This window comes from Pseudomonas sp. YA1, assembly GCF_058680555.1.
The window spans coordinates 166,137-277,222 of sequence record NZ_JBZWBG010000004.1; the positions used below are offsets into that span (position 1 = coordinate 166,137).

The 111,086-nt window shown below is 65.8% G+C and carries 111 protein-coding genes, 1 other RNA gene and 1 riboswitch (2 of these 113 cut by a window edge); of the genes, 74 read left to right on the forward strand and 38 right to left on the reverse strand.

The annotated features are described in order from the left end of the window. The 9 genes from mlaE to hisC all read left to right on the forward strand — a co-directional run. Positions 1–194, forward strand: partial view of a lipid asymmetry maintenance ABC transporter permease subunit MlaE gene (mlaE, locus tag AC4OR5_RS07115; RefSeq protein ID WP_003094341.1) — the 3' portion only. Its footprint begins 604 nt before the window's first position; 194 of the gene's 798 nt are visible here — the last part of the coding sequence; its start codon lies off the left edge, out of view; its stop codon occupies positions 192–194. Next, positions 195–668, forward strand: a complete 474-nt coding sequence (gene mlaD / locus AC4OR5_RS07120) for an outer membrane lipid asymmetry maintenance protein MlaD (RefSeq protein ID WP_003094339.1) — start codon at positions 195–197, stop codon at positions 666–668. Between the two features lie 11 nt (positions 669–679). Further along, positions 680–1,327, forward strand: a complete 648-nt coding sequence (locus tag AC4OR5_RS07125) for an MlaC/ttg2D family ABC transporter substrate-binding protein (protein WP_003094337.1) — start codon at positions 680–682, stop codon at positions 1,325–1,327. Continuing rightward, on the forward strand, positions 1,324–1,632 hold the full coding sequence (locus AC4OR5_RS07130; protein WP_003094335.1) for an STAS domain-containing protein: 309 nt from the start codon (positions 1,324–1,326) through the stop codon (positions 1,630–1,632). The genes AC4OR5_RS07125 and AC4OR5_RS07130 overlap by 4 nt, the downstream gene beginning before the upstream one ends. 116 nt (positions 1,633–1,748) lie before the next feature. After that, positions 1,749–1,988 (forward strand): BolA family protein, encoded by a 240-nt coding sequence (locus AC4OR5_RS07135; RefSeq protein WP_003094334.1) that lies wholly within the window; start codon positions 1,749–1,751, stop codon positions 1,986–1,988. Positions 1,989–2,008: 20 nt separating this feature from the next. Next, positions 2,009–3,274, forward strand: coding sequence for a UDP-N-acetylglucosamine 1-carboxyvinyltransferase (gene murA, locus AC4OR5_RS07140; protein ID WP_003094332.1), 1,266 nt, complete (start codon positions 2,009–2,011; stop codon positions 3,272–3,274). A gap of 17 nt (positions 3,275–3,291) precedes the next feature. Further along, the gene (hisG, locus tag AC4OR5_RS07145; protein WP_003098837.1) at positions 3,292–3,927 is read left to right on the forward strand and encodes an ATP phosphoribosyltransferase; all 636 of its coding nucleotides are present in this window, start codon (positions 3,292–3,294) and stop codon (positions 3,925–3,927) included. A 125-nt stretch (positions 3,928–4,052) separates the two neighbouring features. Beyond that, the gene (hisD, locus tag AC4OR5_RS07150; protein WP_003094326.1) at positions 4,053–5,375 is read left to right on the forward strand and encodes a histidinol dehydrogenase; all 1,323 of its coding nucleotides are present in this window, start codon (positions 4,053–4,055) and stop codon (positions 5,373–5,375) included. Between the two features lie 2 nt (positions 5,376–5,377). Continuing rightward, on the forward strand, positions 5,378–6,433 hold the full coding sequence (gene hisC, locus AC4OR5_RS07155) for a histidinol-phosphate transaminase (RefSeq protein ID WP_003098833.1): 1,056 nt from the start codon (positions 5,378–5,380) through the stop codon (positions 6,431–6,433). A 42-nt stretch (positions 6,434–6,475) separates the two neighbouring features. Here the strand turns inward: hisC and algW are convergent, their stop codons facing one another. Continuing rightward, a complete protein-coding gene (algW, locus tag AC4OR5_RS07160) occupies positions 6,476–7,645 on the reverse strand; it encodes a Do family serine endopeptidase AlgW (RefSeq protein ID WP_003094320.1) in 1,170 nt (389 codons plus the stop codon). Positions 7,646–7,761: 116 nt separating this feature from the next. Here algW and AC4OR5_RS07165 point away from each other — a divergent pair, with 116 nt between their 5' ends. Then, complete coding sequence (locus AC4OR5_RS07165; protein ID WP_003094318.1) at positions 7,762–8,520, forward strand: Nif3-like dinuclear metal center hexameric protein; 759 nt, start codon at positions 7,762–7,764, stop codon at positions 8,518–8,520. On the opposite strand, the gene mltB is transcribed toward AC4OR5_RS07165, so the two are convergent. After that, the gene (gene mltB / locus AC4OR5_RS07170) at positions 8,507–9,610 is read right to left on the reverse strand and encodes a lytic murein transglycosylase B (RefSeq protein ID WP_058161107.1); all 1,104 of its coding nucleotides are present in this window, start codon (positions 9,608–9,610) and stop codon (positions 8,507–8,509) included. The genes AC4OR5_RS07165 and mltB overlap by 14 nt on opposite strands. A 344-nt stretch (positions 9,611–9,954) precedes the next feature. On the opposite strand from mltB, the gene cysD reads away from it, so the two are divergent. Beyond that, entirely contained in the window at positions 9,955–10,872 is a 918-nt protein-coding gene (gene cysD, locus AC4OR5_RS07175) for a sulfate adenylyltransferase subunit CysD (protein ID WP_003094311.1), read from the forward strand. A gap of 11 nt (positions 10,873–10,883) precedes the next feature. Then, entirely contained in the window at positions 10,884–12,785 is a 1,902-nt protein-coding gene (gene cysN, locus AC4OR5_RS07180; protein WP_003110029.1) for a sulfate adenylyltransferase subunit CysN, read from the forward strand. A gap of 73 nt (positions 12,786–12,858) precedes the next feature. On the opposite strand, the gene AC4OR5_RS07185 is transcribed toward cysN, so the two are convergent. Then, positions 12,859–13,305 (reverse strand): Z-ring associated ZapG family protein, encoded by a 447-nt coding sequence (locus tag AC4OR5_RS07185; protein WP_003094304.1) that lies wholly within the window; start codon positions 13,303–13,305, stop codon positions 12,859–12,861. 144 nt (positions 13,306–13,449) lie between these two features. Here AC4OR5_RS07185 and AC4OR5_RS07190 point away from each other — a divergent pair, with 144 nt between their 5' ends. The 3 genes from AC4OR5_RS07190 (at position 13,450) to zapE (ending at position 16,682) form a co-directional block, all read left to right on the forward strand. After that, on the forward strand, positions 13,450–14,079 hold the full coding sequence (locus AC4OR5_RS07190) for an alpha/beta hydrolase (protein WP_003094302.1): 630 nt from the start codon (positions 13,450–13,452) through the stop codon (positions 14,077–14,079). Between the two features lie 67 nt (positions 14,080–14,146). Continuing rightward, a complete protein-coding gene (locus AC4OR5_RS07195) occupies positions 14,147–15,493 on the forward strand; it encodes a tryptophan--tRNA ligase (RefSeq protein WP_003094300.1) in 1,347 nt (448 codons plus the stop codon). 94 nt (positions 15,494–15,587) lie between these two features. Next, on the forward strand, positions 15,588–16,682 hold the full coding sequence (gene zapE / locus AC4OR5_RS07200) for a cell division protein ZapE (protein WP_003094297.1): 1,095 nt from the start codon (positions 15,588–15,590) through the stop codon (positions 16,680–16,682). 64 nt (positions 16,683–16,746) lie between these two features. Here zapE and AC4OR5_RS07205 read toward each other — a convergent pair whose 3' ends face one another. Together AC4OR5_RS07205 and AC4OR5_RS07210 are read right to left on the reverse strand one after the other, a co-directional pair. After that, entirely contained in the window at positions 16,747–17,709 is a 963-nt protein-coding gene (locus AC4OR5_RS07205) for a hypothetical protein (RefSeq protein WP_003110032.1), read from the reverse strand. A 158-nt stretch (positions 17,710–17,867) separates the two neighbouring features. Beyond that, positions 17,868–18,767, reverse strand: coding sequence for a GlxA family transcriptional regulator (locus AC4OR5_RS07210; protein ID WP_003120906.1), 900 nt, complete (start codon positions 18,765–18,767; stop codon positions 17,868–17,870). Between the two features lie 253 nt (positions 18,768–19,020). Here AC4OR5_RS07210 and AC4OR5_RS07215 point away from each other — a divergent pair, with 253 nt between their 5' ends. Then, positions 19,021–20,166, forward strand: coding sequence for an acyl-CoA dehydrogenase family protein (locus tag AC4OR5_RS07215; RefSeq protein ID WP_003134747.1), 1,146 nt, complete (start codon positions 19,021–19,023; stop codon positions 20,164–20,166). A gap of 84 nt (positions 20,167–20,250) precedes the next feature. Here AC4OR5_RS07215 and AC4OR5_RS07220 read toward each other — a convergent pair whose 3' ends face one another. Continuing rightward, positions 20,251–21,288, reverse strand: a complete 1,038-nt coding sequence (locus AC4OR5_RS07220) for an NADP(H)-dependent aldo-keto reductase (protein WP_003094166.1) — start codon at positions 21,286–21,288, stop codon at positions 20,251–20,253. 245 nt (positions 21,289–21,533) lie between these two features. On the opposite strand from AC4OR5_RS07220, the gene rplM reads away from it, so the two are divergent. The 7 genes from rplM to AC4OR5_RS07255 all read left to right on the forward strand — a co-directional run bounded on the left by rplM (position 21,534) and on the right by AC4OR5_RS07255 (position 26,327). After that, the gene (gene rplM, locus AC4OR5_RS07225; RefSeq protein WP_003094164.1) at positions 21,534–21,962 is read left to right on the forward strand and encodes a 50S ribosomal protein L13; all 429 of its coding nucleotides are present in this window, start codon (positions 21,534–21,536) and stop codon (positions 21,960–21,962) included. A 14-nt stretch (positions 21,963–21,976) separates the two neighbouring features. Continuing rightward, a complete protein-coding gene (gene rpsI, locus AC4OR5_RS07230; protein ID WP_003098810.1) occupies positions 21,977–22,369 on the forward strand; it encodes a 30S ribosomal protein S9 in 393 nt (130 codons plus the stop codon). A 249-nt stretch (positions 22,370–22,618) separates the two neighbouring features. After that, positions 22,619–23,212: a ubiquinol-cytochrome c reductase iron-sulfur subunit gene (petA, locus tag AC4OR5_RS07235; protein WP_003100631.1), complete on the forward strand. Its 594-nt coding sequence runs from the start codon at positions 22,619–22,621 to the stop codon at positions 23,210–23,212. Further along, positions 23,212–24,423 carry a cytochrome b gene (locus AC4OR5_RS07240; protein WP_003094159.1) on the forward strand — a complete coding sequence of 404 codons (1,212 nt, stop codon included), beginning with the start codon at positions 23,212–23,214 and terminating at the stop codon, positions 24,421–24,423. The genes petA and AC4OR5_RS07240 overlap by 1 nt, the downstream gene beginning before the upstream one ends. Next, positions 24,423–25,205, forward strand: a complete 783-nt coding sequence (locus AC4OR5_RS07245; RefSeq protein ID WP_058161109.1) for a cytochrome c1 — start codon at positions 24,423–24,425, stop codon at positions 25,203–25,205. Before AC4OR5_RS07240 ends, AC4OR5_RS07245 begins: the two co-directional genes overlap by 1 nt. A gap of 85 nt (positions 25,206–25,290) precedes the next feature. Continuing rightward, positions 25,291–25,908, forward strand: a complete 618-nt coding sequence (locus tag AC4OR5_RS07250) for a glutathione S-transferase N-terminal domain-containing protein (protein ID WP_003094155.1) — start codon at positions 25,291–25,293, stop codon at positions 25,906–25,908. Positions 25,909–25,919: 11 nt separating this feature from the next. Next, positions 25,920–26,327, forward strand: coding sequence for a ClpXP protease specificity-enhancing factor (locus AC4OR5_RS07255; RefSeq protein ID WP_003094153.1), 408 nt, complete (start codon positions 25,920–25,922; stop codon positions 26,325–26,327). Between the two features lie 56 nt (positions 26,328–26,383). Here AC4OR5_RS07255 and AC4OR5_RS07260 read toward each other — a convergent pair whose 3' ends face one another. Genes AC4OR5_RS07260 through AC4OR5_RS07275 form a run of 4 tightly spaced genes read right to left on the reverse strand, consistent with a single transcriptional unit; the run spans position 26,384 to position 29,769 of the window. After that, positions 26,384–26,962 carry a BON domain-containing protein gene (locus AC4OR5_RS07260; RefSeq protein ID WP_003094151.1) on the reverse strand — a complete coding sequence of 193 codons (579 nt, stop codon included), beginning with the start codon at positions 26,960–26,962 and terminating at the stop codon, positions 26,384–26,386. Continuing rightward, positions 26,959–27,552, reverse strand: a complete 594-nt coding sequence (locus AC4OR5_RS07265; protein WP_003094149.1) for a phosphoheptose isomerase — start codon at positions 27,550–27,552, stop codon at positions 26,959–26,961. Before AC4OR5_RS07265 ends, AC4OR5_RS07260 begins: the two co-directional genes overlap by 4 nt. 28 nt (positions 27,553–27,580) lie before the next feature. Then, positions 27,581–27,958: a YraN family protein gene (locus AC4OR5_RS07270; protein ID WP_031627741.1), complete on the reverse strand. Its 378-nt coding sequence runs from the start codon at positions 27,956–27,958 to the stop codon at positions 27,581–27,583. Further along, entirely contained in the window at positions 27,955–29,769 is a 1,815-nt protein-coding gene (locus tag AC4OR5_RS07275; protein WP_009315940.1) for a penicillin-binding protein activator, read from the reverse strand. Before AC4OR5_RS07275 ends, AC4OR5_RS07270 begins: the two co-directional genes overlap by 4 nt. 126 nt (positions 29,770–29,895) lie before the next feature. Here AC4OR5_RS07275 and rsmI point away from each other — a divergent pair, with 126 nt between their 5' ends. The 18 genes from rsmI to lpxC all read left to right on the forward strand — a co-directional run bounded on the left by rsmI (position 29,896) and on the right by lpxC (position 49,202). Further along, positions 29,896–30,744, forward strand: a complete 849-nt coding sequence (gene rsmI, locus AC4OR5_RS07280) for a 16S rRNA (cytidine(1402)-2'-O)-methyltransferase (protein WP_003134739.1) — start codon at positions 29,896–29,898, stop codon at positions 30,742–30,744. Positions 30,745–30,784: 40 nt separating this feature from the next. Further along, positions 30,785–31,134: RNase P RNA component class A (rnpB, locus tag AC4OR5_RS07285), an RNA gene on the forward strand. A 314-nt stretch (positions 31,135–31,448) separates the two neighbouring features. Continuing rightward, positions 31,449–31,904, forward strand: a complete 456-nt coding sequence (mraZ, locus tag AC4OR5_RS07290; RefSeq protein ID WP_003103101.1) for a division/cell wall cluster transcriptional repressor MraZ — start codon at positions 31,449–31,451, stop codon at positions 31,902–31,904. A gap of 2 nt (positions 31,905–31,906) precedes the next feature. Continuing rightward, complete coding sequence (gene rsmH, locus AC4OR5_RS07295; protein ID WP_019485797.1) at positions 31,907–32,848, forward strand: 16S rRNA (cytosine(1402)-N(4))-methyltransferase RsmH; 942 nt, start codon at positions 31,907–31,909, stop codon at positions 32,846–32,848. Further along, positions 32,845–33,138: a cell division protein FtsL gene (gene ftsL / locus AC4OR5_RS07300; RefSeq protein ID WP_003094142.1), complete on the forward strand. Its 294-nt coding sequence runs from the start codon at positions 32,845–32,847 to the stop codon at positions 33,136–33,138. Before rsmH ends, ftsL begins: the two co-directional genes overlap by 4 nt. Then, complete coding sequence (gene ftsI, locus AC4OR5_RS07305; protein WP_003094139.1) at positions 33,135–34,874, forward strand: peptidoglycan D,D-transpeptidase FtsI; 1,740 nt, start codon at positions 33,135–33,137, stop codon at positions 34,872–34,874. Before ftsL ends, ftsI begins: the two co-directional genes overlap by 4 nt. Beyond that, the gene (locus AC4OR5_RS07310) at positions 34,874–36,337 is read left to right on the forward strand and encodes a UDP-N-acetylmuramoyl-L-alanyl-D-glutamate--2,6-diaminopimelate ligase (RefSeq protein WP_003094133.1); all 1,464 of its coding nucleotides are present in this window, start codon (positions 34,874–34,876) and stop codon (positions 36,335–36,337) included. Before ftsI ends, AC4OR5_RS07310 begins: the two co-directional genes overlap by 1 nt. Then, on the forward strand, positions 36,330–37,706 hold the full coding sequence (locus AC4OR5_RS07315; protein ID WP_058161112.1) for a UDP-N-acetylmuramoyl-tripeptide--D-alanyl-D-alanine ligase: 1,377 nt from the start codon (positions 36,330–36,332) through the stop codon (positions 37,704–37,706). Before AC4OR5_RS07310 ends, AC4OR5_RS07315 begins: the two co-directional genes overlap by 8 nt. Continuing rightward, a complete protein-coding gene (gene mraY, locus AC4OR5_RS07320; RefSeq protein ID WP_003094129.1) occupies positions 37,706–38,788 on the forward strand; it encodes a phospho-N-acetylmuramoyl-pentapeptide-transferase in 1,083 nt (360 codons plus the stop codon). Before AC4OR5_RS07315 ends, mraY begins: the two co-directional genes overlap by 1 nt. Before the next feature lie 13 nt (positions 38,789–38,801). Beyond that, positions 38,802–40,148 carry a UDP-N-acetylmuramoyl-L-alanine--D-glutamate ligase gene (gene murD / locus AC4OR5_RS07325; protein WP_058161114.1) on the forward strand — a complete coding sequence of 449 codons (1,347 nt, stop codon included), beginning with the start codon at positions 38,802–38,804 and terminating at the stop codon, positions 40,146–40,148. After that, positions 40,148–41,347: a putative lipid II flippase FtsW gene (ftsW, locus tag AC4OR5_RS07330; RefSeq protein WP_003094125.1), complete on the forward strand. Its 1,200-nt coding sequence runs from the start codon at positions 40,148–40,150 to the stop codon at positions 41,345–41,347. The genes murD and ftsW overlap by 1 nt, the downstream gene beginning before the upstream one ends. Then, positions 41,337–42,410, forward strand: a complete 1,074-nt coding sequence (gene murG, locus AC4OR5_RS07335; protein WP_003103107.1) for an undecaprenyldiphospho-muramoylpentapeptide beta-N-acetylglucosaminyltransferase — start codon at positions 41,337–41,339, stop codon at positions 42,408–42,410. The genes ftsW and murG overlap by 11 nt, the downstream gene beginning before the upstream one ends. Beyond that, positions 42,403–43,845 carry a UDP-N-acetylmuramate--L-alanine ligase gene (gene murC / locus AC4OR5_RS07340; RefSeq protein WP_003094121.1) on the forward strand — a complete coding sequence of 481 codons (1,443 nt, stop codon included), beginning with the start codon at positions 42,403–42,405 and terminating at the stop codon, positions 43,843–43,845. The genes murG and murC overlap by 8 nt, the downstream gene beginning before the upstream one ends. Beyond that, on the forward strand, positions 43,842–44,801 hold the full coding sequence (locus tag AC4OR5_RS07345) for a D-alanine--D-alanine ligase (RefSeq protein WP_023435760.1): 960 nt from the start codon (positions 43,842–43,844) through the stop codon (positions 44,799–44,801). Before murC ends, AC4OR5_RS07345 begins: the two co-directional genes overlap by 4 nt. Positions 44,802–44,804: 3 nt before the next feature. Then, positions 44,805–45,668: a cell division protein FtsQ/DivIB gene (locus AC4OR5_RS07350; protein ID WP_058161115.1), complete on the forward strand. Its 864-nt coding sequence runs from the start codon at positions 44,805–44,807 to the stop codon at positions 45,666–45,668. Between the two features lie 21 nt (positions 45,669–45,689). Then, a complete protein-coding gene (ftsA, locus tag AC4OR5_RS07355) occupies positions 45,690–46,943 on the forward strand; it encodes a cell division protein FtsA (protein ID WP_003094115.1) in 1,254 nt (417 codons plus the stop codon). 50 nt (positions 46,944–46,993) lie between these two features. Then, positions 46,994–48,178 carry a cell division protein FtsZ gene (ftsZ, locus tag AC4OR5_RS07360; protein ID WP_003094113.1) on the forward strand — a complete coding sequence of 395 codons (1,185 nt, stop codon included), beginning with the start codon at positions 46,994–46,996 and terminating at the stop codon, positions 48,176–48,178. 112 nt (positions 48,179–48,290) lie between these two features. After that, positions 48,291–49,202: a UDP-3-O-acyl-N-acetylglucosamine deacetylase gene (lpxC, locus tag AC4OR5_RS07365; protein WP_003094111.1), complete on the forward strand. Its 912-nt coding sequence runs from the start codon at positions 48,291–48,293 to the stop codon at positions 49,200–49,202. Between the two features lie 60 nt (positions 49,203–49,262). Here the strand turns inward: lpxC and AC4OR5_RS07370 are convergent, their stop codons facing one another. Then, the gene (locus tag AC4OR5_RS07370) at positions 49,263–49,724 is read right to left on the reverse strand and encodes a DciA family protein (RefSeq protein ID WP_003094105.1); all 462 of its coding nucleotides are present in this window, start codon (positions 49,722–49,724) and stop codon (positions 49,263–49,265) included. A gap of 80 nt (positions 49,725–49,804) precedes the next feature. Here AC4OR5_RS07370 and AC4OR5_RS07375 point away from each other — a divergent pair, with 80 nt between their 5' ends. From AC4OR5_RS07375 to AC4OR5_RS07395, 5 genes are all read left to right on the forward strand, one after another. Further along, positions 49,805–50,728: a M23 family metallopeptidase gene (locus tag AC4OR5_RS07375; protein WP_003094103.1), complete on the forward strand. Its 924-nt coding sequence runs from the start codon at positions 49,805–49,807 to the stop codon at positions 50,726–50,728. A gap of 133 nt (positions 50,729–50,861) precedes the next feature. Further along, positions 50,862–53,612, forward strand: coding sequence for a preprotein translocase subunit SecA (secA, locus tag AC4OR5_RS07380; RefSeq protein WP_003112752.1), 2,751 nt, complete (start codon positions 50,862–50,864; stop codon positions 53,610–53,612). Positions 53,613–53,758: 146 nt separating this feature from the next. Further along, on the forward strand, positions 53,759–54,976 hold the full coding sequence (argJ, locus tag AC4OR5_RS07385; RefSeq protein ID WP_160524609.1) for a bifunctional glutamate N-acetyltransferase/amino-acid acetyltransferase ArgJ: 1,218 nt from the start codon (positions 53,759–53,761) through the stop codon (positions 54,974–54,976). 120 nt (positions 54,977–55,096) lie between these two features. Beyond that, a complete protein-coding gene (locus AC4OR5_RS07390; RefSeq protein ID WP_058161120.1) occupies positions 55,097–55,732 on the forward strand; it encodes a glutathione S-transferase family protein in 636 nt (211 codons plus the stop codon). A 53-nt stretch (positions 55,733–55,785) separates the two neighbouring features. Then, complete coding sequence (locus tag AC4OR5_RS07395) at positions 55,786–56,733, forward strand: Nudix family hydrolase (RefSeq protein WP_058161122.1); 948 nt, start codon at positions 55,786–55,788, stop codon at positions 56,731–56,733. Positions 56,734–56,802: 69 nt separating this feature from the next. On the opposite strand, the gene AC4OR5_RS07400 is transcribed toward AC4OR5_RS07395, so the two are convergent. The 4 genes from AC4OR5_RS07400 to AC4OR5_RS07415 are packed head-to-tail and all read right to left on the reverse strand — an operon-like array spanning position 56,803 to position 61,581. Continuing rightward, a complete protein-coding gene (locus tag AC4OR5_RS07400; protein WP_003094089.1) occupies positions 56,803–57,381 on the reverse strand; it encodes a cob(I)yrinic acid a,c-diamide adenosyltransferase in 579 nt (192 codons plus the stop codon). A gap of 4 nt (positions 57,382–57,385) precedes the next feature. Next, positions 57,386–59,482, reverse strand: a complete 2,097-nt coding sequence (locus AC4OR5_RS07405; RefSeq protein WP_023107805.1) for a sensor histidine kinase — start codon at positions 59,480–59,482, stop codon at positions 57,386–57,388. Positions 59,483–59,532: 50 nt separating this feature from the next. Further along, entirely contained in the window at positions 59,533–60,444 is a 912-nt protein-coding gene (locus AC4OR5_RS07410) for a putative 2-dehydropantoate 2-reductase (protein WP_003110160.1), read from the reverse strand. 36 nt (positions 60,445–60,480) lie between these two features. Further along, positions 60,481–61,581: a GGDEF domain-containing response regulator gene (locus AC4OR5_RS07415; RefSeq protein ID WP_023107803.1), complete on the reverse strand. Its 1,101-nt coding sequence runs from the start codon at positions 61,579–61,581 to the stop codon at positions 60,481–60,483. Between the two features lie 103 nt (positions 61,582–61,684). Between AC4OR5_RS07415 and AC4OR5_RS07420 the strand changes: the two genes are divergently transcribed. Next, entirely contained in the window at positions 61,685–62,164 is a 480-nt protein-coding gene (locus AC4OR5_RS07420; protein WP_003094081.1) for a YajQ family cyclic di-GMP-binding protein, read from the forward strand. A gap of 232 nt (positions 62,165–62,396) precedes the next feature. Continuing rightward, complete coding sequence (locus tag AC4OR5_RS07425; RefSeq protein WP_003094078.1) at positions 62,397–63,233, forward strand: mechanosensitive ion channel family protein; 837 nt, start codon at positions 62,397–62,399, stop codon at positions 63,231–63,233. Positions 63,234–63,287: 54 nt separating this feature from the next. Here the strand turns inward: AC4OR5_RS07425 and ampG are convergent, their stop codons facing one another. Further along, positions 63,288–65,072 carry an MFS transporter AmpG gene (ampG, locus tag AC4OR5_RS07430; RefSeq protein ID WP_003094076.1) on the reverse strand — a complete coding sequence of 595 codons (1,785 nt, stop codon included), beginning with the start codon at positions 65,070–65,072 and terminating at the stop codon, positions 63,288–63,290. 42 nt (positions 65,073–65,114) lie between these two features. Then, entirely contained in the window at positions 65,115–65,498 is a 384-nt protein-coding gene (locus AC4OR5_RS07435) for an MGMT family protein (protein WP_049320662.1), read from the reverse strand. Here AC4OR5_RS07435 and AC4OR5_RS07440 point away from each other — a divergent pair. After that, positions 65,497–66,498, forward strand: coding sequence for a DUF481 domain-containing protein (locus tag AC4OR5_RS07440; RefSeq protein WP_003120893.1), 1,002 nt, complete (start codon positions 65,497–65,499; stop codon positions 66,496–66,498). The two genes, AC4OR5_RS07435 and AC4OR5_RS07440, sit on opposite strands and share 2 nt — an antisense overlap. A gap of 114 nt (positions 66,499–66,612) precedes the next feature. After that, on the forward strand, positions 66,613–67,620 hold the full coding sequence (locus tag AC4OR5_RS07445) for a DUF481 domain-containing protein (protein WP_003134709.1): 1,008 nt from the start codon (positions 66,613–66,615) through the stop codon (positions 67,618–67,620). Between the two features lie 58 nt (positions 67,621–67,678). On the opposite strand, the gene AC4OR5_RS07450 is transcribed toward AC4OR5_RS07445, so the two are convergent. Further along, the gene (locus tag AC4OR5_RS07450; protein ID WP_003094072.1) at positions 67,679–68,437 is read right to left on the reverse strand and encodes an SDR family oxidoreductase; all 759 of its coding nucleotides are present in this window, start codon (positions 68,435–68,437) and stop codon (positions 67,679–67,681) included. A 108-nt stretch (positions 68,438–68,545) separates the two neighbouring features. Between AC4OR5_RS07450 and AC4OR5_RS07455 the strand changes: the two genes are divergently transcribed. From AC4OR5_RS07455 to groL, 4 genes are all read left to right on the forward strand, one after another. Then, the gene (locus AC4OR5_RS07455) at positions 68,546–69,280 is read left to right on the forward strand and encodes a HugZ family pyridoxamine 5'-phosphate oxidase (protein WP_058161125.1); all 735 of its coding nucleotides are present in this window, start codon (positions 68,546–68,548) and stop codon (positions 69,278–69,280) included. A 68-nt stretch (positions 69,281–69,348) separates the two neighbouring features. After that, complete coding sequence (locus AC4OR5_RS07460) at positions 69,349–69,816, forward strand: FxsA family protein (protein ID WP_003094066.1); 468 nt, start codon at positions 69,349–69,351, stop codon at positions 69,814–69,816. Between the two features lie 195 nt (positions 69,817–70,011). Next, positions 70,012–70,305 carry a co-chaperone GroES gene (locus AC4OR5_RS07465; protein ID WP_003094064.1) on the forward strand — a complete coding sequence of 98 codons (294 nt, stop codon included), beginning with the start codon at positions 70,012–70,014 and terminating at the stop codon, positions 70,303–70,305. 50 nt (positions 70,306–70,355) lie between these two features. Then, positions 70,356–71,999, forward strand: coding sequence for a chaperonin GroEL (groL, locus tag AC4OR5_RS07470; RefSeq protein WP_003094059.1), 1,644 nt, complete (start codon positions 70,356–70,358; stop codon positions 71,997–71,999). 56 nt (positions 72,000–72,055) lie between these two features. Here the strand turns inward: groL and AC4OR5_RS07475 are convergent, their stop codons facing one another. Next, positions 72,056–72,742, reverse strand: a complete 687-nt coding sequence (locus AC4OR5_RS07475; protein WP_003094054.1) for a ParB-like protein — start codon at positions 72,740–72,742, stop codon at positions 72,056–72,058. Between the two features lie 102 nt (positions 72,743–72,844). Next, positions 72,845–72,907, forward strand: a riboswitch (Fluoride riboswitch). Between the two features lie 64 nt (positions 72,908–72,971). On the opposite strand from AC4OR5_RS07475, the gene crcB reads away from it, so the two are divergent. After that, positions 72,972–73,355 carry a fluoride efflux transporter CrcB gene (gene crcB, locus AC4OR5_RS07480; RefSeq protein WP_003094051.1) on the forward strand — a complete coding sequence of 128 codons (384 nt, stop codon included), beginning with the start codon at positions 72,972–72,974 and terminating at the stop codon, positions 73,353–73,355. A gap of 19 nt (positions 73,356–73,374) precedes the next feature. Further along, a complete protein-coding gene (locus tag AC4OR5_RS07485) occupies positions 73,375–73,704 on the forward strand; it encodes a DUF190 domain-containing protein (RefSeq protein WP_023107802.1) in 330 nt (109 codons plus the stop codon). On the opposite strand, the gene AC4OR5_RS07490 is transcribed toward AC4OR5_RS07485, so the two are convergent. Next, the gene (locus tag AC4OR5_RS07490) at positions 73,647–74,441 is read right to left on the reverse strand and encodes a phosphatase PAP2 family protein (protein WP_023126540.1); all 795 of its coding nucleotides are present in this window, start codon (positions 74,439–74,441) and stop codon (positions 73,647–73,649) included. The two genes, AC4OR5_RS07485 and AC4OR5_RS07490, sit on opposite strands and share 58 nt — an antisense overlap. Positions 74,442–74,657: 216 nt before the next feature. Between AC4OR5_RS07490 and AC4OR5_RS07495 the strand changes: the two genes are divergently transcribed. From AC4OR5_RS07495 to AC4OR5_RS07515, 5 genes are all read left to right on the forward strand, one after another. Next, positions 74,658–75,341: a response regulator transcription factor gene (locus AC4OR5_RS07495; RefSeq protein WP_003094039.1), complete on the forward strand. Its 684-nt coding sequence runs from the start codon at positions 74,658–74,660 to the stop codon at positions 75,339–75,341. Beyond that, a complete protein-coding gene (locus AC4OR5_RS07500; protein ID WP_003094037.1) occupies positions 75,331–76,611 on the forward strand; it encodes a sensor histidine kinase in 1,281 nt (426 codons plus the stop codon). Before AC4OR5_RS07495 ends, AC4OR5_RS07500 begins: the two co-directional genes overlap by 11 nt. A gap of 79 nt (positions 76,612–76,690) precedes the next feature. Next, complete coding sequence (locus AC4OR5_RS07505; RefSeq protein ID WP_003094031.1) at positions 76,691–77,374, forward strand: class I SAM-dependent methyltransferase; 684 nt, start codon at positions 76,691–76,693, stop codon at positions 77,372–77,374. A gap of 2 nt (positions 77,375–77,376) precedes the next feature. Then, the gene (locus AC4OR5_RS07510; RefSeq protein WP_003094029.1) at positions 77,377–78,081 is read left to right on the forward strand and encodes a lipopolysaccharide kinase InaA family protein; all 705 of its coding nucleotides are present in this window, start codon (positions 77,377–77,379) and stop codon (positions 78,079–78,081) included. Then, the gene (locus tag AC4OR5_RS07515; protein ID WP_012077171.1) at positions 78,078–78,320 is read left to right on the forward strand and encodes a hypothetical protein; all 243 of its coding nucleotides are present in this window, start codon (positions 78,078–78,080) and stop codon (positions 78,318–78,320) included. Before AC4OR5_RS07510 ends, AC4OR5_RS07515 begins: the two co-directional genes overlap by 4 nt. Before the next feature lie 124 nt (positions 78,321–78,444). Here AC4OR5_RS07515 and pncB read toward each other — a convergent pair whose 3' ends face one another. The 7 genes from pncB to AC4OR5_RS07550 form a co-directional block, all read right to left on the reverse strand. After that, a complete protein-coding gene (gene pncB, locus AC4OR5_RS07520) occupies positions 78,445–79,641 on the reverse strand; it encodes a nicotinate phosphoribosyltransferase (RefSeq protein WP_003094025.1) in 1,197 nt (398 codons plus the stop codon). Positions 79,642–79,778: 137 nt separating this feature from the next. After that, positions 79,779–82,835 carry a multidrug efflux RND transporter permease subunit MexW gene (mexW, locus tag AC4OR5_RS07525; protein WP_023126539.1) on the reverse strand — a complete coding sequence of 1,019 codons (3,057 nt, stop codon included), beginning with the start codon at positions 82,833–82,835 and terminating at the stop codon, positions 79,779–79,781. 50 nt (positions 82,836–82,885) lie between these two features. Beyond that, entirely contained in the window at positions 82,886–84,016 is a 1,131-nt protein-coding gene (gene mexV, locus AC4OR5_RS07530; RefSeq protein WP_058161127.1) for a multidrug efflux RND transporter periplasmic adaptor subunit MexV, read from the reverse strand. A gap of 154 nt (positions 84,017–84,170) precedes the next feature. Further along, positions 84,171–85,265 (reverse strand): DUF1513 domain-containing protein, encoded by a 1,095-nt coding sequence (locus AC4OR5_RS07535; RefSeq protein WP_003094019.1) that lies wholly within the window; start codon positions 85,263–85,265, stop codon positions 84,171–84,173. Positions 85,266–85,275: 10 nt separating this feature from the next. Continuing rightward, positions 85,276–86,340, reverse strand: a complete 1,065-nt coding sequence (locus AC4OR5_RS07540; RefSeq protein WP_003094017.1) for an imelysin family protein — start codon at positions 86,338–86,340, stop codon at positions 85,276–85,278. A gap of 9 nt (positions 86,341–86,349) precedes the next feature. Next, positions 86,350–87,771 carry a di-heme oxidoreductase family protein gene (locus tag AC4OR5_RS07545; RefSeq protein WP_014603282.1) on the reverse strand — a complete coding sequence of 474 codons (1,422 nt, stop codon included), beginning with the start codon at positions 87,769–87,771 and terminating at the stop codon, positions 86,350–86,352. 162 nt (positions 87,772–87,933) lie between these two features. After that, complete coding sequence (locus AC4OR5_RS07550; protein ID WP_003112765.1) at positions 87,934–89,274, reverse strand: imelysin family protein; 1,341 nt, start codon at positions 89,272–89,274, stop codon at positions 87,934–87,936. Between the two features lie 193 nt (positions 89,275–89,467). On the opposite strand from AC4OR5_RS07550, the gene AC4OR5_RS07555 reads away from it, so the two are divergent. Beyond that, a complete protein-coding gene (locus AC4OR5_RS07555; protein ID WP_003094011.1) occupies positions 89,468–90,040 on the forward strand; it encodes a LemA family protein in 573 nt (190 codons plus the stop codon). A 1-nt stretch (position 90,041) separates the two neighbouring features. Continuing rightward, positions 90,042–90,944, forward strand: a complete 903-nt coding sequence (locus tag AC4OR5_RS07560; RefSeq protein ID WP_023107797.1) for a GIDE domain-containing protein — start codon at positions 90,042–90,044, stop codon at positions 90,942–90,944. Here the strand turns inward: AC4OR5_RS07560 and bifA are convergent, their stop codons facing one another. The 4 genes from bifA to AC4OR5_RS07580 form a co-directional block, all read right to left on the reverse strand. Further along, positions 90,945–93,008: a cyclic-di-GMP phosphodiesterase BifA gene (gene bifA / locus AC4OR5_RS07565; protein WP_057391848.1), complete on the reverse strand. Its 2,064-nt coding sequence runs from the start codon at positions 93,006–93,008 to the stop codon at positions 90,945–90,947. A gap of 180 nt (positions 93,009–93,188) precedes the next feature. Next, entirely contained in the window at positions 93,189–93,770 is a 582-nt protein-coding gene (sodB, locus tag AC4OR5_RS07570; protein ID WP_003094005.1) for a superoxide dismutase [Fe], read from the reverse strand. Between the two features lie 346 nt (positions 93,771–94,116). Continuing rightward, positions 94,117–94,719 (reverse strand): LysE/ArgO family amino acid transporter, encoded by a 603-nt coding sequence (locus AC4OR5_RS07575; RefSeq protein ID WP_003094003.1) that lies wholly within the window; start codon positions 94,717–94,719, stop codon positions 94,117–94,119. 1 nt (position 94,720) lies between these two features. Then, positions 94,721–95,122: an ACT domain-containing protein gene (locus AC4OR5_RS07580; protein WP_023435750.1), complete on the reverse strand. Its 402-nt coding sequence runs from the start codon at positions 95,120–95,122 to the stop codon at positions 94,721–94,723. A 97-nt stretch (positions 95,123–95,219) separates the two neighbouring features. Here AC4OR5_RS07580 and AC4OR5_RS07585 point away from each other — a divergent pair, with 97 nt between their 5' ends. Continuing rightward, positions 95,220–96,122: a LysR family transcriptional regulator ArgP gene (locus AC4OR5_RS07585; RefSeq protein WP_073657809.1), complete on the forward strand. Its 903-nt coding sequence runs from the start codon at positions 95,220–95,222 to the stop codon at positions 96,120–96,122. Here the strand turns inward: AC4OR5_RS07585 and AC4OR5_RS07590 are convergent, their stop codons facing one another. Continuing rightward, positions 96,123–97,181 (reverse strand): saccharopine dehydrogenase family protein, encoded by a 1,059-nt coding sequence (locus AC4OR5_RS07590; protein ID WP_058161129.1) that lies wholly within the window; start codon positions 97,179–97,181, stop codon positions 96,123–96,125. A 184-nt stretch (positions 97,182–97,365) separates the two neighbouring features. On the opposite strand from AC4OR5_RS07590, the gene AC4OR5_RS07595 reads away from it, so the two are divergent. Further along, the gene (locus AC4OR5_RS07595; RefSeq protein ID WP_058161130.1) at positions 97,366–98,355 is read left to right on the forward strand and encodes an NAD-dependent epimerase/dehydratase family protein; all 990 of its coding nucleotides are present in this window, start codon (positions 97,366–97,368) and stop codon (positions 98,353–98,355) included. Here AC4OR5_RS07595 and AC4OR5_RS07600 read toward each other — a convergent pair whose 3' ends face one another. After that, positions 98,356–98,619 carry a hypothetical protein gene (locus tag AC4OR5_RS07600; RefSeq protein ID WP_003093992.1) on the reverse strand — a complete coding sequence of 88 codons (264 nt, stop codon included), beginning with the start codon at positions 98,617–98,619 and terminating at the stop codon, positions 98,356–98,358. Positions 98,620–98,909: 290 nt separating this feature from the next. Between AC4OR5_RS07600 and AC4OR5_RS07605 the strand changes: the two genes are divergently transcribed. The 4 genes from AC4OR5_RS07605 to AC4OR5_RS07620 all read left to right on the forward strand — a co-directional run bounded on the left by AC4OR5_RS07605 (position 98,910) and on the right by AC4OR5_RS07620 (position 102,750). Beyond that, positions 98,910–99,746: an ATPase gene (locus AC4OR5_RS07605; protein WP_003093989.1), complete on the forward strand. Its 837-nt coding sequence runs from the start codon at positions 98,910–98,912 to the stop codon at positions 99,744–99,746. Positions 99,747–99,962: 216 nt separating this feature from the next. Then, a complete protein-coding gene (gene feoA, locus AC4OR5_RS07610) occupies positions 99,963–100,190 on the forward strand; it encodes a ferrous iron transporter A (RefSeq protein WP_003093986.1) in 228 nt (75 codons plus the stop codon). Between the two features lie 17 nt (positions 100,191–100,207). Continuing rightward, a complete protein-coding gene (feoB, locus tag AC4OR5_RS07615) occupies positions 100,208–102,508 on the forward strand; it encodes a Fe(2+) transporter permease subunit FeoB (protein WP_058161133.1) in 2,301 nt (766 codons plus the stop codon). Next, positions 102,508–102,750: a FeoC-like transcriptional regulator gene (locus AC4OR5_RS07620; RefSeq protein ID WP_003093982.1), complete on the forward strand. Its 243-nt coding sequence runs from the start codon at positions 102,508–102,510 to the stop codon at positions 102,748–102,750. The genes feoB and AC4OR5_RS07620 overlap by 1 nt, the downstream gene beginning before the upstream one ends. Before the next feature lie 60 nt (positions 102,751–102,810). Here the strand turns inward: AC4OR5_RS07620 and AC4OR5_RS07625 are convergent, their stop codons facing one another. From AC4OR5_RS07625 to pyeR, 3 genes are read right to left on the reverse strand one after another with little or no spacing between them, the layout of a single operon-like run. Continuing rightward, positions 102,811–103,863, reverse strand: a complete 1,053-nt coding sequence (locus AC4OR5_RS07625) for an alkene reductase (RefSeq protein ID WP_003093980.1) — start codon at positions 103,861–103,863, stop codon at positions 102,811–102,813. Between the two features lie 36 nt (positions 103,864–103,899). Then, complete coding sequence (locus AC4OR5_RS07630; protein WP_014603575.1) at positions 103,900–105,066, reverse strand: MFS transporter; 1,167 nt, start codon at positions 105,064–105,066, stop codon at positions 103,900–103,902. A gap of 48 nt (positions 105,067–105,114) precedes the next feature. Then, on the reverse strand, positions 105,115–105,417 hold the full coding sequence (gene pyeR, locus AC4OR5_RS07635) for an ArsR family transcriptional repressor PyeR (RefSeq protein ID WP_003093978.1): 303 nt from the start codon (positions 105,415–105,417) through the stop codon (positions 105,115–105,117). Between the two features lie 152 nt (positions 105,418–105,569). Between pyeR and AC4OR5_RS07640 the strand changes: the two genes are divergently transcribed. Continuing rightward, positions 105,570–106,142, forward strand: a complete 573-nt coding sequence (locus tag AC4OR5_RS07640) for an acyl carrier protein phosphodiesterase (RefSeq protein WP_003093976.1) — start codon at positions 105,570–105,572, stop codon at positions 106,140–106,142. A 149-nt stretch (positions 106,143–106,291) separates the two neighbouring features. After that, positions 106,292–107,152, forward strand: coding sequence for a universal stress protein (locus AC4OR5_RS07645; RefSeq protein ID WP_003093974.1), 861 nt, complete (start codon positions 106,292–106,294; stop codon positions 107,150–107,152). On the opposite strand, the gene olsA is transcribed toward AC4OR5_RS07645, so the two are convergent. Both olsA and olsB read right to left on the reverse strand, forming a co-directional pair. After that, positions 107,149–107,925 carry a lyso-ornithine lipid O-acyltransferase gene (gene olsA, locus AC4OR5_RS07650; RefSeq protein ID WP_058161135.1) on the reverse strand — a complete coding sequence of 259 codons (777 nt, stop codon included), beginning with the start codon at positions 107,923–107,925 and terminating at the stop codon, positions 107,149–107,151. The genes AC4OR5_RS07645 and olsA overlap by 4 nt on opposite strands. Further along, the gene (gene olsB, locus AC4OR5_RS07655) at positions 107,925–108,680 is read right to left on the reverse strand and encodes an L-ornithine N(alpha)-acyltransferase (protein WP_003093970.1); all 756 of its coding nucleotides are present in this window, start codon (positions 108,678–108,680) and stop codon (positions 107,925–107,927) included. The genes olsA and olsB overlap by 1 nt, the downstream gene beginning before the upstream one ends. A 202-nt stretch (positions 108,681–108,882) precedes the next feature. On the opposite strand from olsB, the gene AC4OR5_RS07660 reads away from it, so the two are divergent. The 3 genes from AC4OR5_RS07660 to AC4OR5_RS07670 all read left to right on the forward strand — a co-directional run. Continuing rightward, positions 108,883–109,779, forward strand: coding sequence for an acyl-CoA dehydrogenase middle domain-containing protein (locus AC4OR5_RS07660; protein ID WP_019485784.1), 897 nt, complete (start codon positions 108,883–108,885; stop codon positions 109,777–109,779). Between the two features lie 84 nt (positions 109,780–109,863). Beyond that, positions 109,864–110,649, forward strand: coding sequence for an oxygen-binding di-iron domain-containing protein (locus AC4OR5_RS07665; RefSeq protein WP_003110052.1), 786 nt, complete (start codon positions 109,864–109,866; stop codon positions 110,647–110,649). A 67-nt stretch (positions 110,650–110,716) separates the two neighbouring features. After that, a protein-coding gene (locus AC4OR5_RS07670) for a serine hydrolase domain-containing protein (RefSeq protein ID WP_003163006.1) crosses the window boundary here: on the forward strand, positions 110,717–111,086 show its 5' portion. It continues 746 nt past the right edge of the window; only the first 370 of its 1,116 coding nucleotides appear in the window; it begins with the start codon at positions 110,717–110,719; its stop codon lies beyond the right edge, outside the window.

Below are 111,086 nucleotides of genomic sequence, written 5' to 3' on the forward strand. Positions count from 1 at the left end.
ATGTGCTCAACGGCGTGATCAAAAGTATCGTATTCGCCTTCGTGGTGACCTGGATCGCGGTCTACCAAGGCTACGACTGTGAGCCGACCTCGGAAGGAATCAGCCGGGCGACGACTCGGACCGTGGTCTATGCCTCCCTGGCGGTGCTGGGGCTCGACTTCATTCTGACTGCTTTGATGTTTGGAGATTTCTGAATGCAAACCCGCACCCTGGAAATCGGTGTCGGCCTGTTCCTCCTGGCCGGCCTGCTGGCCCTGTTGCTGCTGGCCCTGCGGGTCAGTGGCCTGAGCGTGGGCAACGCCGGCGACACCTACAAGGTCTATGCCTACTTCGACAACATCGCCGGTGTTACCGTGCGCGGCAAGGTCACCCTGGCCGGCGTGACGATCGGCAAGGTGACGGCGGTCGACCTGGATCGCGACAGCTACACTGGTCGCGTGACCATGGAGATCAACCAGAACGTGAACAACCTGCCGGTCGACTCCACGGCGTCGATCCTGACCGCCGGCCTGCTGGGCGAGAAATACATCGGCATCAGCGTCGGCGGCGACGAGGACGTTCTGAAGGACGGCAGTACCATCCACGACACCCAGTCGGCGCTGGTGCTGGAAGACCTGATCGGCAAGTTCCTGCTGAACTCGGTTAACAAAGACGAAGCCAAAAAGTGAGGTTTTCTTCCATGCTGACTCTTCTGCGTCGCGGCCTGCTGGTGTTCCTGGCGGCTTTCCCGCTGCTTTCCATGGCGGCGCCGACCCCGCAACAGGTGGTGCAGGGCACGGTCGACGAACTGCTTTCCGACATCAAGGCCAACAAGGCCGCCTACAAGGCCGATCCGCAAAAGCTCTACGCCACTCTCGACCGTATCCTCGGGCCGGTGGTCGATGCCGAGGGCATCGCCAAGAGCGTGATGACCGTCAAGTACTCGCGCCAAGCCTCGCCCGAGCAGATCAAGCGCTTCGAGGAAGTGTTCAAGAACAGCCTGATGCAGTTCTACGGTAACGCGCTGCTCGAATACGACAACCAGGACATCCGCGTGCTGCCTAGCTCGGCCAAGCCGAGCGACGATCGCGCCAGCGTCAACATGGAGATCCGTGACAGCAAGGGCACGGTCTATCCGGTCTCCTACACCATGACCAACCTGGCCGGTGGCTGGAAGGTCCGCAACGTGATCATCAACGGCATCAACATCGGCAAGCTGTTCCGCGACCAGTTCGCCGACACCATGCAGAAGAACCGCAACGACCTCGAGAAGACCATCGCCGGCTGGGGCGAGGTGGTCGCCAAGGCCAAGGAAACCGCGAAAGCGGAAGAGGCCGGGGCGAAATGAGCCAGGCCAGCCTGCGCGAAGGCGCGGCCGGCGAACTGCAACTCGCCGGCGTGCTCGACTACAGCAGCGGGCCGGCGTTGCGCGAGCAGGGCGGTCGGCTGATCCGCGCCAGCCAGGCGGCGGAACTGGTTGTCGACTGCTCGGCGGTGGAGCGCTCCAGCAGCGTGGGCATTTCCCTGTTGCTGGCCTTCATGCGCGACGCACGCAAGGCCGGCAAGGTCCTGAGCGTCAGGGCGTTGCCGGACGACATGCGGGAGATTGCCAAGGTCAGCAGCCTTCTGGAGATCCTGCCTTTGCAGGAATGACCGGCCGGCGGAACGAGTGGCCCTCCGTCTGCGCGTCCCTTCCTGGGGTTCGCAGGCGGAGGGCTTTTTTGTATGATGGCCGACCGTGCGCGTAGGGCGCCCGATTGAGGTTGAGCATGCAGGCCGAAGACGTTAAGAGCCTTCTCCAGGAAAAACTCCCCGGCACCCAGGTGGAAGTCGAGGGCGAAGGGTGCAATTTCCAACTGAATCTGATCAGCGACGAACTGGCCGGCCAGAGCCCGGTCAAGCGTCAGCAGCAGGTCTACGCCCATTTGAACGCCTGGATCGCCGATGGCAGCATCCATGCCGTCACCATGAAATTCTTCAGCCGCGCCGCCTGGGCCGAGCGTTCCTGAGCCCACGGGGGATCATTGCAATGGATAAACTGATTATTACCGGCGGTAACCGCCTCGATGGCGAAATCCGCATTTCCGGCGCGAAGAACTCGGCGCTGCCGATCCTGGCCGCGACCCTGCTGGCCGATACTCCGGTCACCGTCTGCAACCTGCCGCACCTGCACGACATTACCACTATGATCGAACTGTTCGGCCGCATGGGCGTGCAGCCGATCATCGACGAGAAGCTCAACGTCGAAGTCGATGCCAGCAGCATCAAGACCCTGGTCGCGCCGTACGAACTGGTGAAGACCATGCGTGCCTCGATCCTGGTGCTGGGCCCGATGCTGGCGCGCTTCGGCGAGGCCGAAGTGGCCCTGCCGGGCGGTTGCGCGATCGGTTCGCGTCCGGTCGACCTGCATATCCGCGGTCTCGAGGCCATGGGCGCGCAGATCGAGGTCGAAGGCGGCTACATCAAGGCCAAGGCGCCGGCCGGCGGCCTGCGTGGCGGTCACTTCTTCTTCGATACCGTCAGCGTGACCGGCACCGAGAACCTGATGATGGCCGCCGCGCTGGCCAACGGCCGCACCGTGCTGCAGAACGCCGCTCGCGAGCCGGAGGTGGTCGACCTGGCCAACTGCCTGAACGCCATGGGCGCCAACGTCCAGGGCGCTGGCTCCGATACCATCGTCATCGAAGGCGTGAAGCGCCTCGGCGGCGCTCGCTACGACGTACTGCCCGACCGTATCGAGACCGGCACCTACCTGGTGGCCGCGGCCGCGACCGGCGGCCGGGTGAAGCTGAAGGATACCGACCCGACCATCCTCGAGGCGGTCCTGCAGAAGCTGGAAGAGGCCGGTGCACACATCAGCACCGGCAGCAACTGGATCGAGCTGGACATGAAGGGCAACCGGCCGAAGGCGGTCAACGTGCGTACCGCGCCGTACCCGGCGTTCCCCACCGACATGCAGGCCCAGTTCATCTCCATGAACGCGGTTGCCGAAGGCACCGGCGCGGTCATCGAGACGGTCTTCGAGAACCGCTTCATGCATGTCTACGAAATGAACCGCATGGGTGCGCAGATCCTCGTCGAAGGCAACACCGCCATCGTCACCGGCGTACCCAAGCTCAAGGGCGCTCCGGTCATGGCGACCGACCTGCGCGCATCCGCGAGCCTGGTGATCGCCGGCCTGGTAGCCGAGGGCGACACCCTGATCGATCGCATCTACCACATCGACCGTGGCTACGAGTGCATCGAAGAGAAACTCCAGCTGCTCGGCGCCAAGATCCGCCGCGTACCGGGCTAGCGGAGGCTGTCGCGCAAATGCTGACCATCGCCTTGTCCAAGGGCCGGATTCTCGACGATACCCTGCCGCTGCTCGCAGCGGCGGGCATCGTGCCGTCGGAGAACCCGGACAAGAGCCGCAAGCTGATCATCCCGACGTCCCTGTCCGATGTGCGCCTGCTCATCGTGCGCGCCACCGACGTGCCGACCTATGTCGAGCATGGCGCCGCCGATCTCGGCGTGGCCGGCAAGGACGTGCTGATGGAGTACGGCGGCCAGGGACTCTACGAACCGCTGGACCTGCGTATCGCCAACTGCAAGCTGATGACCGCCGGCGCCATTGGCGCGCCTGAACCCAAGGGACGCCTGCGGGTGGCCACCAAGTTCGTCAATGTCGCCAAGCGCTACTACGCCGAGCAGGGCCGCCAGGTCGACGTGATCAAGCTGTACGGCTCGATGGAGCTGGCGCCCCTGGTCGGTCTCGCCGACAAGATCATCGACGTCGTGGATACCGGCAACACCCTGCGCGCCAACGGCCTGGAGCCCCAGGAACTGATCGCCACGATCAGCTCGCGCCTGGTGGTCAACAAGGCCTCGATGAAGATGCAGCACGGTCGCATCCAGTCGCTGATCGATACCCTGCGCGACGCCGTCGAGGCGCGACACCGTCACTGATACCCGTGCGGCTCCGCGCCGCACCTGCCTATCCGTGTCATAGCCAAATTTTCTCGGGTGCCCGCACGGTGGGCTTGGTAGTCTAGCGGCGCCCGAGACAACGCCATCCATAAAAGAGGCTCGCTATGACCGCTCCCTTCGCTATCCGTCGACTCAATGCCGCTGATCCGGACTTCGGGCGTCATCTGGATCATCTGCTGAGCTGGGAAAGTGTCTCCGACGATTCGGTCAACCAGCGCGTCCTCGACATCATCGCCGCCGTACGCAGCCGTGGCGACGCCGCCGTGGTCGAGTTCACCCAGCGCTTCGACGGTCTCCAGGCCGCCTCGATGGCTGACCTGATCCTGCCGCGCGAGCGCCTGGAGCTGGCTCTCACCCGCATCACCGTAGCCCAGCGCGAAGCCCTGGAAGTCGCCGCCGAGCGCGTGCGCAGCTACCACGAGAAGCAGAAGCAGGGTTCCTGGCGCTACACCGAGGCCGACGGCACTGTGCTCGGCCAGCAGGTCACCCCGCTGGACCGCGCCGGGCTCTATGTGCCGGGCGGCAAGGCGTCCTACCCGTCCTCGGTGCTGATGAACGCGATCCCGGCCAAGGTCGCCGGGGTGTCCGAAGTGGTCATGGTCGTACCGACCCCGCGCGGCGAGATCAACGAGATCGTCCTCGCCGCCGCCTGCATCGCCGGTGTCGACCGTGTCTTCACCATCGGCGGGGCACAGGCCGTGGCCGCGTTGGCCTACGGCACCGAAAGCGTGCCGCGGGTGGACAAGATCGTCGGCCCCGGCAACATCTACGTGGCCACCGCCAAGCGTCACGTGTTCGGCCAGGTCGGCATCGACATGATCGCCGGTCCCTCGGAAATCCTCGTGGTCTGCGATGGCCAGACCGATCCCGACTGGATCGCCATGGACCTGTTCTCCCAGGCCGAACACGACGAAGACGCCCAGTCGATCCTGGTCAGTCCGGACGCGGCGTTCCTGGACCGCGTCGCGGACAGCATCGCTCGCCTGCTGCCGACCATGGAGCGCGCCGAGATCATCCGCACCTCCCTGGAGGGGCGGGGCGCGCTGATCCAGGTCGCCGACCAGGCCCAGGCCTGTGCGGTGGCCAACCGCATCGCCCCGGAACACCTGGAGCTGTCGGTGGCCGATCCGGAAAGCTGGCTGCCGGAGATCCGCCATGCCGGCGCGATCTTCATGGGCCGCTACACTGCCGAGGCCCTGGGCGACTACTGCGCCGGCCCGAACCACGTGCTGCCGACCTCCGGTACCGCGCGTTTCTCTTCGCCGCTGGGGGTATATGACTTCCAGAAGCGTTCGTCGATCATCAACTGCTCGGCCGAGGGCGCTTCGGTCCTCGGTCGCACCGCCTCGGTGCTGGCTCGCGGCGAGTCGTTGACCGCCCACGCGCGCAGCGCCGAATACCGCATCCTCGACGAGAAGGAGGCCTGAGCATGAGCAAATTCTGGAGTCCCTTCGTCAAGGACCTGGTGCCTTATGTGCCGGGCGAGCAGCCGAAGCTGTCGCGGCTGGTCAAGCTGAACACCAACGAGAATCCCTACGGTCCGTCGCCACAGGCGCTCGCCGCGATGCAGGCGGAACTCAACGATGACCTGCGCCTGTATCCCGATCCCAACGGCGAGCGGTTGAAGCAGGCGGTCGCCGCGCACTACGGCGTACAGGCCAACCAGGTGTTCGTCGGCAACGGCTCCGACGAGGTGCTCGCGCACATTTTCCATGGCCTGTTCCAACACGACCTGCCGCTGCTGTTCCCGGACGTGACCTACAGCTTCTACCCGGTCTATTGCGGCCTGTACGGGATCGCGCACGAGAAGATCGCGTTGGATGAAAGGTTCCGCATCCGCGTCGAAGACTACGCGCGGCCCAACGGCGGAATCATCTTCCCCAATCCGAACGCGCCGACCGGCTGCCTGCTGCCGCTGGACGCCATCGAAGCGATGCTGAAGGCGTCGCCGGATTCGGTGGTGGTGGTCGACGAGGCCTATGTCGACTTCGGTGGCGAGAGCGCCATCGCCCTGGTCGATCGCTACCCGAACCTGCTGGTCACCCAGACGCTGTCCAAGTCGCGCTCCCTGGCCGGCCTGCGGGTCGGCCTGGCGGTCGGCCATGCCGATCTGGTCGAGGCGCTGGAGCGGATCAAGAACAGCTTCAATTCCTACCCGCTGGATCGCCTGGCGATCGCCGGCGCGGCGGCGGCTTTCGAGGACGACGCCTATTTCCGTCGGACCTGCCAGGCAGTGATCGATAGCCGCGAGGCGTTGAGCGCCTCTTTGCAGGCGCTGGGCTTCGAGGTACTACCGTCGGCCGCCAACTTCGTCTTCGCCCGTCATCCGCGGCACGATGCCGGGCAGATTGCCTCGACCCTGCGCGAGCAGGGAGTGATCGTCCGCCATTTCAAGCAGGCGCGGATCGACCAGTTCCTGCGTATCACCATCGGCAGTCCGGAGCAGAACCAGGCGCTACTGGACGCCCTGCACTTCCTCAAGTGATACGAAAACGGCGCCCGAGGGCGCCGTTTTCAATGGCGGGGATCACTCGCCGCCGTTCTGTTTCTGCTGTGGAGCCGGTGCCGGCGGCGGACGCAGGCCGACCTCGGCGGTCAGGTTGACCTTCTGTCCGTTGCGCAGCACCACGATGCTGATCTTCTGTCCCGGACGGGTGCGCGCCACCTGGTTCATCGAGCGGCGGCCGTCGCTGGCTTCCTGCTTGTCGATGGTCAGGATCACGTCGCCCGGCAGCAGGCCGCCGCGCGCCGCCGGACCGTCGCGATAGACGCCGGCGACGACGATCCCGGCGGTTTCGCCGAGGCCCAGCGACTCCGCCAGTTCCGGGGTCAGCGCCTTGACCTCGACGCCGAGCCAGCCGCGGATCACCTGGCCGTGCTCGATGATCGACTGCATGACCTCCAGGGCCAGCTTGGTCGGGATGGCGAAGCCGATACCCTGGGAGCCGCCGGACTTGGAGAAGATCGCCGTGTTGATGCCGATCAGGTTGCCGGCAGCGTCCACCAGCGCGCCGCCGGAGTTACCGGGGTTGATCGCCGCGTCGGTCTGGATGAAGTCTTCGTAGGTGTTCAGGCCGAGCTGGTTGCGTCCGGTGGCGCTGATGATGCCCATGGTCACGGTCTGGCCGACGCCGAACGGGTTGCCGATGGCGAGGCAGACGTCGCCGGTGCGAATGCCGTCGGAGCGGCCGAGGGTCATCGCCGGCAGGTTCTTAAGGTCGATCTTCAGCACGGCCAGGTCGGTTTCCGGGTCGCTGCCGACCAACTGGGCGATGGTCTCGCGGCCGTCGCGCAAGGCCACGATGATCTGGTCGGCGCCAGCGGTCACGTGGTTGTTAGTCAGCAGGTAGCCTTCCGCGCTCATGATCACCGCCGAGCCGAGGCTCGATTCCATGCGCTTCTGTTGCGGCAGGTTGTCGCCGAAGAAGCGGCGGAACATCGGGTCGTCGAACAATGGGTGGGAGGGCTTGCTGACCATCTTGGTGGTGTACAGGTTGGCCACTGCCGGAGCCGCCCGGCTCACCGCATTGGCATAGGACACCGGGCCTTCCTGCAGACGGCTGAGCAGAGGCGCCTGCTCGACGTGCACCTCCTGGCGTGGCAGGCCGACCAGCTCGGGGTTGCGCTGGATGATCAGCAGGGCCAGCAGCACGCCGACCAGCACGGGCCAGCCGAGGAAACGCAGGGCCTTGGGCATCGGGACAATCCTTGGGGTTGCGAGGCCGAAAAGCGGCCGATAAGGTGGCGCCCATTATAGGGGGAAGCCGTCCATTAGAGGAGCGGCGCGCCCTGCCTGAATGAAGAGGAATTTGCATGGCTATCGCCCTGAGCACCCTGGTCGAAGAGGCCGACCGTTATCTGGATGCCGCGCGCATCCAGGACTACTGCCCGAACGGCCTGCAGGTCGAGGGCCGGCCGCAGGTGCGGCGGATCGTCAGCGGGGTCACTGCCAGCCAGGCGCTGCTGGATGCCGCCGTGGAGGCCGACGCCGACGTGGTGCTGGTGCATCACGGCTACTTCTGGAAGGGTGAGAATCCCTGCGTGGTCGGCATGAAGCAACGGCGCCTGAAGACCCTGCTGAACAACGATATCAGTCTGCTCGCTTACCACCTGCCGCTGGATCTGCATCCGGAGGTGGGCAACAACGTGCAGCTCGCCCGGCAGCTCGGCTTCGAAGTGGAAGGGCCGTTGGAGCCGGGCAACCCGCGTTCCATCGTCCTCCTCGGTTCGCTTGCCGAGCCGATGCAGCCTGCCGATTTCGCTCGGCATGTGCGCGATGCGCTGGGGCGCGAGCCGCTGCTGGTCGACGCCGGCCAGCCGATCCGACGCATCGCCTGGTGCACCGGCGGCGCCCAGGGTTATATCGACCAGGCGATCGCCGCCGGCGTCGATGCCTACCTGACCGGCGAGGTTTCCGAGCAGACCGTGCACAGCGCGCGGGAGAACGGCATCAGCTTCATCGCCGCCGGACACCACGCCACCGAGCGCTACGGGGTGCAGGCGCTGGGCGACTACCTGGGCAAGCGCTTCGCCATCGAGCACCTGTTCATCGACTGTCCTAATCCTGCCTGACGACGGAGCGGTGACGCACCCGGTCGACCTCCTTGCCCAGTTCCCAGACAGCCATCGCGTAGTGGGTGCTGTGGTTGTAGCGGGTGATCACGTAGAAGTTCGGCAAGCCGTACCAGTACTGGTAGTTCCTGCCCATGTCCAGGCGCAGCAGGCTGGCTTGCCGGTGCCCGCCGAGCGGACCCTGCGGGCGTAGTCCGGCGGAAGCGAGCACGTCCAGCGGGTACAGCGTCTTGAAGCCATCCTCCAGCGAGGGCGCCCGGCCGCTGGCGGGAACCGCCACGCGATCGCCGTTGATCCAGCCGTGCTGCTTGAAATAGTTGGCGACGCTGCCGATCGCGTCACGCGGATTCCACAGGTCGATATGCCCATCGCCGTCGAAGTCCACTGCGTACTTGGTGAATGAAGACGGCATGAACTGGCCGTAGCCCATGGCGCCGGCATAGGAACCGCGCAGGGCCAGCGGGTCGGTGCCTTCCTTGCGCGCCTGGAGGAGGAATTGTTCCAGCTCGCCGCTGAAGAACTCCGCGCGGCGAGGGTAGGAGAAGGACAGGGTGGACAGCGCATCGATGATCCGCGTCTTGCCCATCACCCGCCCCCAGCGGGTTTCCACGCCGATGATGCCGACGATGATCTCCGGCGGCACGCCGTAGACGCGCGATGCCCGTTGCAGGTCGGTTTCGTATTGGTCCCAGAACAGCACGCCGTTCTGTACGTTGCCTGGCGTGACGAACTTCTTCCGGTAGCGCAGCCAGGCGCCGTTCGGTCCGCTGGGTGGGGTATAGGTCGGGGCTTGCCGGTCCATCAGGCGGATCACCCAGTCCAGGCGCTGGGTCTGGGCGAACAGGTCGTGCAGTTGCTGGCGGTTGAAGCCGTGCTGGCTGACCATCCTGTCGATGAAGCGCTGTGCCGCCGGATTGTTCGCGTAATCGCCGCGCAGCGGCAGTATCGGTTGCACCGACTGGCGTACGGGGCGGGGGGAAATGACGGTGCGGGCCTGGGGTTTGGCGGCGGGTTTCGGTGGTGGCGTCGGTTCGCTGCTGCATGCTGAGACCAGAAGGAACAGGGGCAGGGCGAGGGCGGTACGGCGCATCTGGGGTCTTCTTGGCGGAATGACGATGCCCGCTATGCTAGCGCAGTGCCGCTGGCGTACAAGTCGAGCCGCCGAAAGGGGGGCGGACCGTCTGCTCACTGTCGCGGCGACGGCTTTGTCCGGTCCGGGACGATGCCGTCTCAGCTTTGTCCGCCCGGTCTGCGAAACGCCCCTGGAAAACCTCTCGACGCCAGTGTTTTCGCCGGCTGCGAGGCTGAGCGCTGATGGCTATATGGGTATATTTTTTCGGTATAAATGGCGAATCTTTTAGAGCCTTGCGCTGTGATAGAGTGCGCGTTCGTCTACGGCCCGACGGCCGTCCATAAGCAATTCCGTGAGTAGCCATGGTCGACAAACTGACGCACCTGAAACAGCTGGAGGCGGAAAGCATCCACATCATCCGCGAGGTGGCCGCCGAGTTCGATAACCCGGTGATGCTGTACTCGATCGGCAAGGATTCCGCGGTCATGCTGCACCTGGCCCGCAAGGCCTTCTTCCCCGGCAAGCTGCCCTTCCCGGTGATGCACGTGGACACCCGCTGGAAATTCCAGGAGATGTACAGGTTCCGTGATCGGATGGTCGAGGAAATGGGCCTGGACCTGATCACCCACGTCAACCCGGACGGCGTCGCCCAGGGCATCAACCCGTTCACCCACGGCAGCGCCAAGCACACCGACGTGATGAAGACCGAGGGACTCAAGCAGGCCCTGGACAAGTACGGTTTCGACGCTGCCTTCGGCGGTGCGCGCCGCGACGAGGAGAAGTCGCGGGCCAAGGAACGGGTCTATTCGTTCCGCGACAGCAAGCACCGCTGGGACCCGAAGAACCAGCGTCCCGAGCTGTGGAACATCTACAACGGCAAGGTGAAGAAGGGCGAGTCGATCCGCGTCTTCCCGCTGTCCAACTGGACCGAGCTGGACATCTGGCAATACATCTACCTGGAAGGCATCCCGATCGTCCCGCTGTACTTCGCCGCCGAGCGCGAGGTTATCGAGAAGAACGGCACGCTGATCATGATCGACGACGAGCGCATCCTCGAGCATCTCTCTGACGAAGAGAAAGCCCGCATCGAGAAGCGCATGGTGCGCTTCCGTACCCTCGGCTGCTACCCGCTCACCGGCGCGGTCGAGTCCAGCGCCACCACGCTGCCGGAAATCATCCAGGAAATGCTCCTGACGCGTACTTCCGAACGCCAGGGCCGGGTCATCGACCATGACCAGGCCGGTTCGATGGAAGAAAAGAAACGTCAGGGCTATTTCTGAGGGTACGCAGCATGTCTCATCAATCCGATCTGATCAGCGAGGACATCCTCGCCTACCTGGGGCAGCACGAACGCAAGGAACTGCTGCGCTTCCTTACCTGCGGCAACGTCGATGACGGCAAGAGCACCCTGATCGGGCGCCTGCTGCATGACTCCAAGATGATCTACGAGGATCACCTCGAGGCCATCACCCGCGACTCGAAGAAAGTCGGCACCACGGGCGACGACGTCGACCTGGCGCTGCTGGTCGACGGCCTGCAGGCCGAGCGTGAGCAGGGCATCACCATCGACGTGGCGTACCGCTACTTCAGCACCGCCAAGCGCAAGTTCATCATCGCCGACACGCCCGGTCATGAGCAGTACACCCGCAACATGGCCACCGGTGCCTCGACCTGCGACCTGGCGATCATCCTGATCGATGCCCGCTACGGCGTGCAGACCCAGACCCGCCGGCACAGTTTTATCGCGTCCCTGCTGGGCATCCGGCATATCGTGGTCGCCATCAACAAGATGGACCTGAAGGACTTCGACCAGGGTGTCTTCGAACAGATCAAGGCCGACTACCTGGCCTTTGCCGAGAAGATCGGTCTGAAGACCAGTTCGCTGCACTTCGTGCCGATGTCGGCGCTCAAGGGCGACAACGTGGTCAACAAGTCCGAGCGTTCGCCCTGGTACGCCGGCCAGTCGCTGATGGAAATCCTCGAAACCGTCGAGATCGCCGCCGACCGCAACCTCGATGACATGCGCTTCCCGGTGCAGTACGTGAACCGGCCGAACCTGAACTTCCGTGGTTTCGCCGGCACCCTGGCCAGCGGCGTAGTGCGCAAGGGCGACGAAGTGGTGGCGTTGCCGTCGGGCAAGGGCAGCAAGGTGAAATCCATCGTCACCTTCGAGGGCGAACTGGAGCAGGCCGGTCCCGGCCAGGCCGTCACCCTGACCCTGGAAGACGAGATCGACGTTTCCCGCGGCGACATGCTGGTGCATGCCGACAATCGCCCGCTGGTCACCGACGGCTTCGATGCCATGCTGGTGTGGATGGCCGAGGAGCCGATGCTTCCGGGCAAGAAGTACGATATCAAGCGCGCTACCAGCTATGTGCCGGGTTCGATTCCGAGCATCGTCCACAAGGTGGACGTGAATACCCTGGAGCGGACCCCGGGCAGCGAGCTGAAGCTGAACGAGATCGCCAGGGTCAAGGTCAGCCTGGACGCGCCCATCGCGCTCGATGGCTATGAGCAGAACCGCACCACCGGCGCCTTCATCGTCATCGATCGCCTGACCAACGGCACCGTTGGCGCCGGCATGATCGTCTCCGCTCCGCCGGCGGCCCATGGCAGCAGCGCGCATCACGGTTCGAATGCCCATGTGACGCGCGAGGAGCGTGCCGGCCGCTTCGGCCAGCAGCCGGCGACCGTACTGTTCAGCGGCCTCTCCGGCGCCGGCAAGAGCACCCTGGCCTACGCCGTGGAGCGCAAGCTGTTCGATATGGGCCGCGCGGTCTACGTGCTGGACGGGCAGAACCTGCGCCACGACCTGAACAAGGGGTTGCCGCAGGACCGCGCCGGGCGCACCGAGAACTGGCTGCGTACCGCCCATGTCGCCAAGCAGTTCAACGAGGCCGGGTTGATCAGCCTCTGCGCCTTCGTCGCGCCGAGCGCGGAAGGGCGCGAGCAGGCCAGGGCGCTGATCGGCGCCGAGCGCCTGATCACCGTCTATGTGCAGGCGTCGCCGCAGGTCTGCCGCGAGCGCGATCCCCAGGGGCTGTATGCGGCGGGCGAGGACAATATCCCCGGCGAGTCCTTCCCCTATGACGTGCCGCTGGATGCCGACCTGGTGATCGATACCCAGGCGCTGAGCGTCGAGGACGGCGTGAAGCAGGTGCTCGACCTGTTGCGCGAACGCCAGGCGATCTGATCGTCTCGCAGCCATGAAAAAGCCCCGCTGATGCGGGGCTTTTTCATGGGCGTCGGCAGGTTCGCGCAGCGCGTCAGTACTTGCCTTTCAGGCCGTAGGTGGCGTCGAGGGTGCCGGGGCTGTCCGGGCTCTTCGGCGCATAGTCCTTCGGCACTTCACCGGAGGCCGGCGGAGTCAGGCGCTCGCGGCGCTCGGCCGGGTAGGCCTCGTCGGCATGCAGCGCGGCCAGCAGGCGCTGGCGGGTCTGTTCGTCCAGGGCCAGACGCTGGGCGCCGTCGGAGAGGTGCTCCTGCACGTCCTGGTAGCTCTGGGTCAGCTTCTTCACGAGGCTGGCGGTGGTGTTGAAATGGGTCACGACTTCGCGCTGATAGCTGTCGAAGCGGTCCTGCAGGTCGTCCATCTGGCGTTGCACCTTGTTCGGCGCGGCGTTGGGCAGCAGGCGGGCGATCAGAAAACCGATGGCGACCCCGGCGACCAGGGCGAGGGCCGGCAGCAGCCAGGCGGTGAGCGACTGTTCCACGCGAATCCTTCCTCTATAGACGGCTTTGCTTTACGTTAACGGCTTGAGTCCGAGCTGTATACCACGGCACGCGAGTAAGTGCCTGTGTCGCTTGGAGTAATCTGCTAGACGAGTCGACCCGAGCCGGGGTCACGGAGTTCCTGTTTGTCTACCCGCGAAATCCCTGTATCCATCGATGGCCCCTGCGGGCCGCTGGAAGCCCTGCACCTCGATCTGCCCGATGCCCGCGGCATCGCCCTGGTTTGCCATCCGCACCCGCTGTTCGCCGGCACCATGCAGAACAAGGTGGTCGCCACTCTGCAACGCAGCGCCCGCGATGCCGGCCTGGCGACCCTGCGTTTCAACTTCCGTGGCGTTGGCCAGAGCGCCGGCAGCTATGGCGAGGGGATCGGCGAGATCGACGACGCCGAGGCCGCTGCGCGCTGGTTGCTGGCACGCCATCCGGGGCTGCCGCTGACACTGATGGGCTTTTCCTTCGGCTCCTGCGTTGCCGGCAATCTGGCGGGTCGCCTGGAGGCGGAGGGCGTCGGGCTGGCGCGGCTGTTCATGATCGCGCCGCCGGTGGAGCGCTTCGCGGTCAGCCTGCCTGCGCGCTGCCCGCTGACCGTGGTGCAGCCGGAGGACGACGACGTGGTCACGCCGGCCGCGGTATATGCCTGGAGCGAGTCCCTGGCACGACCGCACGAGCTGTTGCGGGTGGCAGAAAGCGGACATTTCTTCCATGGCAAGCTGATCGATCTGAAGGACCTGTTGCTGCCACGCCTGCAGGACTGACGTCGTCGCGCCGGCCCTGCTACCATCCGGCGCGCCATTCTTTTCTTTGCCTGACATCTGGTATCGCATGACTACTCGTATCCTGACCGGCATCACTCCTACCGGCACTCCGCACCTGGGCAACTACGCCGGCGCCATCCGCCCGGCGATCCTCGCCAGCCGTCGGAGCGACGTGGATTCGTTCTACTTCCTGGCGGACTACCACGCCTTGATCAAGTGCGACGATCCCGCTCGTATTCAGCGCTCGCGCCTGGAAATCGCCGCGACCTGGCTGGCCGGCGGCCTGGACGTCGAGCGTGCGACCTTCTACCGGCAGTCGGACATCCCCGAGATTCCCGAGCTGACCTGGTTGCTCACCTGCGTCAGTGCCAAGGGCCTGCTCAACCGCGCGCATGCCTATAAGGCCGCGGTGGACCGCAATGTCGAGGCCGGCGAAGACCCGGACGCCGGCGTGACCATGGGCCTCTACAGCTATCCGGTGCTGATGGCCGCGGACATCCTGATGTTCAACGCGCACAAGATCCCGGTCGGCCGCGACCAGGTGCAGCACGTGGAGATGGCCCGCGACATCGGCCAGCGTTTCAACCACCTGTTCGGCAACGGCCGCGAGTTCTTCGTCCTGCCCGAAGCGGTGATCGAGGAAAACGTCGCCACCCTGCCGGGCCTGGACGGGCGCAAGATGTCCAAGAGCTACGACAACACCATCCCGCTGTTCAGCCCGTCCAGGCAGCTCAAGGACGCCATCGCACGCATCGTCACCGACTCGCGCGCGCCGGGTGAGCCGAAGGACCCGGACAGTTCGCACCTGTTCCTTCTTTACTCGGCCTTCGCCAGCGCCGAACAGGTCGCCGCGTTCCGCCAGGAACTGCTCGACGGCCTGGCCTGGGGCGAAGCCAAGCAGCGCCTGTTCCAGTTGCTCGACAACGAACTGGGCGAGGCTCGCGAGCGTTACCAGGCGCTGATCGCCAAGCCCGACGATATCGAGGACATTCTCCTCGCCGGCGCCGCCAAGGCGCGCCGCATCGCCACCCCATTCATCGCCGAGTTGCGCGAGGCAGTCGGCCTGCGCTCCCTGCGCGAGCCGCTGAAAAGTACCGAGAGCGGCAAGAAGAAGGCCGCCAAGGCTGCGCGCCTGGTCAGCTTCCGCGACGACGACGGCAGCTTCCGCTTCCGCCTGCTGGACGCCGCCGGCGAACAGCTACTGCTGTCCCGCGCCTTCGCCGACGGCAAGGCCGCCGGTGCGGTGAGCAAGCGCCTGCTGGCTGGCGAGACTGCTGACCTGCGGGCTGAGGGCAATGCCTTTGGCCTGTGGCTGGATGGCGAGGCGGTGGCGCAGAGCCCGGCCTTCGCCGACGCCGCCGCCCGTGACGCCGCCATCGAGCGCACCCGCGAAGCGCTGGCGCCGCAGGAGTAGGCAGCCCCGGTGCATCCTCGACGGATGGCCGATTGCCAAGAGACGGGGTCGTCGCTAAAGTGACGGCCCCGTTTTCGTTGCATTGCTACCGATCATGACGCCCCTCGAGCGCTACCAGGCCGATCTCCAACGCCCCGATTTCTTCCACGATGCCGCACAGGCGAATGCCGTGAAGCATCTGCAACGCCTCTACGATGACCTGGTCGCCGCCGACCACGCCAAGCCCGGCCTGTTCGGCAAGCTGCTCGGCAGGAAGTCCGGCGGGCCGGTGAAGGGCCTGTATTTCTGGGGCGGCGTCGGCCGTGGCAAGACCTACCTGGTGGACACTTTCTTCGAGTCGCTGCCGTTCGAGCAGAAGGTGCGCACGCACTTCCACCGCTTCATGAAGCGGGTGCACGAAGAGCTGAAGACCCTCAAGGGCGAGAAGAACCCGCTGACCATCATCGGCAAGCGCTTCGCCGACGAGGCGCGGGTGATCTGCTTCGACGAGTTCTTCGTCTCCGACATCACCGATGCGATGATCCTCGCCACCCTGCTGGAAGAGCTGTTCAAGAACGGCGTGAGCCTGGTGGCGACCTCCAACATCGTGCCGGACGGCCTGTACAAGGACGGCCTGCAACGCGCCCGTTTCCTGCCGGCGATCGCCCTGCTCAAGGAGCATACCGAGATCGTCAACGTCGATAGCGGCGTCGACTATCGCCTGCGCGCGCTGGAGCAGGCCGAGCTGTTCCACTGGCCGCTCAGCGAACAGGTCGAGGAGGAGATGGCGCGCAGCTTCAAGGCCCTGACCCCGGACTGCGCCAAGGCCCAGCGCGACGAGGCGCTGATGATCGAGAACCGCGAGATCCGCGCGCGCCTGACCTGCGACGACGTGGCCTGGTTCGAATTCCGTGAGCTGTGCGACGGCCCGCGCAGCCAGAACGACTACATCGAGCTGGCGAAGATTTTCCACGCCGTGCTGATCTCCAACGTCGAGCAGATGGGCGTCACCAAGGACGACATGGCGCGGCGTTTCATCAACCTGGTGGATGAGTTCTACGACCGCAGCGTCAAGCTGATCATCTCCGCCGAGGTCGAGCTAAAGGATCTCTACAGCGGCGGCCGGCTGGAGTTCGAATTCCAGCGCACCCTCAGTCGTCTGCTGGAAATGCAGTCCCACGAATACCTCACGCGTCCGCACCGGCCCTGATCCGGGGCGGAAACGAGAAAGGGGTTGCCGATGGCAACCCCTTTTTTCATGGACGCGCGGCGTTTCAGCGCTGCGCGGTGTTCTGCTCGAAGCCGGCGAGGAGCTTCTTCGCATGGGCCACTTCGAGGGCTTCCATGGCGTTGATCGGCTTGATCGCCACGGCCTGCTTCAGTTGGGCGATGGCCTTCTCCCGCTCGTCGTCGCCGTATACGTAGGTCAGCGCGTTGGCGTACTCGTAGTGGCCGATCGGCAGGTCGTTGGCCTGGCGGAAGGAGCGGGCGAAGTACTGTTCCATCTTGTCGGCGCTGACCCCGTAGGTCATCTTGCCGACCAGCTTGCCGACCTTGCGGATCACTCCCGCCTCGTAGCCGCCGTAGAGCGCCAGGGCGAACGGCTGGTTGGGTTGCCTGGCCAGGAGGGCGTCCAGTTCCTTGGGGATTTCGCTGGTATAGCCGCGCTTGAGCACTACCGGTACCGATAGCTCCTCGGCCAGGCGCGCCTTGGCGTAGACGCTGCCGAACTGGGCGACGATATCGGCTTTGACCAGCGGGCCGGCCTGTTCGGTGTAGTCGATGACCTCTTCGAGCAGGCGCTGTTTCTCCGCCTGGTCGGGAGCCAGGAACATGGCGTAGAGCACCTGGGCGAACATCGCCGGTACCTGGCCGCCGACTCCCAGGGCCAGTCCCTGCTCCTTGGCCTTGGCGTAGTCGCCGCGGAACAGCAGGCGCCAGACATCCTGCAGGCGCGCCGCATATTGCGCGGCCTCTTCCGGCTTGCCGGTGAAGCCGGTGCCGGCCTTCACGGTCTTTTCCAGGGCATCCGGATGGGCGGTCGCCATGTTCACCACCCAGTCGGCGTCCGGATAGGGATAGTCGCCGAAGCCGCGGGTCAGGCGCGGCCAGGCTTCCTTCAACTTGTCGCCTGGATAGTCATAGGCGCTCTGGTCGTAGGGGAAGGCTTTCCAGTTGTCGGCGGCCATAGCATTCATACCGAAGAGGGCCAGGAAGGCGAGCAGATAAAGGCGCATGGCAAAGGTCCGTTCTTGTCGTTGTTCGGAACGCCCGCGTCTGCGGCGGGCCTGCGGGTTCATGAGAACCCGCGAAGGCCGACCTGGCTACCTATCCTAGGTTCTGTAGGGAAAGCGCCGGCGCCGATGCCGTTCGGGCAGGCCCGGCGATGTCCGGCTCAGCTTTCCTTCTGCATGAACTGGCGACGGTAATGGTGGGGAGAGAGTTCGGTGTGCTGGCGGAACAGGCGGGCGAAGAAGCTGGCGTCGTCGTAGCCGACCTCGTAGCTGATCGTCTTGATGCTCTTGCGCGTGCTCGAGAGCATGCCCTTGGCGGTCTCGATCCGCAGTCGCTGCAGGTAGTGCAGCGGCTTGTCGCCGGTAGCGGCCTGGAAGCGCCGCATGAAGTTGCGGATGCTCATGCCGTGGTCGCGGGCGACGTCCTCGAAACGGAACTTGTCGGCGAAGTGGTCTTCCAGCCATTGCTGGATCTGCAGGATCGTCGGGTCATGGTGCAGCTTCTGTCCGCCGAAGCCGATACGCCCTGGGGTGTAGCTGCGCTGTACTTCGTAGAGGGTATCCCGGGCCACCGCCTGGGCCACCGATCCGCCGCAGAAACGCTCGATCAGATAGATGTAGAGGTCGCAGGCGGAGGTGACGCCGCTGGCGCAGAACAGGTCGTCGGCATCGGTCAGGTGCTTCTCCTGGTTGAGCAGCACGTTCGGGAAGCGTTCGGCGAATTCCCGATAGAAGCGCCAGTAGGTGGTCGCTTCCTTGCCATCCAGCAGGCCTGCCTGGGCCAGCCAGAAGACCCCGGTCGCCTCGCCGCAGAGGGCGGTTCCCTCGGCATGGCTGCGGCGCAACCAGGGAACGATTTGCGGATAGCGCCGTTCGAGCGCGTCGAAGTCGCCCCAGAAGGCGGGCAGGACCACGATATCGCAGGCGGCGAGGGGACCGTCGACGGCGATGCTGTCGCCGCTGAAGCTGCGTACCGGCTGGCCGTCGGGGCTGAGGATGCGGGTGCGGAAGGCCGGCTGGAGACCGAGGCCCTGCTGCTTGCCGTGGCGCAGGCTGGCCATGTGGAAGAAGTCCTTGGCCTGCATCAGGGTCGAGGCGAAGACGCCGTCGATGGCGACGATGCCGACATGTTTCAGCACCGGAGCGGATTGAGCGCGCATGGATTTTTATCGTTGTTGTGAGTAAGGGAAAGCGGTCAAAAGGCGGCTGGATCGTCTTATTTTTTGGCGCAACTGTCCAGTGCGTCGGTCGGGGCATTTCCCTACAGTCGAAGACCTGCCGCGTGCAGCCAACCCGATCCCAGACCGTTTCCAGGTGACCACGATGATACCGAGAACCCTGTTCAGCTCCGACCACGAACTGTTTCGCGACAGCGTGCGCAAGTTCCTCGAACAGGAAGCCGTGCCTTTCCATCACCAATGGGAAAAGGATGGGCATGTCGACCGCGCGCTCTGGAACAAGGCCGGCGAGGCCGGAATGCTCTGTTCGCACCTGCCGGAAGAGTATGGCGGGATGGGCGCGGACTTCCTCTACAGCGCCGTGGTCATCGAAGAGATCGGTCGGGCCGGCCTGACCGGGATCGGTTTCTCCCTGCATTCGGACATCGCTGCGCCCTACATCCTCCACTACGGCAGCGAGGCGCTGAAGCGCAAGTACCTGCCGAAGCTGGTATCCGGCGAGATGGTCGCGGCCATCGCCATGACCGAGCCGGGGGCCGGTTCCGACCTGCAAGGGGTGAAGACCACGGCGGTACTGGATGGCGACGAGTACGTCATCAATGGCTCGAAGACCTTCATCACCAACGGCTTCCTCGCCGACCTGGTGATCGTGGTGGCGAAGACCGATCCGAAGGCTGGCGCCAAGGGCATAAGCCTGTTCGTGGTCGAGGCGGGTACGCCGGGCTTCAGCAAGGGCAAGCGCCTGGAGAAGGTCGGGATGAAGGCCCAGGACACCTCCGAGCTGTTCTTCCAGGATGTGCGGATTCCCCGGGAGAACCTGCTCGGCAAGGACGGCCAGGGATTCATCTACCTGATGCAGGAGCTGCCGCAGGAGCGCCTGACCGTCGGTATCGGCGCGCTGGCGTCGGCCGAGGCGGCCCTGCAATGGACGCTCGACTACACTCGCGAGCGCAAGGCGTTCGGCAAGTCGGTGGCGGACTTCCAGAATACCCGCTTCAAGCTTGCCGAGATGGCTACCGAGATCCAGGTCGGCCGGGTCTTCGTCGATCGCTGCATGGAGCTGCATCTCCAGGGCAAGCTGGACGTACCCACCGCCGCCATGTGCAAGTACTGGACGACAGACCTGCAATGCAAGGTGCTCGACGAATGCGTGCAGTTGCACGGCGGCTACGGCTTCATGTGGGAATATCCGGTGGCGCGGGCCTGGGCCGATGCCCGGGTACAGCGGATCTACGCCGGTACCAACGAGATCATGAAGGAGATCATCGCGCGGGCCCTGTGAGGCGCTCCTGGCCACCGGGAGGGGCGAACGAGCGCATCGCGCGGTTGTCCGCCGAACCCGCGGCAGCGCCAGGCCCCTGGAGCCTCAGGGAGCCGGGTTCGGTTGCTCCCGGTGGATCGCATCGATACCGGCGAGCACCTCCTCGTCCAGCCTCAGGTCGACGCTGCCGAGATTGGTTTCCAGCTGTTCCAGCGAGGTCGCGCCGATGATGTTGCTGGTCACGAACGGCCGCGAAGTGACGTAGGCCAGTGCCATCTGCGCCGGTTCCAGTCCATGTTCGCGGGCCAGCGCCACGTAGCGCGCGCAGGCCGCTTCCGCCTGCGGGTTGGTGTAGCGGGTGAAGCGACTGTAGAGACTGATGCGCGCGTTGGCCGGGCGGGCGCCGTCCGCGTACTTGCCGGAAAGCATGCCGAAGGCCATCGGCGAGTAGGCCAACAGGCCGCACTGCTCGCGGATGGCGATTTCCGCCAGGCCCACCTCGAAGCTGCGGTTGAGCAGGTTGTAGGGGTTCTGGATCGATACCGCGCGCGGCCAGCCGCGCTCCTCGGCGAGCCTGAGGAAGGTCATGGTGCCCCAGGGTGTCTCGTTGGACAGGCCGATGTGGCGGATCTTGCCGGCGCGCACCTGCTCGTCGAGCACTTCCAGGGTTTCCTCCAGCGGTGTGAAGCTCTCTTCCTGGTGCTGGTAGCCGAGCTGGCCGAAGAAGTTGGTCCGCCGCTCCGGCCAGTGCAACTGGTAGAGGTCCAGCCAGTCTGTCTGCAGGCGCTCCAGGCTGGCATCGAGGGCGGCGACGATGTGCTGGCGGTTGAACTTGAGGTTGCCGTCGCGCACATGGCTGATGCCGTTGCCGGGGCCGGCGATCTTGCTGGCGAGGATCCAGTCGGCGCGGTCGCCGCTGCGGCGGAACCAGTTGCCGATGATGCGCTCGGTGCTGGCGTAGGTCTCGGCGCGGGGCGGCACCGGATACATTTCGGCGGTATCCATGAAATTGATCCCGGCGGCCTTGGCCCTGGCGATCTGGGCGAAGGCGTCCTGCTCGCTGTTCTGCTCGCCCCAGGTCATGGTGCCGAGGCAGAGGGCGCTGACTTTCAGATCGGTGCGGCCGAGCGGGCGATACTCCATGCGGGTGTCCTCGTGAAATTAAGTGGTTAATGCGGTTGTAAATTCTGGCGAAATCTGCATAATTCCGCAGCCTTTCATCGGTGGGGGATGCCAAGCCTGCCGATCGATGTATCTAGTCGTTACGGACGCACACCGACCCGAGCCCCAATTCGTGTCTGTTTTCGGCTGTCCTTGACTTGTCAAGGCAACCACTGTCCAGTAAGATTCGCCGTCTTATTTTCAGGCGGCCCCTGAGGCTATAACGAATGAAAACCTATACCGCGAAACCGGAAACTGTACAGCGCGACTGGTTCGTCGTCGACGCTGCCGGCCAGACCCTGGGTCGTCTGGCGACCGAAATTGCCCGCCGCCTGCGTGGCAAGCACAAGCCTGAGTACACTCCGCACGTTGACACCGGCGACTACATCGTCGTCATCAACGCCGAGCAGGTGCGTGTGACCGGTGCCAAGACCACCGACAAGATGTACTACCACCACTCCGGCTTCCCGGGCGGCATCAAGTCGATCAACTTCGAGAAGCTGATCGCCAAGGCCCCTGAGCGCGTCATCGAGACCGCTGTAAAAGGCATGCTGCCGAAGAACCCTCTGGGTCGCGATATGTATCGCAAGCTGAAGGTGTACAAGGGTGCCAGCCACCCGCACACCGCTCAGCAGCCCCAAGAACTGAAGATTTAACGGGATAGCTCATTATGTCGGCGACTCAAAATTACGGCACTGGCCGTCGTAAGACCGCTACCGCTCGCGTCTTCCTGCGTCCGGGTACTGGCAAGATTTCCATCAACAACCGTGGTCTCGATCAGTTCTTCGGTCGTGAAACCGCTCGCATGGTCGTGCGTCAGCCGCTCGAGCTGACCGAGACCGTCGAGAAGTTCGACATCTTCGTTACCGTCGTTGGCGGTGGCGTAAGCGGTCAGGCCGGTGCGATCCGTCACGGCATCACCCGTGCCCTGATCGAGTACGACGAAACCCTGCGTAGCTCGCTGCGCAAGGCCGGCTACGTGACTCGCGATGCCCGTGAAGTCGAGCGTAAGAAAGTCGGTCTGCGTAAAGCGCGTAAGCGTCCGCAGTACTCCAAGCGTTAATTCGACGCTTGCTGAAAAACGCCCACCTCTTCGGAGCTGGGCGTTTTTTTATGTCTACGCTTTAACTCTGCGGCAAGGTGTCGCATGGCCGAAGGGCGCGCCCTACAAGGGTTTCGGGCGTTTTGTGTCAGGCTATTACCTTGTCATCAAAGGGGGTTTTCTTTACCATTTGGCGAATTTTTTGCGCGGCTCGAATTTTTACTTAAAGGCCTGATTAGAACAGGTCTGAAGCTGATGGGAGACGACTGAATGAGTAATGACGGCGTGAATGCAGGCCGGCGTCGCTTCCTCGTCGCGGCCACCTCTGTGGTTGGCGCGGCGGGAGCGGTGGGTGCTGCGGTCCCGTTCGTAGGGTCATGGTTCCCCAGTGCCAAAGCCAAGGCTGCTGGCGCGCCGGTGCAGGTGAACGTGGGCAAGATCGATCCAGGTCAGCAGATCATCGCTGAATGGCGCGGCAAGCCTGTATTCATCGTGCACCGCACGAAGGAGATGCTGGACGCCCTGCCGAGCCTCGAAGGACAACTGGCCGACCCGGACTCCAAGGCCTCGGAGCAGCCGGAGTACGTCGATCCCAAGCTTCGCTCGATCAAGCCGGAACTGGCGGTGATCGTCGGCATCTGCACCCACCTGGGCTGCTCGCCGACCTTCCGTCCCGAAGTCGCCCCCGCCGACCTCGGTCCGGACTGGAAGGGCGGCTACTTCTGCCCTTGCCACGGCTCCCACTACGACCTCGCCGGTCGTGTCTACAAAGGCCAGCCAGCGCCGCTGAACCTGCCGATTCCGCCTTATACGTTCGATGCTGACGACGTCATCACCATCGGCGTGGACCAGGAGAAAGCCTGATGAACAAGTTCATGGCTTGGGTCGATGCGCGTTTTCCCGCGACCAAGATGTGGGAAGACCATCTGAGCAAGTACTACGCACCGAAGAACTTCAACTTCTGGTATTTCTTCGGTTCCCTGGCGCTGCTGGTGCTGGTCAACCAGATCCTCACCGGCATCTGGCTGACCATGAGCTTCACGCCGTCGGCCGAAGAGGCGTTCGCTTCCGTCGAATACATCATGCGCGATGTCGACTACGGCTGGATCATTCGCTACATGCACTCCACCGGTGCATCGGCGTTCTTCATCGTGGTCTACCTGCACATGTTCCGCGGCCTGCTCTACGGCTCCTATCAGAAGCCGCGCGAGCTGGTGTGGATCTTCGGCATGCTGATCTACCTGGCGCTGATGGCCGAGGCCTTCATGGGCTACCTGCTGCCTTGGGGTCAGATGTCCTACTGGGGCGCCCAGGTGATCATTTCCCTGTTCGGCGCGATTCCGGTGGTCGGCGAAGACCTGGCCCAGTGGATCCGCGGTGACTTCCTGATCTCCGGCATCACCCTGAACCGCTTCTTCGCCCTGCATGTGATCGCCCTGCCGATCGTCCTGCTCGGCCTGGTCGTGCTGCACATCCTGGCGCTGCACGAAGTCGGTTCGAACAACCCGGACGGCGTTGACATCAAGAAGAAGAAGGACGAGAACGGCGTACCGCTGGACGGCATCGCGTTCCATCCGTACTACACCGTGAAGGATATCGTCGGTGTGGTGGTGTTCCTGTTCATCTTCTGCACCGTGATCTTCTTCTTCCCGGAAATGGGCGGCTACTTCCTCGAGAAGCCCAACTTCGAGATGGCCAACCAGTTCAAGACCCCCGAGCACATCGCTCCGGTCTGGTACTTCACCCCGTTCTACGCGATCCTCCGCGCGGTTCCGGACAAGCTGATGGGTGTGGTGGCGATGGGTGCGGCGATCGCCGTGCTGTTCGTCCTGCCGTGGCTGGATCGCAGCCCGGTTCGCTCGATCCGCTACAAGGGCTGGCTGAGCAAGCTGTGGCTGGTGATCTTCGCGGTGTCCTTCGTGATCCTCGGCTACTACGGCGCCCAGGCTCCGAGCCCGCTGGGTACTACCCTGTCGCGCGTTTGCACCGTCCTGTATTTCGCCTTCTTCATCCTGATGCCGTTCTACACCCGGATGGAGAAGACCAAACCGGTTCCGGAAAGGGTGACTGGCTGATGAAAAAGCAATTCGCTGCACTGATTCTGGCGATACTGCCAGTCCTGGGTTTCGCCGCTGGCGGCCATGGGCCGCAACTGGATCATGTCGACATCGACCTGACCGACAAGGCGGCCATGCAGGATGGCGCGCGTACCTTCGCCAACTACTGCATGGGCTGCCATAGCGCCAAGTTCCAGCGTTACGAGCGTGTCGCCACCGACCTGGGCATTCCTACCGATCTGATGATGGAGAAGCTGGTGTTCACCGGCGCCAAGATCGGCGACCACATGGACATCGGCATGAAGCCGGCCGACGCCAAGACCTGGTTCGGCGCCGCTCCGCCGGACCTGACCCTGGTTGCCCGCGTACGCGGCACCGACTGGCTGTACAGCTACCTGCGCTCGTTCTACGAGGATCCCAAGCGTCCGTGGGGCGTGAACAACGTGATCTTCCCCAACGTCGGCATGCCGAACGTCCTGGCGCCCCTGCAGGGACGCCAGGTGATCGGCTGCAAGCAGGTACAGGTGGTCGAGGATGGCAAGAAGCAGTTCGATCCGTTGACCGGTACCCCGCTGACTCACGAAGCTTGTGACCAGTTGACCGTGGTGCCGAAGACCGGCGAGCTGAACGAAGCCCAGTTCGACGAGAAGGTCAAGAACCTGGTGACCTTCCTGGCCTATTCGGCCAACCCGAACAAGCTGGCCTCCGAGCGTATCGGTACCTACGTCCTGCTCTACCTGGCCTTCTTCTTCGTATTCGCCTATCTCCTCAAGCGCGAGTACTGGAAGGACGTGCACTAACCCGCACGTTGGTCTTCGAAGCGCGCGCCCTACGGGGCGCGCGCGTCTTTTCACCTCCCACAAGTCGACCTGCGAGGAGGGCTCCATGGCTTCAATCAACAAGCTGACCTGCTATTCCGACCCTGCCGATCATTACTGCCATCGCATCCGCCTGGTCCTGGCTGAGAAGAACGTGGCGGTAGAGGTGATCGATATCGAGGCGGGCCGCTGTCCGCCGATGCTGGCGGAGGTCAACCCCTACGGCAGCGTACCGACCCTGGTCGATCGCGACCTGGCGCTGTACGAGCCGACGGTGGTCATGGAATACCTCGATGAACGCTATCCGCATCCGCCGCTGCTGCCCGATTATCCGGTGAAGCGTGCCAACAGCCGCCTGTTGATCCATCGTATCCAGCGGGACTGGTGTTCCCTGGTGGACCGGATCCTGGATGCGCGCAGCAAGGAGGCCGAGCGGGTCCAGGCGCGCAAGGAGTTGCGCGAGAGCCTGACCGGGGTTTCCCCGCTGTTCGCCGACAAGGCATATTTCCTCAGCGAGGATTTCAGCCTGGTGGATTGCTGCCTGTTGCCGATCCTCTGGCGTCTGCCGCTGCTGGGCATCGAGTTGCCGCGGCAGGCCAAGCCGTTGCTCGACTATATGGAGCGCGGATTCGCCCGGGAAAGCTTCCGGGCCAGCCTGTCTTCCGTTGAACGAGATATGCGTTAAGGAACATGAAGATGAATTCCAGCCGTCCCTATCTGGTCCGCGCGCTCTATGAATGGATCGTCGACAACGATTGCACGCCGCATATCCTGGTGAACGCAGAGTTCGCCGGGGTAAAGGTGCCTCCGGGCTATGCCAGCGATGGGCAGATCGTGCTCAATGTCTCGCCCTCTGCCGTGCGGCATCTGCACATGGACAACGAGGCGGTCAGCTTCGAGGGGCGTTTCGGCGGCGTGGCGCAGAGCCTGTACATTCCAGCGCTGGCGGTAATGGCCATCTACGCCCGGGAAAACGGCCAGGGCATGGTCTTCGATCTGGAGCAGCCGGGTCCGGTGGACGACGAGCCGGGCGATGACGATGGCGGACCGTCCGATGAGCCGCCGCGTCCCAGTGGCAGGCCATCCCTGAAGGTGGTCAAGTAAACGGCGAGCAATGAAAAAGGCGATCGAAGGATCGCCTTTTTTTCGTTCGCTGTTCTTCAGTTTATGTATTCGAACAGCTTGACGATCTTCTGCACCCCGTCGACGCCCTGGGCGACGCGGACAGCCTGGGCGGCTTCCTGCTGGTTGACCAGGCCCATCATGTAGACGATGCCGTTCTCGGTGACCACCTTGATCCGCGACGAGGGCACGTTGGGATCGCTGAGCATCTGGGTCTTCAGCTTGGTGGTGATCCAGGCGTCGTTGTTGCGGGCGAGCAGGGAGGAGGGCGAGGTCACCTGCAGTTCGTTATGCACGTTCTTGACCTTCTGCACCGTGCGTGCGGCCTGCTCGGCCTTGCTCTTGAGGTCGGCGCGCGGGGTCTGGCCGGCGATCAGCACGATGCCGTTGTAGCTGACCACGACGATGTGAGAGTCCTTGTCCAGGGCCGGATCGGCCTTGGCGATGTTCACCGCGGCCTTGGTCTCGATCAGCGAGTCGTCGATCTTGCTGCCGATGGTTCGGGTCCCGCGATCGTCGTCGATCGGTTTGTCCCGGGTGGCGCTGAGGAAACTGCTGCAGCCTCCCAGGGCCAGGCTCAGGGCCAGGGTGGCGGCGACGAAGGCGGTACGGCTCATTCTTCACTCCCGAACAGTTGGCGGTCGATCAGGTCGCAGAGGCAGTGGATGGCCAGCAGGTGGACTTCCTGGATGCGTGCGGTGATCTTGGAAGGAACGCGAATCTCCACGTCTTCCGGCAGCAGCAGCGAAGCCATGCCGCCACCGTCGCGGCCGGTCAGGGCGACCACCAGCATCTCGCGGTCGTGGGCAGCCTGGATGGCCTGGATCACGTTGGCCGAATTGCCGCTGGTGGAAATCGCCAGCAGGACGTCGCCCGGCTGGCCCAGGGCGCGAATCTGCTTGGAGAAGACTTCGTTGTAGCTGTAGTCGTTGGCGATCGAGGTGATGGTCGAGCTGTCGGTGGTCAGGGCCACGGCCGGCAGGCTCGGACGTTCGCGCTCGAAGCGGTTGAGCAGTTCGGAGGAGAAGTGCTGGGCATCGCCGGCCGAGCCGCCATTGCCGCAGGAGAGGATCTTGCCCTCGTTGAGCAGCGCATTGACCATCACCAGGCTGGCTTGCTCGATATAGGGAGGCAGTACTTCCAGCGCCTGCTGCTTGGTCTCGATGCTGGCCTGGAAGAGCTGGCGGATACGGTGTTGCATGTCCATCGGTAATGACCTTCGGTGGGGCGGCTGATCAGGCGTCGAATGCGTTCTGAATCCAGTCCAGTCGCGGTGGTGATTGTCCGTCGCTGGTATCGACGGTGACCACATCGAAGCGACAGGGGCGTTTGGCCCAGCGCGCCTCCTGTTGCAGAAAAAGTTCGGCGGAGAGAATCAGGCGTTGCCGCTTGCGCGCGTCGATGCTCTCCAGGGCTCCGCCCCAGGCGCGATGCCGGCGGGAGCGGACTTCGACGAATACTACTGTATCGCCGTCGAGCATGACCAGATCGAGCTCTCCGCGGCGACAGGTCCAATTCTTGCCAAGTGTGGCAAGGCCCTGTCGCCGTAGATGGGCGCAGGCCAGTTCCTCGGCCTGGCGCCCCTTGTCCCGGGAGCTTTCCCTATCGCTCAAAAGCTGGTGGTCCCCAGCGGCTGGACCTGGCCATTGCGGAATTCGGCCCATTGCAACTGGCGTTCGATGCGCTGGGTCGGATTCAGGCTCAGGGTACCGGTCAGGCCGTCGATCTGCAGGCTCGGCACGGCCTTCAGTTCAGGCAGACGCGGAGCGAGGCGGTAGGCGTCGACGCCCATGGCGTAGAGGCGGCCCATGCTGCCGTTGGCCTGGGGCCATTGGGCGGCGACCTGCTGGCGGGTCGGGTCGCTGGGGTTGAGCAGCCACGGGGTCTCGCAGAAGCGGATGCCGTTGAGGTCCTGGTCCTGGGTCGGGTTGTTGGTCCCGGTGTAGAGGTGCGAAGTGGCGTAGACCGGAAGGTCGCCGGCGTACTGGAAGGCCAGGGTCGGCTTGATCTGGCGGGCCTGCTGCGGGGTGGCGGCGAGGAACACGAAGTCGATGTCCTGGCGGCGCGACGGCTGGGTGGCGATCTGGCTGCCGAGGGCGCCCTGCAGGCGCTGGGCGCGGCCTTCGCTCTGGCGCAGTTGCAGCAGGTCGGCGATCTGTTGCGCCAGTTGTACCGGCTGGTCGACATGCTCGGCGGCGATCAGGCTGCCGCCCGCGGACTGCCAGCTCTGGCTGAAGGCGGCCAGCACGCGGTCGCCCCATTCGCCGCGCGGCACCAGCGCCACGGCCCGGCGCATGCCGTCGCCCCAGGCCCGGCTGGCCACCGCGCGCGCTTCGTCCTCGGCGGCGAGGCCGAACTGGAACAGCTGCGCCGGGCCTTCCTGGCTGTTGTCGCTGTAGTTGAGTGCGAGGGTGGTGATCGGTAGTTGCTCGCGGCTGGCGAGTTGCTTGACCAGCGGCTTCTCCAGTGGACCGACGACCAGTTCGACGCCATCGGCCTGGGCCTGGCGGTAGAAGTCATCTAGCGAGCGCACCTGGGTACTGTCGTAGAGTTTGATCGAAGGAGGGTTCTGGCCGGCCTGCTGGGCCTGGAAGTGGGCGGCGAGGAAGCCGTCCTGCAGGGCCCGGGCGACGTTGGCCAACTGCCCCTGCTGGGGTAGCAGGAGGGCGATGCGGGTCAGCGGCTGCTGGGACAGCGTCTTGAGTTTCTCCAGCGCCGCCGGCAAGTGCTTGGCCGCCGGGTGCTCGGGGTTCTGCTGTTGCCAGCTCTCGATGCTGGCCTGCTGTTGCTGCAGGGTCGGCGAGGTCTTGGTGATGCGTGCCAGGGCCAGCCAGCCACTGAGGTCGCCTTCGTTGGCGCTCGGTTGCAACTGGTCGACCGGCAGGCTGCTGACCAGGGTCCAGATCTTTTCCTGGTTCTCGATCACCGCCGGGCCCTCGAGCAGCGGGGCGAAGTAGATGCGCTCCTTGGCTGCGGCAAGGACCTGGCCGTCGGCGGCGAGGGCCTGGGCCTTGGCGCGCTGGGTACGAACCTGCTGGGTCACCGGCAGCTCGCTGAGATGCTGCATGCTCGGATGCTGCAATGCCTGCAGGGCGGCCTTGGGCTTGCTGCGGGCGAGGGCCAGTTCGGCGTTCAGGGTGCTGGCGAAGACCTGCTGGGCCGGCTTCAGGCTTTCCAGCGGGATCTGTCCCAGGATGGCGGTGGACCTGGCGAGGTCCTTCTGCTGGTAGGCAAGGTCCGCTGCCGAGAGGCGCAGCAGCGCCGCTTCCTCGGGCTTGCTCTGGCTGGCCTGTTGCAACAACTGCTCGATGCTGGCATTCGGCGTACGGGGAAGTTCGCCCAGTCCGGAATTGGACGAGGTCGCGCAGGCGGTCAGCAGACCGGCCAGGATCAGAGCAGAAAGCGGACGCAGGCAAGCGATCATATAGGGCTTCTCATGGCGCATTCACGAAGAGTCGCCGATTGTACCGGAGGCCCGCCTCGGGTGCGATGGCGGCACCCTGAATCGCGATACAATGCCGCCTTTTCAGATAGCTCCCGAGGTATTTTCGTGTCAGCAGGCACTCTGTTCGTAGTGGCGACCCCGATCGGCAATCTCGACGACATCACCCCGCGCGCCCTGCGGGTGCTGCGGGAGGTGGCCCTGGTGGCTGCGGAGGATACCCGCCATTCGATCCGGCTGTTCCAGCACTTCGGCATCGAGACGCCATTGGCGGCCTGCCACGAGCACAACGAACGCGAGGAGGGCGGGCGCTTCATCTCCCGGCTGCAGGGGGGGGAGGACGTCGCGCTGATCTCGGACGCCGGTACCCCGCTGATTTCCGATCCCGGCTTCCACCTGGTGCGCCAGGCACAGGCGCTGGGTATCCGGGTGGTCCCGGTGCCGGGCTCCTGCGCGCTGATCGCGGCGCTGTCGGCGGCGGGATTGCCGTCGGACCGGTTCATCTTCGAAGGTTTCCTGCCCGCCAAGGCTGCGGGACGACGCAGCCGCCTCCAGGCGGTACAGGAAGAGCCACGCACGCTGATTTTCTACGAGGCGCCCCATCGTCTGCTGGAAAGCCTGGCGGACATGCGCGACGTGTTCGGCGGGGAGCGCCGTGCGGTGCTGGCGCGGGAGCTGAGCAAGACCTTCGAGACCATTCGCAGCCTGCCGTTGGCCGAACTGCACGATTGGGTCGCGTCGGACAGCAACCAGCAGCGCGGCGAGTGCGTTGTGCTGGTGGCGGGGTGGCAGGCGCCGGAAGGCGAGGAGTCGATCGGTGCAGAGGCGCTCAGGGTGCTCGACCTGCTGCTTGCCGAGCTGCCGTTGAAGAAAGCCGCGGCGCTGGCGGCGGAAATCACCGGGGTGCGAAAAAACCTTTTGTATCAACAGGCTTTGCAGCGCCAAGGGAAGAGTTGAGCTTGTTCTTCGCGCCTGCTCCCGCTAACCTTGTCGGCGGAGAGTCGATTGGACAGTCGCTGTCGCGCAATAGCGCGGTGGAGGAAAGTCCGGGCTCCATAGGGCAGAGTGCCAGGTAACGCCTGGGAGGCGCGAGCCTACGGAAAGTGCCACAGAAAATAACCGCCTAAGCGCAACAGCGCCGGTAAGGGTGAAAAGGTGCGGTAAGAGCGCACCGCACGGCTGGCAACAGTGCGTGGCTAGGTAAACCCCACTCGGAGCAAGACCAAATAGGAATCCATTGGCGCGGCCCGCGTTGGATTCGGGTAGGTCGCTTGAGGCGTACAGTGATGTGCGTCCCAGAGGAATGGCTGTCCTCGACAGAACCCGGCTTATAGATCGACTCTCCCACTTCTTCCCACTCTCTTCGCTTTTTCCCGGTTTTATCCGTCCGTCGCAAAAGCGAAAAGCCGCAACTCTTGATAAATCACTTTAAGTTCGAAGGCTAAGACTTTGGACTTATTGTGTTTTGTCATCTCTTTTACTTCTAAAAGCGCTCCGCAACCTTCCAAAAGCACGCTAAATCTCCGTCCTGTAAGGATTTTTCACTTCTGACGCGCCTTGACGGTGGGGAGTGTGGATTTCTATAGTGTGCAGAAGTGGTATGAAGTGGGTAAAAGTGGGATCAATTGGCATGGAAAGCCAACCACAGGGGAAGCGCTGACGTGTTTCGCGGAGCTAATGCCATAAGTCTCGACGCCAAAGGGCGCCTCGCGATGCCGAGTCGGTATCGTGACGAGCTCGTTTCGCGTTGTGCCGGCCAGCTCATCGTCACTATCGACGCGGTCGACCCCTGCCTCACCGTTTACCCCTTGCCCGAATGGGAACTGATCGAAGCCAAGCTGCGCGAGCTGCCTTCTTTGCGAGAAGAAACGCGGCGCCTGCAGCGGCTGCTGATCGGTAATGCCGTCGATCTGGAACTGGACGGAAACGGGCGTTTCCTGATTCCGCCGCGCCTGCGCGAGTACGCCAAGCTGGACAAGCGGGCGATGCTGGTGGGGCAACTGAACAAGTTTCAGTTGTGGGATGAGGATGCCTGGAACGCCATGGCTGAAGCCGACCTGGCGGCAATCAAACAACCCGGTGGGCTGCCGGACGAACTACGCGATCTGATCCTTTGACTATGAATGCCACCTACCGCCATATCACCGTTCTGCTCGAGGAGGCCGTTTCCGCACTGGCCCCGCGGGAGGACGGCTGCTATCTGGACGGTACCTTCGGAAGAGGGGGGCATAGTCGAGCCTTGCTCGAGAAACTGGGCACCGGGGGACGCCTGCTCGGATTCGACAAAGATCCCCAGGCCATCCAGACAGGAAAAGCATTGGCGGCCGAAGACGGCCGCTTCGTCATTGTGCAGCGCTCGTTCGCCGAACTGGGCGATGAGGTGCGCGCACGCGGTCTCGAAGGTCGGGTCGATGGCGTCCTGCTCGACCTTGGCGTGTCGTCGCCGCAACTCGACGATCCCGAGCGCGGCTTCAGCTTCCTCAACGACGGTCCGCTGGACATGCGCATGAATCCCGGCCAGGGCATCAGCGCAGCGGAGTTCATCGCCAATGCCGCCGAAGAGGAAATCGCCCGGGTCTTCAAGGAATATGGCGAAGAGCGCTTCGCCAAGCGGATGGCCCGCGCCATCGTGCAGCGCCGCCAGGAGCGCCCGTTCGAACGGACCGCTGATCTCGCCGAAGTGATCACGGTTGCCAACCCCGCCTGGGAGAAGGGCAAGAATCCGGCGACCCGCGCATTCCAGGGCCTGCGCATCCATGTGAACAATGAATTGGGCGATCTCGAGCGCGGCCTTGACGCCGCGCTCGAATCGCTGGCCGTCGGCGGCCGCCTGGTGGTGATCAGTTTCCATTCCCTGGAAGACCGCATCGTCAAGCTGTTCATGCGCAAGCACGCCAAGGGCGAGGCGGACAACCTGCCGCGCGACCTGCCGATCCGTTCCAAGGTCTTCGAGCCGCGCCTGAAGCTGCTGGGCAAGCCGCAGTACGCTTCGGAAGAAGAACTCAAGGCCAACCCGCGCTCGCGCAGCGCGGTCATGCGCGTGGCGGAGAAGCTGAGATGAGCCGTCTCTTCGTCAAGCGCCTGCCTACCGGCAGCTTCCTCATGTTGCTGCTTTATATAGGTCTGTTGCTCTCGGCGATTGCCGTGGCCTACAGCACCTACTGGAACCGGCAACTGCTCAACTCGCTGTATTCCGAGCTGAGCGTGCGCGACAAGGCGCAGGCCGAGTGGGGCCGGTTGATTCTCGAGCAGAGCACCTGGACCGCTCATAGCCGCATCGAAAGCCTGGCGGTGGAACAGTTGCGCATGCGCGTTCCCGACCCGGCCGAGGTCAGGATGGTGGCGCCATGAAACTGAATTATTTCCAGGGCGCCCTCTACCCATGGCGGTTCTGCGTGATCGTCGGCCTGCTGCTGGCGATGGTCGGCGCCATCGTCTGGCGAATCGTCGACCTGCACGTGATCGACCATGACTTCCTCAAGGGCCAGGGCGATGCGCGTAGCGTGCGGCATATCGCCATCCCTGCGCACCGGGGCCTGATCACGGACCGCAACGGCGAGCCGCTGGCGGTGAGCACCCCGGTCACCACCCTGTGGGCCAACCCCAAGGAGCTGATGACCGCCAAGGAACGCTGGCCGCAACTGGCGGCGGCGCTCGGGCAGGATACCAAGCTGTTCGCCGACCGCATCGAGCAGAACGCCGAGCGCGAGTTCATCTATCTGGTCCGTGGGCTGACCCCGGAGCAGGGCGAAGGCGTGATCGCCCTGAAGGTGCCCGGCGTGTACTCCATCGAGGAGTTTCGGCGTTTCTACCCGGCTGGCGAAGTGGTGGCCCATGCGGTCGGCTTCACCGATGTCGACGACCGTGGTCGCGAAGGTATCGAGCTGGCTTTCGACGAATGGCTGGCCGGCGTGCCGGGCAAGCGCCAGGTGCTCAAGGATCGCCGTGGCCGCGTGATCAAGGACGTGCAGGTCACCAAGAATGCCAAGCCGGGCAAGACTCTGGCGCTGTCCATCGACCTGCGCCTGCAGTACCTGGCTCATCGCGAACTGCGCAACGCTCTGCTGGAGAACGGCGCCAAGGCCGGCAGCCTGGTGATCATGGACGTGAAGACCGGGGAGATCCTGGCCATGACCAACCAGCCGACCTACAACCCGAACAATCGTCGTAACCTGCAGCCGGCGGCCATGCGCAACCGGGCGATGATCGACGTGTTCGAGCCGGGCTCGACGGTCAAGCCGTTCTCGATGAGCGCGGCGCTGGCCAGCGGGCGCTGGAAACCCAGCGATATCGTCGACGTCTACCCGGGCACCCTGCAGATCGGCCGCTACACCATTCGCGACGTATCGCGCAATTCGCGGCAACTTGATCTCACCGGCATCCTGATCAAGTCGAGCAACGTCGGCATCAGCAAGATCGCCTTCGACATCGGCGCCGAATCCATCTACTCGGTCATGCAACAGGTCGGCCTTGGGCAGGACACGGGGTTGGGCTTCCCCGGCGAGCGCGTCGGCAACCTGCCCAACCACCGCAAGTGGCCGAAGGCGGAAACCGCGACCCTGGCCTACGGCTACGGTCTCTCGGTAACCGCGATCCAGTTGGCGCATGCCTATGCGGCCCTGGCCAACGACGGCAAGAGCGTGCCGCTGAGCATGACCCGAGTCGACCGCGTGCCGGATGGCGTGCAGGTGATTTCGCCGGAAGTGGCTTCCACCGTGCAGGGCATGCTGCAACAAGTGGTCGAGGCCCAGGGCGGGGTGTTCCGCGCCCAGGTGCCGGGTTACCACGCCGCCGGCAAGAGCGGGACCGCGCGCAAGGTCTCGGTCGGCACCAAGGGCTACCGGGAAAACGCCTATCGCTCGCTGTTCGCCGGTTTCGCCCCGGCCACCGATCCGCGCATCGCGATGGTCGTGGTGATCGACGAGCCGAGCAAGGCGGGCTACTTCGGCGGCCTGGTGTCGGCGCCGGTGTTCAGCAAGGTCATGGCTGGCGCGCTGCGCCTGATGAACGTGCCGCCGGATAACCTGCCGACGGCCACCGAACAGCAGCAGGTCAATGCTGCGCCCGCAAAAGGAGGGCGTGGCTGATGCCTATGAGCCTGAACCAACTGTTTCCCCAGGCCGAGCGCGATCTGCTGATCCGCGAGCTGACCCTGGATAGCCGCGGCGTTCGTCCGGGCGACCTGTTCCTGGCGGTGCCGGGCGGGCGCCAGGATGGTCGCGCGCACATCGCCGATGCCCTGGCCAAGGGCGCGGCTGCCGTCGCTTACGAGGCGGAAGGCGCCGGAGAGCTGCCGCCCAGCGATGCGCCGCTGATCGCGGTGAAGGGGCTGGCCGCACAACTGTCGGCGGTCGCCGGGCGTTTCTACGGCGAGCCGAGCCGCGGGCTGGACCTGATCGGCGTCACCGGTACCAACGGCAAGACCAGCGTCAGCCAACTGGTGGCCCAGGCCCTGGATCTGCTCGGCGAGCGCTGCGGCATCGTCGGCACCCTCGGCACCGGTTTCTACGGCGCCCTGGAGAGCGGCCGGCACACCACGCCGGACCCGCTCGCGGTGCAGGCCACGCTGGCCACGCTGAAGCAGGCCGGCGCCCGCGCGGTAGCGATGGAAGTGTCTTCCCACGGCCTCGACCAGGGCCGCGTGGCGGCGCTCGGTTTCGATATCGCGGTGTTCACCAATCTGTCCCGCGACCACCTCGACTATCACGGTTCGATGGAAGCCTATGCCGCCGCCAAGGCCAAGCTGTTCGCCTGGCCGGGCCTGCGCTGCCGGGTGATCAACCTGGACGACGATTTCGGCCGCCGACTGGCCGGCGAGGAACAGGACTCGGAGCTGATCACCTACAGCCTCACCGACAGCTCGGCGTTCCTCTATTGCCGCGAAGCGCGCTTCGGCGACGCCGGCATCGAGGCGGCACTGGTCACTCCGCACGGCGAGGGCCTGCTGCGCAGCCCGTTGCTCGGCCGCTTCAACCTGAGCAACCTGCTGGCGGCGGTCGGTGCGTTGCTTGGCCTGGGTTATCCCCTGGGCGATATCCTCCGTACCTTGCCGCAACTGCAGGGGCCGGTCGGCCGCATGCAGCGCCTGGGAGGCGGCGACAAGCCGCTGGTGGTGGTGGACTACGCGCATACTCCCGACGCCCTGGAAAAAGTCCTGGAGGCCCTGCGTCCGCACGCGGCCGCGCGCCTGCTGTGCCTGTTCGGCTGCGGCGGCGATCGCGATGCCGGCAAGCGTCCGCTGATGGCTGCGATCGCCGAACGCCTGGCGGATGGGGTGCTGGTCACCGACGACAACCCGCGCACCGAGGCCAGTGCGGCGATCATCGCCGATATCCGCAAAGGCTTCGCTGCCGCTGACAAGGTTACCTTCCTGCCGTCGCGCGGTGAGGCGATCGCCCATCTGATCGCTTCCGCTGCGGTGGATGACGTGGTGCTCCTGGCTGGCAAGGGTCACGAGGATTATCAGGAGATCGACGGCGTACGCCATCCGTTCTCCGACATCGAGCAGGCCGAGCGCGCCCTGGCCGCCTGGGAGGTGCCGCATGCTTGAGCCTCTTCGCCTCAGCCAGTTGACGGTCGCGCTGGACGCCCGCCTGATCGGCAACGACGCCGTCTTTTCGGCGGTTTCCACCGACAGTCGCACCATCGGGCCCGGCCAACTGTTCATTGCCCTGAGTGGGCCGCGTTTCGACGGCCACGACTATCTCGCCGAGGTTGCCGCCAAGGGCGCGGTGGCTGCGCTGGTGGAGCGCGAAGTCGCCGACGCGCCCCTGCCGCAATTGCTGGTGCGCGATACCCGTGCGGCCCTGGGACGACTGGGCGCGCTGAACCGGCGCAAGTTCACCGGCCCGCTGGCGGCCATGACGGGCTCCAGTGGCAAGACCACGGTCAAGGAGATGCTCGCCAGCATCCTGCGTACCCAGGCCGGCGATGCCGAGTCGGTGCTGGCTACCCGTGGCAATCTGAACAACGACCTCGGCGTACCGCTGACCCTGCTGCAACTGGCGCCGCAGCACCGTAGCGCAGTGATCGAGCTGGGCGCCTCGCGCATCGGCGAGATCGCCTACACGGTCGAGCTGACCCGCCCCCACGTGGCGATCATCACCAATGCCGGCACCGCCCATGTCGGCGAGTTCGGCGGACCGGAGAAGATCGTCGAGGCGAAGGGCGAGATACTCGAAGGGCTGGCCGCCGACGGCACCGCCGTGCTGAACCTGGACGACAAGGCCTTCGACACCTGGAAGGCCCGCGCCAGCGGCCGTCCGTTGCTGACTTTCTCCCTCGACCGGCCCCAGGCCGATTTCCGCGCCGCCGATCTGCAGCGCGATGCGCGCGGCTGCATGGGGTTCAGGTTGCAGGGCGTAGCGGGTGAAGCGCAGGTCCAGCTCAACCTGCTGGGGCGGCACAATGTCGCCAATGCCCTGGCTGCCGCCGCTGCCGCCCATGCGCTGGGCGTGCCGCTGGGTGGGATCGTCGCCGGGCTGCAGGCGCTGCAACCGGTCAAGGGCCGCGCGGTAGTGCAACTGACCGCCAGCGGGCTGCGTGTGATAGACGACAGCTACAACGCCAACCCCGCGTCAATGCTGGCGGCGATTGATATACTGAGCGGCTTTTCCGGGCGCACCGTCCTGGTCCTCGGAGACATGGGCGAACTCGGTTCCTGGGCCGAGCAGGCCCACCGCGAGGTGGGCGCCTACGCCGCTGGCAAGGTGTCCGCGCTCTATGCGGTCGGACCGCTGATGGCCCACGCCGTACAGGCGTTCGGCGCCACGGGCCGGCACTTCGCCGACCAGGCCAGCCTGATCGGGGCGCTGGCCACCGAACAACCGACAACCACCATTTTGATCAAGGGTTCCCGCAGTGCGGCGATGGACAAAGTCGTCGCGGCGCTGTGCGGTTCCTCCGAGGAGAGTCACTAATGCTCCTGCTGCTGGCCGAATACCTGCAACAGTTCTACAAGGGCTTCGGCGTCTTCCAGTACCTGACCCTGCGCGGCATTCTCAGCGTGCTCACCGCGCTGTCGCTGTCGCTGTGGCTGGGGCCCTGGATGATCCGTACCTTGCAGATCCGCCAGATCGGCCAGGCCGTGCGCAACGACGGTCCGCAGTCGCACCTGTCGAAGAAGGGCACCCCGACCATGGGCGGCGCCCTGATCCTTACCGCCATCGCCATCAGCACGCTGCTGTGGGCGGATCTTTCCAACCGCTACGTGTGGGTGGTGCTGGTCGTTACCCTGCTGTTCGGTGCCATCGGCTGGGTGGACGACTACCGCAAGGTGATCGAGAAGAACTCCCGCGGCCTGCCGAGCCGCTGGAAGTACTTCTGGCAGTCGGTGTTCGGCATCGGCGCCGCCGTGTTCCTCTATATGACTGCCGAAACCCCGATCGAGACCACCCTGATCGTGCCGATGCTGAAGAGCGTCGAGATCCAGTTGGGCATCTTCTTCGTGGTCCTGACCTACTTCGTCATCGTCGGTTCGAGCAATGCGGTGAACCTCACCGACGGTCTCGACGGCCTGGCGATCATGCCGACGGTAATGGTTGCCGGCGCGCTGGGCATCTTCTGCTACCTGTCGGGCAACGTGAAGTTCGCCGAGTACCTGCTGATTCCCAACGTACCGGGCGCCGGCGAGCTGATCGTGTTCTGCGCCGCGCTGGTCGGCGCCGGCCTCGGCTTCCTCTGGTTCAACACCTATCCGGCGCAGGTCTTTATGGGCGACGTCGGCGCTCTGGCGCTGGGCGCCGCGCTGGGCACCATCGCGGTGATCGTGCGCCAGGAGATCGTGCTGTTCATCATGGGTGGGGTGTTCGTCATGGAAACCCTCTCGGTGATGATCCAGGTCGCTTCCTTCAAGCTGACCGGACGCCGCGTCTTCCGCATGGCGCCGATCCATCACCATTTCGAACTGAAAGGCTGGCCGGAGCCGCGCGTGATCGTGCGCTTCTGGATCATCACCGTGATCCTGGTGCTGATCGGCCTCGCCACCCTGAAGCTGCGTTGAGGACGAAGAGAGCATGAGCCTGATCGCCTCCGACCACTTCCGCATCGTTGTCGGCCTCGGCAAGAGCGGCATGTCTCTGGTGCGCTACCTGGCGCGCCGCGGCTTGCCTTTCGCCGTGGTCGATACCCGAGAGAACCCGCCGGAGCTGGCCACCCTGCGTGCCCAGTATCCGCAGGTGGAAGTGCGTTGCGGCGAACTCGACGCCGAGTTCCTCTGCTCCGCCCGCGAACTCTACGTCAGCCCCGGCTTGTCGCTGCGCACCCCTGCGCTGGTACAGGCCGCCGCGAAAGGCGTGCGCATCTCCGGCGACATCGATCTCTTCGCCCGCGAGGCGAAGGCACCGATCGTCGCCATCACCGGTTCCAACGCGAAGAGCACCGTGACCACCCTGGTGGGCGAAATGGCGGTGGCCGCGGACAAGCGTGTCGCCGTCGGCGGCAACCTCGGCACCCCGGCGCTCGACCTGCTGGCCGATGACATCGAGCTGTACGTGCTGGAGCTGTCGAGCTTCCAGCTGGAAACCTGCGATCGCCTCAACGCCGAGGTGGCGACCGTGCTGAACGTCAGCGAAGACCATATGGATCGCTACGACGGCATGGCTGACTACCACCTGGCCAAGCACCGGATCTTCCGCGGTGCCCGCCAGGTCGTGGTGAATCGCGCCGATGCCCTGACCCGACCGCTGATCGCCGATAGCGTACCGTGCTGGTCGTTCGGCCTGAACAAGCCGGACTTCAAGGCTTTCGGCCTGATCGAGGACGACGGCCAGAAGTGGCTGGCGTTCCAGTTCGACAAGCTGCTGCCGGTTGGCGAACTGAAGATCCGTGGCGCCCACAACTATTCCAACGCGCTCGCCGCGCTGGCGCTGGGCCATGCGGTCGGCCTGCCGTTCGACGCCATGCTCGGCGCGCTGAAGGCGTTTTCCGGCCTGGCTCATCGCTGCCAGTGGGTACGCGAGCGGCAGGGCGTGAGCTACTACGACGATTCCAAGGCCACCAACGTCGGCGCCGCCCTGGCGGCGATCGAGGGGCTGGGTGCCGACATCGACGGCAAGCTGGTGCTGCTCGCCGGCGGAGATGGCAAGGGCGCCGATTTCCATGACCTGCGCGAGCCGGTCGCGCGCTTCTGCCGGGCGGTGGTACTGCTCGGCCGCGACGCCGGGCTGATTGCCCAGGCGCTGGGCAACGCGGTACCGCTGGTGCGCGTCGCAACGCTGGACGAGGCAGTCCGGCAGGCCGCCGAGCTGGCCCGCGAAGGCGATGCGGTGCTGTTGTCGCCGGCCTGCGCGAGCCTGGACATGTTCAAGAACTTCGAAGAACGCGGACGCCTGTTCGCCAAAGCCGTAGAGGAGCTAGCGTGATGCTGTCGGTGTTGCGCCCCTTCCCGTCGCCGCTGTTGAGCCGGCACGGCATCGACTTGGACTTCCCGCTGCTGGCGGGTTGCCTGGCGCTGCTCGGTCTCGGCCTGGTGATGGTGACTTCCGCCTCCTCCGAGGTGGCGGCGGCGCAGTCGGGCAACCCGCTGTACTTCTCCGTCCGTCACCTGATCTACCTGGTGATCGGCCTGATTTCCTGCGGCCTGACCATGATGGTCCCGATGGCCACCTGGCAGCGTTGGGGCTGGAAGCTGTTGCTGGTCGCCTTCGGCCTGCTGGTGCTGGTGATCACCCCCGGCATCGGCCGCGAGGTGAACGGCTCGATGCGCTGGATCGGCTTCGGCCTGTTCAACATCCAGCCTTCGGAGATCGCCAAGGTCTGCGTGGTGATCTTCATGGCCGGCTACCTGATCCGCCGCCAGCAGGAGGTCCGGGAAAGCTGGATGGGCTTCTTCAAGCCCTTCGTGGTATTGCTGCCGATGGCCGGCCTGCTGCTGCGCGAGCCGGACTTCGGCGCCACCGTGGTAATGATGGGCGCTGCCGCGGCCATGCTGTTCCTCGGCGGGGTGGGGCTGTTCCGCTTCGGCCTGATGGTGCTGCTGGCGGTCGGCGCGGTGGTCCTGCTGATCCAGACCCAGCCCTACCGGATGGCGCGCCTGACCAACTTCACCGACCCCTGGGCCGACCAGTTTGGCGCCGGCTATCAGTTGAGCCAGGCGCTGATCGCCTTCGGCCGCGGCGGCTGGTTGGGCATGGGGCTGGGCAACAGCATCCAGAAGCAGTTCTACCTGCCGGAGGCGCACACCGACTTCGTCTTCGCCGTGCTTGCAGAGGAACTGGGCATCGTCGGCGCCCTGGCGACCGTCGCCCTGTTCGTGTTCGTCAGCCTGCGCGCGCTGTACATCGGCATCTGGGCCGAGCAGGCCAAGCAGTTCTTCTCCGCCTACGTGGCCTACGGCCTGGCCTTCCTCTGGATCGGCCAGTTCCTGATCAACATCGGGGTGAACGTCGGCCTGCTGCCGACCAAGGGCCTGACCCTGCCGTTCCTCAGCTACGGCGGCAGTTCGCTGGTGATCTGCTGTGCCTGTCTGGGGATGTTGCTGCGCATCGAATGGGAACGGCGAACCCACCTGGGTAGCGAGGAATATGAGTTCAACGAAGAGGACTTTGCCGATGAAAGGTAATGTCCTGATCATGGCGGGTGGCACCGGCGGACACGTGTTCCCGGCGCTCGCCTGTGCGCGGGAGTTCCAGGCGCGCGGCTATGCCGTGCACTGGCTGGGGACGCCGCGCGGCATCGAGAATGACCTGGTACCCAAGGCCGGCCTGCCGTTACACCTGATCCAGGTCAGCGGGCTGCGCGGCAAGGGCCTGAAGTCGCTGGTCAAGGCGCCGCTGGAACTGCTCAAGTCGCTGTTCCAGGCGCTGCGGGTGATCCGCCAGCTGAGGCCGGTCTGCGTGCTCGGCCTGGGCGGCTATGTCACCGGCCCGGGCGGCTTGGCCGCGCGCCTCAACGGCGTGCCGCTGGTGATCCACGAGCAGAACGCCGTGGCCGGCACCGCCAACCGCAGCCTGGCGCCGATCGCCAGGCGCGTCTGCGAGGCATTCCCGGATACCTTCCCGGCCAGCGACAAGCGTCTGACCACCGGCAATCCGGTGCGCGGCGAGCTGTTCCTCGACGCGCACGCCCGCGCGCCGCTGACCGGCCGTCGGGTCAATCTGCTGGTGCTCGGCGGCAGCCTTGGCGCGGAACCGCTGAACAAGCTGTTGCCAGAGGCCCTGGCGCAGGTGCCGCTGGAAATCCGTCCGGCAATCCGCCATCAGGCCGGTCGTCAGCATGCCGAGATTACCGCCGAGCGTTATCGCACAGTGGCGGTCGAAGCGGACGTCGCGCCCTTCATCAGCGACATGGCCGCGGCCTACGCCTGGGCCGACCTGGTGATCTGCCGCGCCGGCGCGCTGACCGTCAGCGAGCTGACGGCGGCGGGATTACCCGCCTTCCTGGTGCCGTTGCCTCACGCGATCGACGATCACCAGACCCGCAATGCCGAATTCCTGGTACGCAGCGGCGCCGGCCGCCTGCTGCCGCAAAAGTCTACCGGCGCGGCCGAACTGGCCGCGCAGCTGTCCGAGGTCCTGATGCATCCCGAAACCCTGCGCTCCATGGCAGACCAGGCACGCAGCCTGGCGAAACCCGAGGCTACCCGGACGGTGGTCGATGCCTGCCTGGAGGTGGCCCGTGGTTAAAGAACCGAATGGCGTCACCCGGACCATGCGCCGTATCCGCCGCATCCATTTCGTCGGCATCGGCGGCGCCGGCATGTGCGGGATCGCCGAAGTGCTGCTGAACCTCGGCTACGAGGTATCCGGCTCGGACCTCAAGGCCTCGGCGGTGACCGAGCGCCTGGAGAAGTTCGGCGCGCAGATCTTCATCGGCCACCAGGCGGAAAACGCCGACGGTGCCGACGTGCTGGTGGTGTCGAGTGCCATCAACCGGGCCAACCCGGAAGTGGCCTCGGCCCTGGAACGGCGGATTCCGGTGGTGCCGCGTGCGGAGATGCTCGCCGAGCTGATGCGCTACCGGCACGGCATCGCGGTAGCCGGCACCCACGGCAAGACCACCACTACCAGCCTGATCGCCTCGGTGTTCGCCGCCGGCGGCCTGGACCCGACCTTCGTCATCGGCGGCCGGCTGAACGCCGCCGGGACCAACGCCCAGCTCGGCGCCAGCCGCTACCTGGTGGCCGAGGCCGACGAGAGCGACGCCAGCTTCCTGCACCTGCAACCGATGGTCGCGGTGGTCACCAATATCGACGCCGACCACATGGCGACCTACGGCGGCGACTTCAACAAACTGAAGAAGACCTTCGTCGAGTTCCTCCACAACCTGCCGTTCTACGGACTGGCAGTGATGTGCGTGGATGACCCGGTGGTGCGCGAGATCCTCCCGCAGATCGCCCGCCCGACCGTGACCTACGGCCTCAGCGAAGACGCCGACGTGCGCGCGATCAACATCCGCCAGGAAGGCATGCGCACCTGGTTCACCGTGTTGCGCCCGGAGCGCGAGCCGCTGGACGTCTCGGTGAACATGCCCGGCCTGCACAACGTGCTGAATTCCCTGGCGACCATCGTCATCGCTACCGACGAGGGCATCTCCGACGAAGCCATCGTCCAGGGGCTGTCCGGCTTCCAGGGCGTAGGCCGGCGCTTCCAGGTCTACGGCGAGCTGCAGGTCGAGGGTGGCAGCGTGATGCTGGTGGACGACTACGGCCACCATCCGCGCGAAGTCGCCGCGGTGATCAAGGCGATCCGTGGCGGTTGGCCGGAGCGTCGCCTGGTGATGGTCTACCAGCCGCATCGCTATACCCGTACCCGCGACCTGTACGAAGACTTCGTGCAGGTGCTGGGCGAAGCCAACGTGCTGCTGTTGATGGAGGTCTATCCGGCCGGCGAAGAGCCGATCCCGGGAGCCGACAGCCGCCAGCTGTGCCACAGCATCCGCCAGCGCGGCCAGCTCGACCCGATCTACTTCGAGCGCGACGCCGACCTGGCGCCGCTGGTCAAGCCGCTGCTGCGCGCTGGCGACATCCTGCTTTGCCAGGGCGCTGGCGATGTCGGCGGCCTGGCCCCGCAACTGATCAAGAACCCGCTGTTCGCCGGTAAGGGAGGGAAGGGCGCATGAACCTTTGCCTCGATAGCCTGCTGAACGGCACCCAGGATCCCAAGGCGTTCGGCCGCGTCGCCGTGCTGTTCGGCGGCAAGAGCGCCGAGCGCGAGGTGTCGCTGAAGTCCGGCGCGATGGTCCTGCAATCCCTGCTGGCCGCCGGGGTCGATGCCTTCGGCATCGATGTCGGCGAAGACCTGCTGCAACGCCTGGTCGAGGAGAAGATCGACCGTGCCTTCATCATTCTCCACGGTCGTGGCGGCGAGGATGGCAGCATGCAGGGCCTGCTCGAGTGCGCGGGCATTCCCTACACCGGCAGCGGCGTGCTGGCCTCGGCGCTGGCGATGGACAAGCTGCGGACCAAGCGGGTCTGGCTCAGCCTCGGCCTGCCGACCCCGGACTATGCGGTGCTGGCCAGCGAGGATGACTGCCGCGAAGCGGCGCAGCGACTGGGTTTCCCGCTGATCGTCAAGCCGGCTCACGAAGGCTCGAGCATCGGCATGGCCAAGGTCGGCGGGCTCGACGAATTGATCGCGGCGTGGCGCGAAGCGGCCCGCTACGACTCGCAGGTGCTGGTCGAGCAGTGGATCAGCGGCCCGGAATTCACCGTGGCGACCTTGCGCGGGCAGGTGCTGCCGGCGATCCGCCTGGGCACGCCGCACACCTTCTACGACTACGACGCCAAGTACCTGGCCAGCGATACCCGCTACCAGGTGCCCTGCGGTCTCGACGAGGCCAAGGAAAGCGAGCTGAAGGAACTCACCGCGCGCGCCTGCGACGCCCTGGGCATCCAGGGCTGGGGGCGGGCGGACGTGATGCAGGACGCCGAAGGGCGTTTCTGGCTGCTTGAAGTCAACACCGCACCAGGCATGACCGACCACAGCCTGGTGCCTATGGCCGCGCGGGCCGCCGGCCTGGATTTCCAGCAACTGGTGCTGGCGATCCTGGCCGATAGCCGCGAGGCGAGGGGATAAGCCATGAACGGCGTACTGCTCCGTCATCAGCAACCCGGTGGACTCGGCCGCGCTCCGCGCAAGCCGATGCCGCGCGGCGCCAGCCGTCTGGTGGCCAAGGAACCGCTGAGCGTGCGCCTGCCGAAAGCCGACTTCAGTTTCCTCAAGTACCTGGCCTGGCCGCTGTTGCTGGCCGTTCTCGGCTATGGCGCCTATCGCGGCGCCGAGTACATCCTGCCGTACGCCGACCGGCCGATCGCCAAGGTCAGTGTCGAGGGCGACCTCAGCTACATCAGCCAGAGCGCGGTGCAGCAGCGGATCTCCCCGTACCTGGCGGCGAGCTTCTTCACCATCGACCTGGCGGGCATGCGCGGGCAACTGGAACAGATGCCCTGGATCGCCCACGCCGAGGTGCGCCGGGTGTGGCCGGACCAGGTGGTGATCCGCCTGGACGAGCAACTGCCGATCGCCCGGTGGGGCGACGAAGCGCTGCTGAACAACCAGGGACAGGCTTTTACGCCAAAGGAGCTGGCGAATTATGAACATCTGCCCCGCTTGCATGGTCCACAGCGGGCGCAACAGCAGGTGATGCAGCAATACCAGTTGCTCAGCCAGTTGCTGCGTCCCCTCGGGTTCTCCATTGCCCGCCTGGAAATGAGCGATCGCGGCGGTTGGGCGCTGACCACGGCCCAGGGCGTCGAGATCCAGATCGGGCGCGACCACGTGGTAGACAAGATTCGCCGCTTCGTAAGCATCTACGACAAGGCACTCAAAGATCAGATTTCGAACATTGCGCGGATCGACCTGCGTTACCCCAACGGCCTCGCCGTTGCGTGGCGCGAGCCGGTCACGCCCGCGACGGTGGCCACGGCCAGCGCCGTGCAGTGAGTTGAGGAGACAGTAATAACCATGGCAAGCGTGCAGAGCGGCAAGATGATCGTCGGCCTCGACATCGGTACCTCCAAGGTGGTGGCGCTGGTGGGCGAGGTGACGGCCGATGGCCAGCTGGAGGTCGTTGGCATCGGTACTCATCCGTCCCGCGGCCTGAAGAAGGGCGTGGTGGTGAACATCGAGTCCACCGTGCAGTCGATCCAGCGCGCCATCGACGAGGCCCAGCAGATGGCCGGTTGCCGTATCCACTCGGCGTTCGTCGGCATCGCCGGCAACCACATCCGCAGCCTCAATTCCCACGGCATCGTGGCGATCCGTGATCGCGAGGTGAACCCGGCGGACATCGAACGGGTACTGGATGCCGCCCAGGCGGTGGCGATCCCGGCGGACCAGCGGGTGCTGCATACCCTGGCCCAGGATTACGTGATCGATAACCAGGAAGGCGTGCGCGAGCCGCTGGGCATGTCCGGGGTGCGCCTGGAAGCCAAGGTGCACGTGGTGACCTGCGCGGTGAATGCCTCGCAGAACATCGAGAAGTGCGTGCGCCGCTGCGGCCTCGAGGTCGACGACATCATCCTCGAGCAGTTGGCCTCGGCCTATTCGGTGCTGACCGAGGACGAGAAGGAACTGGGCGTGTGCCTGGTGGATATCGGCGGCGGCACCACCGATATCGCGATCTTCACCGAAGGCGCGATCCGCCATACCGCGGTGATCCCGATCGCCGGCGACCAGGTCACCAATGACATCGCCATGGCCCTGCGGACGCCGACCCAGTACGCGGAAGAGATCAAGATCCGCTACGCCTGCGCCCTGGCCAAGCTGGCCGGTGCCGGCGAGACCATCAAGGTGCCCAGCGTCGGCGACCGGCCGCCGCGCGAACTGTCGCGCCAGGCCCTGGCCGAAGTGGTCGAGCCTCGTTACGACGAGCTGTTCACCCTGGTCCAGGCCGAGCTGCGCCGCAGCGGCTACGAGGACCTGATCCCGGCCGGGATCGTCCTCACCGGCGGCACCTCGAAGATGGAAGGCGCGGTCGAGCTGGCCGAGGAAATCTTCCACATGCCGGTACGCCTCGGCGTGCCGTATAGCGTGAAGGGCCTCACCGACGTGGTGCGCAACCCGATCTATTCGACGGGCGTCGGCCTGCTGATGTACGGACTGCAGAAGCAGTCCGATGGCATGTCGATGTCTGTGTCAGGCAGCAGCTACAGCAGCGACGAACCCAAGGCACCTGTCCTGGAGCGGCTCAAACGCTGGGTCCAGGGCAATTTCTGATTCAACGCGGTAACAGTAGGCGACAAAACTAGAAAGGAAGGAGAGGGGAAATGTTTGAACTGGTCGATAACATCGCACAAACCGCCGTCATAAAAGTGATCGGTGTAGGTGGTGGTGGCGGCAACGCCGTCAATCACATGGCCAAGAACAACGTCGAGGGCGTCGAGTTCATCTGCGCCAACACCGACGCACAAGCGCTGAAGAACATCGCGGCGCGCACCGTTCTGCAACTCGGCCCGGGCGTCACCAAGGGGCTGGGTGCCGGCGCCAATCCGGAAGTCGGTCGTCAGGCGGCTCTGGAAGATCGCGAGCGCATTTCCGAAGTGCTGGAAGGCGCCGATATGGTCTTCATCACCACCGGCATGGGTGGCGGCACCGGTACCGGCGCCGCGCCGATCATCGCCGAAGTGGCGAAGGAAATGGGCATCCTCACCGTCGCGGTGGTGACCCGTCCGTTCCCGTTCGAAGGTCGCAAGCGCATGCAGATCGCCGACGAGGGCATCCGCGCGCTGGCCGAGAGCGTCGATTCGCTGATCACCATCCCGAACGAGAAGCTGCTGACCATCCTCGGCAAGGACGCCAGCCTGCTGGCCGCCTTCGCCAAGGCCGATGACGTGCTGGCCGGTGCCGTGCGCGGTATCTCCGACATCATCAAGCGTCCGGGCATGATCAACGTCGACTTCGCCGACGTGAAGACCGTCATGAGCGAAATGGGCATGGCGATGATGGGTACCGGCTGCGCCAGCGGTCCGAACCGTGCCCGCGAGGCCACCGAAGCGGCAATCCGCAACCCGCTGCTGGAAGACGTCAACCTGCAGGGCGCGCGCGGCATCCTGGTGAACATTACCGCGGGTCCGGACCTGTCCCTGGGCGAGTACTCCGATGTCGGCAACATCATCGAACAGTTCGCTTCCGAGCACGCCACTGTGAAGGTGGGCACCGTGATCGACGCGGACATGCGCGATGAACTGCACGTCACCGTAGTCGCCACCGGCCTGGGCGCGCGCCTGGAGAAACCGGTGAAGGTCGTCGACAACACCGTGCAGGGCAGTGCAGCCCAGGCAGCCGCTCCGGCCCAGCGCGAGCAGCAGTCGGTGAACTACCGCGACCTCGACCGTCCTACCGTGATGCGCAACCAGTCTCACGGCAGCGCGGCGACCGCGGCCAAGCTGAACCCGCAGGATGACCTGGATTACCTGGATATCCCGGCGTTCCTGCGTCGTCAGGCCGATTGAAGTAATTAATCAGGAGTAGAGATGTGATTGGTGTTCAGCAAAGGCCGGTTCTGCTATCATCGCCGGCCATTGTTGAAAACAGTTCGCAGTCAGCGCTTAAGCGGCCAAAGCCATGATCAAACAACGCACCTTGAAGAACATCATCCGGGCTACTGGCGTCGGTCTGCACTCGGGGGAAAAGGTTTACCTGACCCTGAAACCGGCGCCGGTGGACACCGGTATCGTGTTCTGCCGCACCGACCTGGATCCGGTCGTGGAAATCCCGGCCCGGGCCGAGAACGTCGGCGAAACCACCATGTCGACCACCCTGGTCAAGGGTGACGTCAAAGTGGATACGGTGGAGCACCTGCTCTCGGCCATGGCCGGCCTGGGTATCGACAACGCCTACGTCGAGCTGTCCGCTTCGGAAGTGCCGATCATGGATGGCAGCGCTGGTCCGTTCGTATTCCTGATCCAGTCCGCCGGATTGCAAGAGCAGGAAGCTGCCAAGAAGTTCATCCGCATCAAGCGCGAAGTCAGCGTGGAAGAGGGCGACAAGCGCGCCGTCTTCGTTCCGTTCGACGGCTTCAAGGTCAGCTTCGAGATCGATTTCGATCATCCGGTCTTCCGTGGTCGCACCCAGCAGGCCTCGGTCGATTTCTCCAGTACTTCCTTCGTCAAGGAGGTCAGCCGCGCCCGTACCTTCGGGTTCATGCGCGACATCGAGTACCTGCGTTCGCAGAACCTGGCACTCGGCGGTAGCGTGGAGAACGCGATCGTGGTCGACGAGAACCGCGTGCTCAACGAAGACGGCCTGCGTTACGAGGACGAGTTCGTCAAGCACAAGATCCTGGATGCCATCGGCGACCTGTATCTGCTCGGCAACAGTCTTATCGGCGAGTTCCGTGGCTTCAAGTCCGGCCATGCCCTGAACAACCAACTGCTGCGTACGTTGATCGCAGACAAGGATGCTTGGGAAGTGGTGACCTTCGAAGACGCGCGTACCGCGCCTATTTCCTATATGCGCCCGGCGGCGGCAGTGTAGGAAAACTCTCCTTTCCATATTTGGAGGCCACCTCAGGGTGGCCTCTTTTTATTTCGGGATTTATTCTTGCCGGCTTTTCTCGGCGCGGCTTGCCAGCCGCTCGAGCGCTTCCCGCAGGCGTGGATTGCCGACGATGTCGGCGGACTCGCGAAGGTTTTCCGCCGCGACGGCAGACAGGGTCAAGCTGCGACGTGCCGCACGTTGTGTGGACGTGGTGGGTTGCACCTTGAAAAGGATTTTCGCTAAGTTCGCGAATTCTTCGAAAGCCTGCAGCTGCCGCTGCAGGCGCCGCTGCTGATAGCGCAGGCGTGTGGCCCAGTGGCCATCGGTGACGATCAGCAGCAGGCAACCGCCGCGCCACGAAGCCACATGGCAGTACGGGCGCGCCGCCGGTTGCAACTGGCTTTCCAGCAGTTGCTGCAGGCGGCAGATGCGCTGGGCTTCGGCGAACAGCATCTGCAGCGGCCTGGCCTGGCGCAGCAACTGGGTCGATGCCTGGGCGGGCAAGGGACGAAAAGACATGGCGGGAAGCCTGGGGGTTACTGAGTCGGAATGGTAGCAGAAAGCGTTTCGCTACTGCCGGCCCGTATGAAGGATAAGTCATGCACATCATTTTTCTGAGCCGGCACCATGGGGCCGCTCGCTCCGTCCATCTGCAGCCGCGGTTGCTGATGCTGGCCGGGGCCTGCGTGGTCGGTGCCAGCCTGTTGGCCGGGGGCTTCATGGGCGCCTGGCTGTTCCGCGCGCCGGCTCCGGTGGCCGGCATCGAAGTCGATGCCGCGCTGCAGGCGCAGAGCGCCGAGATCAGCAGCGCCCGCGAGGACGCGCAGCGGCAGATGGACGCACTGAGTGTGCATCTCGGCGAACTGCAGGCGCGTCTGGTTCGGCTGGATGCCCTCGGCGAACGTCTCACCGAGTTGGCCGACGTCGACCCCGACGAGTTCGACTTCTCCCTGAGCGTCGGCCAGGGTGGTGTCGACGAACCGCTGGAGGGCAGCGCCTATGCCCCGCCGTCGTTCATGGCGACGCTGGATGAACTGGCGGCACGCCTGGATACCCGCGAGCAGCAGCTCGAGGTGCTGGAACAACTGCTCGCCGACAAGCACATCAGCCAGTCGACCTACCTGGCCGGCCAGCCGGTGCGCCAGGGCTACATCTCCTCGCCGTTCGGGCGCCGGGTCAATCCGGTGAGCGGCCGCCTGAGCATGCACAAGGGCATCGACTTCGCCGCGCCGGCCGGCAGCGACGTGGTGGCCGTGGCGGCGGGGGTGGTGACCTGGTCCGGGCGCAAGAACGGCTATGGCAACGTGGTCGAGGTCGGGCACGCCGATGGCTACACCACGTTGTATGCCCATAACCAGAAGAACCTGGTCGAGGTCGGTGACCTGGTCAAGCGCGGCCAGGTGCTGGCCAAGGTCGGCAGCACCGGACGCTCCACCGGCTACCACGTACATTTCGAAGTGATGAAGGATGGCCGGGTAATGAATCCGCAAAGCTTCATCGCACGCGCGTCTGTTTCCGAGTGAGCGACGCGCATTGATCTGCTGTACTTTTCTCATACCCGTTTCCGGGTAGAATGTTCCCTTTCATGCCGTTGATCGGCACGGGCCGCCGGATGGGTGAGCCTTCCATTCCCCACGTGTGGATGACCAAGTCGATATGTTTGCGCCTTTGTTGAAGAAACTCTTTGGAAGCAAGAACGAGCGTGATGTAAAGCGCATGGCCAAGGCTGTACAGGCCATCAATGCGCTCGAGCCCCAGATGGTGGCGCTCTCCGACGAGCAGTTGAAGGCGAAAACGGCTGAATTCCAGCAGCGCTACGCCAAGGGCGAAACGCTCGACCAATTGCTGCCCGAAGCCTTCGCCGTGGTTCGCGAGGCTGGCAAGCGGGTGATGGGCATGCGCCACTTCGACGTCCAGCTGATCGGCGGCATGACCCTGCACGACGGCAAGATCGCCGAAATGCGTACCGGCGAGGGCAAGACCCTGGTGGGCACCCTGCCGGTCTACCTCAACGCGCTGTCCGGCAAGGGCGTGCACGTGGTCACGGTGAACGACTACCTGGCGCGCCGCGACGCCAACTGGATGCGCCCGCTGTACGAGTTCCTCGGCCTCAGCGTCGGCGTGGTCACTCCCTTCCAGCCGCCGGAAGACAAACGCGCCGCCTACGCCGCCGACATCACCTACGGCACCAACAACGAATTCGGCTTCGATTACCTGCGCGACAACATGGCCTTCAGCCTGGACGACAAGTTCCAGCGCGAGCTGAACTTCGCCGTGGTCGACGAAGTGGACTCGATCCTCATCGACGAGGCGCGTACCCCGCTGATCATCTCCGGCCAGGCCGAAGACAGCTCCGAGCTGTACATCAAGATCAACAAGCTGATCCCGCGTCTCAAGCGCCAGGTCGAAGAGGTCGAGGGCAAGCCGACCGAGGAAGGCCACTACAGCATCGACGAGAAGACCCGCCAGGTCGAACTCAACGAGCAGGGCCACCAGTTCATCGAGGACCTGCTGAGCCAGAACGGCCTGCTCGGCGAAGGCGAGAGCCTCTATTCGGCGCACAACCTGAGCCTGCTGACCCACGTCTACGCAGCGCTGCGCGCGCACACCCTGTTCCACCGCAACGTCGAGTACATCGTCCAGGGCGACCAGATCCTCCTGATCGACGAGCACACCGGCCGCACCATGCCTGGCCGTCGCCTGTCCGAGGGCCTGCACCAGGCCATCGAGGCGAAGGAAGGCCTGCCGATCCAGGCCGAGAGCCAGACCCTGGCCTCCACCACCTTCCAGAACTACTTCCGCCTGTACAACAAGCTGGCCGGCATGACCGGCACCGCCGATACCGAGGCCTTCGAGTTCCGCCAGATCTACGGTCTCGACGTGGTGGTGATCCCGACCCACCGGCCGATCGCGCGCAAGGACTTCAACGACTTGGTCTACCTGACCCAGGAAGAGAAGTACGCGGCGATCATCACCGACATCAAGCAGTGCCAGGCCCTCGGCCGGCCGATCCTGGTCGGCACCGCGTCGATCGAGAGTTCCGAGTACGTTTCCAAGCTGTTGCAAGAGGCAGGCATCGAGCACAAGGTGCTCAACGCCAAGTACCACGAGAAGGAGGCCGAGATCATCGCCCAGGCTGGCGCGCCCGGTTCGGTGACCATCGCCACCAACATGGCCGGCCGCGGTACCGACATCCTCCTCGGCGGCAACTGGGAAGTCGAAGTCGCGGCCCTGGAGAACCCCACCGAGGAGCAGATCGCCCAGATCAAGGCCGAATGGCAGAAGCGCCACCAGCAGGTGATCGAGGCGGGCGGCCTGCACGTGATCGCTTCCGAGCGCCACGAATCCCGCCGGATCGACAACCAGTTGCGCGGCCGCGCCGGTCGTCAGGGCGACCCGGGTTCCAGCCGCTTCTACCTGTCGCTGGAAGACAACCTGATGCGGATCTTCGCCTCCGACCGGGTGAAGAACTTCATGAAGGCGCTGGGCATGCAGTCCGGCGAGGCGATCGAGCACCGCATGGTGACCAACGCCATCGAGAAGGCCCAGCGCAAGGTCGAAGGGCGCAACTTCGACATCCGCAAGCAACTGCTGGAATTCGATGACGTAGCCAACGAGCAGCGCAAGGTGATCTACCACATGCGCAACACCCTGCTGTCGGCAGAGGACGTGGGCGAGACCATCAAGGAGTTCCGCGAGGAAACCCTCAGCGCCACCATCAACCAGCACATTCCGCCGCAGTCGCTGCCCGAGCAGTGGGATATCGAAGGCCTGGAGGCCGCGCTGTACAGCGACTTCGCCGTACGCCTGCCGATCCAGCAGTGGCTGGACGAAGACGACAAGCTGTACGAGGAAACCCTGCGTAGCAAGATCCTCGAGCAGATCGTCGCCGCCTACTACGAGAAGGAAGAGCTGGCCGGCGCCGAAGCCCTGCGAGCCTTCGAGAAGCAGATGCTGCTGCGGGTACTGGACGACCTGTGGAAGGACCACCTGTCGACCATGGACCACCTGCGGCACGGCATCCACCTGCGTGGCTACGCGCAGAAGAATCCGAAGCAGGAATACAAGCGCGAGTCCTTCACCCTGTTCCAGGAGCTGCTGGACTCGATCAAGCGCGACACCATCCGCGTGCTGTCCCACGTCCAGGTCCGTCGCGAAGACCCGGCCGAAGAGGAGGCCCGCCTGCGTCGCGAGGCCGAGGAACTGGCCAAGCGCATGCAGTTCCAGCACGCCGAGGCTCCCTCGATGGAGCAGGCCGTGGCCGGCGAGGAAGAAGAGCTTCCCGAGGGCCCGGCTCCGGTCGTGCCGCTCGAGCCTGTGCGCAACGAGCAGAAGATCGGCCGCAACGAGCCTTGCCCGTGCGGTTCCGGCAAGAAATACAAGCACTGCCACGGGCAGCTGGACTAAGCTTCCCGCCTGGTTCACCAACGCCGCGACCGGTCCTGCCGCTCGCGGCGTTTGTTCGAATTGGCGCCAGCCCGGCGCCGATGCGTTTTCCGTCACGCCGTCGCAGACGGCATCGAGTCCACTGTTTGGTAAAGGAGCGCGTTCCCATGGCTGTCGGTCTTGGCCCCCTGTCCACCCTGCACCCGGTCCCCGGTTTCGAACTCGGCATCGCTTCCGCCGGCATCAAGCGACCGGGGCGCAAAGACGTGGTGGTCATGCGCTGCGCCGAAGGCTCCAGCGTGGCCGGGGTGTTCACCCTGAACGCGTTCTGTGCCGCGCCGGTGACCCTGGCCAAGCAGCGTTTCCTCGGTGAGGTGCGCTACCTGCTGACCAATACCGGCAACGCCAACGCCGGTACCGGGGGGGCCGGCCTCGCCGCCGCCGCGCAAACCTGCGCCAAGCTCGCCGAACTGGCCGGGGTCGCCGAGACTTCGGTGCTGCCATATTCCACCGGGGTGATCGGCGAGCCCCTGCCGGTGGCCAAGATCGAGGCGGCGTTGCCTGCGGCCCTGGCCGACCTGGCCGAGGACCGCTGGGCCGAAGCTGCCGCGGGAATCATGACCACCGATACCCTGCCCAAGGGCGCCAGCCGCCAGTTCGTGCACGATGGCGTGACCGTCACCGTCACCGGGATCAGCAAGGGCGCCGGGATGATCAAGCCGAACATGGCGACCATGCTCGGTTATATCGCCACCGACGCCAAGGTCGCCCAGGGCGTGCTGCAGGATCTGTTGCGCGACGCCGCCAACAAGTCCTTCAACCGCATCACCATCGACGGCGATACCTCCACCAACGACTGCTGCATGCTGATCGCCACCGGTCGCGCGGCGCTGCCGGAAGTCACCCAGGCCAGCGGCGCGCTGTTCGCCGCGTTGAAGCAAGCGGTACTGGAGGTTTCCATGGAGCTGGCCCAGGCCATCGTTCGCGACGGCGAGGGCGCGACCAAGTTCGTCACTGTCCAGGTCAACGGCGGCGCCACTCACCAGGAGTGCCTGGATGTCGGCTACGCCGTGGCCCACTCGCCGCTGATCAAGACCGCGCTGTTCGCCTCCGACCCGAACTGGGGACGCATCCTCGCCGCGGTCGGACGTGCCGGCGTGGCCAATCTGGACGTGAGCAAGATCGACGTGTTCCTTGGCGACGTCTGTATCGCCAGCCGTGGCGGCCGGGCGGCCAGTTACACCGAGGAGCAGGGCGCGGCGGTGATGGCCCAGGCCGAGATCGGCATCCGCATCGAACTGGGACGCGGCACCTGCAGCGAGACCATCTGGACCACCGACCTGTCCCACGAATACGTGAAGATCAACGCAGAGTACCGCACCTGAAGCCAGGCATTCCGATCCTTCATCGATGGATGAAAATCGGGAATTTGCCATCGGTCCGTGCGCCTCTTAAGTTCTCTGGTGCATGGCCGTCCGCGTCGGGCGGCCGAAGAGGAGAGGCGCATGGCCCTGACCATCGTGATTGGCAATCGCAATGACTCGTCCTGGTCGCTGCGGGGCTGGCTGGCCCTGCGCATGAGCGGGGCGGCGTTCGACGAGATCCTCGTCCCGCTGGGGCGGCCCGATACCCGGGAGCGGATCCTGCAATATTCGCCGACCGGCAAGGTGCCCTTGCTGAAAAGCGAGGATGGCGACATCTGGGATTCCCTGGCCATCGCCGAGTACCTCGCCGAGCGCTTCCCCGAGGCCCACCTGTGGCCGCGCGGCGAGGCGGCGCGGGCGCTGGCCCGTTCGGTCTGCGCGGAAATGCACAGCGGTTTCGCCGCGTTGCGCGGCGAGCTGCCGATGGACCTGCGGCGCCAGCAGCCATTGGTGGAATTGTCCGAGGCGACACGACAGGATATTCAACGTATCTGCGAAGCCTGGGCGGATTGCCGGCGGCGCTTCGGCCAGGACGGTCCGTTCCTGTTCGGCCACGCCAGCCTGGCGGATGCGTTCTACGCACCGGTGGCGGCGCGTTTCCGCAGTTATGCGGTGGAGTTGCCGGATATCGCCCGGACCTATGTCGAGACGATTTATCAGTCGCCTGCGTTCCGCACCTGGTACGACGCGGCATTGCGCGAGCAGGCCGGTAGTTGATGGCCGTCCGCCGCTTCCGGCGGTGCGTGACGGCAGTAGCGAGGAGATGATCCGTGAAACGAGTACATGTCGCCGCGGCCGTGATTCGTGGCTCCGATGGCCGGGTGCTGATCGCCCGGCGGCCGGAAGACAAGCATCAGGGCGGCCTGTGGGAGTTTCCCGGGGGCAAGGTGGAGGACGGCGAGCCGGTGCGCGCGGCGTTGGCCCGTGAGCTGGAAGAGGAACTGGGCATCCGTGTCGAGCGGGCCCGGCCGCTGATCCAGGTTCGCCACGACTATGCCGACAAGCATGTCCTGCTCGATGTCTGGGAGGTCGACGGGTTTTCCGGCGAAGCCCACGGCGTCGAGGGCCAACCGCTGGCCTGGGTGGAGCCGCGCGAGCTGGCGGACTACGAGTTCCCCGCCGCCAACGCGCCGATCGTCCAGGCCGCGCGCCTGCCGGCGCACTATCTGATCACCCCGGACGGCCTGGAGCCGGGCGAACTGATCAGCGGCGTACGCAATGCGGTGGAGGCGGGCATCCGCCTGATCCAGTTGCGCGCGCCGAACATGTTCAGTCCCGAATACCGCGATCTCGCCATCGATATCCAGGGACTCTGCGCCGGCAAGGCGCAACTGATGCTGAAAGGCCCGCTGGAGTGGCTGGGCGACTTCCCGGCTGCCGGTTGGCACCTGACCTCCGCTCAACTGCGCAAATACGCCAGCGCCGGTCGGCCGTTCCCCGAAGGGCGCCTGCTGGCCGCTTCCTGCCACGACGCGGAGGAACTGGCCCTGGCCGCCTCGATGGGAGTGGAGTTCGTCACCCTTTCGCCGGTACAGCCGACCGAGAGCCATCCCGGCGAGCCGGCGCTGGGGTGGGACAAGGCCGCCGAACTGATCGCCGGCTTCAACCAGCCGGTCTACCTGCTGGGTGGCGTCGGTCCGCAGCAAGCCGAGCAGGCTTGGGAGCATGGAGCCCAGGGCGTGGCGGGTATCCGTGCGTTCTGGCCGGGCGGCCTTTGACGGTGGAATGAAGAAAAAAGGAGGCTTCGGCCTCCTTTTTTCGTCTCGATGCCGAGCCCTCGCTCGCCGTCAGTCCGGTTTTGCCGCCGCCTCCCAGAGAATCTCCGCCACGCCCTGGCGCCGGGCGATGGCGCGGGCGGCGACGAACAGCAGGTCGGAGAGCCGGTTCAGGTAGCGCAGGCCGACGCCCTCCAGCGTTTCCTCCTGGTCCAGCGCCTGGCAGCGCCGTTCGGCACTGCGCGCCAGGCTGCGGCAGACATGGGCCTGGGCGACCAGGCGGGAACCGCCGGGGAGGATGAAATTCTTCAGCGGGCCCAGCTCGTCGTTCCAGCGGTCGATGCAGCTTTCCAGGCGTGCCACTTCCGTCTCGTCCAGGGCCCGGTACTCCGGCATCGCCAGCTCCCCGCCGAGGTCGAACAGGCGGTGTTGCACTGGCGCCAGCGCCTGGACGATCTCCTCCAGGCCGGGATGTGCGCCACGCGCCTCCAGCAGCTCGGCAAGGAGCAGGCCCAACTGGCTGTTCAATTCGTCCACCGCGCCGATCGCCTCGATGCGTGGATGGCTCTTGGGCACCCGGCGTCCGCCGGCCAGGCCGGTCTCGCCGCGGTCGCCGGTACGGGTGTAGATCTTCGACAATCGATTGCCCATGGTTTCAACCTTCCTCTTCGTCGCCCCGCCGCAGGCTGCTACCGGGTTGCGGCAGAGCGGGCGGCAGGGCCTTGGCTTGTGCCGGGGCGACCGCTTCGGAGCTTTCCAGCGGCAGGCGGATGCTGAAGCAGGTGCCGCGGCCCAGTTCCGAGCGTACTTCCATCTGGCCCTTGTGATTGTTGGTGATGATGAAATACGAGACGGACAGGCCGAGACCGGTGCCCTGGCCGACTTCCTTGGTGGTGAAGAACGGCTCGAAGATACGCTTGCGCACCAGTTCGGGCATGCCGCTGCCGTTGTCTTCCACCTGGACTTCCGCCCAGGGCGGCGTCAGGCGCGTGCGCAGGACGATCCGGCCCTGTTCGCCTTCCTCTTCGTCGTCGCGCTGGTGGATGGCCTGGGCGGCGTTCTTCAGCAGGTTGAGCAGGACCTGCTCGACCTCGTTGGCGATCACTGGCACCGGGCCGAGGTTGGGGTCGAACTCGTGGACGATCTGCAACGACTTGAAGTCGAAGCCTTCGGCCAGGTCGAAGTCGTTGCCGGCGATTTCCACCGCCTGTTCGAGCAGTGCGGGCAGTTCGCAAGCGGTCATCTGCCGGTGGCTGCGGCGGCTGAAGGCGAGCATGTGGGTGACGATCTTCGCTGCCCGCGAGCCGGCGTGCTGGATGCCTTCCAGCAGGCGCGGGATGTCGCGGCCGTCGAGGTAGTGATTGATGTCTTCCAGCGGCACTCCGACCTCGGCCGCCAGCTCGACGTTCTTCGCCAGCTCTGGGGACAGGCGCCGCTTGATGTTCTGCACGTTGTGCAAGATCGCGCCGAGCGGGTTGTTGATCTCGTGGGCCATGCCGGCGGCGAGGCTGCCGACCGAGAGCATCTTCTCCGATTGCACCATCACTTCTTCCAGGCTCAGCCGCTGGGTGATGTCGTCGATGCGGATCACCGCGCCGCGGCCGGTGCCGCCCATCAGCGGGTAGAAGGTCAGGGCGTAGTGGCGCGGCGTGTCGATCAGCGCCCAGGTGACCCGTTCGACACGCTCCACGCTGTGCTTCTCGGCAGCCCGGGTGAGCTGCGGAAGGAACGGCTTGAGCGAGGGAAAGGCGAGGAACACCGGCTGGTTGACCGCATCGTCCAGGCTGGTGCCGGAAAGCTGGCTGGCCTCCTGGTTCCACTGCGTGACGTAGAGTTGTTCGTCCACCGCGATCAGCGCCGAAGGCATGGAGTCGATGATGCTGTTGAGGTAGTGCTGGAAACCGGTGAGCTTCTTCTCGATCTTGCTGCGCACCTGTACTTCCAGTTCCAGCTTGCGGTTCGAGCGGCGGGTTTCCTCGGCCAGGCTCTGGGCCTGCTCGACCGCTTCCTGGGCATCGTCGCGGGCGCGCTTGAGCTGCTGCTCGCGGGCCTCGATGCGAGTCAGCATAGTGTTGAACGCGTCGGCCAGGCGGCCGATCTCGTCGCCGTTGCCGCGCTGGGCGCGGAGGGCGTAGTTCTCCTCACGAGTGACTTGCCGCGACAGTTCCTCGAGATCGCGGATCGGCCGGGTGATCAGGCGGCGTATCTGCTGCGCCACCAGCAGCCAGAGCAGCACGCTGACGCCGAGGATCGCCAGGCTGGCGGTGAGGGTTCCGGTGTAGAACGCGCTCGGCAGTTCGCCGCTGGCCACCAGCAGTAGGTAGCCGGGGCGGGCGTTTTCCTGGGGCAGTTCGATCAGCGCGTTGAGGCGGTACTCGCCGCGCCTCCAGTGCTCCAGGCGGTCCAGGCGGGCCGGCAGCTTGAGGGTGTCGCCGCGTTGCAGCTCGGCCAGCATCAGCCCATTGCTGTCGTACAGGGCCGCGGCGCGCAACGGCTGGTAATCGTTGAGCTGGCGCAGCAGGACCTCGGCGGTCTGCGGCGAACTGAGCGCCGGCTGGCTGAGCGCCGGGTTGGCGATCAGCCGGCCGATGGTCTGCATCGCCTGGGGGGCGACGCTTTCCTGGGAAATCCAGTAGGCGGCGCTGATGAACGCCAGGTTGGCCACCAGCAGCACGGTGGCCAGCAGGATCAGCAGGGCGGCGAGCAGTTTCTGCCCTACGGGCAGGTTGTCGAGGCGCTGGCGCAGGTTCATGGGCTCTGGCGGTCCGCGGCGAAAAGGAATGGCGGGCAGGGTAACGCGCTTTAGCGGTCGGGCAAACCGCGCTGGCGCAGATGGGCCTGGAGGCGGGCGAGCAAGGTTCCCAGGCGCGGCAGCGGTAGTCCCAGGCGCTGCCCATGCTGGCAGGCGTAGCCGAGCAGATAGCCGATTTCCGTGCGCCGGCCCCGGGTGACGTCCTGATGCATCGAGGAATAGTTGGCCGCGGTGGCGTCGATCACCGCCCGGACATCCTCCAGCAGGCTCCTGGCGGCGGCGTCGTAGCCGCTGGCGTGGAGCAACTGGCCGAGTTCGTCGCAAAGCGCGGCGATCTCTTCCGGGTGCTGCCGCAGGCCGCCGTTGCGGCAATCGTGGAGGACGGTCAGCGGGTTGATCGCGCAGTTCAGGGCCAGCTTGCGCCACAGGCGTTCGAGGATGTCGTCGCTCCAGCTGTGCGGGATCCCGGCCTGGGACAGCTGTGCCAGCCAGGCGGGGGCGCTTGTGTCGCGCGGATCGCCGAGCCAGGTGTGCCCGCGGCCGGCGAAGACCACGCGGAAATCGCCATCGCGGAACGCGCCTTCGGTGCTGGAGGCGAACAGGCAGCGGCTGCGCGGCAGGCGGGCGGCGACCGCCTGCTGGCTGCCCAGGCCGTTCTGCAGCAACAGCAGTTCGGCGTTGCCGGCCAGGCGATGGGCCACGCTGGAGGCGGCTTCCTCCGCGTCGTAGGCCTTGCAGGCCAGCAGCAGGCGCTGGATGGGTTGCCCGCCGTCCGGGGTTTCCGCGGCGATCGGGTAGAGGCTGGCCTGGCCGTCTTCCACCAGGCTCAGTCCGCCGGCCTGTTGGTAGCGGCGCAGGCGCTGGCGGTCGCGCAGGATCAGGCGGACGGGCAGGCCGGCGCGCCCGAGGCGCGCGGCCCAGAGGCTGCCGAGGCTACCGGCGCCGAGGATATGCCAGGTCATGGTGGCTACTGCGAATGGCTGACGATAGAGCGAAGTCTAGCGCAGTGCCGGTAGCCGGCAGGTTGCGATCCTGCCGCTGGCATAGGCATCGGGCAACAGGGCCTCGGTGCGCTGCAGCAGTTCGTCGATGCCCAGCGGCAATGCCCCGCTGTCGAGGCCGAGCATGGCGATGCCGGCTTTCAGGCTGATGAAGCCTTCGCTGGTCTTGAAGGCCTTCAGGTTGAGCCCGTCGTGCAGCCGCTTGAAGCTGCTCGACGAGCATTCGTGCAGGTCCTCCACCAGGGTGATCAGGGCGAAATGCTGCTCGTCCAGGCGCACCAGCACGTCCAGCGGCCGGACCAGCTGTTGCAGGCGCCTGGCCACGCCGAGCAGCAGCTCGCGATGGAAGGCCTCGCCGTGCCGCTGGCGCAGGACCGGTGCCTCGGGCATGCCGACCAGCAGGTAGCACAGCGCTCCACCGCGGGTTTCCACCTGGCGCAGGCTGTCGGCCAGCTTCTGGCGCAGGTAGCGGGGATTGCCGAGGCCGGTGAGGGTATCCACCAGGTTGCGTTCTTCCATCCGCGCGATGTTTTCGGTGAGCAGGCGGTTTTCCACCAGCAACCGTTGCAGGGTGTTGCACAGGCGGTCGGCTGCGTAGATGCGCGGCACCAGTTGCTCGTTCATCGCGGCCTTGCTGACGAAGTCGTCGACGCCGCGGTCGAAGGCCTCGCCGAGGACGTTCTCGCCTTCCTTGCCGGTGAGCAGGACGATGTAGGTGTAGTGGTTGATGCTTTCGTCCAGTTGGCGGACCCGGGCGGTCAGTTCCAGGCCGTCCATCTCCGGCATCAGCCAGTCGGCCAGGAGCACGCTGACCGGGCGTTGTTCGAGCTGCTGCAGGGCCTCGCTGGCGCTGCTGGCGAAGCGGATGTCCTGGTAGCCGGCCTGGCTGAGGGCGCGGCCGATCATGGCGCTGGAAAACTTGGCGTCGTCGACGACCAGGATGCTGAGATCGGGGTTGGGCATGAACGGACTCGAGAAGAGGATGGGCGCCGGTACGCTGCCGGCAAGGGCCCGGTTCGTCGCGGGAGGCCGGGTCCCGACCGCGGTCGCGCGCGCCATCGGGAAGAAATCGTCGGTCTCCGCCACACCGGCGGGCATTCGCTCGCGAGGGCTCGGTTATAATGGGCGGGCATTTTTTACCGTCAAGCCAGGCGCGGTTCCGTCTGTGAACCCTGTCGCGCCGTCCATCTGGAGAGATGACATGCCTTCGTTCGACGTGGTGTCCGAACTGGACAAACACGAGTTGACCAACGCCGTGGACAACGCCATCAAGGAACTGGATCGCCGTTTCGACCTGAAAGGCAAATGCAGTTTCGAAGCCAAGGACAAGTCGGTGACCCTCACCGCCGAAGCCGATTTCATGCTCGAGCAGATGCTCGACATCCTGCGTTCCAACCTGGTCAAGCGCAAGGTCGACAGCCAGTGCATGGAGATCAAGGATGCCTACCCGTCGGGCAAGGTGGTCAAGCAGGAAGTGAACTTCCGCGAGGGCATCGACAAGGACCTGGCGAAGAAGATCGTCGGCCTGATCAAGGAGCGCAAGCTCAAGGTCCAGGCCGCCATCCAGGGCGAGCAGGTGCGCGTCACCGGCAAGAAGCGCGACGATCTGCAGGAGGCCATCGCCCTGCTGCGCGGCGAATCCCTCGGCATGCCGCTGCAGTTCACCAACTTCCGCGATTGACGAGGTTTTTCGGAACCTCTCGCCATCCCGGGCATCGCAATAGGGAGTAGCGCCGCCGCGACCTCTCCCGCGTTGTCCGCCCCTGTCGGCGCAGCGTCGGTTCGTCCGCGCTGCGCCGATTCGTATCCAGGCCCGGGAACGTCGGCCCACGGCGTCCGGGCAGGAATCTGCAAGCCCGTCCCGTTTCCGTTGCGGAAGGGAGGGGTGTTTTTTCGAGAAATGGAGGTAATGCATGGAATTGAACTACGACCGACTGGTGCAGCAGACCGAGTCCTGGCTGCCGATCGTGCTGGAGTACAGCGGCAAGGTCGCCCTGGCGCTGCTGACCCTGGCGATCGGCTGGTGGCTGATCAACACCCTGACCGGCCGGGTCGGCGGCCTGCTCGCCAGGCGCAGCGTCGACCGGACCCTGCAGGGCTTCGTCGGCAGCCTGGTGAGCATCGTCCTGAAGATCCTGCTGGTGGTCAGCGTGGCTTCCATGATCGGCATCCAGACCACCAGCTTCGTCGCCGCCATCGGCGCCGCCGGCCTGGCCATCGGCCTGGCCCTGCAGGGCAGCCTGGCTAACTTCGCTGGCGGCGTGCTGATCCTGCTGTTCCGCCCGTTCAAGGTCGGCGACTGGATCGAGGCGCAGGGCGTGGCCGGCACCGTGGATTCGATCCTGATCTTCCACACCGTGCTGCGTAGCGGCGACAACAAGCGGATCATCGTGCCCAACGGGGCGCTGTCCAACGGAACGGTGACCAACTACTCCGCCGAGCCGCTGCGCAAGGTGATCTTCGACGTCGGCATCGACTACGACGCCGACCTGAAGAATGCGCAGAACATTCTCCTGGCCATGGCCGACGACCCGCGGGTTCTGAAGGACCCGGCACCGGTGGCGGTGGTTTCCAATCTCGGCGAAAGCGCGATTACCCTGTCCCTGCGGGTCTGGGTGAAGAACGCCGACTACTGGGACGTGATGTTCATGTTCAACGAAAAGGCCCGCGACGCGCTGGGCAAGGAAGGTATCGGCATTCCCTTCCCGCAGCGGGTGGTCAAGGTTGTGCAGGGCGCGATGGCCGACTGAGGTCCGTACGATCCACGAAAAGGCCGGCGAATGCCGGCCTTTTTCATTCTCGCCTCAGTGCTGCTCGGCGTTCTGGTGTCCCGGCGCCGGCGTCTCGCTGGACGGCGCGCGGCGCAGCCACAACCAGCCGATCAGCAGCAGGGTGGGAATGCCCATCACCGCGGTGACGTAGAAGAAGTGCTCGTAGCCGAGGCTCTCGACCATGGTTCCGGAGTAGCCGCCGATGAAGCGCGGCAGCAGGAGCATGGTCGAGCTGAGCATGGCGTACTGGGTGGCGGAGAACTTCAGGTTGGTCAGGCTCGACAGGTAGGCGACGAAGGCCGAGGCGGCGAGGCCGCCGCTGAAGTTGTCGAGGGTGATGGTCATCACCAGCATCAGCACATGCGGCTCGAGCGCCATCACCAGGCTGATCACGTCATGGCTGGGCAGGGCCTCGGCGTGCAGCGGGCCGAGCTGGGCGAGCATGGCGAACAGCAGGTTGGTGGCAGCTGAAGCGGCACCGCCGATGAACAGGATGGAGAGGATGCTGAAGCGGGCGATCAGCACCCCGCCGGCGGCGGCGCCGATCAGGGTCATGAGTACGCCGAAGACCTTGCTGACACTGGCGATGACTTCCTTGGAGAAGCCCATGTCGATGTAGAAGACCCCGGCCATCACCCCCATCACCGTGTCCGACAGGCGATAGGTGGAGATCAGGCCGAGCAGCAGCAGGGCCTGCCAGCGATAGCGCTGGACGAACTCGGTGATCGGCGTCAGCACCGGTGCCATCAGCAGGCGCCCGGGTGCCGACAGGCAGGACGCGGCGATCAGCAGGAACAGCGTGCCGCGTGGCCAGGCACCGGAGTAGTAGGCGCGGCACATGGCGGTGACGGTGACGAGGAGGATGATCAGCACCATCACCGAGACCGCCTGGTGGACGAAATCGAACAGCGGCACTTCCTTGCCGCGCGCCGCCACCAGCAGCGGCCTGCGCACGGTGGCGAGCAGTTCGCGGACCGGGCGGATCTGCTGGCGTCCCCACGGTGACAGGCAGATCCCCATGAGCAGCGCGTAGAGGCCGGCGCGCGGCCAGGCGCGGTCGAGGAGGGCGGTGATCATCGCCGGCAGCGAGATCAGCAGGATCAGCAGCAGGAGCACCGAGAGCAGTTGGTGGTTGAAGTCGAAACGCGACGGATTGACGTGGATCGGCACGTCCACCGCCGGCTCGCGGATCAGCAGGCTGGTGACCAGCCCGGGCAGGATCAGCAGGGCGAACAACGCATAGGTCAGGCCCCAGGCCGACTGGCTGTAGTTGAGGCTGGTGGAGCCGAACCATTCGGCGAGAATCAGCGCGCCGGCGCTGGCCAGCAGGATCGCCGCGCGGTAGCCGGTCATGTAGCAGGCGGCGAGGGCGGCCTGGCGGCTATCCTCGGCGATTTCCAGGCGGTAGGCGTCGATCGCGATGTCCTGGGTGGCGGAGGCGAACGCCACCAGCAGGGCCAGGCCGATCAGCCAGGGCAGGTGGCTCTGCGGATTGCATAGGGCCATGCCGAGCAGTCCCAGGGCGATCAGCACCTGCGAGAACACCAGCCAGGAACGGCGCCGGCCGAGACGGCCGACGAAGGGCAGGCGCCACTGGTCGAGCATCGGCGACCAGACCCACTTGAAGGCGTACACCAGCCCCAGCCAACTGGCGAAACCGATGGTATCCCGCGCCACGCCGGCTTCGCGCAGCCACACCGACAGGGTGTTGAACACCAGCATGGTCGGCAGGCCGGCGGCGAAGCCGAGCAGCAGGAGGGCCAGGCTGGCGGGAGACTTGTAGGCGACCAGGGCCTCTCGCCAGGATTGCTGAGTCATGGGGTAACCGTTCCGCAAAAAATAACGCGCACTCTAACCGCTCTACTTCGCTGTAAGCCAGCCATGCCGACGTATGTCCACCCTGTCGTTGTGCAGGAGAACGCCTTCCTCGCGCAAGCGTGCGCGTTGTTCGCGACCGCCGGGACTGTCCGCCGGCAGGCTGATGCGACCGCCGGCGGCGAGAACCCGATGCCAGGGCAGGCGGGTATCCACCGGCAACTGGCTGAGCATCCTGCCGACCCAGCGGGCGGCGCGGCCGAGGCCGGCCAGTTCGGCCAGTTGCCCGTAGCTGACCACCTGCCCCGGCGGCACCTGCGCCAGCACCAGGTACAGGGCCTCGCGGCGCGCCTGGGCACTTGCCGGGTCGCTGCCGGCCCAGGCATGCTCATCGGTTTTCCCTTTCCTGTCCGCCTTGTGAACGCCCATGTCGCTCAGAGCCCTCTGTTCAATCGTCGTGATGCTCCTGGCCGGCCCCGCGCTGGCCGACACCGTATGGCTGGACAACGGCGACCGCCTGTCCGGCGAGATCGTGCTGATGGACGGCGGCAAGCTGGCGCTGAAGACCCGTTATGCCGGCCAGGTGCTGATCGATTGGAAGGATATCGACACCATCAGTTCCGACAAACCCCTGCTGATCAAGCAGCAGGGCGTATCCGGGCAGCGTAGCCGAACCCTGGAGGCGGCGGGCAAGGGCATGGTGCGGATCGTCGATGGCGGCAGCCATACCGTCCCGCTGGCCAGTATTCGCCAGATGGTGCCGCCGCGACCGCTGGTGGAGGACCTGGTCTGGGAGGGCAATCTCGACGTCAAGCTGGACAGCAAGCGCAACGACAGCGACAAGGACGAATGGAAGCTCAAGGGCGATACCCGGCTTCGCCACGGCGCCTGGCGCCACGTGCTGGCGGGGGAAGTGGAGCGGGAAAAGAAGGATGGGCGCAAGGTCGAGGACAACTGGGAGCTGGACTACGACCTCGATCGCTTCTTCGACGAACACTGGTTCTGGCGTGGCAGCTATTCGCAGAAGCACGATGCGATCGACAACCTGGAGCGCCAGAGCGCGCTGGGAACCGGCCCCGGCTACCAGTTCTGGGACGACGAACTCGGGCGTTTCGACCTGGTCGCCGAGATCAGTCGCTGGCAACTGGAGTGGCGCGATCAGCCGCGCGAGGATTTCACCTCCTATTCGCTGGAGTGGGACTACAAGCGGCTGCTCGCCGGGACCCGGCTGGAGCTGTACAGCAAGGGAACCGTGCTGGTTCCCGGCATCGAGCGGATCGACTACCTGCTCGACAGCGAATACGGCCTGCGCTATCGCCTGAACAGTTGGGCGCGTCTTTCGTTCCTCTATGAACTGGACCAGTTGCGCACCGAGGGGGGCACCCAGTCCGACCGGCACTACCTGATCGGGGTCGGCGTCGGCTGGTGACGCGGCTCACCTTTCGGTCGATCCGGCTGAACTTTACCGCCCGTGCCCCGGTCCTTGCTCTGCCGCCCGGCATTTGGATAATGCCGGCCTCTTCGAACCCAACTCAGTTGATTTGTGCTCATGTTGTCGAGAATCCTGCTGTGCCTCGCTGCCCTTGCAAGTTCCACCTCTGCCCTTGCCGATACGGTCTGGATGAAGAACGGTGACCGCCTTACCGGCAAGATCACCCTGTTCGACGGCGGCAAGCTGCTGCTGAAGACCGACTATGGCGGCGACATCACGCTCAAGTGGGACAAGATCTCCACCTTCGAGAGCGAGCAGAACCTGCTGGTCAAGCAGGATGCCGAGACCGGCGAGCATTCCAAGGGCATCAGGGCCGCCGGGCCGGGCCAGGTGACCCTGGTCAACGGCGAGCCGAAGACCGTGGAGCTGGCCAGCATCCAGCAGATGATGCCGCCCAAGCCGATCCTCCAGGACTGGGTATGGAACGGCAACGTCGATTTCTCGCTGGACCGCAAGCAGGCCGAGAACGATGTGTCCGACTACGACATCGATTTCAAGACCAACGCCCGCCACGGACTCTGGCGCCACAACGTGCAGGGCGAGTACAACCGCGAGAAGAAGAACGGCCTGGTCAGCACCGACAATTATTCCGGCCAGTACGCGCTGGACCGCTTCATCGACGACCACTGGTTCTGGCAGGGCCAGGTCGCCTACAAGCGCGACATGATCGAGGACCTGGCGAAGAAGCGTACCGTCGGTACCGGCCCTGGCTACCAGTTCTGGGACAACGAGCTGGGCGCGTTCTCCATCGCCACCCTGGTCAACCGCAACGACTACGAGTTCGCCGACGGCGAGAAGGAACACTTCTATTCGTCGAGCTTCAAGTGGGACTACAACCGCTACCTGCTGGCCAAGCAGTTCGAGCTGTTCACCAACGGCGAGGTCAGCAAGCCGCTGCAATCCGGCCTGGACTACGAGCTGCAGACCGAGGCGGGGATCCGCTACAAGCTGACCAGTTGGGCTTCGCTGAGCATGAAGGCGGAATGGGACAAGTTCAGCGGCAACGACGGCAACGTCAACCAGCGCCGCTATACCTTCGGCCTCGGGGTCGGCTGGTAAGCCGGCCTGCACGAAAAAGCCCCGCGATAGCGGGGCTTTTTCCTTGCCGGGCCGGGGCCTACAGGCGCAGGCCGCCGTCCAGTTCGAGAACGCGGCCGGTGTAGTAGTCGTTCTCGAAGATGTAGGCCACCGAATGGGCGATCTCCACCGGCTTGCCCATGCGCTTCAGAGGGATGCCGGCGGTCATCTTCTCCAGCGCCTCGGGTTTCATCCCGGCGGTCATCTCGGTCTCGATGAAGCCCGGCGCCACGCCGGCCACGCGGATGCCGTAGCGCGCCAGTTCCTTCGCCCAGACCACGGTATCCGCGGCGACCCCGGCCTTGGCTGCCGAGTAGTTGGCCTGGCCCATGTTGCCGGCGCGGGAGATCGAGGAAATGTTGACGATCGCGCCTTCGTTCTTCAGCTCGATCATCTTCGCCGCCACTTCGCGGGTGCAAAGGAACACACCGGTGAGGTTGACGTCGATCACCGATTGCCATTGGGCCAGGCTCATCTTGCTCAACTGGCCGTCCTTGACCTTGATGGTCAGGCCGTCGCGGAGGATGCCGGCGTTGTTGACCAGGCCGTTGATCGCGCCGAAGTCGCTGGCGACCTGGGCCACCATGTGGGTAACCTGTTCCTCGTCCGCCACGTTGCACACGTAGGCGCGAGCGTCGCCGCCGGCGGCCTTGCAGGCAGCGACGGCTTCGTCGAGACGTTCGCGGTTGAGATCGACCAGGGCCAGCCTGGCGCCCTTGCCGGCGAGATATTCGCCCATTGCCCGACCGAGCCCCTGGCAGCCGCCGGTGATGATGATGACCTTGTCTTTCAATTGCATTGCTTGGAACCCCACGAGCAGTTTCTGGAAGCGGACCTTGCCGGCACCTGCGAACGTACTTTGATATGCCCGTCCGTTTACGACGGATTCTATGCAAGGAGTCATAAATTGAGCGTTGAAGCTGCAAAGAATGCCCGAGAATTGCTGCTCAAGGAATACCGTGCGGTCCTTTCCACCCACTCGAAGAAATGGCCGGGCTTTCCTTTCGGCTCGGTGGTTCCCTATTGCCTGGATGCCGAAGGCCGGCCGCTGATCCTGATCAGCCGGATCGCCCAGCACACCCACAACCTGCTGGCAGACCCGCGCTGCTCGATGCTGGTAGGCGAGCGCGGCGCCGAGGATATCCAGGCTGTCGGCCGCCTCACCCTGCTGGCCGAGGCGCGGCAATTGGCGGAGGAGGAGGTCGCCGCGGCGGCCGAGCGCTATTACCGCTATTTCCCCGAGTCCGCCGACTACCATCGGGTCCACGATTTCGACTTCTGGGTGCTGCAGCCGGTCCAGTGGCGTTTCATCGGCGGTTTCGGCGCGATCCACTGGCTGGCCGCCGAGCGCGTGCCGCTGGCCAATCCGTTCGCCGGAGAAGCCGAGCGCGGCATGGTCGAGCACATGAACAGCGACCACGCCGCCGCCATCGCCCACTATGTGGAACTGGCCGGACTGCCGGCGCATGCCGCGGCGCAGCTGGCGGGAATTGATACAGAAGGTTTCCACCTGCGCATCGGCCAGGGCCTGCACTGGCTGCCGTTCCCCGCCGCCTGCGGCAACCCCGGGGCCGTGCGCCAGGCGCTGGTGCAACTGGCCAGGGCCGAGCGCTGGCCGACCGTCGAGCCGGAGCAGGGTTGAATTCTTCCCCGGCTGGCGCCAACTACTGGTGGTACCGGGGGCAAACGGGCCCCGCCAAGGACTCTGAAATGCGCGCTTTCCTCTTTCTGCTGTTGCTCTTCCCGCTGGTCGAGCTGGCCGTCCTGATCAAGGTCGGCAGTGTCATCGGGGTCGGCTGGACCCTGTTCCTGATCGTCGCCAGCGCCTTCATCGGTGCCGCATTGTTGCGCGTGGCCGGCGTGGCCACCGCCTGGCGCGCCCGCGAACGACTGGCCCGTGGCGAACTGCCGGAGCAGGAAATGCTCGAAGGCCTGTTGATCGCCGTCGGCGGCGGCCTGCTGATGCTGCCGGGTTTCATCAGCGACATCTTCGGCATCCTCTGCCTGATTCCTTTCACCCGTCGCCTGATGCTCGGCGGCCTGCGCCGCCGCGTCGAACAGCAGGCGCTGCGCCGGCGCGCCTTCGCCGACGACCTGAACGCCCGCTACGGACAGGGTCCGTCGCGGCCGAACGTCATCGAGGGCGAGTACGAGCGCCGCGACGATTCGCGCAACTGAAAAAAAATTTCACTGCATGCCCTTGAAATGGCTTGTGGCGACCTTATGTAACGGTCACCGCAAGGTCCCTGCCACAAGGGCAGGCTGTCTTACGCGGCTCGCGCGTCGAGTCGCAACCCGGCAACGCCGGCTTCAACAAAACCCGCCGGACTTCGATCCGGCCGTTGGAAACCACTGTTTGGGAGAGTTACGACTATGAAGCTTCGTCCTCTGCATGATCGCGTCGTTATCCGTCGCAGCGAGGAAGAGACCAAGACCGCAGGCGGCATCGTGCTGCCGGGTTCCGCCGCCGAGAAGCCGAACCGCGGTGAAGTGGTAGCCGTAGGTACCGGTCGTGTACTGGACAACGGCGAAGTGCGCGCTCTGGCAGTGAAGGTGGGCGACAAGGTGGTCTTCGGGCCTTACTCCGGCAGCAACGCCATCAAGGTCGATGGCGAGGAACTGCTGGTGATGGGCGAGTCCGAAATCCTCGCCGTCCTGGAAGACTGATCGGTCTCACCACTCCGTTTTCACCGAATTCGATTTAGAGGAAAGAGAACATGGCTGCCAAAGAAGTTAAGTTCGGCGATTCCGCTCGCAAGAAAATGCTGGTCGGCGTGAACGTGCTGGCCGATGCTGTCAAGGCCACCCTCGGCCCGAAAGGCCGCAACGTGGTTCTGGACAAGTCCTTCGGCGCTCCGACCATCACCAAGGACGGCGTTTCCGTCGCCAAGGAAATCGAGCTGAAAGACAAGTTCGAGAACATGGGCGCGCAACTGGTGAAAGACGTTGCCTCCAAGGCCAACGATGCTGCCGGTGACGGCACCACCACCGCGACCGTCCTGGCCCAGGCCATCGTCAACGAAGGCCTGAAGGCCGTTGCCGCCGGCATGAACCCGATGGACCTGAAGCGCGGCATCGACAAGGCCACCGTGGCCATCGTCGCCCAGCTGAAAGAGCTGGCCAAGCCCTGCGCCGACACCAAGGCCATCGCCCAGGTAGGCACCATCTCCGCCAACTCCGACGAGTCCATCGGCCAGATCATTGCCGAAGCCATGGAAAAAGTCGGTAAAGAAGGCGTGATCACCGTCGAGGAAGGCTCGGGCCTGGAAAACGAACTGTCCGTCGTCGAAGGCATGCAGTTCGATCGCGGCTACCTGTCCCCCTACTTCGTGAACAAGCCGGACACCATGGCTGCCGAGCTGGATAGCCCGCTGCTGCTGCTGGTCGACAAGAAGATCTCCAACATCCGCGAAATGCTGCCGGTGCTGGAAGCCGTCGCCAAGGCCGGCCGTCCGCTGCTGATCGTCGCCGAGGACGTCGAGGGCGAAGCCCTGGCCACCCTGGTGGTGAACAACATGCGTGGCATCGTCAAGGTCGCGGCCGTCAAGGCTCCGGGCTTCGGCGACCGCCGCAAGGCCATGCTGCAGGACATCGCCATCCTCACCGGCGGTACCGTGATCAGCGAAGAAGTCGGCCTGAGCCTGGAAGGCGCTACCCTGGAGCACCTGGGCAACGCCAAGCGCGTCGTGATCAACAAGGAAAACACCACCATCATCGATGGCGCCGGTGTGCAGGCTGATATCGAAGCCCGCGTCCTGCAGATCCGCAAGCAGATCGAGGAAACCACTTCCGACTACGACCGCGAGAAGCTGCAAGAGCGCCTGGCCAAGCTGGCCGGCGGTGTTGCCGTGATCAAGGTAGGCGCTGCCACCGAAGTCGAGATGAAAGAGAAGAAAGCCCGCGTCGAAGACGCCCTGCACGCTACCCGTGCGGCGGTGGAAGAGGGCGTGGTTCCCGGCGGCGGCGTAGCCCTGGTTCGTGCCCTGCAAGCCATCGAAGGCCTGAAGGGTGACAACGAGGAGCAGAACGTCGGTATCGCCCTGCTGCGTCGCGCCGTCGAATCGCCGCTGCGCCAGATCGTGGCCAACGCCGGCGACGAGCCGAGCGTAGTGGTCGACAAGGTCAAGCAGGGTTCCGGCAACTACGGCTTCAACGCTGCTACCGGCGTGTACGGCGACATGATCGAGATGGGCATCCTGGACCCGGCCAAGGTCACTCGTTCCGCTCTGCAGGCTGCGGCCTCCATCGGCGGTCTGATGATCACCACCGAAGCCATGGTTGCCGAGATCGTGGAAGACAAGCCGGCCATGGGCGGCATGCCTGACATGGGCGGCATGGGTGGCATGGGCGGCATGATGTAAGCCGACCGGCCCCTGTGGTTGGAAAAGCCCCGCTTCGGCGGGGCTTTTTTTATTCCTCAGCGCGGGCAGTCCTGGCGGTAGCCCGGCAGCTCCTTTGCCGCCGGTTCGCAGGCCAGGCGCAGCGCCTGCTTCAGGTCGTCGGGCAGAGTGGCGCGGCTGATCGGCCGCCAGTGCATGCGTTCGCCGAAATAGCGCGCCCAGTGGAATTCGATGAAATAGCTCTGCCGATCCTTGTCGAAGGCGTTCTCGTCCTCGGCGTAGCCGGCCAGGGCGCGGTAGGGATCGTCGCCAAGCCCGGCGAGAGCGTCCGGCAGGGCCTCGGGCGGGATCTCCGCGCCACGCGCATCGTGCAGCCAGACCCAGTGGTTTTCCTGCATCTTCTTCCAGAAGTCGGTGGCCTGGGGTAGCCGGCCGATCACCTTCACCGGTACGCCCTGTTTCGGGTCCAGGCGCCAGAGCGCGCTACTCAGGTGATGGCGATCGGTGAGGTAGAAGCGGCCGCCGGGGCCGATCACCACCGGAATCTCCTTCTTGCGCAAGTAGCGCTCGAGAGCCTTGGGCTTCTTCCCGGCGAGCTTGGCCTGGTCATCCTCGACCTGCAGCAGGCCGACATTCTGCTGGGTCGGGTGGAGGGCCGCGAGTGGCAGCTCGCACCAGCTACCGACAGAGGTTTGCGGCGAGCAATCCTCGGCCTGGGCGGTGGCGGACAGGAACAGGCAGCAAAGCAGCAGGGCTGGGCGCATGGGGGACTCCGGCGAAGGAAGGGGAAAGGTTCCCTAGACTGGCACGCTTCGGGCGATCCGGCGTACTCCGGCCTTTGATAGGTGCCTCGCTTTGTGCCAATCTTGCCGACAGGAGATGGCATTCCTCCTTCAACCGCCCCTGGGGCTGATGATGCCTACGCATGAACCTGGAAAGGCGCGTAGGCGCTCGCCTGCCGCCTGTCCGAATCGCTCCTACAAGGACAGGACTATGTGGAAATCCATTCTCGCCATCGCCCTCGGCGCCGCCCTGGGGGCGTTGCTGCGCTGGTTCCTCGGGCTCAAGCTGAACAGCCTGCTGCCCAGCATTCCCCCCGGCACGCTGCTGGCCAACCTGGTCGGCGGCTATGTCATCGGCGCGGCGATTGCCTATTTCGCCCAGGCGCCGGGCATCGCTCCGGAATGGCGGCTACTGATCATCACCGGGTTCTGCGGCGGCCTGACCACTTTCTCCACCTTTTCCGCCGAGGTCGTCAGCCTGCTTCAGGAGGGCCGCCTGGGCTGGGCCGCCGGGGCCATCGCGACGCACGTCAGCGGCTCGTTGCTGATGACTCTGCTGGGGTTGTTCTCGATGAACTGGATGCTGGGCAAATAGCGCAGCGGGAGGACCGACCATGCAAGGCTATCAACTGACCTTCATCACCCAGCAGGGGCGCCGCCACCAGGGCCAGCCGATCTGCGACTGGCTGCTGCAAGAGGCGCGCCGCCTGGGCGTGCGCGGTGCCACCGCGCTGGCTGCCAGCGAAGGCTTCGGCCAGAGCGGCCGGCTGCATTCGATGCACTTCTTCGAGCTGGCCGACCAGCCGCAGGAAATCCTCATGGCGGTCGATCCCGAGCAGGCAGAACGGCTGTTCGAGTCGATCCGCCAGGCGGGTGTGCGGCTGTTCTACATGAAGGTGCCCATCGAGTTCGGCGTGCTGGGAGCGGACGAACCGTCTCCCTGAACGCGGTTTTCGTCGGCGCCGCCGTTGCGCTGTCCTCGCTTCTCCGGTCGGTAGAGCATCAGGCGGTACAGGCCGAGGCAGATCAGCCAGTCGAACAGCATCGTCCACAGGTTGTGCGAGAGGAAGTGCGCACCTTGCAGCATGCGCGACAGCGACAGCAGGCAGCCCATGGCGAAGGCGAAGGCCAGGGCGTAGCGCGCCAGCCTGGGCTTGCGGTCGCGCAGGGCGAAGAACAGTGCGAACAGGACGAATCCGGACGATGCGTGCCCGCCCGGCCAGCAGCGTCCGGGGTGCTCGGTCGGCGGCCGCGGGCTGAGCAGCGAACTGTAGGTTTCCTCGCCGCCGAACTGCGCCAGGCTCCAGGGGCACTGCACGGCGGTGAGCGCCTTGAGCGGAGTGACTATGCTGGCTGCAAGGCTCATGGCGAGGAACGCATAGGCCAGCGGCCGGCTCAGTGCGCGCCATGGCCGATGGAACAGTCCGGCGATGGAGACCAGCAGGCCGAGGACGCTGATGGCGATCACCAGTTGCTTGACCCGGTCGTGCAGGATGTTCTCCAGGAACCAGCTGTGCCGGCCGATGAAGCCGGCGCCCGGCTCGTACATCAGGTTGGCCAGGGCGAGGTCGAGGGTCACCGGCTCGAAGGCCAGCAGCAGTGCCGCCAGGCCCAGCGGCAGGGCGAGGAACAGCCAGGGGTTGAATGGACGGGAAGGGGAATGGACGGCGGCCTGGGTCATGCGATCTCCAACGCTGGCGTTGACGTTCTCTTGACTTCGACGCTGGTTAAATCCACCGCCGGGGTTCGTGCGCATCCGCAAAGCCGCTATGATCGGCGGCCATGGAAGACGCCATGCAGTCTCTGGTGGCGAGCGTAGAGCCGGTGTGAATCGCCGGTGAAGAATCCGTAAATGCGCGAGAGGCGCTCGATCGGTCTTCCTGCGAAGGAGTGGGACATGCGAATACTGGTGGTCGAAGACAACCGCGACATCCTGGCCAACCTGGCCGATTACCTGTCGCTCAAGGGCTATACCGTGGATTGCGCGCAGGACGGGCTGTCCGGCCTGCACCTGGCGGCCACCGAGCACTACGACCTGATCGTGCTCGACGTGATGCTGCCGGGAATCGACGGCTATGCCCTGTGCCGGCGCCTGCGCGAAGACGCACGGCGCGACACCCCGGTGATCATGCTCACCGCCCGCGACCAGTTGGACGACCGCCTGCAGGGGTTTCGTTCCGGCGCCGACGATTACCTGGTCAAGCCCTTCGCCCTTTCCGAACTTTCCGCACGCATCGAGGCGGTGCTGCGTCGCGCCCAGGGTGGCGGCCGCCGCGAGCTGAGCGTGGCCGATCTGAGCTATGACCTGGACACCCTGGAGGTCAAGCGTGCGGGCAAGTCGCTCAAGCTCAACCCGATCGGCCTCAAGCTGCTCGCCGTGCTGATGCAGAAGAGCCCCCATGTGGTGCGCCGGGATGCCCTGGAAGAAGCGGTCTGGGGCGACGACTGCCCGGACAGCGACAGCCTGCGCAGCCACGTCCATCAACTCCGTCAGGTGATCGACAAGCCATTCTCCGTGGCCTTGCTGCATACGGTGCATGGCGTTGGCTACCGCCTGGCGGAGGAGCCGAATGGAGTATAAGCAGAGCCTCGCCCGCCGGATCGTCATCGCCTTCATGTTGATGACGGTCGCTGTGGGAGGACTGTTCTCCGCCGGCATCGTCGGCGTGGTCCACATCATCGAGGAGCGCCTGATTTCCCGCGACCTGGGCGGCGAACTGGAGCGCATCCTGCGCGACGACCTGGCCCAGGGACGCAACCCGGTGCTCGATCCCGGCATGCGCTTCTTCATCAGCGACGGCCAGGGCTCCTACGCCATGCCGCCGGCGCTGGACCAACTGGATGTCGGTTTCCACGAAGTGTTCGAGGGCGACTTGTCGTTCCATGCGCTGGTGCGCGACATCGATGGTCGCCGCTTCGTCCTGCTGCAGGACCAGAGCGATTTCGAAGCGCGCGAGCAGGTGCTCTATGCCTCGGTGCTGACCGGCTACGTGCTGAGCATCGCCCTGGCCGGCCTGCTTGGCTGGATGCTCGCGCGCAAGGTGATGGAGCCGGTGGTGCGCCTGGCGCGCCAGGTGCGGCATCGCGAACAGTTGCTCGGTCTGGCGCCGCCGTTGGCGCCGGACTACGCCAACGACGAGGTCGGCGAGCTGGCCGCTTCCTTCGACGAGACCCTTGGCCGCCTGCGCGACGCGCTCAAGCGCGAGCAATTGTTCACCAGCGACGTCAGTCATGAGTTGCGTACGCCGTTGATGGTCATCGCCACCTCGTGCGAACTGCTGGCCGAAGAACCCAGCCTCGGCCCGCGCGCCCGTGGCCAACTGGAGCGGATGACCAAGGCCACCGAGGAGATGCGCGATCTGGTGCAAACCTTCCTGTTGCTGGCGCGTGCGCAGAAGGGCGAGGAAAGCCTGGCGCCCCACGGTAGCCTGGAGAGCATCGCCGACGACCTGGTCCAGGTCTGGCGCGAACAGGTCGAGGCGCGAGGACTGACCCTGCACTACCGCAACGAAGGTGCCTGCGCCGGCCAGTTCAACGCGCCGCTGCTGCGCGCGGTGATGGGCAACCTGTTGCGCAACGCGACCCACTACACCGATGCCGGGAGCATCACGCTGACCCTCGACGAGCATGGTTTCAGCGTCGAGGACACCGGGGCGGGCGTCCCGGAAGAACAACGCGAACGCATTTTCATGCCCTTCGTTCGCGGCAGTTCCAGCTCCGGGCGCGGCGAAGGTCTTGGCCTCGGGCTCTCGCTGGTGAAGCGGATCTGCGCGGCCGAGGGCTGGAGCGTAACCCTCAGCGCGGTGGAGCCGCACGGCTGCCGGTTCGAAGTTTTACTCGATGTTGCTTGACGAAAAATTCACCACCCCTTGACCCGAGCTTGACGGCTGGATTCATACCGTTCGTCTCATGAATCCTGGAGTTCCCGTCATGAACAATCCGCCTGTCGACCTCGACTTTTCTCACAAGTATGATCGCGAGCATGCTGAGGCCTACCTGAAGAAGCATCAGGACGGCCTCGCCCGGAAACTTTCCCACCGGCGCGACGTCCAACTCGCCCGGCACGCGCTGAAGCTCGCGGGGCAGCCCAACCTGGTGCTCGACCTGCCCTGCGGCGCCGGACGCTTCTGGCCGCTGCTGGCGGAAAAGGACAACCGGGTGATCATCGGCGCCGACAATTCCGCGGACATGCTGGCGGTCGCCTGTGCCGGCCAGCCGGACGGTGTGGTGAAACGGGTACGGCCCTTGCAGACTTCCGCTTTCGCCATCGACCTGCCGGACAGCTCGGTGGACAATATCTTCTGCATGCGGCTGCTCCACCACATCGGCGAGGCGGACGATCGACGCGTCCTGCTCCGCGAGTTTCACCGGGTCACGCGGGACAGCGTGATTCTTTCCCTCTGGGTCGATGGCAATTTCAAGGCCTGGAAGCGTAGGCGCATGGAGGCACGGCGGGTAGCGAACGGGGAACAGACCGGCTACCAGAACCGCTTCGTGTTACCAGCCGAAACGGTCGAGCGCGAGTTCCGCGACGCCGGCTTCGTCGTCCAGAAGCATCTCGATTTCATCCCGCTGTATCACATGTGGCGGGTCTATATCTTGCGAAAGGAATAACGATGGCTCCCGATCTGGCATCCCTGCAACGTATCTCCGGCGACTCCGCCATCGACCAGTGGTTGCAGGTACCCGGCAGCTGGGTCGAGGAGCCCAACGAGCGCCGCGGCGGGGCGAGCGGCGTGCAGCGGGTGTACACCGGCGATGGACGGCTGCTCTATCGCAAGCAGCAGACCGGCCACGTCTACCGCGACTGGCAGCGCCCTTTCGGCTATCCCACCGCCATGCGCGAGCGCGACGCGCTACGGGCCTTCGAGTCGCTTGGTATTCGCGTGCCGCGCCTGGTCTATTCCGGCTGCCGCAAAGTCGACGGACAGTGGCAGGCGCTGCTGGTGACCGAAGCCCTGGAGGGTTTCTCCAGCCTCGACGAGTGCTATGCGCGCGGTGACCAGGACCGCTGGGGCGAAGCGAAGCACCAAAGAATTCTGCAACAAATCGGCGCTACCATTGCCCGGATGAATCTCGCCCACTGGCAGCACGGTTGTCTCTATCCGAAGCACATCTTCGTCCGCGTCGAGGGCGAGGCCATCGAAGTAGCGCTGATCGACCTGGAGAAGAGCCGCCGCCGCCTTACGGTGAACAAGGCGTCCCAGCACGACCTGAAGCAGTTGAAGCGCCGTTCGTCGTGGACTGGCGCGCAGTGGCAAGCCTTCATCTATGGTTACCAGACGGCGTTTGGCAGCGCCATCAAAGGGTTGCAGACATGAAATTAGAAATCACTCGAGGTTTGTTGCTGGTCGGCGCTCTCGCCGTGGCTACAGCCGCGGCTGCCGCCTGGCACGAACCCGCGCCGAACGTGGTGCAGATGAGCGGCGGTCATGAGTACTGCCCGACGCCTTCGGTGCTCAAGGCCGAGCGGCCGACGCGCCAGGAGGTCCAGCCGAACAAGGACATCCTGCTGCTGATGTTCGGTCTTTCCCAGGGGGGAGCCAGCCTGTCGCGCTGAGTCTCCTTGTCGAAAAAGCCCCGCCTTGGCGGGGCTTTTTCATGGGCGATGAGATCGTCGGAGGCATGGGCCGAATAAGGACCAGGCCTCATGCGCCACCTTGCCGCGGCGCGCCAGGCTTGCCCTAGGCGACCTGGAACACGTGCTTGAGGTAGTGGATGAAGTCCGGGTCCCGGCATTGCGCCTTGCCGGGCGTATCGGAGATCTTCGCCACCGGATGGCCGTTGCAGGCGCTCATCTTCACCACGATGTTCATCGGCTCGACGCCCGGCAGGTCGCAGGTGAAATGCGTGCCTATGCCGAAGCTGACGTTGATCCGGCCCTGCAACGCGCGATAGATCTTCAGGGCCCGCGGCAGGTCGAGGCCGTCGGAGAACACCAGGGTCTTGGTCAACGGGTCGATGCCCAGCTTGAGGTAGTGGGCGATGGTCTTTTCCGCCCACAGCAACGGGTCGCCCGAGTCGTGGCGGAGGCCGTCGAAGAGCTTGGCGAAATAGAGGTCGAAGTCGCGCAGGAAGGCATCGGTGGTGATGCAGTCGGTCAGCGCGATGCCGAGCAGCCCACGGTATTCGCGGACCCAGCAGTCCAACGCGGCACTCTGGCTGTCGATCAGGCGCGGACCGAGCTGCTGGTGGGCCATCAGCCATTCGTGGGCCATGGTGCCGAGGGGCTTGAGGTCGAGCTTGCGTGCCAGGTGGACGTTGCTGGTGCCGACGAAGCAGCCCGGAAAGTCATCCTTCAGACCGCTCACCACCGCCTCGTGGACCCGATAGGAGAAGCGGCGGCGGGTACCGAAGTCGGCCATCTTGAAGCCGGCCAGTTCCTCGGCGCTGGCCTCCCGGCGCAGCCAATCGAACTTTTCCTGCAGGCGTTCGCGCGCCTGCTCGACGGTGGCGGCCGGGTAGCGGGCGCGGTTGCGCACCTCGCTGATCATCGCCAGCAGCGGCACTTCGAAGAGGATCACGTGCAGCCAGGGACCTTTCAGGCGCAGGAAGAATTCGTCGTTCTCGATGCCGGTCTGCACGTAGCGCGGGTTGAAGCGGAACAACCCGAGGAAGCGGATGAAGTCCGGCGCGAGGAAGGGAATCCGTTCGAGGAAGGCCAGTTGCTCGTCGCTGATCGCCAGGCCCGCCAGGTATTCCAGCTGTTCGCGGATGGCCGGCAGGTACAGGCGCAGGTCTTCCTGGTTGCGGCAGCGGAACTCCCACTCCACCTCGGCGTTGGGATAGTTGTGCAGCACCGCCTGCATCATGGTCAGCTTGTAGAAGTCGGTATCCAGCAGGTTCTGCACGATACGTTCGGAAAAAGCGCTCTCGGCCATGCTCGTCTCACCACTGCGTTTCAGCGGGCAGTCTACTGGAGGCAGCTGCCGGCGGACATAGGATCGCGCCCGGAGGGCTGTGGGATGGGGCGACAGCGCCGGCGGACAGCGCTGTTGTCTCTGTCCGCCGTTTCCGATCAGTGTGAGTTTGCCGCTTGCGTCACGCCTGGCGGGGCATCCGGCCTGGCCACCAGGGTGTAGATGCACGGCAGGACGAACAGGGTGAACAGGGTGCCCACCGACATGCCGGTAGCGATCACGATGCCGATGTCGAAGCGACTGACCGCCCCGGCGCCGGTGGCGAGGATCAGCGGGATCACCCCGAGCACCATCGCCGCGGTGGTCATCAGAACCGGCCGCAGGCGGATCGCGGCGGCCTGCTCGATGGCCTCGCGACGCCCCAGCCCCTGTTCGTGGCGCAACTGGTTGGCGAACTCGACGATCAGGATGCCGTGTTTGCTGATCAGGCCGATCAGTGTCACCAGGCCGACCTGGGTATAGATGTTCAGGCTCGACACGCCGAGGAACAGCGGTATCAGCGCACCGCAGATCGACAGCGGCACGGTGACCATGATCACCAGCGGATCGCGGAAGCTTTCGAACTGTGCGGCGAGGACCAGGAAGATGATCGCCAGGGCCAGTCCGAAGGTGACCAGCAATGCGCTGCCTTCCTGCACGTATTGCCGGGAAGCGCCGGCGTAGTCGACGGCGAAGCCGCGCGGGGCTTCCTCGCGGGCGATCTGCTGAACCGTCTCGATGGCCTCGCCCATGCTGACGATGGGGAAGCCGGAGATGATCGCCGAGTTGAGCTGCTGGAACTGGTTCAGTTGCCGTGGCCGTGCCCGTTCGTGGGTCTCGATCAGGGTCGAGAGGGCGACCAGTTGGCCGTTGCGGCTCTTCACGTAGTAGCTGCCGAGCCAGCCGGGATTGTCGCGATAGGGGCGTTCGACCTGGGCGATGACCTTGTAGCTGCGCCCGTCGATGGTGAAGCGGTTGATCTCGCCCTCGCCGAGCAGGCTGGCCAGCGCCACCCCCAGGTCCTGCATGGAGACGCCCATCTGCGCGGCCTTCTCGCGGTCGATGTCGACCACCAGCTCGGGTTTGTCGAACGCCAGGTCGAGATCGAGGAAGGCGAACTTGCCGGACTCGCTGGCGCGCTGCTTCACCCGTTGCGCCACTTGCAGCAGCGACTCGTAGTCGTTGGCGGTGTTGAGCACGAACTGGAATGGCAGGCCCTCGCCGGTGCCCGGTAGTGACGGCAGGTTGAAGGCGAAGATCTGCACGCCGGGAATCTCGTTGAGCTTCGCCTGCACCGCATGGAGCAATTCCATCTGGCTCTTTTCGCGTTCGTCCCAGGGCTTGAGCAGCATGCCGCCGATGCCAGCCTGGACGCCGTTGTAGCCGTTGATCTGGAACGCCGAGTAATACTCCGGGAAGCTGCGAAAGATGCCTTCGAACTCGGCGGTATAGCGATTCAGGTAGTCGAGGTTGGCGGTCTGCGGCGAGTTGGTCATGAGGAACACGATGCCCTGGTCCTCTTCCGGCGCCAGCTCCTTCTTGGTGAACATCAGCAGTACCGGGATCAGCGCCAGTACCAGCACGGCGAACACCAGGACCACCGGACGGGTGTCCAGGGTGCCGTGGAGGGCGCGCTGGTAGCGTCGCTTCAGGCCCTCGAAGATCAGGTCGAGGCGATGCGCCAGGCCCGAGGGATTCTCCTCGTGGCGCAACAGGCGCGAGCACATCATCGGCGACAGGGTCAGGGCGACGATCCCGGAAATGATCACCGCGCCGGCCAGGGTGAAGGCGAACTCCTTGAACAGGGCGCCGGTGAGGCCGGTGAGGAAGCCGATCGGCGCGTAGACCGCGGCGAGGGTGATGGTCATGCTGACCACCGGTACGGCGATCTCCCGCGCGCCCTCCAGGGCAGCCTCGAAGGGCGGCTTGCCCTCCTCGATGTGGCGGTGGATGTTTTCCACCACCACGATCGCGTCGTCCACCACCAGGCCGATGGCCAGGACCATCGCCAGCAGGGTCAGCAGGTTGATCGAGTAGCCCATGGCCTGCATGAAGAACAACACGCCGATCATCGACAGCGGAATGGTCACCACCGGGATCAGTACCGAACGGAACGCGCCGAGGAACAGGAACACCACCACGATGACGATCAGCACCGCCTCGCCGAGGGTCTTCACCACTTCGTCGATGGAGGCCTGGATGAAGCGCGTGGCGTCGTAGGCGATGGACACCTTGAGGTTGGGCGGCAATTGCTCTTCCAGTTCGGGCATCTTCGCCCGCACTTCCTTGATCACGTCCAGCGGGTTGGCGCTGGGCGTGCCCTTGATGCCGATGTAGACCGAGGGAATCCCATTGAACGAACTGATCGCGTCGTAGCTGGCGGCGCCCAGTTCGACCCGTGCGACATCGCCCATCAGCACCCGGCGGTCGCCGTCGGTCTTCACCGGGATGGCGGCGAAGGCCTGGGGCGACTTGAGGTCGGTGGAAGCATTGACGCTGGTGACCACCAACTGGCCCTTCACCTCGCCGGCGGCGGCGAGGAAGTTGTACTGCTGCACCGCCTGGTTGATCTCGCCGGCGGTGACGCCGAACGCGGCCATCTTCACCGGGTCCAGCCACAGGCGCATGGCGAACACCTGGTTGCCGAGGATCTCCGCCTCGGCGATACCGGGCAGGGTCGCCAGCTTGGGCTGGATCACCCGCGACAGGTAGTCGGTGATCTGCGGGTTGTTCATCTGCTCGCTGTAGAAGCTGATGTACATCAGCGCCGAGGCGTCCGCGGCCTCCTTCTGCAGCACCGGGTCCTCGGCGTCCGGCGGCAGCTGGCTCTTCACTTCGTTGGACTTGGCCAGCAGCTCGGTGACCAGGCGATCGGTATTGGCGCCGATCCGCGCGTAGATGGAGATGGTCGAATAGTTCTGCCGGCTCACCGAGGTCATGTAGTCGATGCCTTCGGCGCTGGCCAGGCTCTGCTGCAGCGGCTGGGTGATGTAGCCCTGGATGGTCTCCGCGTTGGCTCCGGCGTAGAGCGTGGTCACCGTGATCAGCGCGTTCTCCATTTGTGGATACTCGCGGATCACCAGCTTGCTGAAGGCCTGCATGCCGAGCAGGACGATCAGCAGGCTGACCACGCTCGCCAGGACCGGACGACGGATGAACGGATCGGTAAAAGCCATGTTTCAGTCCCTTGGCAAGCCTTCCGCCACGGAGCGGGAAGGCGCGCGACTCAGTGCTCTTGCTGGAGGTCCCGCTCGGCGACGATGGCCACCGCGGCGCCGTTGTCGAGCTTCAGTTGCCCGGAAGTCACTACCTGCTCGCCGCCCTCCAGGCCTTCGAGCACCACCGCCAGGCCTTCGCGGCGTTCGCCGATCCTGACGAAGCGGCGCTCGACGACCCGTTGCGGCTGGCCCTTGTCGTCCTTCGACACCTGGCCCTGCTCGTCCTTCTTCTGCCCGACGACGTAGATCGAGTCGCCGTAGAGGGTGAAGGTGATCGCCGTCTCCGGCACCACGACGCGTTGTTCCTCGCCAGGCAACATCACCTCGAGGTTGGCGAACATGCCCGGCAGCAGCTTGCCGTCCGGGTTCTCCAGGGCGGCGCGGACCTGCAGGTTGCGGGTCTCGTTGTCGACCTTGGGGTTGATGGCGGCGATCTCGGCGTCGAACACCTGGCCGGGGTAGGCGGAGACCCGGACCTTCACCAACTGGCCGCGGCTGAGCAGGGGGAAGTCCTGCTCGGGCAGGTGGAAATCCAGGAGCAGGGTGGAGAGGTCCTGCAAGGTGGCGATCGGCGTCCCGGGCGAGACGTAGTCGCCGACGTCCACCTGGCGGATGCCGATGGTCCCGGCGAAGGGCGCGAGCACGCGCTTCTTCGCCAGTGCCGCCTTCAGCTCGGCGACGGTGGCGCTGGTCTTGGCCCACTGCGCGGCGAGGCGGTCGAATTCGCTTTTCGAGATGGCCTTGCTGCCGATCAGTTCGCGGCCGCGCTGGTACTCGGCCCTGGCCAGGCCGAGATCGGCCTCGGCAGTGCGCAGGGTGGCTTCCTCGACGTCGCTTTCCAACTGGATCAGCGGTTGGTCCAGCTTCACCTGGTCGCCGGAAAGGAACAGTACGTCGCGTACCGTGCCGGAGACTTCGGCGGTTAGGGTCACGCCCTGGAACGCCTTGAGGCTGCCGATGGCTGGCAGGCGGCTCTGCCAGGGACGCTGTTCGGCCAGGCTGGCGGTCACGCTGATCGGCGGTTTCGGTGCGCTGAAAAGGGCGATCTGCTGACGGATGGAGTAGACCTTGTAGCCGGCGAGAATCGCCACCACGGCGATCACCGCGGCGAGCATGATCAACATGCGGCGGAGCAACATAATCCTGGTCCCTGGTATGCCGAGAGCGCCCCGTTTCGGGGCGAATCCGACACATTACGTGCAGCTTTCAAGGCTTGTCAAAGCACAGGATTGGCGAAAGATTTCAAGCGTGTTGCAGGTCGCTTCCGACTGCCTGGCGGTTGGTGCAGCGCTCTCAGGCCAGGTGCAGGTGGTTGTCCCAGAGGCCGGAAGGCAGCTCCAGCGGTTGCGCGGCGATGCGCTCGCCCTGGCAGTCGTAGAAGCGGCAACGGCCCTGCCCGGAGGTGACGACGAAGCCGTTCTTCACCGCGCCCACGCCGGCGCAGTCCGGCAACGGCGCGTCGAGGCGCACGGCACCGCTGTCCAGGTCCCAGATGAAGAACCGGTTGCCGCGCGGGGCGGTCAGGGCCACCAGGCGCAGGTCGTCGTGGATCGCCACGCTGGCGGTGTACTGGGCCATCGCCAGGCGCTGCTCCTCGGCCACCGGGAAGGCTTCGAAGGGGCGGCCGGGGCGCTTGATCGCCAGCAGGTCGGCATGTTCGTGGGCATCGCCCATGAACTGCTGGCCGGCGACGATGGTGCCGTCGCGACCGATCGCCAGGTGGCGGACGCTGTTCATCTGCTGCGCCAGGGTTTCCTTGGACAGCAGGTTGCCGTCGCGGCGCATCAGCACCAGGCTGGGCTCCATGGCGTCGAGGTTCATCTCGACCCGGCTTTCCGCCTCGGTGCGAATGCCGCCGTTGGCCACTACCAGGGTCTCGCCGTCGGGCATCCAGGAAACCTGGTGCGGCCCGAGGCCGTGAGTAGAGATCTCGCCGCTGTGCTGCAGTCGCTCGCCGTCGAAACGGTAGACGCCGAGCACGCCGCGACCGGGATCGGTAGTGTCGTTCTCGGTGGCGTAGAGCCATTCGCCGCTCTGGTGGAACACGCCGTGGCCGTAGAAGTGGCGGTCTTTCTGCGAGACCAGGGTCTGCAGCAGGCGACCGTCGTTCAGGTCGATCAGGTAGCTTTCGGTGCCTGGCCGGCGGGCGACGAACAGCGCCAGCGGCAGGCTCGGGTGCTGGACGATGTCATGGCAGCGCTGGGCCACGCGGGTGGCGAACTGGCACTTGCCGTCCAGGCGGTAGCCCACCGCGTAATGCTGGCCATCGGCGTCGTCGCGCGCCGACAGCACCAGCGGTTGGCTACCCTGGCGGCTGAAGCTCCAGCCGCCGAAGGACAAAGCGCCGAGCAGCAGGCTGCCCAGGCCGATCACATGACGTCGCAGCATGGTGCCGACCTCAGTCGCCATCGTTGGCGTTGAAGCCCAGTTGCACGCCGAGGGCGCGGGCCAGGTCGCCTTCGTGCAGGCGGTGGACCACGTTCAGGCTGTCATAGAGGGCGTTGAGCTGGTTGCGCCCGTCTTCGCTGGCGAGCAGTTCGGAGAGCGGTTTCTGTTCCAGCGCCGCCAGCTTCGCGTGGCTGTCGGCGTAGGCGGCGTCGATCTTGCCGGCCAGGGCCTTCTGTTCGGCCGGCAGCAGGGTCTTCAGGCCCTTGCCGTCGATACCTTCCCAGAGCGCCTGGGCGCCGCTCAGGCTGGCGTCCAGGCTGGCCAGCGAGGCGTTGCTGCGCCAGGCCTCGGCCTGGTAGGGCTGGGGAATGCCCTTGCTCTGCCGGCCCAGCGGAGTACCGAGTTTCTTCTTCAGCATGTCCAGGGCGGTGACCTGGACCCGCAGCAGCTCGGCGATCGCCTCGTGGGCGTCGGCATAGCGGTCGTTGGGGAACTTGCTCATCTGGGTGAGCATGCCGCCGTCGTTCTTCCAGCGCGCCAGGATGTCCTGGGCCAGTTGCTGCTGGTGGGTGCCGATGGCTTCCAGCAACGGGCAATAGCGGGCCTTGGTGGCGGCGTCGGCGAGGTCGATCTTGCTGTCGAAGAGGATGTATTCGTAGGCGGAGAGCCCCTGCACCACCACGCTGGCCTTGGCCAGGGCCGCGGCGTCGACCTGCGGGTTGTTCTTCAGCAACTGTTCGACCTGGCGCCCGACCAGGTCCTTCTTGTCCGGCCAGAACTGCACCTGCCAGGCGCGGTTGCCCTCGGCCAGCGGGCCGATCAGCAGCGGTTGCAGCTCGGCCCAGGCCTTCTGCGCGGCGTGGAACGCGTCGCGGGCCTTGGCCAGGTCTTCCTTGCCCTGGCAGTAGGCCAGGGCGCTGCTGGCCAGGGCCTGGTCGGCCTCCACCCAGCGGCTGTAGGTCGGCAGGATCACCTGTTGCGCCAGGGCGGCACTGGTGACGGCCTGCGGGTCTTGCGGCGAACAGGCGCCGAGGGCGATGGCGAGGCTGGTCAAGAGCAGTCGTGGGCGGAACATGTGGGCTCCTCAGAGTGAATTCAGGAAGGCCAGCAGGGCGCTGCGCTGGTCGGCGTCGAAGCCGAGCACGTGCCGCTTGGCCGCTTCGGCTTCGCCGCCGTGCCAGAGGATCGCCTCCAGCAGATTGCGGGCGCGCCCGTCGTGGAGGAACTGGGTGTGACCGTTGACCGTTTCGGTCAGGCCGATGCCCCATAGCGGCGGGGTTCGCCAGTCCCGCCCGCTGGCGAGAAATTCCGGGCGATTGTCCGCCAAGCCGTCGCCCATGTCATGCAGCAACAGGTCGGAATAGGGACGAATCCGTTGGTTGGCCAGCTCCGGCTCGCTGGCGTCGGAACCGGTAGTGAAGGCGGGAACGTGGCAGGCCACGCAGTTGGCCTGGGCGAACAGGCGCTTGCCGGCCAGCACCTGCGGGTCGTCCACCTTGCGCCGCGCCGGGACCGCCAGGTTGCGGCTGTAGAACAGCACCTGGGCGAAGATGTTGTCGCTGACTTCCGGCTCGCCGCCGTCGGGCGCCCGGCGGCACTCGACCTGGGCGGCGCTGCAGTCGTCGTGGGGCAGCAGGCTGCTGGTCAGGCCCATGTCGTTGGCGAAGGCGTGCGCGTTCTGCTGCGGGATATCCGGCTGGCCGGCCTTCCAGCCGAAGCGGCCGAGCGCGGTGCGCTGCCGCGCGGCATCCCAGACCTGGTTGGCGCGCCCGCGGATACCGTCGCCGTTGCGGTCGTCCGGATCGGCATTGGCCAGGATCGCCTCTTCGGGAATCGCCTCGAGCAGGCCGAGCCCGATCATCGGCGGGGCGACGCGGGCGGAAAACATCGTCTGCGGATGCATCGGCCCATAGCCGAGCTGGCTGATCCGCAGGATCGGCTTGCGCAGTTCGACCTCGGTGCCGTCCTCGAACCTCACCTTCAGCGGCTCGTAGTCCATCCGCACCTTGCCTTCCGGGGCGACGCCGGGAATGCCGACGTCCTGCAACTGGCCGCCGTAGGTCGGCTCGGGAATCACCCCCTGGTGCAATAGGGTCTTGCCGTCCGCAGGGCCGGCCGGGATCGACAGGCGTACCAGCATCGACACCGCGCTGACCGCGTCCGCTCCCGGCGGGTGGCCGCGGCCGTCCTTAACATGGCAGTTCTGGCAGGCGTTGGTATTGAACAGCGGTCCCAGACCGTCGCGCGCGGTGGTGGAGGAAGGGGCGATGACCCAGGGGTTGCGGAAGAAACTGTTGCCCACGCTGAAGTCCAGGCGCCGGCTCGGGGCGAGGTTGGCGGAGGGCAGGGAGAAGGCGTTGCGGTCGCTTTGCAGCACCGTGGTCGCGCCCCCGGACAGGTGTTCACCGGGCTCGGCGCGCAGCGGTTCGTCGTCGGCGCCGCATCCGCCCAGAAGGAGCGCCGTCAGGAGACAGGCGAGCGGCATGGAAGGTGACGGCAACGACATCGGCGAACATCCCGGACTGCGTGGAAACAGCCCGCAAGCTTACCAGTTGGAGCTAATCAAAATAAGAGGGATTTGCGTTTGTAAAGGCCCGCGAAGTCCGCTTTCGAGGCCCTGAAACGCAGCGTGCGGCCATGGGCCGCACGCTGTTGGCGCAGGAAGGAATCAGAACTCGTGGTCGGCGTTGTCCGGCTTCAGGTCCTGGATACCCAGCTTGCCCGCGGCCTGCTCGATGGCGCCGGTCTGCTTGACCAGGGCGGCGATGGCGTCGCGGATCTTCTGCTGGCCGTCCTTGTTGTCCGGAGCGATCATCTGGTCGAAGTGCACGCCATCCTTCTCGGCGCTGTCGACGATGGCCTGCAGCTTGGCCTCGGTGTCGGCCAGGTCGGCCTTCAGGGTGTCGTTGGCGGCGGCGTCGGCCTTGGCGACCAGGTCGGCCAGGCTCGGGCCCTTGACCACGCTGCCGTCGATGCGCTTGTACTCGCCGAGGTAGATGTTGCGGATGCTCTTGCCGTTGAAGAACAGGGTGTGGTGGGTGTCGTCGCTGAAGCAGTCGTGCTCGTCTTCGGTGGAGTTGGCCTCCAGCGCGACCTTCATGCGCTCGCCGGCCAGTTCGCCGAGGGACAGGCTGCCCATGCCGAAGAACATCTTGCGCAGGCCGGTATCCACCGGTTCGGCCTCCAGCTTGGCGCGGTAGTTGTCGGCGACGCCGGCTTTCCACTGTCCGGCCATGTATTCGAGGTCGCTGACCAGCAGGTCGGTGACGGCCTTCAGGTAGGCGGCGCGACGGTCGCAATGGCCGCCGGTGCAGTCCTTGCCCTGGGCATAGTCGGTGGCGGGACGGTTGCCGGCGCCCGGACCGGTGCCGTTCAGGTCCTGGCCCCAGAGGAGGAACTCGATGGCGTGGTAGCCGGTGGCGACGTTGGCTTCGGAACCGCCCAGCTCGTTCAGGCTGGCCAGTTTCTCGCCGGTGATTTCCTTGACGTCGATCTTGTCTTCGCCGACCTGGATCTCGGTGTTGGCGACGATGTTGGCGGTGGCGCCGGGGTTGCCCAGGGCGTGCTGGTAGTCCTTGGCGACATAGTCGATCAGGCCTTCGTCCAGCGGCCAGGCGTTAACCTGTCCTTCCCAGTCGTCGATGATCGCGTTGCCGAAGCGGAAGGCTTCGCTCTGGGAGTAAGGGGTACGAGCGGCGAACCAGGCTTCCTTGGCGGCTTTCAGGGTCTCCGCGTCAGGCTTGGCGAGGAACGCGTCGATGGCTTTCTGCAGGTCCTTGGCGGTGCTCAGGGCATCGGCGAAGGTGGCTTCGGCGAGGTCCGCGTAGTTCTTGATCACTGCCTTGGCGGCGGCCTCGTCGACCTTGGCGGCCGGGGCGGCGGCGGGCGCGGCGGGCTGCGTGCTGGCCGCCGGTGTTGCGGGCGCTTCGGCTTTCTTGTCGTCGCCGCAGCCGGCGAGGGAGATGGCGAGGGCCAGCAGACTGGCGGTGGCCAGGGGCATACGAGTCATGGCGGATTCCTTTGCTTTATTGGTGGCGTGCCGAAGCGGCGTGCGCTTGTCGGAAACACCCGCGAGGGCGTTAAAAAACCGCCACATAATGCGAAAGATTTGCATTTTTGAAAAGGGCGCAGCGTGATCGCCGTCGTGCCTGGACATGTCGGGCGCAGCTAGAATGCCAGTATCTTCGTCCGGAGCTCCGTCTATGAGTCTGACCGCTATCGCTTTCTGGGTTGTCCTGCTGCTGCTCGCCGGCTACGCGGTGGTGCTCTACAACGGCCTGGTACGGCTGAAGCACGCCGTGGGCAAGGCCTGGGCCAACATCGACGTGCTCCTCAAGCAGCGCCATGACGAGCTGCCGAAGCTGGTCGAGGCCTGCAAGCAATACATGCAGCACGAGCGCGCCACCCTGGAGCGGGTCATCGCCGCCCGCAACGCCGTCGCCAGCGCCCGCGAGCGCGCCGACGTGAATGCCCTGGGCAAGGCCGAGAGCGGCCTGCGCGCCGGCCTGGGGCAGCTCTTCGCGCTGGCCGAGAACTACCCGCAGCTCAAGGCCAACGAAAGTTTCCAGTTCCTTTCCCAGCGCATCAGCGGCCTGGAGAACGGGATCGCCGATCGCCGCGAGCTGTACAACGAGGCGGTGAACCTGAACAACGTGCGCATCGAGCAATTTCCCGACCTGCTGATCGCCCGTGTCGCTGGCTTCAAGGCCGCCGAGCTGTTGCAGTTCAGCGAGGCGGAGAAGGCCGACGTCGATCTCAAGGCCCTGTTCGGCTGAGATGGACTTCGACCTGCGCTGGCTGTTCATCGCCGCCAGCCTGGGGCTCTGCGCCTGGGCCGGCTGGCAGTTCGTGCGCCGCCTTGCCCGGGCGCGCCTGCTCGGCGACGTACCGACCTCGCGGATCCGTTCGGCGGCGCAGGGTTTCGTCGAACTCTACGGGGTGCTCGAGGAGGGCCCGGAAGGCCCGCTGCAGGCTCCCTTGACTGGCAAGCCATGCCTGTGGTGGCGCTACCGCATCGAAGTCGAGGAAAAGCGCAGCGGCCGTGAGAAGGCCTGGCGCACCGTCGACAAAGGTGCCAGCGAGTCGCCATTCGGCTTGCGCGATGCCACCGATGCCTGCCTGGTCGACCCACGCGGCGCCGAGGTGCGACCCTTGACCCAGCAGCGCTGGGAGGCTTTTCGCGAAGCACCGATCGATACCCTGCGACTGCTGGAGAGCTTCGGCACCCTGGTCGGCGGAGAGCGGCTCTACCGCTACACCGAGGAGCGCCTGCACGCCGGCGAGCCGCTCTATGCGCTGGGCGAATTCCGCAGCAGCGGTGGCGGTCGCCAGGGACTCGATGCCGAACGGGCGCAGGGTGCGGTCATCCGTGAATGGAAGGGCGATTTCCACGGGCTGCTGGCGCGCTTCGACAGCGACGGCAACGGCGAGCTGGACGAGCGCGAATGGAACCGGGTGCGCCTGGCGGCACGGCTGGAGGCCGAGGACCGGCATCGGGCAAGCAGCGCCGCGCCGACCCGCCACCAGCTCGGCAAGCCGGGGGAGGCGCATCCCTTCATTCTCTCCAGCCAGGGCGAGGACGATCTCGCCGTGCAACTGCGCCGCCAGGCGGCGGGGGCCGCGTTGCTCTGCCTGGGCAGCGCGCTATTGGCGGGCTGGCTGTTCAGCCGCCTGTTCTGATCAGGGCCGTTCGCTGCTGGTGGCCTGGCTCAGGCGCCGCGCCTGCTTGAGGTACTGGGTCAGCTCCCTGGCCGGCAGCGGCTTGCTGTACAGGTAGCCCTGACCTTCGTTGCAACCTTCGGCGATGATGTACGCCTCCTGCTCGGCGGTTTCCACGCCCTCGGCGATCACCTGCATGCCCAGGCTCTTGCCGAGCTGGATGATGGCGCGAACGATGGTCGCGTCGTCCTCGTCCTGCAGCAGGTCCTGGACGAAACTCTTGTCGATCTTGATCTTGTCCAGCGGCAGGCTCTTCAGGTAGCTCAGCGAGGAATAGCCGGTGCCGAAATCGTCGATGGCGATCAGCGCGCCGGCGCGGCGCAGGCTGAGGAGGTGCTGGGCGGCAGTGGAGATGTCCTCCATCAGGCCGGTCTCGGTGACTTCCAGCTCCAGGCTGCGCGCCGGCAGGCGGTAGACCTGCAGCAGGTTGCTGACCACCCGTGGCAGGGCGTTGTGGTGGAGCTGCACGGTGGAAAGATTGACCGCCATGCGCAGGTCGTCGAAGCCCTGGTCGTGCCATTCGCGCAATTGCCGGCAGGCCTGGTCGAGCACCCACTCGCCGATGCTGAAGATGCTGCCGTTCTGTTCCGCCAGCGGGATGAACAGGTCCGGCGGGACGAAGCCGTGCAACGGATGTTGCCAGCGCAGCAGCGCCTCGACGCCGACCACGCGGTGGTCGCGGTAGTCCACCTGCGGCTGGTAGACGAGGTGCAGCTCGTGGCGCTGCAGGGCGTCGCGCAGGTCCTTTTCCAGTTCCCGGCGGCGACGCATCTCGCTGTCCACGCTGGCGATGTAGAACTGGTAGCGGTTGCGCGAGCGGGTCTTGGCCAGGGTCATGGTCTGCTCGGCCTTCTGCAGCAGTTTCTCCGTGGTCTCGCCGTCCTCGGGGAACAGGGTGATACCGATGGTGGCGCGGAGGCGCACCTCGTGCTGGTCGATCTCGAACGGCGCTTCCAGGCCGTCGAGGATGCTCTGCGCCAGTTCGGCCGCCTCGTAGGGTTGCTCGATGTCGGCCTGGACCAGGGCGAACTGGTCGCCGCCCAGGCGCGCCAGCGAACCGAGCCGCGCGCTGTACCCGCGCAGGCGGTCGGCGAGGGCGATCAGCAACTGGTCGCCGAGCTGGTAGGTGTACTGCTCGTTGATCCCCTTGAAATCGTCGAGGCCCAGGCACAGCACTGCCACCCGGCGCTGCTGGCGGCCGGCGCCGTCGAGGATCTGGTCGAGTTGCTGTTGCAGCAACTGGCGGTTCGGCAGGCCGGTGAGGAAGTCGTACTGGGAAATGCGCAGCAGGTTGTCTTCGGCCTCGCGGCGCAGGTGGCTGTTGCTTTCGATCGAGGCGAGCAACTGGTTGGCGGTGGTCACCCAGAGCCCCAGCTCGTTGCGTTCGTGCCCCTTGAGCAGCGGCAACTGGTGCTGGCTGGGGCGGTCGGGATTGATGCTGACCAGGTGCTCGATGATCTTCGACAGTGGCTTGGTCAGCATCCAGTGGTAGACCAGGAACAGCACCAGGCCCATGGCCAGGGCGCGGAGAATGCCGGAGATGAAGATGATTTCCGAAGTGGTGACGAAGTTCTCGCCGTAGGGCGCGGTGTCCAGGGTGATCTTCAGGTCGCCGTAGTATTCGCTATAGGGCGGGCGGCCGATCAGTCGAATGCTGAAGGTGCGTTCCTGGCCGAGGATCGGGTCGGTCAGCCAGCGCGTCGGCAGGTCCAGCAGCGGTCTGGATTTCTCCGCCAGCATCGGCTCGCCGGGATGGCCGATGCTCGCCTGGCGCACCGCCTCGTGCTGGAACAGGCCTTCGAGGACCTGCATCGCCATTTCCCGGTCGAGGCTGTAGACCGCCTGGGTGGAAGGGTCGCGGACCATCGCGAGGATGCGTTGGGCGTCGCTGCTCACCGCCTGCTTGGCCTTGTAGGCGTCGAAGACGATCTGCGCGCAACTGAGCACTACGCCAACGGCCAGCGCCGCCAGTAGCACGACACGCAGCAGCTTGAGCGAGAGGCTGTGTCGGGAGTCCAGTTTCAAGGGGCCTTCCTTGTTCGTCGCCAGGGCGAAAGACAAGCCGGTAGGAAGAGCTTGTTTACCTCAAGAGGCTATCACGAGCGAAGGTCTACCAGTTCCTGAGGGTAGACGATGGCTCCTGGACCGCAGATTAAAACGAAAAAGCCCGGCGAATGCCGGGCTTTTTCGTGGTTCTGATCAGACTCAGGCAGCGAAATTCTTCGCTACGAAGTCCCAGTTGACCAGGTTCCAGAACGCCTCGACGTACTTCGGACGCAGGTTGCGGTAGTCGATGTAGTAGGCGTGTTCCCACACGTCGCAGGTCAGCAGCGGGGTGTCGCCGCTGGTCAGCGGGTTGCCGGCACCGATGGTGCTGGCCAGGGCCAGGGAGCCGTCGGCCTTCTTCACCAGCCAGCCCCAGCCGGAACCGAAGGTGCCGACGGAAGTCTTGGTGAACTCTTCCTTGAACTTGTCGAAGGAGCCGAAGGCGGCGTTGATGGCGTCGGCCAGGGCGCCGGTGGGCTGGCCACCGCCGTTCGGGCTCAGGCAGTTCCAGTAGAAGGTGTGGTTCCACACCTGGGCGGCGTTGTTGAAGATGCCGCCGGAGGAGCTCTTGACGATCTCTTCGAGGCTCTTGCCTTCGAACTCGGTGCCCGGGATCAGGTTGTTCAGGTTCACCACGTAGGTGTTGTGGTGCTTGTCGTGGTGGTATTCCAGGGTTTCTGCGGAAATGTGCGGCTCAAGGGCGTTCTTTTCGTAAGGCAGCGGCGGCAATTCGAAAGCCATGGTGTCTCTCCTATTCTTCCTCAGGTCAGGACTGGCGCGGCTAGCGCGCGACCGGTTCACGGGGCCGGTCCGATGCCTGTCCGGGAGCCCGTCCTGGATCCCCGGGGGGACGTTCGGCGGAGCGCTCCGGAAAGGGCGCCGGGTGCGACTCGGAGCCTAGGCTCCCAGTGCCGCGAACTCCGGATCATAGCACCCGTGTCGGGGCATATCCACGCAGCAACTGTAGGGGCAAAGGCCGGCGGCGGCGCGCTGCGACGGGCTTCTGCAAGCTCGCCGGCGAACACCGCCGCATTCTCTCTGGACTGCCTGGCGGCGCGAGGGTTCGCTCGGGAAGAGGGAAACCGCGTTATCCCCGGAACAGCAGTTGCGCGGCCATGCCCAGCATCATGGCCGCCACCATCAGGTCGAGCAGGCGCCAGGTGGCCGGGCGCGCCAGCCAGGGGGCCAGCCACGCCGCGCCGAGGGCGAGGGCGAAGAACCACATCAGCGAGGCGCTGGCCGCGCCGAGGGCATAGGCGCCCGGCGCGGCCTGCTGGGCGCCAAGCGAACCGATCAGAAGTACGGTATCGAGATAGACGTGGGGGTTGAGCAGGGTGACCGCCAGTGCCGCCAGAAGCACCGCCTTGCGCGAGCGTGGCCCGGTTTCCGCGGCGTTGCCGAGGGCGTCCGGGCGCAACGCGCGAAGCAGCGCCTTGAGCCCGTACCAGGTCAGGAAGGCGATCCCGCCCCAGCGGGCGATGGCCAGCAGCGTCGGGTTTTCCAGCAGCAGCTTGGCCAGGCCGAACACGCCGAGGCTGACCAGCACCGCGTCGCAGAACACGCAGAGCGCGGCCACCGAGAGGTGATGCTCGCGGCGCAGGCTCTGCGCGAGGACGAAGGCATTCTGCGCGCCGATGGCGATGATCAGGCCGGCAGCCACCAGGATGCCGTTGAGATAGCTCTGCCACATGTCAGTGTGCCTCCGCCGCCAGCCGCTGGAGCACGGCGAGGGCGCGCCGGCCCTCGTCGCGGGCGACGAACAGGTGGTCGTGGAAATAGCCGGCCATCACGTTGCAACTGATCCCGGCTTCGGCCAGCGCCGTGGCGAAGGCGGCGGTCAGGCCCACTGCCGCCAGCGAGGAGTGCACCGTCAGGGTGATCCAGGCCGCCACGTATTCGTAGGGCAGGCCCAGGCGTTCGGCCTGCCGGCGTTCGAGCACCAGGGTCAGGCCCTCGCGCTCGCGGAAGCTGGCGAGCGGCTCGGTGCCGTTCGGCAGCGCGCCATCGGCGCAGGTACAGAACACATAGTCGCCGGGATTGAGTTCGGGAGTGAGCGTGCGCAGCAGGGTGCGCAGCGAGGTTTCGCCAGCCATGGTCGGTCCGCGTCGGGTGGATCGGAAAAGTGCTGGCGAGTGTGGCCGCGGGCGGTTTATAAGGAAAACGAATCCTGCTGATCTCTCATTAGGAAAACTGATTTTGTTCGACTACAAGTTGCTCGCCGCGCTGGCCGCGGTGGTGGAGCAGGGCGGTTTCGAGCGCGCCGCACAGGCGCTGGGGCTGTCGCAATCGGCGGTATCGCAGCGGATCAAGCTGCTCGAGGCGCGGGTCGGCCAGCCGGTCCTGGTGCGCGAGACGCCGCCGCATCCCACCGATCTCGGGCGCCGCCTGCTCAACCATGTGCAGCAGGTGCGGCTGCTGGAGGGCGACCTGCAGCGCTGGGTGCCGAACCTGGATGAAGGCGGTGCCCCGGAACGCCTGCGCATCGCTCTCAACGCCGATAGCCTGGCGACCTGGTGGGCCGCCGCGGTGGGCGATTTCTGCGCCGAGCGGCGGGTGCTGCTGGACCTTGTGGTGGAGGACCAGGAGGTCGGGCTCAAGCGCATGCGCGCGGGCGAGGTGGCCGGCTGCGTCTGCGGTAGCGCGCGGCCGGTGGCCGGCGCGCGTTCGCTGCTGCTCGGAGCCATGCGTTATCGCGGCCTGGCCAGCCCGGATTTCATTGCCCGGCACTTTCCCCGCGGGGTCGAGGCGGCCGCCCTGGCCGGCGCGCCGGCGATCGTGTTCGGCCCGGACGACCTGCTGCAACACCGCTTTCTCAAGGACCTCGGCGTCGAGGGCGGTTTCATCCACCACCTCTGCCCGTCCTCGGAAGGTTTCGTCCGCCTCACCGCCGGCGGTCTCGGCTGGGGCCTGGTGCCGGAGCGCCAGGTGCAAGGCGAGCTGGCGCGCGGCGAACTGGTCGAGTTGCTGCCCGGCCAGGTCATCGACGTACCCTTGTACTGGCACTACTGGCGCAACGGCGGCGAACTGCTCGCGTCGCTCACCGAGCACCTGCTCGCCCGCGCCGGCGACGGCTTGGTGCGGGTGTCAGGCTGATCAGCCGATGACGGTGATTCGTTCGGAGCCGGGCAACGATTCGACGCAGCGCGCGCCGAGCAACCGCGATGGCGTGAAGTAGCCGCCGGGACCCTGGTAGTCCAGCAGGTGGCGCACTGCCAGGAGCACGCCGTGCAGGGTCAGGTCGTACACGTTGGCCGTCTCCAGGCGCGCCGTGCGGCGTTCGCCGCGGGCGTTGCGCGCCTCGCCCCAGACCCAGGTGCGCAGGCGCTCGCGGGCCGCCTGGTCGGGGCCGGCGATGCGTTTGTCGACCTGTCCCTTGAGCCAGTCCTGGACCCGTTGCCGACCGAGCAACGGACGCAGCGGGTCGATCAGGCGCATGCCCAGGGCCAGCAGCGGCGGCGCCGGCAGGTAGACCTCGATGTCCGGGATGCCGGTGCTGTAGTAGGCGGTGGCCACGTCGCCCCAGGGAATCGTCACGGCGTGCCGCAGGCCGCGGCCGAAATCGATGTCGCGGCGCTTGTAGCCCAGGGGCACGTCGCGCAGGCGGCCATTCTCGCGGATCTTGCCGCCGAACTTGAGGCCTTCGACGCTGGTCTTCGCGGTTCCCGTCGAAAGCCCGCTGCCGGTGTCGAAGCCCAGCGCCAGCCGTTGCGCGTCCGGCAGCGCCTCCTTCAGGCAGGCGGCCAGGCAATCGGTGGGGATCACATCGAAGCCGACGCCCGGGCAGACCACGATGCCGGCCTCGCGGGCCTCGGCGTCGCCGGCGTGGGCCTGCTCGAACACCGCGATCTCTCCAGTGATATCCACGTAGTGGGTGCCGGTGGCGCGGCAGGCGGCGATCATCGGCGTGCTGGTGGCGGAGAACGGACCGGCGCAATGGGCCACCACCTTCACCTGGTCCAGGGCTTCGCGGCAGACCTGCGGATCCCCCAGGTCGAAGACCCGGCACTCCAGCCCGAGCTGGCTGCCGAGGGCGTGCAGGGCGGCCGGGTTGCGTCCGCCGAGGAGCGGCGTCAGGCCCTCGCGCTGCGCCTGTTCAGCGACCAGCCGGCCGGTGTAGCCGTTGGCGCCGTAGATCATCCAGTGACTGGCCATGGTGCGTCTCCCAGCGTGCAGGTGGCTTTCAGGTTAGACCTTGTAGCGCGCAGCGCCGCTTCTGTCGCCCAACGCAAGTCGTGCCGGCGGCCCGCAAGGTCGTTGTTCTGGCATGCTGTGCCAGTGGTGGCGCGGCTCCGGGTTGCTAGAGTCGCGGCACAAGAAGGACAACGGGAGAAACGCAATGCGGATTCTGGTAACGGGGGCGACGGGCTTCATCGGCGGGCGTTTCGCTCGCTTCGCCCTGGAGCAGGGCCTGTCGGTACGGGTCAGCGGTCGTCGTGCGGACGCGGTGGAGCATCTGGTGGCGCGGGGCGCCGAGTTCGTTCCCGGCGACCTCGCCGACCCGGCGCTGGTCCTGCGCCTCTGCGAGGATGTCGAGGCGGTGGTGCATTGTGCCGGCGCGGTCGGAGTCTGGGGGCCGCGCGAACGCTTCCTGGCGGCCAACGTCGGGCTTGCCGAGAGCGTCGTCGAGGCCTGCATGCGGCAAAAGGTGCGGCGCCTGGTGCATCTGTCGTCGCCGTCGATCTATTTCGACGGGCGCGACCACCTGGACCTGAACGAAGAGTACGTACCCCGGCGTTTTTCCGACCATTACGGGGCGACCAAGTACCAGGCCGAGCAACTGGTGCTCAGCGCCCGCGACCTGGGCCTGGAAGTGTTGGCACTGCGTCCGCGCTTCGTGGTCGGCGCCGGCGACACCAGCATCTTCCCGCGAATGATCCAGGCCCACCGCAAGGGACGCCTGCGGATCCTCGGCAACGGCCTGAACCGGGTCGACTTCACCAGCGTGCACAATCTCAACGACGCGCTGTTCAGTTGCCTGCTGGCCGGCGAGCCGGCGCTGGGCAAGGTCTACAACATCAGCAACGGGCAGCCGGTACCGTTCTGGGATGCGGTCAACTACGTGATGCGCCAGCTCGACCTGCCGTCGGTCGGCGGTCACCTGCCGTATGCCGTCGGCTATGGCCTGGCGGCGCTCAACGAAGGCGTCTGCCGGATCCTGCCGGGGCGCCCGGAGCCGGTGCTGTTCCGCCTGGGCATGGCGGTGATGGCGAAGAACTTCACCCTGGACATCAACCGCGCCCGCGAATACCTCGACTACGACCCGCGGGTCAGCCTGTGGACCGCGCTCGACGAGTTCTGCGCCTGGTGGCGCGCCCAGGGACTCTGATCAGCCGCGTAGCGGGCCGGCGTATTGTCGGCTCGGCGCCTGCGCGGGCAACAGGGAAGGTTCCGCCAGCGGCAGCGCGACCCCGCTGAGCCTGCCGAGGCGCTGTCCCAGCTCCCGCGTCGTCGCATCGCCGGAGCGGGCGCAGGCCGCCTGCATCGCGGCGACCGCGTCGCGTTGCTGGAAGTGGATATCCAGCGCCTGTTCCTCGCGCAGGCGTCGGCGCACGGCGCGCATGCAATCCAGCAAGGATTTGTTCAACTCCATGCATCCTCCGGCTCTCGAATCTGCCTGGCAAACCCCAGGCAAGCGACGTGCCATGCGGGCCGCGGGCCAGCGCCGGCGTGCGGGGCGGGGAACCGGCGGCGGCCCGCGGCGGTCTGTGCCGGACAGCGTTCGCTCCGTCTTGGGGCGCACGGCTTCGCGGTGGAGCGCCCCGGTCCGGCAATTTGCTTCGAGCAGACGCTGAAGGGGCGGGGCCGAACCGATATAATGCGCCATTCGGCCCTTTCTCCAGGCCTCCGGCAGGATGCCGTTCCCCTTCACAGGTTTTCACCATGCGTAACGATGCTTTCGACGAACTCGACGATGTGCCCAGCCTGACCACCGATGCTGCCGACCGTGATGAATTCGGCCACCACCCGCGGCACGTCTACGAACCGGAGCAGCGCCGGGTCGTCGACACCAAGGAGCGCCGTCCGGCCTCTACCGGCCCGCTCTGGGCCCTGCTCGGGGCGATGCTGATCGCCCTCGCCGGGGTGGGTTGGTGGAGCCACCAGCAAATCAGCCTGATGGAACAGCAGTTGGTGGCGACCCAGGAAAGCTTCGTAAGGATCAGCGAGGAAGCCGCCGGGCGCCTTGACGACATTCGCGGCAAGGTGGTCGCCAGCGAGTCCAGCGTCACCAGCGAACGCGAGGCGCTGCGCCTGCAGGTCAAGCAACTGCAGGAGAAACTCGGCAGCCAGGAACGCCAGCAGGCCGATGTGAGCAACCAGTTCGGCGGCCAGGGCAAACGCCTCGACCAACTGGCCAGCGATCTCAAGGCCCAGCAGGAAAGCGCGGCGCAACTGGTCGCGCAACTGGACGGCAAGCTGCAGACACTGGCCGCCGAACAGGAGAAGCTGAAAGCCCTGCAGGTCGAACTGGGCAAGACCAACGAGCAACTCAAGGCCCTCGGCGGCGATGTCGCGGCGCTGAAGAAGCAGGGCAACCCGAGCCAGACGATCAAAGGTATCCAGGACGACCTGCTGGTGTTGCGCAGCCAGCTCGACAATCGCCCGGCCCAGGGCGGTAATACCGCCGAGTTCGACGCCTTCCGCACCCAGGTGATGCGCAACATCAACACCCTCCAGGCCCAGGTGCAGAACCTGCAGCAGCAGCTCAATACCCGCTGACCCCTTGCGCCGCCAGCCGCCCCGTCGCACCGGGCGCTGGCGGCGACAGTTCGCCGCGCCCGGCGAAAATCCCCGCTTCCATTGCTCTGGATCAGCGAATCCGCTGCTCCTCCGCTCCGATACTGCGTCCTTAAGCGAGCCTTAAGTGAGAGTCGTTTAGATTCTCGATCACCGGCCAGGGAGGCCATTGGTCCCTTCCTCTGCCTGGAATCCGCCATGAGCGCATTGCAACCGTCCCGTTCCTACCGCATCACCGGTTATTCCCCCGCCATCAGCAACGGCTATCGCCAACGCCTGTTCTCCATGGGGCTTCTGCCCGGCGCGGCGCTGCGCGTGGTGCGCATCGCCCCGCTGGGCGACCCGGTCCAGGTCGAGACCCGCCAGACCAGCCTGGCGCTGCGGCGCAAGGACCTTGCCCTGCTGACCCTCGTCCCGCTCGACTGACCCCGCCCGGAATCCCCATGACCGCATTGACCCTCGGCCTGATCGGCAATCCCAACTCCGGCAAGACCACCCTGTTCAACCAGCTCACCGGCTCGCGCCAGCGGGTCGGCAACTGGGCCGGCGTCACCGTGGAGCGCAAGGAGGGTGCGTTCCACACCGCCCGCCACGCGGTACGCCTGGTCGACCTGCCTGGCACCTACTCGCTGACCAGCGTTTCCGCCCAGGCCTCGCTGGACGAGCAGATCGCCTGCCGCTACATCGCCAGCGGCGAAGTCGACGTGCTGGTCAACGTGGTGGATGCGGCGAACCTGGAGCGCAACCTGTACCTCACGGTGCAGTTGCGGGAGATGGGCATCCCCTGCATCGTCGCGCTGAACATGCTCGACATCGCCCGTAGCCAGCGCATCCGCATCGATATCGACGGTCTGGCGCGGCGTCTCGGTTGCCCGGTGGTGCCGCTGGTATCCACCCGCGCCGATGGCATCGACGAACTGAAGGCGGCCATCGACGAGTTGCAGGTCCCGCAGGCGGCGCTGGCGGTGGATTACCCGCCGGCCATCCAGGCGCAGGTCGGCTACCTCCTGGAAACGCGCGCTCCGGCGGCCTCGGCCATCGAGCCGCGCTGGCTGGCGTTGCAGGCGCTGGAAGGCGACATCTTCAACGGCCCGGCGCTGGGCTTGCCGCCCGCCACCCTGGAACAGGCGCGCCAGGGCTGCGGCGAGGAGCCCGAGCTGGCGATCGTCGATGCGCGCTACCGGCTGATCGGCGAGATCTGCGCGGCGGTCTGCGACCACCAGCAGGCGCAGCCGCACCGGCTGACCCAATGGCTCGACCGGATCGTCCTGAATCGCTGGCTGGGCCTGCCGATCTTCCTGCTGGTGATGTACCTGATGTTCTTCTTCGCCATCAACATCGGCGGGGCGCTGCAACCGATCTTCGACAAGGGCTCGTCGGCGATCTTCATCGACGGCATCCAGTGGCTGGGCATTCGCTTCGGCCTGCCCGATTGGCTCACGGCGTTCCTCGCCCAGGGCATCGGTGGCGGGGTCAACACGGTGTTGCCGCTGGTGCCGCAGATCGGCTTGATGTACCTGTTCCTCTCGCTGCTCGAGGATTCCGGCTACATGGCCCGCGCGGCCTTCGTCATGGACCGCCTGATGCAGGCGCTGGGCCTGCCGGGCAAGTCGTTCGTGCCGCTGATCGTCGGTTTCGGCTGCAACGTACCGTCGATCATGGGCGCGCGGACCCTGGACGCGCAGCGCGAGCGGCTGATCACCATCATGATGGCGCCGTTCATGTCCTGCGGCGCGCGCCTGGCGATCTTCGCCGTGTTCGCCGGGGCCTTCTTCGGCCAGGGCGGCGCGCTGGTGATCTTCTCCCTGTACCTGCTCGGCATCGTCGTGGCGATCCTCACCGGGCTGCTGCTCAAGCACACCTTGATGCGCGGCGAGGCCTCGCCGTTCGTCATGGAACTGCCGCTGTACCATGTGCCACACCTTAAGAGCCTGCTGCTGCAGACCTGGTCGCGCCTGCGCGGCTTCGTGGTGCGGGCCGGCAAGGTGATCATCCTGGTCAGCCTGGTGATCGGCGGCCTGAACAGCATCACCCTCGACGGCAAGCCGGTGCAGGGCGACATCGGCCATTCCGCCCTGGCCAGCGTCAGCCAGCGTCTCACTCCGCTGCTGGCGCCGCTCGGGGTGCAGCCGGACAACTGGCAGGCCACCGTCGGCCTGGTCACCGGGGCGATGGCCAAGGAAGTGGTGGTCGGCACCCTGAACACCCTTTACACCGCCGAGCAGATCCAGGGCGAGGCCTTCGACTACGAAGGCTACGACCTGCCCGGGCAACTGCGCGACGCCCTGGTCGAGACCTGGGACGGCCTGGTCGATACCTTCAGCCTCAGCGTGCTGGCCAACCCGGTGGAGGCGAGCATGGCCGACGGCGACATGGAGACCGGCTCGATGGGCACCATGGCGAGCAAGTTCGGCAGCCCCATCGCGGCCTACAGCTACCTGGTCTTCGTCCTGCTCTACGTGCCCTGCGTGACCGCCATGGGCGCGATCGCCCGGGAAAGCAGCAAGGGCTGGATGGCTTTCTCGGTGCTCTGGGGGCTGAACGTCGCCTACTCGCTGGCGACCCTCTGCTACCAGGTCGCCACCTTCGCTGCGCACCCCGAGCGTAGCGTCCTGACCATCGCCGTGGTGCTGGTCTTCAACCTGATCCTGATGACCTGCCTGCGTCTGTTCGGTCGCGAGCAGGTACTGCAACTGCCAGGCCGAATGGCCGATGCCCCGAGCGGGCAGGGAGGATGTCACTGATGGCGACACTCATGCAGATCCGCGCCGCCCTGGAAGACGGCCAGGCGCGTGGGCTGAAACAGCTCAGCCGCCAGGTGGACGCGCCGCCGGCGCTGGTGGAGGCGATCCTGGAGCGGCTGATCGCGCTCGGCAAGGTCGAGCGGGTGGCTGCGCAAAGCTCGGGCGGTTGCGGCGGCGGTTGCAAGGGCTGCGCCCAGCGCGATCCGTGCGCGGAACCGGAGCCGTATTTCCGCCTGCGCTAGACGGGAAAAGCACAGAGCCCGCCACGGCAAGCGTGGCGGGCTCTTTCCTGGCTGGCGCGATCAGGCCAGGGTCGGATAGTCCAGGTAGCCTTCGGTACCGCCGGTATAGAAGGTCTCCGGGCGCGGCGGGTTCAGTTCGGCGCCCTGGCGCAGGCGTTCGACCAGGTCCGGGTTGGCGATGAAGGGGACGCCGAAGGCCACCGCATCGGCGTCGCCCTTGGCCAGGATGGCGTTGGCGCTGTCGAGGGTGAACTTCTCGTTGGCGATGTAGGGTCCGCCGAAGGCTTTCTTCAGGGCTACGCCGATGCTGTCGTCGGCCTGCGCTTCGCGGGCGCAGATGAAGGCAATGCCGCGCTTGCCCAGCTCGCGGGCGACATGGCTGAAGGTTTCCAGGCGGTTGGAATCGCCCATGTCGTGGGAGTCGGCCCGCGGCGCCAGGTGTACGCCGACGCGCTGGGCGCCCCATACGGAGATCGCCGCGTCGGTGACTTCCAGCAGCAGGCGCGCGCGGTTCTCGATGGAGCCGCCGTAGCGGTCGGTGCGCTTGTTGGTGCTGTCCTGGAGGAACTGGTCGAGCAGGTAGCCGTTGGCGCCGTGGATCTCCACGCCGTCGAAGCCGGCGGCCTTGGCCCGCTCGGCGCCCTGGCGGTAGGCCTCGACGATGTCGGCGATCTCCTCGGTGTCCAGCGCGCGCGGGGTGACGTAGGGACGCTTCGGGCGCACCAGGCTGACGTGCCCCTCGGCGGCGATGGCGCTCGGCGCCACCGGCAGCTCGCCGTTCAGGTAGAGCGGGTCGGAAATCCGCCCGACGTGCCAGAGTTGCAGGAAGATGCGCCCGCCGGCGGCGTGCACCGCCTTGGTCACGTTGCTCCAGCCACGGACCTGGTCATCGGACCAGATGCCGGGGGTGTCGGGATAGCCCACTCCCATCGGCGTGACCGCGGTGGCCTCGCTGAGGATCAGGCCGGCATCGGCGCGCTGGGCGTAGTACTCGGCCATCAGGGCGTTGGGCACGCGGCCTTCATCGGCGCGGCAGCGGGTCAGCGGCGCCATGACGATGCGGTTGGGCAGCTCGAGGTCGCCGAGCACGATGGGATCGAACAGAGTAGCCATGGAACATCCTCCACTAGGGAATAGACGGACAGGGGATCAATCGAGGACCGGCTGCGCCTGGGCGCGGCCGTTTCCGGAAAAGGCGATCAGGGTGGCCAGCAGCGCCAGCGCGGCCAGCGCGGCGGCGGCCAGCGGCACGCGGGTCAGGCCCAGGCCGTGGTCGATGACGCTGCCGCCGACCCAGGCGCCGAGCGCGTTGCCGACGTTGAAGGCGCCGATGTTCAGGGTCGCCACCAGGTTCGGCGCGGCATGCCCGACGCGGACCACGTTGACCTGCAGCGCGGGCACCGCGGCGAAGGCGGCGGCGGCCCAGAAGAACAGGGTGATTTCCGCCGGCAGCAGGGCCTGGCTGGTCCAGCTGAACAGCGCCGAGACCAGCGCCATGGCGGCGAACACCGCGGCCATGGTGGTGCCCAGGCGCCAGTCGGCGAGGCGGCCGCCGATCACGTTGCCGACGGTCAGGCCGACGCCGATCAGCAGCAGGGTCCAGGTCACGCCGCGCGGGCTGACCCCGGTGACTTCGCCGAGCAGCGGCGCGACGTAGGTGAACAGGGCGAACATCGAGGCGGCGAACAGCACGGTGGTGCCCAGGGCCAGCCACAGCGACGGGTTCTTCAGCGCGGACATTTCCTGGCGCAGGTCGACCTTCTCTTCCTCGCGGTCGTTTGGCAGCACCCTGGCCAGGCCGACGAAGGCGGCGATGCCGATCAGGGTCACCACCCAGAAGGTCGCGCGCCAGCCGGCTTCCTGGCCGAGCGCGGTGCCCAGCGGCACGCCGAGCACGTTGGCCAGGGTCAGGCCGGTGAACATCAGGGCCACGGCGGAAGCGCGGCGGTTCGGCGCCACCAGGCTGGCGGCGACCACCGAGCCGATGCCGAAGAAGGCGCCATGGCAGAGCGCGGTGACGATCCGCGCCAGCATCAGCAGGCCGTAGTTGGCGGCCACCGCGCAGAGCAGGTTGCCGACGATGAAGATGCCCATCAGCGCGAGCAGGGCTTTCTTGCGCTCCAGGCGGGCGGTGGCCATGGCCATCAGCGGGGCGCCGAAGGCCACGGCGAAGGCGTAGCCGCTGATCAGCCAGCCGGCGCTGGGAATGGATACCCGCAGGTCGCCGGCGACCTGCGGCAGCAGGCCCATGATGACGAATTCGGTGGTACCGATGGCAAAGGCGGATAAAGCGAGGACGAGAAGAGACGCCGGCATCGGTCGAGCTCCTGGACTGCGAGGTAGTGGGGTGGAAGCGAGTGCTGCTTACAGCTCGTCGCCGAGTTGGTCGAGGAAGGCCTGGATGGTCTCCTCGTTGCGCTTGAAGAAGTTCCACTGGCCGACCCGGCGGCTGGTCACCAGACCGGCGCGTTGCAGGGTGGCCAGGTGTACCGACACGGTGGACTGGGAGAGACCGGTACGCTGGTCGAACTTGCCGGCGCAGACGCCGATCTCGAACGGGTGGTCCTGCTCGACGAAGTACTTCTCCGGTTCCTTCAGCCAGCGCAGCATGTCGCGTCGCACCGGGTGGGAGAGAGCCTTGATGATTTCGTCGATGTCCAGTGGCATGGCGGTGGTCCGTTGGCCGTCCATATCGGGTTGGGACGAACTATATATCGGTGTGGGACGATATGGGGATCGATTGCGACGATAGTCGCTATCGACAGGGCTGATGACGATGATCGAAACGACCGTTCCGTCCCTGGGGTAAGCTAGCCCGCATGAACTACCTCGCGCATCTCCACCTCGGCGGCCCGCAACCGGCCCAACTGCTCGGCAGCCTGTACGGCGACTTCGTCAAGGGCCGCCTGCAGGGACAATGGCCGGACGAGATCGAGCGGGCCATCCAGTTGCACCGGCGCATCGACGCCTTCACCGACAGCCATCCACTGGTGCATGCGGCCAAGCGGCGCTTCCCGCTGGAGCGCCGGCGTTTCGCCGGCGTCCTGCTTGACGTGTTCTTCGACCACTGCCTGGCGCGCGACTGGAACGACTACGCCGACGAACCGCTGCCGCAGTTCGTCGAGCGGGTCTACGGCACCCTGCGCACCGCCTCGCCGCTGCCGGAGCGCCTGGCGCGCATCGCGCCGCGGATGGCGGCCCAGGACTGGCTGGGCAGCTACCGCGAGTTCGCGGTCTTGCGCGAAGTGCTGGGCGGCATGTCGCGGAGGCTGTCGCGACCGCACCTGCTGGACGGTTCCTGGGAAGAACTGGCCCAGCGCTACGATGACCTGAGCGCGGATTTCCGCGCCTTCTACCCGCAACTCCAGGCTTTCGCCCTGAGCCAGCGCTGAGCCTGGCGCAGCGGCCATTGGCCCGGCCGGCGGAATCACCTATCAATTGTTTCAGTCCGAAGCATCCGCTTGATGCACATCAACCGGCAGCGGTCGCGTCGATCGTTCAATGGGGCCGACGTTCAACGCTCTGCCAATGGAGGTGGAAGATGAAACGAATCCTGGTGGCGACCGACCTGTCCTCGCGTTCCGAGCTGGCGGTCATGCGCGCCGCGGCGCTGGCCAAGGCGAGGAATGCCGAACTGACCGTGCTGAACGTGCTCGACGACGACCAGCCGCCGGTGCTGATCGCGCCGCAACGGCTGGCTATCGCCAACCTGCTGGAAGTGAACGGACAGGCCCTGAAGGAGCGCCTCGGCGTCGAGTCCAAGGCGATCGTGCGGGTCGGCGATCCGGTGGTGGTGATCAACGCGGTGGCCGAGGAGATCGGCGCCGACCTGCTGGTGATGGGCGCGCACCGGCACACGCCGCTGCGCGACCTGTTCATCGGCACCACCCTGGAGCGGGTGGTACGCAATGCGAAGATCCCGGTGCTGCGCGCGGCCGGTGCGCCGGAAGAGGAGTACCGCCGGGTGCTGCTGGCGCTGGACTTCTCGCCGACCTCGACGCGCGCGGTGCAGATGGCCGGCCAGCTCGGCTTCCTCGACGCCGCCAGCCTTACCGCGCTGCATGCCTTCGAGCCGTTCGCCAAGGGCATGATGCGTTATTCGGGGATCAAGGAAGACCGCGTCGAGCATTACGTCGACCAGGAGGAACTCAAGGCCAACGTCGAGCTGCGCGACTACGTCGCCGGCCTGGGGCTGGGCCGCGAGGATATCCAGTTGCGCGTCGGCGAAGGCTTGCCGATCAACGTGATCATGACCGAGGTACGCCGCCAGGCGCCGCAGTTGACGGTGCTCGGCACCCAGGGCCTGACCGGCTTCCGCCGCGCGCTGATCGGCAGCGTGGCCGAGGCGGCCCTCGGCGACCTGCCGTGCGACGTGCTGGCGGTGCCGCCCAAGCGCGATTAGGCGGCGCGTCGGGTTTCCGTAGGGGCGGCAGTGCCGAACAGCGCCAGGCGCACCGCCTGCTGGGCCTGGCGGGCCAGTTCGGCGCGGTCCAGGCCCTGGCTGGGGATCGGTTCCAGCAGCTGGATATGCACGCTGCCGCGCTCGCCGCGCAGCAGGCGGCCGAGGTGGCTGAGCAGGTCGTCGTCGCCGATGAACGGCGCCAGCGCATCGGGTACGCCGTCGCGGCGGTAGCTGATCGCCACCGGCTGCACCGCCACGCCGGCTTCCAGGGCGCTGGCCATCAGGCGACCGTGGAAGGTGCGCAGGCTTTCGCCGTTGGTGGTGGTGCCTTCCGGGAAGATCAGCAGGTTGCGCCCACGGTGCAGTTGTTTGGCCAATTGCTGGTTGATCAGCCGGCTGTCGCCCGAGCCGCGGCGGATGAACAGGGTGCCGGCCTTTTCCGCCAGCCAGCCGGCCAGCGGCCAGGCACGCACCTCGGCCTTGGACAGGAAGGTCAGCGGCGCCAGGGCGCCGAGCAGCGGGATATCGGTCCAGGACACATGGTTGGCTACCCACAGCATGGGTTGCCGGGGCGCTTCGCCGCTGACCCTGACCTCGAAGGGCAGGGCCGCGCAGAGGCGCGCCAGCCACCAGCGGGTCAGGCGCTGGCGCAGCGGCGTGACGTCGGCGCCGGGCAGCCGCTCGCGCAGGCTGACCCAAGCGGCCAGGCCCAGTCCGAGCGCGACCAGCCCGAGCAGGCGGGCGCTGCGCAGCAGCAGGCGCAGCCGCGCCATCAGACCGCTGCCTTGAAGTGGCGGGCGTAGCGCGGGCAGAGTTCGTCGCGCTTGAGCAGGATGAACACGTCGGCGACCTGGAAATCCGGGTCCCAGCAGGGCTCGCCGCAGATCTTCGCGCCCAGGCGCATGTAGGCCTTGAGCAGCGGCGGCAGCTCGGCGGTGAGGTTTTCCGGGACGTCCAGCGGCGGCAGCGGGTTCTTCGGCTCGGCCTGCAGGTAGTCGGTGCACAGGTAGCGTTCGCGCAGCCGCTGCATCACCGCCTTGGCCTGCATACCGCCGTCGCGCATGGGAATGCTGGCGCAGCCCATCAGGTAGCGGTAGCCGCCCTCGTTGAGGACCTCGGCGAGTTCGCCCCAGAGTACCGCGATGGTGGCGCCGTTGCGGTATTCGGGAGCGACGCAGGTGCGGCCGATCTCCAGGACCGGGCCGTGCAGGGCGTCGAGGCCGGAGAGGTGGAACTCCTCTTCGCTGTAGAAGCGCCCGAGGCGTTCGGCGGCGCGATGGTCGAGCAGCCGGGTGGTGGCCACCAGGGCGCCGCTGTCGAGGTCGCGGACGCCGATGTGCGCGCAGTGACGGTCGTAGTCGTCGCGGTCGAGGCCGTCTTCGGCGCCTTCGAGCTTGGCGTCGAACTCGGCGCTGAATACGCGGTAGCGCAGGGCCTGGGCCTCGCGCAGGGCGCGGGCGCCGTTCAGGCGCTCGGCCTTCAGGCGGCGTCCGGCGACGGGTTCGCGGGTAATGGCGGTCTGGGTCATGCCTGGGCCTCCTTGGGCCGGCGCCGCGGGTTGCGGCCGCTCGGCTTTGTTGTGCAAGCTCAGGCTAGGAAGGCGCGGTGTCACCCCTGTGACAGCGGCGTGATGCTTGTATGACATTGTCGCCGGATGTAACGCGCCGTTGTTCAACGCTGGCACCCTCGGCAGGATGCCGGTTCCGACACATTCCACACTGGAGTCCGCCATGTCCTGGCAACGCTTGCTCGGCCCGCTCGACCGCCTGCCCACCGAAGGCTCCCTGGAAGACTGGCACGCCGCCGCCCTGGCGCGCGCCGACGGTCTTGGCACCCTGGAGCGGGCGGTGCTCGGCGGACGATTGGCGGCGAGTCCGGGTCTGGCCTTCCTCGCCGGCTACCAGGCGGCCCTGCGCGCGCTCTGGCCGGCGGCGCCGGAAGGTCTTGGCGCGCTGTGCGTGACCGAGAAGCGCAGCGTGCGCCCGGCGGACCTGCAGACCCGCCTGGAGGGGCTGGTCCTGCATGGACAAAAGGATTTCGTCACCGCTGGCGACAGCGCCTCCTGGTGGCTGGTGGCCGCCCGCGACGAGGCGCCGGGGCAGCCGCCGCGACTGTCGATGACGGTGGTCCTGGCCGGCGCCCCGGGAGCGCGCCTGGAGGCGTTGCCGGCGCTGCCGCTGATGCCGGACGTGCCGCATTCCCGCCTGTTGCTCGACGGCGCCCATTGCGAGCGTCTGCCCGGCGATGGTTGGGATGACTACGTCAGGCCGTTCCGCCTGCTGGAGGATGTCCATGTGCTGGCGGCGCTGGTCGGCTGGCTCTATGGGGTCGGCCATGAATGCGGCTGGCCCTCGCCGTTGCTGCTGCGCCTGGCCGGCATCCTCGGCGGCTGCGCCGAGGTCGCGCGGCACCCGGTCGCCTGCGTCGGCACCCAGGCGGTACTGGCCGGGCTGTTCGAACAGTTCGCGGCGCTGGAGGGGCAACTGGATGCCGCCTTCGCCGCCAACGCCTCGACCTGGGAGGCATTGTGGCAACGCGATCGCGGCTTGCTGGCGATTGCCAACGGGGCCCGCAAAGTTCGCCTGGAGAAGGCCTTGACCCGCCTCGGGCTTGACCCAGGTCAGTGAGGCGCCGCGCCGCAGGCGCTTACCCTGCGCAGCATCCGGCGAGGAATGCTCCTCGGCGCCTGCACAGAGTAGATTTCACCGACCATGCGACGCGAACCGATCGTGCTGTTCGACAACGGCAGCCACCAGTGCCTGTGTTTCGATGACCTCGTCAGCGGCGAAGGGGTCCAGTCCAACCAGTTCCTGATCGTCGACAACGGCCAGTACCTGCTGCTCGATCCCGGCGGCGACCTGACCTACACGCCGCTCTCGCTGGAATTGTCGAAACGCTTTCCGCTGCAGGAGCTGGACTACATCTTCGCTTCGCACCAGGACCCGGACATCATCGCCGCCCTCGACAAGTGGCTGCTGCACACCCGCGCCCGGGTGATCTGCTCCAAGCTGTGGGCGCGCTTCCTGCCGCACCTGACGGCCAACTACCTGGCGGTCAGCCATGGCATCAACACCTACGACCGGGTCATGCCATTGCCCGACCGCGGCCAGGCGATCGCTCTCGGCGACTGCTCGCTGAAGGCGATCCCCGCGCATTTCCTGCATTCGGTGGGCAACTTCCAGCTCTACGACCCGGTGAGCAAGATCCTTTTCTCGGGCGACATGGGCGCCTCGCTGGTGGACGACGCGGCGCCGGTCGGTGATTTCGCCGCGCATATCCAGTACATGGACGGTTTCCATCGCCGCTACATGGCGGCGAACAAGATCTGCCGCCTGTGGGCGCGGATGGTCCGGGACATGGATGTGGAGATGATCGTGCCGCAACACGGGCGGCCCTTCGTCGGCAAGGAAATGATCAGCGCCTTCCTCTACTGGATCGAGAACCTCGAGTGCGGCATCGACCTGCTCGGTCCGGACGACTACCGCATGCCCGGCTGAGTCCGCGCTTCCTGGCGTCATCGAGGCCATGCTAGGGTTGCCCCTCGACCGTCGAGAGGGCCCGCCGATGCCCGCTTTGCCGTTGTCCCGCCGCGCCCTCGCCGCGCTGGCCCTGGTATTCGCCCTCCCTGCCCTGGCCGAAGACTGGCCCGACACCGACTGGCCCCGCGCCCAACAGCCCGCGGGGCCGGCGCTGGAGGCATTCGAGCGTTATGCCTTCGGCCGTCGCGACGATGTTCGTCGCAAAGGCATCCGCACCGACGCGGTAGTGGTGATCCGCGACGGTCGCCTGCTCTATGAGCGCTACGCCGGCCCGAGCCGTGCCGAGACCCCGCACCTTACCTGGTCGGTGAGCAAGAGCCTGCTCGCCACGCTGCTCGGCGTCGCCGAGGGCGAAGGGCGCTTCCAGCTCGACGACCCGGTGGCGCGCTACTACC

Coding starts and splice junctions, on each gene's coding strand:
- mlaD (WP_003094339.1), top strand. CDS start 195: ATGCAAACCCGCACCCTGGAAATCGGTGTCGGCCTGTTCCTCCTGGCC.
- AC4OR5_RS07125 (WP_003094337.1), top strand. CDS start 680: ATGCTGACTCTTCTGCGTCGCGGCCTGCTGGTGTTCCTGGCGGCTTTC.
- AC4OR5_RS07130 (WP_003094335.1), top strand. CDS start 1,324: ATGAGCCAGGCCAGCCTGCGCGAAGGCGCGGCCGGCGAACTGCAACTC.
- AC4OR5_RS07135 (WP_003094334.1), top strand. CDS start 1,749: ATGCAGGCCGAAGACGTTAAGAGCCTTCTCCAGGAAAAACTCCCCGGC.
- murA (WP_003094332.1), top strand. CDS start 2,009: ATGGATAAACTGATTATTACCGGCGGTAACCGCCTCGATGGCGAAATC.
- hisG (WP_003098837.1), top strand. CDS start 3,292: ATGCTGACCATCGCCTTGTCCAAGGGCCGGATTCTCGACGATACCCTG.
- hisD (WP_003094326.1), top strand. CDS start 4,053: ATGACCGCTCCCTTCGCTATCCGTCGACTCAATGCCGCTGATCCGGAC.
- hisC (WP_003098833.1), top strand. CDS start 5,378: ATGAGCAAATTCTGGAGTCCCTTCGTCAAGGACCTGGTGCCTTATGTG.
- algW (WP_003094320.1), bottom strand. CDS start 7,645: ATGCCCAAGGCCCTGCGTTTCCTCGGCTGGCCCGTGCTGGTCGGCGTG.
- AC4OR5_RS07165 (WP_003094318.1), top strand. CDS start 7,762: ATGGCTATCGCCCTGAGCACCCTGGTCGAAGAGGCCGACCGTTATCTG.
- mltB (WP_058161107.1), bottom strand. CDS start 9,610: ATGCGCCGTACCGCCCTCGCCCTGCCCCTGTTCCTTCTGGTCTCAGCA.
- cysD (WP_003094311.1), top strand. CDS start 9,955: ATGGTCGACAAACTGACGCACCTGAAACAGCTGGAGGCGGAAAGCATC.
- cysN (WP_003110029.1), top strand. CDS start 10,884: ATGTCTCATCAATCCGATCTGATCAGCGAGGACATCCTCGCCTACCTG.
- AC4OR5_RS07195 (WP_003094300.1), top strand. CDS start 14,147: ATGACTACTCGTATCCTGACCGGCATCACTCCTACCGGCACTCCGCAC.
- zapE (WP_003094297.1), top strand. CDS start 15,588: ATGACGCCCCTCGAGCGCTACCAGGCCGATCTCCAACGCCCCGATTTC.
- AC4OR5_RS07205 (WP_003110032.1), bottom strand. CDS start 17,709: ATGCGCCTTTATCTGCTCGCCTTCCTGGCCCTCTTCGGTATGAATGCT.
- AC4OR5_RS07210 (WP_003120906.1), bottom strand. CDS start 18,767: ATGGCCAGCCTGCGCCACGGCAAGCAGCAGGGCCTCGGTCTCCAGCCG.
- AC4OR5_RS07220 (WP_003094166.1), bottom strand. CDS start 21,288: ATGGAGTATCGCCCGCTCGGCCGCACCGATCTGAAAGTCAGCGCCCTC.
- rplM (WP_003094164.1), top strand. CDS start 21,534: ATGAAAACCTATACCGCGAAACCGGAAACTGTACAGCGCGACTGGTTC.
- rpsI (WP_003098810.1), top strand. CDS start 21,977: ATGTCGGCGACTCAAAATTACGGCACTGGCCGTCGTAAGACCGCTACC.
- petA (WP_003100631.1), top strand. CDS start 22,619: ATGAGTAATGACGGCGTGAATGCAGGCCGGCGTCGCTTCCTCGTCGCG.
- AC4OR5_RS07240 (WP_003094159.1), top strand. CDS start 23,212: ATGAACAAGTTCATGGCTTGGGTCGATGCGCGTTTTCCCGCGACCAAG.
- AC4OR5_RS07245 (WP_058161109.1), top strand. CDS start 24,423: ATGAAAAAGCAATTCGCTGCACTGATTCTGGCGATACTGCCAGTCCTG.
- AC4OR5_RS07250 (WP_003094155.1), top strand. CDS start 25,291: ATGGCTTCAATCAACAAGCTGACCTGCTATTCCGACCCTGCCGATCAT.
- AC4OR5_RS07255 (WP_003094153.1), top strand. CDS start 25,920: ATGAATTCCAGCCGTCCCTATCTGGTCCGCGCGCTCTATGAATGGATC.
- AC4OR5_RS07260 (WP_003094151.1), bottom strand. CDS start 26,962: ATGAGCCGTACCGCCTTCGTCGCCGCCACCCTGGCCCTGAGCCTGGCC.
- AC4OR5_RS07265 (WP_003094149.1), bottom strand. CDS start 27,552: ATGGACATGCAACACCGTATCCGCCAGCTCTTCCAGGCCAGCATCGAG.
- AC4OR5_RS07275 (WP_009315940.1), bottom strand. CDS start 29,769: ATGATCGCTTGCCTGCGTCCGCTTTCTGCTCTGATCCTGGCCGGTCTG.
- rsmH (WP_019485797.1), top strand. CDS start 31,907: ATGAATGCCACCTACCGCCATATCACCGTTCTGCTCGAGGAGGCCGTT.
- ftsL (WP_003094142.1), top strand. CDS start 32,845: ATGAGCCGTCTCTTCGTCAAGCGCCTGCCTACCGGCAGCTTCCTCATG.
- ftsI (WP_003094139.1), top strand. CDS start 33,135: ATGAAACTGAATTATTTCCAGGGCGCCCTCTACCCATGGCGGTTCTGC.
- AC4OR5_RS07310 (WP_003094133.1), top strand. CDS start 34,874: ATGCCTATGAGCCTGAACCAACTGTTTCCCCAGGCCGAGCGCGATCTG.
- AC4OR5_RS07315 (WP_058161112.1), top strand. CDS start 36,330: ATGCTTGAGCCTCTTCGCCTCAGCCAGTTGACGGTCGCGCTGGACGCC.
- mraY (WP_003094129.1), top strand. CDS start 37,706: ATGCTCCTGCTGCTGGCCGAATACCTGCAACAGTTCTACAAGGGCTTC.
- murD (WP_058161114.1), top strand. CDS start 38,802: ATGAGCCTGATCGCCTCCGACCACTTCCGCATCGTTGTCGGCCTCGGC.
- ftsW (WP_003094125.1), top strand. CDS start 40,148: ATGCTGTCGGTGTTGCGCCCCTTCCCGTCGCCGCTGTTGAGCCGGCAC.
- murG (WP_003103107.1), top strand. CDS start 41,337: ATGAAAGGTAATGTCCTGATCATGGCGGGTGGCACCGGCGGACACGTG.
- AC4OR5_RS07345 (WP_023435760.1), top strand. CDS start 43,842: ATGAACCTTTGCCTCGATAGCCTGCTGAACGGCACCCAGGATCCCAAG.
- AC4OR5_RS07350 (WP_058161115.1), top strand. CDS start 44,805: ATGAACGGCGTACTGCTCCGTCATCAGCAACCCGGTGGACTCGGCCGC.
- ftsA (WP_003094115.1), top strand. CDS start 45,690: ATGGCAAGCGTGCAGAGCGGCAAGATGATCGTCGGCCTCGACATCGGT.
- ftsZ (WP_003094113.1), top strand. CDS start 46,994: ATGTTTGAACTGGTCGATAACATCGCACAAACCGCCGTCATAAAAGTG.
- lpxC (WP_003094111.1), top strand. CDS start 48,291: ATGATCAAACAACGCACCTTGAAGAACATCATCCGGGCTACTGGCGTC.
- AC4OR5_RS07370 (WP_003094105.1), bottom strand. CDS start 49,724: ATGTCTTTTCGTCCCTTGCCCGCCCAGGCATCGACCCAGTTGCTGCGC.
- AC4OR5_RS07375 (WP_003094103.1), top strand. CDS start 49,805: ATGCACATCATTTTTCTGAGCCGGCACCATGGGGCCGCTCGCTCCGTC.
- secA (WP_003112752.1), top strand. CDS start 50,862: ATGTTTGCGCCTTTGTTGAAGAAACTCTTTGGAAGCAAGAACGAGCGT.
- argJ (WP_160524609.1), top strand. CDS start 53,759: ATGGCTGTCGGTCTTGGCCCCCTGTCCACCCTGCACCCGGTCCCCGGT.
- AC4OR5_RS07390 (WP_058161120.1), top strand. CDS start 55,097: ATGGCCCTGACCATCGTGATTGGCAATCGCAATGACTCGTCCTGGTCG.
- AC4OR5_RS07400 (WP_003094089.1), bottom strand. CDS start 57,381: ATGGGCAATCGATTGTCGAAGATCTACACCCGTACCGGCGACCGCGGC.
- AC4OR5_RS07405 (WP_023107805.1), bottom strand. CDS start 59,482: ATGAACCTGCGCCAGCGCCTCGACAACCTGCCCGTAGGGCAGAAACTG.
- AC4OR5_RS07410 (WP_003110160.1), bottom strand. CDS start 60,444: ATGACCTGGCATATCCTCGGCGCCGGTAGCCTCGGCAGCCTCTGGGCC.
- AC4OR5_RS07415 (WP_023107803.1), bottom strand. CDS start 61,581: ATGCCCGCCGGTGTGGCGGAGACCGACGATTTCTTCCCGATGGCGCGC.
- AC4OR5_RS07420 (WP_003094081.1), top strand. CDS start 61,685: ATGCCTTCGTTCGACGTGGTGTCCGAACTGGACAAACACGAGTTGACC.
- AC4OR5_RS07425 (WP_003094078.1), top strand. CDS start 62,397: ATGGAATTGAACTACGACCGACTGGTGCAGCAGACCGAGTCCTGGCTG.
- ampG (WP_003094076.1), bottom strand. CDS start 65,072: ATGACTCAGCAATCCTGGCGAGAGGCCCTGGTCGCCTACAAGTCTCCC.
- AC4OR5_RS07440 (WP_003120893.1), top strand. CDS start 65,497: ATGTCGCTCAGAGCCCTCTGTTCAATCGTCGTGATGCTCCTGGCCGGC.
- AC4OR5_RS07435 (WP_049320662.1), bottom strand. CDS start 65,498: ATGGGCGTTCACAAGGCGGACAGGAAAGGGAAAACCGATGAGCATGCC.
- AC4OR5_RS07450 (WP_003094072.1), bottom strand. CDS start 68,437: ATGCAATTGAAAGACAAGGTCATCATCATCACCGGCGGCTGCCAGGGG.
- AC4OR5_RS07460 (WP_003094066.1), top strand. CDS start 69,349: ATGCGCGCTTTCCTCTTTCTGCTGTTGCTCTTCCCGCTGGTCGAGCTG.
- AC4OR5_RS07465 (WP_003094064.1), top strand. CDS start 70,012: ATGAAGCTTCGTCCTCTGCATGATCGCGTCGTTATCCGTCGCAGCGAG.
- groL (WP_003094059.1), top strand. CDS start 70,356: ATGGCTGCCAAAGAAGTTAAGTTCGGCGATTCCGCTCGCAAGAAAATG.
- AC4OR5_RS07475 (WP_003094054.1), bottom strand. CDS start 72,742: ATGCGCCCAGCCCTGCTGCTTTGCTGCCTGTTCCTGTCCGCCACCGCC.
- crcB (WP_003094051.1), top strand. CDS start 72,972: ATGTGGAAATCCATTCTCGCCATCGCCCTCGGCGCCGCCCTGGGGGCG.
- AC4OR5_RS07485 (WP_023107802.1), top strand. CDS start 73,375: ATGCAAGGCTATCAACTGACCTTCATCACCCAGCAGGGGCGCCGCCAC.
- AC4OR5_RS07490 (WP_023126540.1), bottom strand. CDS start 74,441: ATGACCCAGGCCGCCGTCCATTCCCCTTCCCGTCCATTCAACCCCTGG.
- AC4OR5_RS07495 (WP_003094039.1), top strand. CDS start 74,658: ATGCGAATACTGGTGGTCGAAGACAACCGCGACATCCTGGCCAACCTG.
- AC4OR5_RS07500 (WP_003094037.1), top strand. CDS start 75,331: ATGGAGTATAAGCAGAGCCTCGCCCGCCGGATCGTCATCGCCTTCATG.
- AC4OR5_RS07505 (WP_003094031.1), top strand. CDS start 76,691: ATGAACAATCCGCCTGTCGACCTCGACTTTTCTCACAAGTATGATCGC.
- AC4OR5_RS07510 (WP_003094029.1), top strand. CDS start 77,377: ATGGCTCCCGATCTGGCATCCCTGCAACGTATCTCCGGCGACTCCGCC.
- AC4OR5_RS07515 (WP_012077171.1), top strand. CDS start 78,078: ATGAAATTAGAAATCACTCGAGGTTTGTTGCTGGTCGGCGCTCTCGCC.
- pncB (WP_003094025.1), bottom strand. CDS start 79,641: ATGGCCGAGAGCGCTTTTTCCGAACGTATCGTGCAGAACCTGCTGGAT.
- mexW (WP_023126539.1), bottom strand. CDS start 82,835: ATGGCTTTTACCGATCCGTTCATCCGTCGTCCGGTCCTGGCGAGCGTG.
- mexV (WP_058161127.1), bottom strand. CDS start 84,016: ATGTTGCTCCGCCGCATGTTGATCATGCTCGCCGCGGTGATCGCCGTG.
- AC4OR5_RS07535 (WP_003094019.1), bottom strand. CDS start 85,265: ATGCTGCGACGTCATGTGATCGGCCTGGGCAGCCTGCTGCTCGGCGCT.
- AC4OR5_RS07540 (WP_003094017.1), bottom strand. CDS start 86,340: ATGTTCCGCCCACGACTGCTCTTGACCAGCCTCGCCATCGCCCTCGGC.
- AC4OR5_RS07545 (WP_014603282.1), bottom strand. CDS start 87,771: ATGTCGTTGCCGTCACCTTCCATGCCGCTCGCCTGTCTCCTGACGGCG.
- AC4OR5_RS07550 (WP_003112765.1), bottom strand. CDS start 89,274: ATGACTCGTATGCCCCTGGCCACCGCCAGTCTGCTGGCCCTCGCCATC.
- AC4OR5_RS07555 (WP_003094011.1), top strand. CDS start 89,468: ATGAGTCTGACCGCTATCGCTTTCTGGGTTGTCCTGCTGCTGCTCGCC.
- AC4OR5_RS07560 (WP_023107797.1), top strand. CDS start 90,042: ATGGACTTCGACCTGCGCTGGCTGTTCATCGCCGCCAGCCTGGGGCTC.
- sodB (WP_003094005.1), bottom strand. CDS start 93,770: ATGGCTTTCGAATTGCCGCCGCTGCCTTACGAAAAGAACGCCCTTGAG.
- AC4OR5_RS07575 (WP_003094003.1), bottom strand. CDS start 94,719: ATGTGGCAGAGCTATCTCAACGGCATCCTGGTGGCTGCCGGCCTGATC.
- AC4OR5_RS07580 (WP_023435750.1), bottom strand. CDS start 95,122: ATGGCTGGCGAAACCTCGCTGCGCACCCTGCTGCGCACGCTCACTCCC.
- AC4OR5_RS07590 (WP_058161129.1), bottom strand. CDS start 97,181: ATGGCCAGTCACTGGATGATCTACGGCGCCAACGGCTACACCGGCCGG.
- AC4OR5_RS07595 (WP_058161130.1), top strand. CDS start 97,366: ATGCGGATTCTGGTAACGGGGGCGACGGGCTTCATCGGCGGGCGTTTC.
- AC4OR5_RS07600 (WP_003093992.1), bottom strand. CDS start 98,619: ATGGAGTTGAACAAATCCTTGCTGGATTGCATGCGCGCCGTGCGCCGA.
- AC4OR5_RS07605 (WP_003093989.1), top strand. CDS start 98,910: ATGCGTAACGATGCTTTCGACGAACTCGACGATGTGCCCAGCCTGACC.
- feoA (WP_003093986.1), top strand. CDS start 99,963: ATGAGCGCATTGCAACCGTCCCGTTCCTACCGCATCACCGGTTATTCC.
- feoB (WP_058161133.1), top strand. CDS start 100,208: ATGACCGCATTGACCCTCGGCCTGATCGGCAATCCCAACTCCGGCAAG.
- AC4OR5_RS07620 (WP_003093982.1), top strand. CDS start 102,508: ATGGCGACACTCATGCAGATCCGCGCCGCCCTGGAAGACGGCCAGGCG.
- AC4OR5_RS07625 (WP_003093980.1), bottom strand. CDS start 103,863: ATGGCTACTCTGTTCGATCCCATCGTGCTCGGCGACCTCGAGCTGCCC.
- AC4OR5_RS07630 (WP_014603575.1), bottom strand. CDS start 105,066: ATGCCGGCGTCTCTTCTCGTCCTCGCTTTATCCGCCTTTGCCATCGGT.
- pyeR (WP_003093978.1), bottom strand. CDS start 105,417: ATGCCACTGGACATCGACGAAATCATCAAGGCTCTCTCCCACCCGGTG.
- AC4OR5_RS07640 (WP_003093976.1), top strand. CDS start 105,570: ATGAACTACCTCGCGCATCTCCACCTCGGCGGCCCGCAACCGGCCCAA.
- AC4OR5_RS07645 (WP_003093974.1), top strand. CDS start 106,292: ATGAAACGAATCCTGGTGGCGACCGACCTGTCCTCGCGTTCCGAGCTG.
- olsA (WP_058161135.1), bottom strand. CDS start 107,925: ATGGCGCGGCTGCGCCTGCTGCTGCGCAGCGCCCGCCTGCTCGGGCTG.
- olsB (WP_003093970.1), bottom strand. CDS start 108,680: ATGACCCAGACCGCCATTACCCGCGAACCCGTCGCCGGACGCCGCCTG.
- AC4OR5_RS07660 (WP_019485784.1), top strand. CDS start 108,883: ATGTCCTGGCAACGCTTGCTCGGCCCGCTCGACCGCCTGCCCACCGAA.
- AC4OR5_RS07665 (WP_003110052.1), top strand. CDS start 109,864: ATGCGACGCGAACCGATCGTGCTGTTCGACAACGGCAGCCACCAGTGC.